At 55.6% G+C, this 83,796-nt stretch carries 73 protein-coding genes and 1 pseudogene (1 of these 74 cut by a window edge); 27 read left to right on the top strand and 47 right to left on the bottom strand.

The features are described 5' to 3' along the window. Positions 1–296 precede the first annotated feature (296 nt). The 7 genes from H522_RS18105 to H522_RS22500 form a co-directional block, all read right to left on the bottom strand. Positions 297–1,814 carry an ABC transporter substrate-binding protein gene (locus H522_RS18105; protein WP_155836256.1) on the bottom strand — a complete coding sequence of 506 codons (1,518 nt, stop codon included), beginning with the start codon at positions 1,812–1,814 and terminating at the stop codon, positions 297–299. Between the two features lie 131 nt (positions 1,815–1,945). Beyond that, the gene (locus H522_RS0107260) at positions 1,946–2,980 is read right to left on the bottom strand and encodes a LacI family DNA-binding transcriptional regulator (protein WP_155836253.1); all 1,035 of its coding nucleotides are present in this window, start codon (positions 2,978–2,980) and stop codon (positions 1,946–1,948) included. 260 nt (positions 2,981–3,240) lie between these two features. Continuing rightward, complete coding sequence (gene groL / locus H522_RS0107255; protein WP_026961823.1) at positions 3,241–4,863, bottom strand: chaperonin GroEL; 1,623 nt, start codon at positions 4,861–4,863, stop codon at positions 3,241–3,243. An 82-nt stretch (positions 4,864–4,945) separates the two neighbouring features. Continuing rightward, complete coding sequence (gene groES, locus H522_RS0107250) at positions 4,946–5,254, bottom strand: co-chaperone GroES (protein WP_026961822.1); 309 nt, start codon at positions 5,252–5,254, stop codon at positions 4,946–4,948. A gap of 407 nt (positions 5,255–5,661) precedes the next feature. Beyond that, positions 5,662–6,348 (bottom strand): ferric reductase-like transmembrane domain-containing protein, encoded by a 687-nt coding sequence (locus tag H522_RS0107245; protein WP_026961821.1) that lies wholly within the window; start codon positions 6,346–6,348, stop codon positions 5,662–5,664. Further along, the gene (locus H522_RS18100) at positions 6,336–7,244 is read right to left on the bottom strand and encodes an FAD:protein FMN transferase (RefSeq protein ID WP_051343998.1); all 909 of its coding nucleotides are present in this window, start codon (positions 7,242–7,244) and stop codon (positions 6,336–6,338) included. Before H522_RS18100 ends, H522_RS0107245 begins: the two co-directional genes overlap by 13 nt. A gap of 22 nt (positions 7,245–7,266) precedes the next feature. Further along, positions 7,267–7,668: a peptidoglycan-binding domain-containing protein gene (locus H522_RS22500; RefSeq protein WP_425387009.1), complete on the bottom strand. Its 402-nt coding sequence runs from the start codon at positions 7,666–7,668 to the stop codon at positions 7,267–7,269. A gap of 377 nt (positions 7,669–8,045) precedes the next feature. On the opposite strand from H522_RS22500, the gene H522_RS21460 reads away from it, so the two are divergent. The 3 genes from H522_RS21460 to H522_RS18095 all read left to right on the top strand — a co-directional run bounded on the left by H522_RS21460 (position 8,046) and on the right by H522_RS18095 (position 9,186). Next, on the top strand, positions 8,046–8,570 hold the full coding sequence (locus H522_RS21460) for a Kelch repeat-containing protein (RefSeq protein ID WP_155836251.1): 525 nt from the start codon (positions 8,046–8,048) through the stop codon (positions 8,568–8,570). Positions 8,571–8,648: 78 nt separating this feature from the next. Beyond that, positions 8,649–8,771, top strand: coding sequence for a hypothetical protein (locus H522_RS22315; protein ID WP_281173082.1), 123 nt, complete (start codon positions 8,649–8,651; stop codon positions 8,769–8,771). Further along, a complete protein-coding gene (locus H522_RS18095) occupies positions 8,749–9,186 on the top strand; it encodes an NHL repeat-containing protein (RefSeq protein WP_051343997.1) in 438 nt (145 codons plus the stop codon). Before H522_RS22315 ends, H522_RS18095 begins: the two co-directional genes overlap by 23 nt. A 150-nt stretch (positions 9,187–9,336) precedes the next feature. Here H522_RS18095 and H522_RS18090 read toward each other — a convergent pair whose 3' ends face one another. The 11 genes from H522_RS18090 to lanKC all read right to left on the bottom strand — a co-directional run bounded on the left by H522_RS18090 (position 9,337) and on the right by lanKC (position 22,091). Continuing rightward, the gene (locus tag H522_RS18090; RefSeq protein ID WP_245578048.1) at positions 9,337–10,353 is read right to left on the bottom strand and encodes an amidohydrolase family protein; all 1,017 of its coding nucleotides are present in this window, start codon (positions 10,351–10,353) and stop codon (positions 9,337–9,339) included. Further along, the gene (locus H522_RS0107225; protein ID WP_026961820.1) at positions 10,350–10,541 is read right to left on the bottom strand and encodes a 2-hydroxymuconate tautomerase; all 192 of its coding nucleotides are present in this window, start codon (positions 10,539–10,541) and stop codon (positions 10,350–10,352) included. The genes H522_RS18090 and H522_RS0107225 overlap by 4 nt, the downstream gene beginning before the upstream one ends. A gap of 17 nt (positions 10,542–10,558) precedes the next feature. Next, on the bottom strand, positions 10,559–11,332 hold the full coding sequence (locus H522_RS0107220; RefSeq protein ID WP_026961819.1) for a 2-keto-4-pentenoate hydratase: 774 nt from the start codon (positions 11,330–11,332) through the stop codon (positions 10,559–10,561). Positions 11,333–11,442: 110 nt separating this feature from the next. Then, positions 11,443–12,486, bottom strand: coding sequence for a 4-hydroxy-2-oxovalerate aldolase (dmpG, locus tag H522_RS0107215; protein WP_026961818.1), 1,044 nt, complete (start codon positions 12,484–12,486; stop codon positions 11,443–11,445). A 5-nt stretch (positions 12,487–12,491) separates the two neighbouring features. After that, positions 12,492–13,379, bottom strand: coding sequence for an acetaldehyde dehydrogenase (acetylating) (locus H522_RS0107210; RefSeq protein WP_026961817.1), 888 nt, complete (start codon positions 13,377–13,379; stop codon positions 12,492–12,494). Further along, positions 13,376–14,221 (bottom strand): 2-keto-4-pentenoate hydratase, encoded by an 846-nt coding sequence (locus tag H522_RS18085; protein WP_051343996.1) that lies wholly within the window; start codon positions 14,219–14,221, stop codon positions 13,376–13,378. Before H522_RS18085 ends, H522_RS0107210 begins: the two co-directional genes overlap by 4 nt. A gap of 29 nt (positions 14,222–14,250) precedes the next feature. Then, positions 14,251–15,687 carry an aldehyde dehydrogenase gene (locus tag H522_RS0107200; RefSeq protein WP_026961816.1) on the bottom strand — a complete coding sequence of 479 codons (1,437 nt, stop codon included), beginning with the start codon at positions 15,685–15,687 and terminating at the stop codon, positions 14,251–14,253. Between the two features lie 46 nt (positions 15,688–15,733). After that, positions 15,734–16,552, bottom strand: coding sequence for a DODA-type extradiol aromatic ring-opening family dioxygenase (locus tag H522_RS0107195; protein ID WP_026961815.1), 819 nt, complete (start codon positions 16,550–16,552; stop codon positions 15,734–15,736). Positions 16,553–16,883: 331 nt separating this feature from the next. Next, positions 16,884–18,161 carry an MFS transporter gene (locus tag H522_RS0107190; RefSeq protein ID WP_026961814.1) on the bottom strand — a complete coding sequence of 426 codons (1,278 nt, stop codon included), beginning with the start codon at positions 18,159–18,161 and terminating at the stop codon, positions 16,884–16,886. 69 nt (positions 18,162–18,230) lie between these two features. Next, on the bottom strand, positions 18,231–19,130 hold the full coding sequence (locus H522_RS0107185) for a glycosyltransferase family protein (RefSeq protein ID WP_162143488.1): 900 nt from the start codon (positions 19,128–19,130) through the stop codon (positions 18,231–18,233). Positions 19,131–19,355: 225 nt separating this feature from the next. Continuing rightward, on the bottom strand, positions 19,356–22,091 hold the full coding sequence (lanKC, locus tag H522_RS0107180) for a class III lanthionine synthetase LanKC (RefSeq protein ID WP_026961812.1): 2,736 nt from the start codon (positions 22,089–22,091) through the stop codon (positions 19,356–19,358). A gap of 1,279 nt (positions 22,092–23,370) precedes the next feature. Between lanKC and H522_RS0107170 the strand changes: the two genes are divergently transcribed. After that, positions 23,371–23,712, top strand: coding sequence for a transposase (locus H522_RS0107170; RefSeq protein WP_026961810.1), 342 nt, complete (start codon positions 23,371–23,373; stop codon positions 23,710–23,712). Positions 23,713–23,729: 17 nt separating this feature from the next. After that, positions 23,730–24,641, top strand: coding sequence for an IS3 family transposase (locus H522_RS0107165; protein ID WP_035452962.1), 912 nt, complete (start codon positions 23,730–23,732; stop codon positions 24,639–24,641). A gap of 400 nt (positions 24,642–25,041) precedes the next feature. Here the strand turns inward: H522_RS0107165 and H522_RS0107160 are convergent, their stop codons facing one another. Next, positions 25,042–25,230 (bottom strand): hypothetical protein, encoded by a 189-nt coding sequence (locus tag H522_RS0107160; protein ID WP_026961808.1) that lies wholly within the window; start codon positions 25,228–25,230, stop codon positions 25,042–25,044. A gap of 142 nt (positions 25,231–25,372) precedes the next feature. On the opposite strand from H522_RS0107160, the gene tnpA reads away from it, so the two are divergent. The 9 genes and pseudogenes from tnpA to H522_RS0107115 all read left to right on the top strand — a co-directional run bounded on the left by tnpA (position 25,373) and on the right by H522_RS0107115 (position 36,268). Further along, entirely contained in the window at positions 25,373–25,699 is a 327-nt protein-coding gene (gene tnpA, locus H522_RS0107155; RefSeq protein ID WP_026961807.1) for an IS66 family insertion sequence element accessory protein TnpA, read from the top strand. Next, the gene (gene tnpB / locus H522_RS22495) at positions 25,693–25,851 is read left to right on the top strand and encodes an IS66 family insertion sequence element accessory protein TnpB (RefSeq protein WP_081411954.1); all 159 of its coding nucleotides are present in this window, start codon (positions 25,693–25,695) and stop codon (positions 25,849–25,851) included. The genes tnpA and tnpB (H522_RS22495) overlap by 7 nt, the downstream gene beginning before the upstream one ends. Before the next feature lie 570 nt (positions 25,852–26,421). Further along, positions 26,422–28,287, top strand: a complete 1,866-nt coding sequence (gene ltrA, locus H522_RS18075) for a group II intron reverse transcriptase/maturase (RefSeq protein ID WP_051343995.1) — start codon at positions 26,422–26,424, stop codon at positions 28,285–28,287. Positions 28,288–28,386: 99 nt separating this feature from the next. Next, positions 28,387–28,593, top strand: a pseudogene (gene tnpB / locus H522_RS18070) (IS66 family insertion sequence element accessory protein TnpB); the annotation flags it as partial. Between the two features lie 67 nt (positions 28,594–28,660). Next, positions 28,661–30,247, top strand: coding sequence for an IS66 family transposase (gene tnpC, locus H522_RS0107135; protein WP_035452990.1), 1,587 nt, complete (start codon positions 28,661–28,663; stop codon positions 30,245–30,247). Positions 30,248–31,483: 1,236 nt separating this feature from the next. Then, positions 31,484–32,884, top strand: a complete 1,401-nt coding sequence (locus H522_RS0107130; protein ID WP_026961805.1) for a glycosyltransferase family 2 protein — start codon at positions 31,484–31,486, stop codon at positions 32,882–32,884. A gap of 28 nt (positions 32,885–32,912) precedes the next feature. After that, positions 32,913–34,022 (top strand): FkbM family methyltransferase, encoded by a 1,110-nt coding sequence (locus tag H522_RS20430; RefSeq protein ID WP_051343994.1) that lies wholly within the window; start codon positions 32,913–32,915, stop codon positions 34,020–34,022. A 157-nt stretch (positions 34,023–34,179) separates the two neighbouring features. Then, a complete protein-coding gene (locus H522_RS18060) occupies positions 34,180–35,004 on the top strand; it encodes an IclR family transcriptional regulator (protein WP_051343993.1) in 825 nt (274 codons plus the stop codon). 247 nt (positions 35,005–35,251) lie between these two features. Continuing rightward, positions 35,252–36,268: a LacI family DNA-binding transcriptional regulator gene (locus H522_RS0107115; RefSeq protein WP_026961804.1), complete on the top strand. Its 1,017-nt coding sequence runs from the start codon at positions 35,252–35,254 to the stop codon at positions 36,266–36,268. A gap of 110 nt (positions 36,269–36,378) precedes the next feature. Here H522_RS0107115 and H522_RS18055 read toward each other — a convergent pair whose 3' ends face one another. Both H522_RS18055 and H522_RS0107105 read right to left on the bottom strand, forming a co-directional pair. Continuing rightward, positions 36,379–37,899: a gluconokinase gene (locus H522_RS18055; RefSeq protein ID WP_051343992.1), complete on the bottom strand. Its 1,521-nt coding sequence runs from the start codon at positions 37,897–37,899 to the stop codon at positions 36,379–36,381. A 101-nt stretch (positions 37,900–38,000) separates the two neighbouring features. After that, positions 38,001–39,293 carry an MFS transporter gene (locus H522_RS0107105; protein WP_026961803.1) on the bottom strand — a complete coding sequence of 431 codons (1,293 nt, stop codon included), beginning with the start codon at positions 39,291–39,293 and terminating at the stop codon, positions 38,001–38,003. 243 nt (positions 39,294–39,536) lie between these two features. Here H522_RS0107105 and H522_RS0107100 point away from each other — a divergent pair, with 243 nt between their 5' ends. After that, positions 39,537–40,691, top strand: coding sequence for a M20 family metallopeptidase (locus H522_RS0107100; RefSeq protein WP_026961802.1), 1,155 nt, complete (start codon positions 39,537–39,539; stop codon positions 40,689–40,691). Positions 40,692–40,832: 141 nt separating this feature from the next. Here H522_RS0107100 and H522_RS0107095 read toward each other — a convergent pair whose 3' ends face one another. The 3 genes from H522_RS0107095 to H522_RS0107080 all read right to left on the bottom strand — a co-directional run bounded on the left by H522_RS0107095 (position 40,833) and on the right by H522_RS0107080 (position 43,620). After that, positions 40,833–41,879 carry a Gfo/Idh/MocA family protein gene (locus tag H522_RS0107095; protein WP_026961801.1) on the bottom strand — a complete coding sequence of 349 codons (1,047 nt, stop codon included), beginning with the start codon at positions 41,877–41,879 and terminating at the stop codon, positions 40,833–40,835. 16 nt (positions 41,880–41,895) lie between these two features. Then, positions 41,896–42,675, bottom strand: coding sequence for a sugar phosphate isomerase/epimerase family protein (locus tag H522_RS0107090; protein WP_026961800.1), 780 nt, complete (start codon positions 42,673–42,675; stop codon positions 41,896–41,898). 222 nt (positions 42,676–42,897) lie between these two features. Then, positions 42,898–43,620 (bottom strand): ThuA domain-containing protein, encoded by a 723-nt coding sequence (locus H522_RS0107080; RefSeq protein WP_035452959.1) that lies wholly within the window; start codon positions 43,618–43,620, stop codon positions 42,898–42,900. A 284-nt stretch (positions 43,621–43,904) separates the two neighbouring features. On the opposite strand from H522_RS0107080, the gene H522_RS0107075 reads away from it, so the two are divergent. Together H522_RS0107075 and H522_RS0107070 are read left to right on the top strand one after the other, a co-directional pair. Further along, complete coding sequence (locus tag H522_RS0107075; RefSeq protein WP_026961798.1) at positions 43,905–44,717, top strand: alpha/beta fold hydrolase; 813 nt, start codon at positions 43,905–43,907, stop codon at positions 44,715–44,717. 223 nt (positions 44,718–44,940) lie between these two features. After that, entirely contained in the window at positions 44,941–45,771 is an 831-nt protein-coding gene (locus H522_RS0107070; RefSeq protein ID WP_026961797.1) for an aldo/keto reductase, read from the top strand. A gap of 174 nt (positions 45,772–45,945) precedes the next feature. On the opposite strand, the gene H522_RS0107065 is transcribed toward H522_RS0107070, so the two are convergent. After that, entirely contained in the window at positions 45,946–46,491 is a 546-nt protein-coding gene (locus H522_RS0107065; RefSeq protein ID WP_026961796.1) for a helical membrane plugin domain-containing protein, read from the bottom strand. A gap of 16 nt (positions 46,492–46,507) precedes the next feature. After that, positions 46,508–49,651 carry a formate dehydrogenase subunit alpha gene (fdhF, locus tag H522_RS18050; RefSeq protein ID WP_081411947.1) on the bottom strand — a complete coding sequence of 1,048 codons (3,144 nt, stop codon included), beginning with the start codon at positions 49,649–49,651 and terminating at the stop codon, positions 46,508–46,510. A gap of 219 nt (positions 49,652–49,870) precedes the next feature. On the opposite strand from fdhF, the gene H522_RS0107055 reads away from it, so the two are divergent. Further along, a complete protein-coding gene (locus tag H522_RS0107055) occupies positions 49,871–51,952 on the top strand; it encodes a S9 family peptidase (RefSeq protein ID WP_026961795.1) in 2,082 nt (693 codons plus the stop codon). Here H522_RS0107055 and H522_RS0107050 read toward each other — a convergent pair. After that, positions 51,920–53,167: an allantoate amidohydrolase gene (locus H522_RS0107050; RefSeq protein WP_035452980.1), complete on the bottom strand. Its 1,248-nt coding sequence runs from the start codon at positions 53,165–53,167 to the stop codon at positions 51,920–51,922. The two genes, H522_RS0107055 and H522_RS0107050, sit on opposite strands and share 33 nt — an antisense overlap. Positions 53,168–53,361: 194 nt before the next feature. Between H522_RS0107050 and H522_RS0107045 the strand changes: the two genes are divergently transcribed. Further along, positions 53,362–54,024, top strand: coding sequence for a LytR/AlgR family response regulator transcription factor (locus tag H522_RS0107045; RefSeq protein ID WP_026961793.1), 663 nt, complete (start codon positions 53,362–53,364; stop codon positions 54,022–54,024). 281 nt (positions 54,025–54,305) lie between these two features. After that, on the top strand, positions 54,306–55,826 hold the full coding sequence (gene scpC, locus H522_RS0107040; protein ID WP_026961792.1) for a succinyl-CoA:acetate CoA-transferase ScpC: 1,521 nt from the start codon (positions 54,306–54,308) through the stop codon (positions 55,824–55,826). 100 nt (positions 55,827–55,926) lie between these two features. Here scpC and H522_RS0107035 read toward each other — a convergent pair whose 3' ends face one another. From H522_RS0107035 to H522_RS0107010, 6 genes are all read right to left on the bottom strand, one after another. Continuing rightward, positions 55,927–56,595 (bottom strand): GntR family transcriptional regulator, encoded by a 669-nt coding sequence (locus tag H522_RS0107035; protein ID WP_026961791.1) that lies wholly within the window; start codon positions 56,593–56,595, stop codon positions 55,927–55,929. A 119-nt stretch (positions 56,596–56,714) separates the two neighbouring features. Then, a complete protein-coding gene (locus tag H522_RS18045; RefSeq protein ID WP_081411946.1) occupies positions 56,715–58,085 on the bottom strand; it encodes an MFS transporter in 1,371 nt (456 codons plus the stop codon). Next, positions 58,086–58,304, bottom strand: coding sequence for an aldehyde dehydrogenase family protein (locus tag H522_RS21005; RefSeq protein WP_273367603.1), 219 nt, complete (start codon positions 58,302–58,304; stop codon positions 58,086–58,088). Between the two features lie 168 nt (positions 58,305–58,472). Beyond that, on the bottom strand, positions 58,473–59,969 hold the full coding sequence (locus tag H522_RS0107020) for a SpoVR family protein (RefSeq protein ID WP_026961790.1): 1,497 nt from the start codon (positions 59,967–59,969) through the stop codon (positions 58,473–58,475). Continuing rightward, complete coding sequence (locus H522_RS0107015) at positions 59,966–61,093, bottom strand: DUF444 family protein (protein ID WP_026961789.1); 1,128 nt, start codon at positions 61,091–61,093, stop codon at positions 59,966–59,968. Before H522_RS0107015 ends, H522_RS0107020 begins: the two co-directional genes overlap by 4 nt. A gap of 51 nt (positions 61,094–61,144) precedes the next feature. Beyond that, positions 61,145–63,031 (bottom strand): PrkA family serine protein kinase, encoded by a 1,887-nt coding sequence (locus tag H522_RS0107010; RefSeq protein ID WP_026961788.1) that lies wholly within the window; start codon positions 63,029–63,031, stop codon positions 61,145–61,147. Positions 63,032–63,399: 368 nt separating this feature from the next. Between H522_RS0107010 and H522_RS21455 the strand changes: the two genes are divergently transcribed. Continuing rightward, complete coding sequence (locus H522_RS21455; RefSeq protein ID WP_155836245.1) at positions 63,400–63,582, top strand: hypothetical protein; 183 nt, start codon at positions 63,400–63,402, stop codon at positions 63,580–63,582. 23 nt (positions 63,583–63,605) lie between these two features. Here H522_RS21455 and H522_RS0107005 read toward each other — a convergent pair whose 3' ends face one another. From H522_RS0107005 to H522_RS0106955, 11 genes are all read right to left on the bottom strand, one after another. Beyond that, on the bottom strand, positions 63,606–64,496 hold the full coding sequence (locus H522_RS0107005; RefSeq protein ID WP_026961787.1) for a sirohydrochlorin chelatase: 891 nt from the start codon (positions 64,494–64,496) through the stop codon (positions 63,606–63,608). Further along, a complete protein-coding gene (cobA, locus tag H522_RS18040; protein WP_051343991.1) occupies positions 64,483–65,739 on the bottom strand; it encodes a uroporphyrinogen-III C-methyltransferase in 1,257 nt (418 codons plus the stop codon). The genes H522_RS0107005 and cobA overlap by 14 nt, the downstream gene beginning before the upstream one ends. Positions 65,740–65,769: 30 nt before the next feature. Next, a complete protein-coding gene (locus H522_RS0106995; RefSeq protein ID WP_026961786.1) occupies positions 65,770–67,590 on the bottom strand; it encodes an NADPH-dependent assimilatory sulfite reductase hemoprotein subunit in 1,821 nt (606 codons plus the stop codon). Between the two features lie 33 nt (positions 67,591–67,623). Then, complete coding sequence (gene sat, locus H522_RS0106990) at positions 67,624–68,805, bottom strand: sulfate adenylyltransferase (RefSeq protein ID WP_026961785.1); 1,182 nt, start codon at positions 68,803–68,805, stop codon at positions 67,624–67,626. 24 nt (positions 68,806–68,829) lie between these two features. After that, positions 68,830–69,606: a sulfite exporter TauE/SafE family protein gene (locus H522_RS0106985; RefSeq protein WP_026961784.1), complete on the bottom strand. Its 777-nt coding sequence runs from the start codon at positions 69,604–69,606 to the stop codon at positions 68,830–68,832. A gap of 85 nt (positions 69,607–69,691) precedes the next feature. Continuing rightward, complete coding sequence (locus tag H522_RS0106980) at positions 69,692–70,390, bottom strand: phosphoadenylyl-sulfate reductase (protein WP_026961783.1); 699 nt, start codon at positions 70,388–70,390, stop codon at positions 69,692–69,694. A 185-nt stretch (positions 70,391–70,575) separates the two neighbouring features. Continuing rightward, a complete protein-coding gene (locus H522_RS0106975) occupies positions 70,576–71,157 on the bottom strand; it encodes an acetate uptake transporter (protein ID WP_026961782.1) in 582 nt (193 codons plus the stop codon). A gap of 11 nt (positions 71,158–71,168) precedes the next feature. Continuing rightward, positions 71,169–73,124: an acetate--CoA ligase gene (gene acs, locus H522_RS0106970; RefSeq protein WP_026961781.1), complete on the bottom strand. Its 1,956-nt coding sequence runs from the start codon at positions 73,122–73,124 to the stop codon at positions 71,169–71,171. A 258-nt stretch (positions 73,125–73,382) separates the two neighbouring features. Then, positions 73,383–75,296 carry a motility associated factor glycosyltransferase family protein gene (locus tag H522_RS0106965; protein WP_155836241.1) on the bottom strand — a complete coding sequence of 638 codons (1,914 nt, stop codon included), beginning with the start codon at positions 75,294–75,296 and terminating at the stop codon, positions 73,383–73,385. Beyond that, the gene (locus H522_RS21730; RefSeq protein WP_026961779.1) at positions 75,277–75,609 is read right to left on the bottom strand and encodes a hypothetical protein; all 333 of its coding nucleotides are present in this window, start codon (positions 75,607–75,609) and stop codon (positions 75,277–75,279) included. Before H522_RS21730 ends, H522_RS0106965 begins: the two co-directional genes overlap by 20 nt. Next, positions 75,596–76,105, bottom strand: coding sequence for a hypothetical protein (locus H522_RS0106955; RefSeq protein WP_026961778.1), 510 nt, complete (start codon positions 76,103–76,105; stop codon positions 75,596–75,598). The genes H522_RS21730 and H522_RS0106955 overlap by 14 nt, the downstream gene beginning before the upstream one ends. A gap of 420 nt (positions 76,106–76,525) precedes the next feature. Here H522_RS0106955 and H522_RS0106950 point away from each other — a divergent pair, with 420 nt between their 5' ends. Next, positions 76,526–76,912: a DUF6385 domain-containing protein gene (locus H522_RS0106950; RefSeq protein ID WP_026961777.1), complete on the top strand. Its 387-nt coding sequence runs from the start codon at positions 76,526–76,528 to the stop codon at positions 76,910–76,912. Positions 76,913–76,945: 33 nt separating this feature from the next. Here H522_RS0106950 and H522_RS0106945 read toward each other — a convergent pair whose 3' ends face one another. Then, positions 76,946–78,256 carry a glycosyltransferase family 2 protein gene (locus H522_RS0106945; RefSeq protein WP_026961776.1) on the bottom strand — a complete coding sequence of 437 codons (1,311 nt, stop codon included), beginning with the start codon at positions 78,254–78,256 and terminating at the stop codon, positions 76,946–76,948. Positions 78,257–78,482: 226 nt separating this feature from the next. On the opposite strand from H522_RS0106945, the gene H522_RS0106940 reads away from it, so the two are divergent. The 5 genes from H522_RS0106940 to H522_RS0106920 all read left to right on the top strand — a co-directional run bounded on the left by H522_RS0106940 (position 78,483) and on the right by H522_RS0106920 (position 82,724). Continuing rightward, on the top strand, positions 78,483–79,157 hold the full coding sequence (locus H522_RS0106940; RefSeq protein ID WP_026961775.1) for a DUF6385 domain-containing protein: 675 nt from the start codon (positions 78,483–78,485) through the stop codon (positions 79,155–79,157). A 94-nt stretch (positions 79,158–79,251) separates the two neighbouring features. After that, a complete protein-coding gene (locus tag H522_RS0106935; protein ID WP_026961774.1) occupies positions 79,252–80,295 on the top strand; it encodes a nucleotidyltransferase family protein in 1,044 nt (347 codons plus the stop codon). After that, positions 80,292–81,200: a Gfo/Idh/MocA family protein gene (locus H522_RS0106930; RefSeq protein ID WP_026961773.1), complete on the top strand. Its 909-nt coding sequence runs from the start codon at positions 80,292–80,294 to the stop codon at positions 81,198–81,200. Before H522_RS0106935 ends, H522_RS0106930 begins: the two co-directional genes overlap by 4 nt. After that, positions 81,197–81,928 carry an acylneuraminate cytidylyltransferase family protein gene (locus tag H522_RS0106925; protein WP_026961772.1) on the top strand — a complete coding sequence of 244 codons (732 nt, stop codon included), beginning with the start codon at positions 81,197–81,199 and terminating at the stop codon, positions 81,926–81,928. Before H522_RS0106930 ends, H522_RS0106925 begins: the two co-directional genes overlap by 4 nt. Beyond that, the gene (locus tag H522_RS0106920; protein ID WP_026961771.1) at positions 81,897–82,724 is read left to right on the top strand and encodes an SDR family oxidoreductase; all 828 of its coding nucleotides are present in this window, start codon (positions 81,897–81,899) and stop codon (positions 82,722–82,724) included. Before H522_RS0106925 ends, H522_RS0106920 begins: the two co-directional genes overlap by 32 nt. Positions 82,725–82,770: 46 nt before the next feature. Here the strand turns inward: H522_RS0106920 and H522_RS0106915 are convergent, their stop codons facing one another. Then, positions 82,771–83,397 (bottom strand): NeuD/PglB/VioB family sugar acetyltransferase, encoded by a 627-nt coding sequence (locus H522_RS0106915; protein ID WP_026961770.1) that lies wholly within the window; start codon positions 83,395–83,397, stop codon positions 82,771–82,773. Next, positions 83,394–83,796 carry the 3' portion of an N-acetylneuraminate synthase gene (neuB, locus tag H522_RS0106910; RefSeq protein ID WP_026961769.1) on the bottom strand. The gene runs 680 nt beyond the window's last position, so the window shows 403 of its 1,083 coding nt (coding positions 681–1,083); its start codon lies off the right edge, out of view; it ends in the stop codon at positions 83,394–83,396. The genes H522_RS0106915 and neuB overlap by 4 nt, the downstream gene beginning before the upstream one ends.

The following is an 83,796-nucleotide window of genomic DNA, read 5'->3' as shown; positions in this document are numbered from 1 at the left end:
TATCTGATCCATTCGGGCATAGACCCTGCACATGAGCTTGGCTGGCCTCCACCCTTTCGATAGGCCGTACGAAGGACTGCTTGGGGCACAGACCCTGTGAGACATGAGAGGGTAAACCACGAAAGTGTTTGGTGGAGATCCGAGGTGCGTACCAAAATCTAGAAGGCGGTGCTACACCGTCTGGTTTGGTACACCCTCAAACGGGTCCGCCCACTCACATCACACATTTTGCGGTCTGGGTACGCAAGGAGTCAAATGCGAAATCGTGCGATTGAGTGAGAAAAACGAAGAAAAACCTACTTTCCCTGAGAGAGATGTTCCAAGGAATAGATATCCGTTGTCTGGCGACCTTTGTTCGTGGTAGCCGCAAAATCTTGCAGGACTTTATCGGTACCCGAATCCTTCCATTGTTCGATGTTCCACCCCCCGTTGGAACCCAGCAAGTTTTTATAGAGATAGTAGGGGCTTGGCCCGGCCACGGTCCAGGACACCGCCAACTGAAATTTATGGTTGGTAAGGTTCGAGGTATAGGCCGCTGCCTGTTCGCCTTGGACCTGGACATTAATACCAATGTTCCGCAACTGGGAGGCAATCAGAGAACACGCCGTGTTCCAATCCGACCAACCGGGGACAATTTGCAATGTGAAAGAGAGCTCCTGGCCACTCGGTGACACAACAATCCCCTGGCTGTTCTTTTTAAATCCGGCCTTCTCCAGGATCTGTACGGCCTTTTTCGGGTCATAGGTGAATTTAGTGTTCTTTAGCTTCGGATCGACCCAGTCCTGATTGTTGGGAAGGACCAGACCCGTCGGACTGGCGACATCTACATATCCGTCCTCCGCCTTTTGCACCAACTCTTGGCGATTGATACCCAGACTGATGGCCTCTCGAACCGGCAACTGTTTTAACAGCGGATCGTTTAAATTGGCATACAGCATGACAACATCATTGGGCGGGAACCAGTGCCGATTATTGGGATCCTTTGATGTATAAACACTATCAATGTTTGGAATGAAAATTCCCGACCAATCCACGTCGCGCTTCACCAACGCCATCGTCTCCGCGTCGTTGCTCGCATAAGCCAACATTTCCACCGTTTTGACGCGCGGCCTACCCAAGTAGTACGCGTTATTTGCTTGATACTTGATGACTTGAGGACTAAAGCTGGAGAGTTCATAGGGTCCCGTGCCGACTGGCTTTTGCACCACGGCTTTGGTAGGATCCCCCAATCCGGACCAGATGTGCTCGGGCACAATGGGCGTGCCGAGTATGTACCAAGCAAATGGCACATTCGGCTGTTTGAAATGAAACGTGACTTCGTAATCTCCCTGCGCCGATATCGACGTGAGTTGGTTCCAAATTCCATTGGTGTCTGTGGCGGGGTATTTCTTCAAAAGGTCGAAGGTAAATGTTACATCCTTGGCTGTAAAGCGCTTTCCATCTGTCCATGTGACGTTGTGTCGCAACTGCACGGTCAGAGTCTTGTTCCCATTACTCCACTTGTAGGAGGACGCGAGCAACCCGTATTGTTGTGAACCCACAGGATTGAAATAGAACAGCGACTCGTAAATGAGCCCGTTGGTCCCTGGAGCCATACTGCTCTGAAAGGGATTGAACACATTCTGAAAATCCCCACTAACCCCCGGCCCAATTTTAAGAACATCAGAAGCCGATGCAGATCCGTTCTGCGATTGGGATGTTGCTGCCTGGTTCTGGGCATCTTTGGTCGCGGTGCTCGGTCCGGATCCGCAACCTGCGACGGTTAAAGCCGTTCCCAACGAGAGCATGATCATCCATTGCCACTTGAATAACACGGTCACAACCCCCACCTTTGGTTTCGTTCGGTGTCAAGCCGACCTAACGAATTCGAATACCTGGAATCCCGCGTACATCGATGCCTTTCCTCATGGTCTGGCGTCGAGTTCAACCACACCTCACTCCGGACCTATGTCCTCCTGGGCGGTGCGCAACTTTCTCGAACCACCAGTCTAGGCGTCAATCGTATGTATTCGGTTCCCCGGTCACCCGCGTCTTCCATCAACCTCAACAACATCTCGGCAGCCCGTTCTCCTTTTTGCACGACGTCCTGATGTACCGTCGTGAGCGCCGGGATGGCATAGGGGGATTGACGCAAATCGTCAAAGCCGATAACGGAAACATCGCTCGGCACCTGCAAACCACATTCGTAAAAACCGCGCAGGAGCCCTAGCGCCAAGGCATCTCCTGTGGTAACGACGGCAGTGTAATCCCTGCGGTCGGCCAATCGATGCGCCAGTTGCCGACCTGCCTCGAATGAAATGTCCGTTTCAATCAGTAGGTCTGGGTCCACCGTCAGACCGCTGGCCTCCATCGCTTCTTTGTAACCCTGAAACCGCTCGTTCTCGACCCCACCCGGAATCAGCTTCGATGAGGCAAACAAGACTTTCCGGTGTCCAAGAGCCAAGACGTGCTGGGTCGCCAAATACGTTCCATACCTGTCATCCAAATTTACAAGATTGACGTCCTTGTCCTCCAAGTAGCTGTCCACAAAGACGACCGGAATCCCTAATTGAAGAATCGGATCTACGAATTCCATGAAGCTAAACGCACCAATGATGAGAAGGCCGTCAATGTTTCGCTCGTCGGCCAGGTGGATGTCATCCAGGGATGAGATCCCCTTGAGGATGACGTCGAACCCTTTCTCATCCACCACATTCGAGACACCGCTGACAAATTCCCAATAATACGGGTTGCTGTTCGTGCCCATGACAAACCCTGGAACCAGAATCGCAAGCAAACGCGACGTCTTCTGCCTGAGGGTTCTCGCCGACGCATTCACCTTAAAATTCGTTTCTTCCACGATGGATAGAACGGTTTCGATGGTGCTTTTGGCGACACGCCCGGTCCCATTGAGCACATTCGATACAGTGGCCGTCGAAACCCCCGCCATCCGAGCAACGTCTCTAATTGTTAAGGGACGATCCGAACGACCTTCCGGCACCACGCACCCCTCCGCACTCACTTGCTTATTCGTTTTATCACCCAAGTTTCCTGATTCAGTAGTGAAACCTCCTTCCTAATCAGTCGATTTGATTAAACGTTTAATCACGAATACATTAACACTGATATTGTGCCAATGCAAACGCTAGGTGATCAATTTAGACTTGCCAGATGATAACGTGGGGAAGAAGGAAGATGACCCTTCCACGAAAAAAACCAGCCGACGGGTTTCCCATCGGCTGGCAATCAGCTGACATCTCATTACATGTCAAAATCGTCCATACCCGCGCCCGGGTTGGGGGCTGGTTTCTCCTTCTCCGGTTTGTCGGCGACGACCGCCTCGGTGGTGAGGAACATGGCCGCCACGCTGGCCGCGTTCTGCAGGGCCGAGCGCGTGACTTTGGCCGGATCGACAATGCCTGCCTGAATCATGTCGACCCACTCACCGGTTGCGGCGTTGTAACCGATACCGACCGGCTCTTTCTTCAAGCGCTCGACGATGACCGACCCCTCGACACCGGCGTTCTCGGCAATCTGGCGCACCGGGGCTTCCAGGGCCTTGCGGACCAAGTTGACACCGGTTAACTCGTCGCCCTCCGCGCTGATTGCATCCAGCGCCTGAATGGCATTGACGAGCGCCGTGCCACCGCCGGCCACGATGCCTTCCTCGACAGCTGCGCGGGTGGCGTTGAGGGCGTCCTCCATGCGCAGCTTCTTTTCCTTCAGCTCGGTCTCGGTCGCGGCACCGACCTTGATGACGGCAACGCCGCCGGACAGTTTGGCCAAGCGCTCCTGCAGCTTCTCACGGTCGAAGTCGGACGTGGTCTCCTCAATCTGGACCTTAATCTGCTGGATGCGCGCCCCGATGTCCTTCTTGTCACCCGCGCCGTCGACGATGATGGTGTTGTCCTTGTCCACCTTGACCTGGCGTGCACGGCCCAGCTGGCCTAGCTGCGTGTTCTTCAGCTCTAGGCCCAGTTCTTCGGAAATCACCTGACCGCCCGTCAGGATGGCAATGTCCTGCAGCATCGCCTTGCGTCGGTCACCAAAGCCAGGCGCCTTCACGGCCACAGCGTTGAACACACCACGCAGCTTGTTGACCACCAGCGTCGCCAGGGCCTCGCCTTCCACATCCTCGGCAATCAGGAGCAACGGTTTGCTGGTCTGGACCACCCGTTCCAACACCGGCAGGATTTCTTGGATGTTGCTGACCTTTTTATCGGTGATGAGGATGTACGGATCGTCCAGGACGGCTTCCATCTTATCCTTGTCGCTGACCATGTAGGGTGATATGTAGCCGCGATCAAACTGCATGCCTTCGACCACTTCGAGTTCCGTGGTAAAGCCCTTCGACTCCTCCACGGTGATGACGCCGTCCTTGCCCACCTTTTCCATCGCGTCGGCAATCATTTCGCCAATTTCGGAGTCTCCGGCCGAGATACCGGCCACCTGCGCGATGTTGGCTCTGCCTTCGACCGGTTTGGCAACCTTTTTAATCTCCGCGACGGCGGCGTTGACGGCCTTCTCAATACCCTTCTTGAGCACCATCGGGTTGGCGCCAGCCGCGACGTTTTTCAGGCCTTCGCGAATCATCGCCTGGGCCAGCACGGTGGCCGTGGTGGTTCCGTCGCCAGCCACGTCGTTGGTCTTCGTCGCCACCTCTTTGACCAACTGGGCGCCCATCTTCTCAAACGTGTTCTCCAGCTCAATCTCCTTCGCGATGGTCACACCATCGTTGGTAATCAGGGGCGATCCGAACTTTTTCTCGAGCACGACGTTGCGGCCCTTCGGGCCGAGCGTCACCTTGACCGCATCCGCGAGCGCGTCGACGCCGCGCAGCATCGACCGCCGTGCATCCTCTTGGAACTTGATGATTTTGGCCATCTCGGTCCCTCCTCGAAACACGTCTGCGGATTGCTCCCCTTGCCTGTGAAGCAGAAACAGGGGGAAAGGCTGTTACCTCGACTTATTTCTCGACGATTGCCAAAATATCGCTCTCACGTAGAATCAGCAGTTCTTCGTCGTTCACCTTAACCTCGGTCCCGGCATACTTCGAGTACAACACACGGTCGCCGACCTTTACATCCAGCTCCACCCGCTTGCCGTCCTCCAACCGTCCCGGGCCGACCGCAATCACTTCAGCCTCTTGCGGCTTCTCCTTGGCCGTGTCTGGAAGGACGATGCCACTGGCCGTTTTTTCTTCCCGTTCCACCGGCCGAACCACAACCCGATCCGCTAACGGACGCAGGGAATGCTTGGTGAATGTCGCGCTCATGCCCCAACCTCCAATTCCATCGGTTAGTCGGTTATTAGCACTCAATATACATGAGTGCTAAACTCAAGACCTATAATACGAACCGCTGCTAGAAGGATGCAAGCGCTGCAAACGTGAGCCACGTCGTCTCCGTTGGAATGTGAGCGAGCCATCTCAAGAAGGTTTTTTCTTTCCCGCTGAAATCGGAGAAAATCACGAATCACGACCTCATTTCGCGGTTGAGCCTAAAGATGAAGGGGATTATCTTAAAATTTATAACACTATCTGCAGCGCTGCTGGGGTGAAGACCACATGAACCACACCGCGTTTTACCGAATTGCCACAATGGGCATGTGACCGTACGTCCAGTACGGCCTCAGCGAGACGCCCATCTTGGCATCTGTAGAATCAGGCTTTTCTTTTCCGAACTATGACTGGGGCACCGCTGGCACCGGTTTGCGTCCGGCCTGCCGCTTTTGCCGCTCATGCGTAATCCGCCGCCAGAGTAAGAGCAAAAACACAAACAGGGCGAAGGCGTACACGGCTTTCGCCGCAGGATGCACGGTGTCTGTGCCCGTCAGGAAACCGTGCAGCGTAACGACGACGAACATCGGCAGGGAAACATAGTGAATCCCACGCCAGACCTTGACCCCGATTCTTTCTCGGTAATACGAGGTCACGATCAAAGCCAACCAAGTATACAGTGCCAATACACCAAACCCGGTTGCCAGTGGCCGGTAGGGACTCATAAATGGCACCAGCAAGGATAACAAGGTAAAGTGGACGGTCGTATCCAGTCGCAGCCCCCACAGATGGAACAACAAAAACGGGAACACCATGGCCGCCATGTACTGGTGCAACTGTGTAATCAGCTTTCGCAGTTTCCATTGATCCCATAGGGAACTGCTTGCGGAAAGGCCCAACAGAACGCCAAACGTGAGCAATCCATACGCGATAAACCCAGCCGACCTGGCCATATGCCAATAAAACAGGTTCTGCGCACTGATTCCTGGATTCAACCAGCGAACGCCCAGACACGAGCCAACCAAAATGGCCAGCGTCACGACAAGAAAGAATTTAAAGGGAAACCGTTGATGTTCGTTTATGACTTCCACGATTGGATCACCTCACCGGTTTGTCGAACGATTATCCAATCACTTCCTTTGACCCCTTGTAGCCACGCACAGGCTTCGTCCGCACCCAACATCAACGCCACCTTGGCTTGAACCTCGGCCTGCACGATATCGGGATGTATCACCGTGCAAGAGATAATGTCTGTTTCAACAGGACAGCCTAAAAACGGATCGATGATATGGTGAACCCATCGTCCGTCTTGCTTCCATTTTCTGCGATAGGTACCACTCGTACAGACCGCGAGGTTGGCAACCTGTAGCGTCAGCAAGGATTGCTCTGGATGAAACGGATCTGCGATGGAGACCGACCACGGTTTGTCACCGTTTTGCCCATGACAAATCATGTCTCCTCCGCCATTGAGGACAAACTGATAAAGTTGCTTTGCCATGACAACCTGTGCGGCTTGCTGGACAATCCAGGACTTCGCGATGCCCCCCAGGTCCAATTTGTACCCAGGCTGTAACCAGACCCGACTCTCGTGAATATCCAACTCATACGGACACTCGGCAGGCGGGATATACGGGAGTTCAACCACCGGACGAGCTCCGTCGCGCGATGCGTCGATCTCGTCAAATGAGACATCATAGCCGATGGACTCCAGGACGCCGGCCAAACAAGGATTGAAGAACCCCGCTGTTTCCTCGAACGTTCGCTTGGCCAGCTGTAAAACTTCCATCGTTTTACGGCTCACACTCACCCAGCGACCGGGGTTATGGTTGATCTGCCAAAGCTCGCTGTCCGACCGAAAACGAGACAACAAACCTTCCAGATCCAGAATGGTCGACTTAACGGTGTCTTGTACACCTTCTCGCCACTGGTCATCCGGTACAATGAGTTCGACCCAAGTCCCCATCGCTTGAAACCGTTCGTATCTCATCGCTAACCCTACTTGTGCGTCCTTAGGATGCCGAAGAAGTGGTTACGGGCGGGCTTGGTGGAGTTTCGACAGGTGAACTCATCCCTGTGCCTTGGTCACTTTGTCCCGTTCTTGAACCGGAAGAACCGACTGGTGACGAACTATCCGAGCCCTGATGACTGTGAGCCTGTAATTGAGTGACGGATTGCTTTCTCAAGGATAGTCGCATCGCATGCAAGGTCCGCTCATCGACTTTCCCCGTCTCAGGGAGTCCTCGCTGCGCCTGAAAGGCTTTTACGGCCTGAGCCGTGATTGGCCCATAGTAGTCTGTAATTGCATGGTGAAAGAAGCCGAGTCGTGAGAGGTGCCTTTGGATGGCGCTGACCTGCGGGCCGCGCGACCCTATCTGATACAGTACGTGCGAACTCGAGTCTGTCGAGCTCATCGAATGGCCATGGTTGGAAGCTGTGGTGCTCTGCGCCGGCACCGAGTGATGTTTCAGTGCCTGACCCATGCTGTGCCACATGGTGAAAAAACCACTAAAGGCGACGACTGGGGTTGTCCATGAAAGTGTAGTCAGCCATATTCGGATTTTACGCTCCCGCTGTCTACGGGCCGCCAGTTTTTCCTCATTGGTTGACATGATCTCACCTCGATATACGCACCTTACACACCGGAGTTCAAAAAAACCTCGAACCAATTGCATGTGCCTTCCGCTGTGGTATCTCGTACTTTCACCTCGACAGGATTCGTATCGATCCGCCCGCTTTCCTTTCCATCGGACCTCCTAACCCTTTCGAGACAGACTTTGAGGCGATTAAGGTGAGCCTGACCGGAGTGGACCAGGTGTGGCCCAAACATGGTCAACTCGCATCCTTACCTATACCCACCCATGACGCCGCGGCCGGGTTTATTGGCTCCGATTTGTACATCTTTGGCGGTGGACAATCGTCTTCGTACAACACGATATGGCGCAGTGCCTACGGGCACACGACACGGGTTGGAAGACTGTCACAGCCGCTGTCGGATGCCTCCTGTGTGCCGTATACATGGGACAACGTCAAGGGGCTATTGCTCATCGGCGGATACAACGGTGTGCAGCCCAACCGGGAGGTTCAATTTGTCCATATAAGTCACGGACACTTGCAGTGGACGCCCCTGTTTACCCTCCCCCAAGGAACTCGTTATCCAGCCGTCGCGGTTGCAGGTAGACGCGTTTACATTGTGGGAGGTGAATCGACACAAGGAGTTCCTGATGCGCATGTGTGGGTGTGGGATGGAACGGCCACCATACAGTATCCAACGTTTACGCCATCCAGGAAACGGATGGAACAACGAAGGAGTTAAATAGCCTCCCGCTTCCCATGGCGGATATGGGCTATACGCAGCAGAGGGGAGTTGGGTATTTGGCAGGAGGATGGATTCATGAAACGTACTGTCAAGCACCTCACGTTTGCCGTCTTGTTCGGAGGTACTCTCCTTTTAACCGGGTGCGCAACCAACACCACCACGACAGCAAACCATTATGCTCGTCACCGAGATTGGTGAAAGCTACGTCGATCGGCTTGATAAAAACGGAGAACTGCTCTATTCCGTCCATGTCCCCAATGTCTCGTATCCGTCGGACGCACAATTGTTGAAAAACGGCGACGTCCTGGTGGCCGACTACAGCACACCAGGTCGTATTGAGGAACTCACCCCGAAGGGCAAAGTAGTCTGGAAATATTATCAAGCGTCAGGGGCTGGTGAGCTATCCAAGCCGTCTTTGGCCATCCCCTTGCCGAACGGGGATGTCGCCGTGAACGACGACTATAACGATCGCGTCGTCATCATTGATCCCAAAAAGAATAAGATTGTGTGGCAATATGGGCACACCGGGCATTCAGGAACCGCCCCCGGTTATTTGAACGTTCCCGATGGGATGAACTTCATCCCTGCCACTTGGCACTTGCCTACGGCGTGAACCCAGAAATTCCCAAATCTAATCTCTACATGATTTCGCCTTCCGTCTATCATAGAACAGGGCTGGAAGAGTTCCAGCCCCGTTCTCTCTTTGGACAACCGGCTCTATGCGTTCTGATGACTGCGCGCTCCCTTTCTGTATCCGGACTTCTTACGGTCGATTCCACGTTGCGGAATTTTGTCCCAAGGTCTCGACGCCGAGAAAATCCGAGACGTCGGCCGCCGTCGCGGTCGGTGGCCACACCGACAGGTCGAACGGGAAGTCTGACCCCGGCAGCACCCGTTCGGCCCCGGCCACCTCAGTCAACAGCCGGATAGCCCGTTCATCCCACAGGACGTTATCGTAATAAAACCGCTTGAGGTATTCGGACGGACGCATGGACAATGTCGCCCGCACAGCGGGCCACACGCTCCATCCTTGGTCCATCCGCCCCAACTGATACGGCAGGAATCCACCTCCGTGCGCCAATAGCCAGCGAATGCGCGGGTAGTTGTCCAAGAGGCCGCTGAGCACCAAATCTGCAGCGCAGAGGGTAGTTTCCCAGGGGACACCAATTAAGTTCGGCATGCGCCGGCGTTGGATACGCGCATCCGTGTTGAGCAGGGGGTGAATGAACAAAATCGCTGCCGCTCTGTCGGCCGCTTCCAGGAGCGGCGTAAATGGCTCATCGCTGAACAACTGGCCCGCGCAGCCCGGCCCGAGGATAGCACCCTTGAGGCCGTTGGACAGTGCCCGCTCCAATTCCCGAGCGGCCCACTCCGGCCGGTTCAGTGGCAGGGTGGCGAGTGCGCTGAGCCGGTCCGGATGCTTGCCCACCCAGGCGGCCAAGCTGTCGTTATACACGCGGGCCGCCTCCAAGGTCAACTCCGGCTCCGCCTCATACAAGAACAACTGCGGCACGGGTGAGACAAGGGAGTGGATAACCCCAGCCTCCGCTTGCGCGGCCAGGTACCGGTCAGCTTCCACGAATTCCGGCTTTAGCTCAAATCCCCAGCGACCGTTGACCGTTAAAAACGGCGCCTTGTCCGCCTCTCGCTCGGCGAGGACCGTATCCACCCGCGCCTCCGCCTGCAACCATTCCATCACCGGCGACGGGATGAAGTGCGTATGTACATCGTACAGCTTCCGGCCGCCCGTCAACCCGGTCGCATCCCCTGTCCCACTCATGACTGTCGCTCCGACATCGGTTTGCCGCCCACCGCCCAGTGCTCCTTCGGCAACTCATAGAGCAGCACCCGAATCGATTCCGTCGGGCTGCCCAGGGCGCGATGCACCGCTTCCGTCACCTCGGTAATCAATTGGCGCTTGGCGGCTTCGGATCGACCTTCGAGAATGTGCAGCTGCACCAACGGCATGCCAATCCCTCCTCGCTCTACTCGTGGATGTGCAAACGGATTTCGCCCAGGCCGTCGAATTCCACCGTCACGTCGTCCCCGGCGTGTAAGTGAATCGCCTCCGTGATGCCCCCGGTCAAGACCACCATGCCTGGTTCAATCGCCTGGTCCACCTTCGCCAGCATGCGCGCGAGTTGCACCACCGCACGCACCGGGTGGCCAAGCACCGCAGCCCCCGCACCGGTCTGCTTCACCTCACCGTTTTGCCGCAGCACGACTCCAATCTCGTCCCAGGCACAGTGATACGGCGAATACGCCTGATCCGCCAGCAGAAAGCGCGCGAATGACGCATTGTCCGCCACTACGTCGACTAGTGTGAACGAGAAGTTGCGGTAGCGGCTGTCGATGACCTCCACCGCCGGCACGACACATTCGGTGGCGAGCCACACGTCGCGCGCGGTCACACGCGGACCCTCCAGGCGGTGCTTGAAGACAAACGCCAACTCGGGCTCCACGCGCGGGTGAATCAGCCCAGTGAGCGATAACTCCTCGTCAAACAACTCCTTCTGCCCAAACAGCCGACCATAAATCGGCTCGTCCACGCCGACCGACACCTGCTTCGCGCGGCTGGTCAGTCCCATCTTCCATCCAGCCAGGGTGTCACCAGCCTTGAGTGCCCGGTCCGTGTTCAGACGCTGGATTTCATACGCATCGTCCACCGTCAACCCCGGGTAGCGCACGGTCAACTTATCCAATTCTTGCGCCTGTTCCTGATGCTGCCATACTTCCTCGGCAATCGCCTGCAAGTCCATCCTTGTTCGCTCCCTTGCCGCTTTTGGGTCGTGGCCATGGTCGATCCGTTTGCGACGCGGCCACGGGGACACGCCGTCTCGGTCTAATCCTACGCCTTACTTCTACAAAATTACTTCTGCAAAGCCAGTTCCGATCCATTCTTTGCGGCGGCCAGTTGGACAGCCACGTCGACAATCATATCCTCCTGCCCGCCGACCACCTTGCGCTTGCCCAGCTCGACCAAGATATCGCGCGCATCGACGCCAAACCGCTTGGCCGCGCGCTCGGCGTGAAGGAGGAAACTCGAATAGACGCCCGCATAGCCCAAGGTCAGGCTGGCCCTGTCCGTCCGCACCGGACGCTCGATGCGCGGTCCGAGTACGTCCTCCGCCGCGTCCATGGCCTGGTACAGATTCACTCCGGTCTCAATGCCCGACTTTTCACAGGCCGCGATGAACACTTCGAGCGGGGTGTTGCCTGCTCCTGCACCCAATCCGGCGAGACTGGCGTCAATGCGGACCGCGCCGGCGCGTACCGCCGCCAACGAGTTCGCCACCGAGCAGCCCAGGTTATTGTGCGCGTGGAACCCGACCTGCACCTCATCCGGGAGGGCATTCCGGATGGCCGACACCTTCTCCGTCACCTCGTCCATCAGCATCGCGCCGGCCGAGTCGACGATGTAGACGCAGTGGGCGCCGTAACTGGCCATTTTCTTTGCTTCTTCGACTAAGACGGGAGTCTCCGTCATGTGCGAGAGCATTAAGAAACCGACGACGTCCAGACCGAGTTTGCGCGCCTCGCCGATATGCTGTTCCGAGATGTCCGCCTCGGTCGAGTGGGTCGCCACGCGCACCGCCTGAATGCCGCAATCCACAGCCCGTTTGAGATGCTCGATAGTGCCGATACCCGGCAACAGCAGGGCCGCGACCTTGGTATTGGGGGCCGCTTCACAGACCGCGCGCAGGTACGCCTCCTCGTCCTCCTTGGCAAATCCGTACTGAATCGAGCTACCACCGAGACCATCCCCATGCGTCGCCTCAATCAGCGCCACCCCGGTCTGGTCGAGAGCGGCGGCAATGGCTCGCGCGTCCTCCAGGCTAAACTGGTGGCGGACGGCGTGCATCCCGTCGCGTAGTGTCACGTCCGTGACGAAAATCCGCTTCTCGTCTGCCATCTCCCTCACCCTTTCACCACAGACAGCCGGTGTTTGGCGTACTCCTCGCCAAACTTCACGGCCGCTGCCGTCATGATGTCGAGATTGCCCGCGTACACCGGTAGGTAGTCGCCCAACCCCTCGACCTCAATCGAGACACTGACCACGTTGCCGTCGAGAATCGGATCGCGATTCAGACGGTAGCCCGAGACATAGGTCTGCACGTGACGCACCATATCGGCAATCGAATCACACACCTGGTGGAAAACATCCTGGGTCGGCTCGTCAATCATGCAATAAATCGTATCGCGCATCAGAATCGGTGGGTCTGCCGGGTTCAGGATGATGATGGCCTTGCCCTTGCGCGCCTGGCCAATCACCTGCAACGCCTTCCCGGTGGTTTCAGTGAACTCGTCGATGTTCTGACGCGTGCCCGGACCGGCCGAACGGCTCGAGATGGTGGCGACAATCTCCGCGTACTCCACCCCGACCACACGGCTCACCGCGTAGACAATCGGCACCGTCGCCTGCCCCCCGCAGGTGACCATGTTGACGTTGGGTGAATCCAGGTGCTCAGCCAGGTTTACTGCAGCAATGACGTACGGTCCGCGCGCCGCCGGCGTCAGGTCAATCGCCTGAATCCCCGCTTCCAAGAGCAGCTTGGCGTGGCGTACGTGCGCCTTCGCGCTGGTGGCGTCAAACACCACATCGGGGCGTACCCCAGCGTCCAGTACCGCCTTGAGTCCCTCCGCCGATGTCTCGAGCCCCGCCGCGCGGGCCCGGCGCAGCCCGTCCGATTCCGGGTCAATCCCTATCATCCAACGCGGCTCCAGCCACTCGCTGCGCTGGAGTTTGACCATCAGGTCGGTGCCGATGTTGCCAGAACCGACAATCGCCGCCTTCAACTTGCTCATGACCGCCCGTCTCCTTTCGCTTCCATCCAGACCAGTCCTGTCTGCTTCGGCTCGCCGATGGTCGCTTCGACCGTGCCCAAGCGACCGAACGACACCGACACCCGTTGCCCCGGCCGCACGGGCACCGCGGCACTGATGGCGCCCGAGAGCACCACATCGCCTGCGCGCATGGTCGTACCCAGGGCCGCTAAGGTGTTCGCCAGCCAGGCTACCGACTGCGCCGGGTGGCCGAGCACCGCCGCACCGGCTCCGGTTTGAACAACCTCCCCGTCCACGCGCAGGATGCCGCCAACGGTGGCCAAGTTGACCCCGGTTACCGGGGTTGCCGTATCGCCCAGGACAAAACACCCGGACGAGGCGTTGTCGGCAATGGTGTCCGCCAGTTGAATCTTCCAGTCGGCAATCCGGCTGTCGATGACTTCAATCGCCGGAACGACGTAGTCGGTGGCGCCCAATACGTCCTGTACGGTGAGGTTCTGCCCGTCCAAATCGGCCTTGAGGACAAACGCCAGCTCCGGCTCCACCTTCGGCTGATAGAGCGGGAAGTCCACGACGTCCCCGTTCTCGTAATACATGGAGTGGAGCAGGTGGCCAAAGTCGGGCTGGTGAACGCCCAGCATCTCCTGCATCGGCCGGCTGGTCAACCCCACCTTGTAGCCCACCACCGCATCCCCATAGGTGCGCTTTCGCTGGATGTTGCGGATTTGAATCCGGTAGGCCTGTTCCTGTGTCAAATCCGGGTATTCCGAGGTCAGCGGTGCAATGGGCCGGCCGTTTTGCTCCGCGTCCCAGAGCAAATCCGCCAGGGACTCAATGACAGCCTCCGTGTCTTTGTGAGCCATCCGCGCCACCTCCTTCAATGCAGAGCCCCTTACAACTTCACGCAGACGTTCTTCAGCTCCGAGTAAAACTCAAAGCTATGGACGCCGCCTTCGCGGCCGATGCCGCTCTCTTTCATGCCGCCAAACGGGGTGCGCAGGTCGCGCAAGAACCAGGTGTTGATCCAGATGATGCCCGCCTCCAACTCACCCGCCACCCGGTGTGCCCGCTTCAGGTTCGTCGTCCAAATCGTCGCGCTCAGCCCATAGTGCGTATCATTCGCGGCGGCGATGACCTCTTCCTCCGTATCAAACGGCTGAATCGTCACCACCGGACCGAACACTTCCTGGCGGACAATTTCGCACGATCCGTCCACATCCACGATAATGGTGGGCTCAAGGAAGTACCCGCGCTCCATGTGCGCCGGCCGCTTGCCGCCAAGGAGGATGCGGCCGCCCTCGGCCACCGCCCGTTCGATGAATCCTTCCACCCGTTCCAGGTGCTCTTTACTGATGAGCGCGCCGACATTCGTCGCGGAATCGAACGGATCGCCCACACGAAGCTGCGCCGCCCGGTCGGCAAACTTCGCGACAAACTCTTCATAGAGCGGCCGCTCCACATAGATGCGCGATCCGCAGAGACACACCTCGCCCTGGTTGCTGAAAGAAGAGCGCAGGGTCACGTCAATGGCGTCGTCCACGTCCGCGTCGGCGAAGATGATGTTCGGGTTCTTACCGCCCAGCTCGAACGACAGCCGCTTCAGGCTGCCCGCAGCCGCCTTCATCACCGCCTTGCCGGTGGTGGTCTCGCCGGTCAGCGAGATCAGGTTCACGTCCGGGTGCTCGGTCAAGAAGGACCCGGCTGCGTCTGGACCAAACCCGTGCACCACGTTCAGCACGCCATCGGGCAGTCCCGCTTCCTGGCAGATTTCCGCCAACTTGGTAGCGGTGGTCGGCGTCAACTCGGCCGGCTTGATGACGCACGTGTTCCCCGCCGCCAAACACGGTGCCACCTTCCAGGTCAACAACAAGAGCGGCAGATTCCACGGCGAGATCAGCCCCGCCACCCCGACCGGGCGGCGCAGGGCATAGTTGAGGGCCACACCGTCCATCTCGAAACACTCGGTGCCAAGCCCCTTGACGAAGTCGGCAAAGAAGCGGAAGTTGGCCGCCGCGCGAGGGATGTCCAGTGACTTGGAGAGGGAGAGAGGCTTACCCGTGTCCAAGGTCTCCAGCCGCGCCAACTCCTCCACGCGCTCATCAATGAGGTCGGCGATGCGGTTTAAGATTTTGGCCCGCTCGGCCGCCGGTGTCTTCCCCCAGGCGCGAAACGCGCGTCTAGCCGCCGCCACCGCCTGGTCAATCTCCTCGCGGCCGCCTTCGGCCACCTGGCCGATGACCTCACCCGTGGCCGGGTTCACGTTGTCAAAGAAACGTCCAGACTTGGACTCGACAAACTTTCCATCAATGAAGTGCAAAATCTTTTCCATAGTACGTTCTCCTCTCCGACTCCTTGGCTCCGATCTTGCGGTCGATTCATGCCACAGGGTGCAGCGTCAACACCGGATTCCCCGATCCGGATGAAGGCCCGTACCCGTGCAATTGCCCTTTAAACAGGTCGTTATAGTTGGTTTCCAGAACTCCGAGCAGCATGGCGACGTGGCGCCCACCCGATTCCAGCGTGGCCGCCCGGGCGTATGAGGGCAGCATCTCGGTGGCCGCCTTCAGGTCCCCTTCCACCAGGCGCTGACAAAACTCCTTGTCCAGGGCCTGCTCGGTCCGATTCGGCCAGTTCTGTGCCCCTCGACGCAGGTTGTGGGCCAGGGCCCCGCTGGCTACGAACACGGCGCGCAGCGGCGACTCGCGCAGCACCTGACCGATGACGCGGCCCCACTCCTGCGTCTCCTCCAGCGAAGCCGCCCAGCATACGGACAGGTCAACAACCGGAATTTTGCGCCGAGGCAAAAGGTAACGCAGCGGTACCACCGTACCGTAGTCCCAGATATAGGACGGATCGTCAATGCCGACGACGGACAAGCCGGCCTCCTTGCCGGCGGTGACCAGGGCACGGGCCAACTCTGGATGCCCCTCGTGGTCGTACGGCACATCGCTGATGAGGTCCGGGCACTCTACGGCCGTCAGAATACCTTTATGACGGGCGGTCGCATCGACGTAATGCTCAAAACTCGACATCCAGTGACAGGACACCAACACCATCACGTCCGCCTGCACCTGTTCAATGATGTCGGCCGTCTTGCGCATGGCCTCCACCATCGGGCGTTGGAATTCCGGAATGCGGTCTTCATGGCAGATGCGTGGGGTGTGGGGAGAAATCATGGCCAACTCGAGACTCATCGCTCATACCCCTCCTGATTTTTCTCAGTGTCCAGAAAGGAGGCCGTACAGGAAGCTCTCTACTTTTGGGACACCTTGGTTCCGGGTGGCAACTTGAATTTGCGGAGAGGCGTACCCACGGTGCTGATTCCAGAACCGAGCATCACGAGCCTCCCCAAGGCAACCCATGTATTCGCTTTCTGGGGTGATCTTAGCACCGCCTGGTGATGGGCGAATAGTCGCTTGTTCCTCTATACGAAACCGACGCAAGACATATCGATCTTCAAACGATACCATCTCCATCATGCAGATGGAACGCGTGAACCGACGAAATCACAAATCAGCTCTCGCGTCATATCTGAACCTCTGACTGGGACTCAAGCTGATTCTGACGGCCGCGTAACGTGCGAGAGAAAAAGCTGAGAATCCCGCACATGGCCAACAGTATTCCTGACGCGAGGAAGACAGGAGAAGGTGCTATCGCGCCCATTAACCAGGATCCGATAAGCAGCCCCAACGGTTGCCCGATCCCGGCAAAAAGACCAAAACTGGCCATAACACGACCACGAAGCTCTTCAGGTGAAAGTAACTGTAATGCAGTAAACAACGGGATATTTAACATGGTTATAACTATCGAAGCAAGTGTTAATGCAATGATGGATTCTATTAAACTCGCGGCGATTGGCATACTGGCGAGTGATAGGCCGGAACCAACAAGCGCAATGAACGACAGTTGCCATAACCGCAATCTCCTCGATGCCCAGGCCGACACGACTGAGCCAACCACGCCTCCCACTGCATATGCCGCCTCTAGATATCCATACCCCTGCAATCCTGCGTGGAGAACCGACCGACTGAATACGACTGTAAGAACCCCCGCTGGACCGCTGACAAAATTGATTAGGAGTACGAAGAGGCCAAACATCCGAATGGCCGGTCGGTTCCAAATGAATTGTAGCCCTGCAAAACTGTCTTTTACGAATCCCCACACTCCCTTGCGGCCCTTTGCACGAAGGGCCGGAATAGGCAGTACTAAAATAGATAAAGCAGATATTAAAAATGAACATCCATCTGCAACAACTGCACCTACTGGATATAGAATGGCCACGATTATGCCCCCAATGGCGTAGCCCAGGAGGCTGATAATCCCAGACGTTGCGGATAGTAAGCTATTTGCAATCGGCAATAGTTTTTCAGAGTTTGGGAGCACTCTCGGAAGGGCGGCATTCTGTGCTGGACCAAAAAGATATCCAGCCAGTGTGAGAAAAAATGTGGCCACATAGATACCGACCGTATCGACCCGGTGTACGGTCATCAATAAAGCTACAAGCAACACTACAGCGGCCCGAAAGACGTCACTCCCAACTAGCACAACTTTCTTATGCAACCGGTCAGCAATCGTGGCGAACGGTTGAAATACCACCAAGGCTGTCAACATTGGGATGACCACAACGACGGCGGTACTCATTGGCGAATTTGTTTTCTCGAGTACATACCACATGGTGGCCATAGAGAACAACATGTCCCCTAACAAAGAGATAACCCTGCCAATCAAAAAAACCAAGAAACTTGGCGTCTTAGCCAGTTGATAGTAGGAAGACTTTAAAGAAAACGTGCTCTCTTCACCCACGCTTTACGTCACTCCTCGGGATTAGACACGAACAGCACGGACTTGAAACGCTGGTGCGTAGAGCTCAAGTTAGTCCGAAAATCCAATGTCCGATAGGATATCATCAAAGACGGTTTCTATTTCCAAACGCGAATTACATCGTCTATATATTGAACCCGCTTCCATAACATTCGTCTGATTTTGCTGAGCCCACATGAAAGACGACCATATGAGTTGAGCTGTGGATGCCACATTGATTCTCGAAGCTCGTTCCCACTGTATAGTTCCTAGAGTCGCGAAATTTAGGACGTGAAATTCATCCACAGGGTTGCCATCTGCAAGAAGATGCAAAGAAGGTTTTCCCAAAGTGGCTAGCTCCGCAAGGGTTGTATATGATCCCCGTCCTACGGTTAGACGGGCTGAATGCACTAATGCTGCAATGTCACTTACAAAGTCTCGAACGACAACACTGTTCATTCCCTTTGCTCTAACATATGCTTCGAAATACTCGCGCATACCGGGAACTACAAGCATTGTATTTAATTCCTTTCCCTGTTCGGATAGAACAAAGAGTGCATCGAGAATCTTTTGGATCTCCCGTATAAACGCTCTGGTTTTACCTCCCATAGTTATAACAACATCAAATTCTGGTTCCCAATCTGGTTTTGCATCGATATAAGGGACAAAGCTATCACGAATGATCGGACCGATAAACTTCACCTTTGACCGTAGGGGAGCGGGCACCTTGTGAAACGGTTCCATATCTAAAAGCAAGACTTTTTCTGCCATGCACATGAGACTGTCAAGTGAGCGATAGAGAGGGGTATCAAGCCCTAGTTCCGAGAAGAACCAGTGCGTCAGTAGTATGCATGGAATGGAACGAAATTTTGCTGCCGGTGGGGCTAAAAACACCTCATCCGAGAGTATAATTTGTGGGGAAAGCAAGTCTATGACGCGGTGGATTTCTGGAATTACAATTTGCGCTTGCATCTCGCTGTCTTCTGTTATTTGTAAGCGAGAGAACTCGAAAACCGAATTACTAATAAGCGATGCCCCGTCGCCATAAGATGCAAATACAATGTCAAGCCTCGGGAACCGCTCTCTTAACCATAATGCTATTTGAATATCGACGACAGCGTGGCCGAAGCCACGCCCCCGACTTAGATATAAAAGCCTCATACTCATACCCCAACTTTTTGTAGTTTGTTTTTCATCTTAGTTTTCGAGAGTCAACCGTTTTCGATGTTCACTCGCACCATTCTTGAACCCGGTCAGAAGTTCATCAAGTAAAAAGTTGAAATTCGATGTCATATTTCTCAATCGCCAGAGGAATAAGCCAATTCCCGCGGCACCCGTTGAAAAGTCTGCGCTAAAGCGATAAAGGAGTTCCCCAGGAAAAAGAACATGATCATCTCGCTGAACCTTAAACAAACTTATTCCACGCGCAATCGCTTTTGCAACATCTAAAGCATCACTATCGCCCATCAGCATATGATAATCAAGCAACAGATTGCCTAGCCCTGCCAATCCAGAAAACAAACTGGGAAATACAGTATACTTCCGTTTGACGTCTGGAAGGATATCACTAAGCATAAGCACTAGCTCTGGATCTTTGGTAACAACAGCATACCTAATCAGAGTAGTACAGATACCAGCAGATCCGTAACGCCAGTAGGGAGAAACAATTTGACCGCCTGGTTCTTCCGGAAAGGAGATGTATCCCCCCTGTTGAGGCACACCAAACGCTATGTCGGCCTTTAACGCATTAACACCGATATCCAAGAACCGTTTCTCTCTCGTACCGAGATACAAATACAAGAGAAACAAAGCGATCCCCGCATTGCCTCTTGCATATCCTAGGAACCTGCGTCCGTCAGGGGAAAGCCAATATGGTCCATTCTCATCCCACTTGGCAACACTAGTGAGAAACGTCCCTACATCAAGGGCAGTCTTTAGAAATTCCGATTGCCCGGTCTTCATCCAAAAATACAAATTCGCTAACCCGAATCCAGATACACCGTGTTCTATGTCCGCGCACTCCAATAACAATGGATGGTTTCCCGCCAACTTTATAACTTCCATTGCTTCATCATAGAGACCGATTTCATACATCGCCCACCCTATTCCAGATAACCCATGATAAAGACTTGGAGTATACGTTTTAGTACTAAGCTCTTGGGATCTGATCCAGTCTTTATAAGCGTCTGGAACTTCTCCACTAATAAGATTCAAGGCGTAGACTACCCCCAAGGCTCCATGAGCCACACCAAGTGGGTTACTGAGCGCGGGATCACTTGGAAACAGTCGATCTGTCCGAGCGAGTGTTGCGGTACGTTTTACGCCTAGGATCAGCTGTTGCAAGAGTACATCTATGTCGGTGTCGGAAATACCTCGAAACCTAGGAAGCTTGGACATTCCATTTACACTATAGGTCGCGAGCTCGATTCGTGGTATTCTTTTTTGTTCTTCGTCACTTTCTCGTTGCTTGGTATTATTGAGCAACCGACCAATCGCGAGTCGAATACTCGAAGGTAAACCATAATCGAATTCTAGTTCTTCCAGAAAATGAAACGGGATAGACGACAATTCAAACATGCCATTTATAGGCAGGATCATCCAGAATAGTAGGCAACCCAATGAATAATAATCATCCTCGAATGTAGGGGCGAATCTGGTCCTTCGTTCCTTTCCAGAGAACCCGATGGTAAAGAAGCTAATACCACTAGGTTCCCCTAGTAAAGTAGCTGCATCCAAATCTATGAGTTTTGGATTTCCGTCCTCATCTATCACTATGTTATCCGCGGACAGGTCTCCAAGAACGACACCTTCATTATGAATGGTTTCAACAGCCTCTTGTATCCTGACCGCGAGGTCCATGTTACGTTGTAGCTTCTGTAACATAGATTGAAACTCACCAGAACCTTTCAAGCCACTCGGAGCAAATGGAACTAATGAAAGGGGTTGACCTGCTACGAACTCTCGTACAAGAAACACATGTTCCCATTCCTGAAAGAAGTCTATGACGCGCGGTACTACCCCAGTACCTTGTAGTTTAGTAAGTACCCGCCATTCATTTTCTCGAATCGAGCGTGCATCGTTACCTTTGGCATCACAGTCTGTATAAGGGCGAGCCTCCTTAATTATAACCTCAGTACCAATTTGGTTATCCAATGCGAGATATACGCCACCCGCGTTAGAGAAATGGATAGCTTGCAATATCAAATAGCGATCGTCCTTCAAGGTTAGTATTCCATTATCCTCCTGATTGCTCTCAGGCTCATTTCCAAACGGATCTCTTACCCATGGAGGTAACAAAAAAAACGGCTCACGTCTATCAACCCACTCTGTCCCATCTGGTGATACCAATATAGTCTCCTTCCGGCCATCGTACCGGAGACGGGTAACGGGATTTATACCACCATAACGATAATAAAGCACCTTTGAGTCTTTATATCGTTTATCAGATAAAATGTACGGCCCAGAGACATCTTTCAGCTCCGCATAGAGAAGTTCAAGCAGTTGCGCGCATTGCTCTGTACTTTGCGGGTATATTGTTATAAATTTTCCAGCCCCCCCTCGAACCCATTCGCGCGAATTAATCGTACGTAGCATTACTGAGTCGACCGCGAATTTCATCGCCGCTCGGTGCTTTATTACGACGGATAACACTCCTTGAAGAATCGTAAGGGCATCAACGAGTGTGCTTGACACGTGAATCTTCCAACCCTGTTGTGGCAGCTTTATCCCAGGCGGAAACAGGTTGTACCAAATGGAATTTCGAGCGATTTCCCAATCAACAGGAAGCTTTTCCTTTACAAGATTGAGAAAGTCATCTCGAGGGATATACGAATCGGGGGAATCATAGAAGTCGGTACTAGCTATCATGTGAACTCTTGCGTTGCGGAATTTCTCTAATTGACGCTCGTTACGGCGGATATCCGCAATAGACATCTAAACCACTGCCCCTTTTCGATAACATTCATTGATGAACAATCGCCATCATTCAGCTACTGATGTGACTATTTATTTTACAGAGTAGGCCATGCAGTGTTAGGGCACCGGATATGTTAGAAAGTGGGGGTTGTGCCGACAGATAGAAGGATAAAAGTGCTAAACTATCGTTTCAGCAACAAACACACCCCACACTAAACGCACTGCTAAAGGCGTTGGCGAGTCCCCAAAAGAAGTCGTCATCGGAGTAGATCGGAAGCGCTTGCAGAGACAGTACGCGTGTCATGTCGCTCACCTCCCCAAAACTACAAATAGAGAGTCATAACATCTTCCTTCTCCGCCTACATTCGCACATCCCCCACATACGCTATAATAATATAACAACAACAAATATTATCAACAATTTGTGATCACACGATTAAAACCTAACCGAAAGGGATTGAGATCACTCATCTCTAAATCTAGCCGAAGGGATCGTCGTGCGTATGTCCATGGAAAGCCGCCGAGAGTACCTTGCTGATGCCCGAGAGCGCTACTACAAGGCCAAATCCAGGCCCCAGAAATCCCAGATTATAGACGAGGTCGTAACCACCCTCGGGTATGCGAGAAAGTACGCCATCACCGTCCTCCGCCATCCCCATAAGCCCACGGTAAGTTATCATGAACATTGTTCGGCTCCACGTCAGAATTCCGTAGGTTAATTGGCCATACTGATATTTGTTAACACCAATGCCAATCAGAGCTACATTTTGAGGGAGCCGATAATATGAAGCATAGCACAAAGTATGTTAGTTTAGACGTTTCCAAGGATTTTATCGCAGTGGCCATTGCTGATGAAGGACGAGGTAATCCCAGGTATTTTGGTCAGATTCCAAACAACGAAGAATCGATTCGTAAGCTTATCAAAAAGTTGGATGAGGAAGAATGCGAGCTCAATTTCTGTTACGAGGCTGGTCCAACAGGTTATGGGTTGTATCCTTACCGCGTTAGGAATCGAATGTTGCGTCGTCGCTCCATCTTTAATCCCAACACGTGCGAGAGACCGAATGAAGACGGACCGGCGCGATGCAATTCGACGAGCTCAATTATAAAGGGCTGGCGAGCTTACGCCCATTTACATTCCAACAGAGGAAGATGAAGCCCTGCGTGATCTCGTGCGAGCCAGAGAAGTAACAAAAGAAGACCAACTAAGGGCACGGTATAGGTCACTTTTAAGCCCCGTAATCGAATTGGACAATCTCCCTCATCCATGAGACTATGGGATCAGGAGGTTGTTCAAGTGGAACGTCGGAAATTTACTGCAGAGTTCAAACGCCAAGTTGTCGAACAGGCCATTGCTGCCGGAAACAATTCCGTAGTGGCTCGGAAGTACGATATTCGCCCCAATGTTGTGAGTAAATGGGTCCGCCAGTATAAGGCTGGCCAAGCCTTGCAAGGCAGTCATCCGAAGGGGAACGCCACTCATGTTACCCAGCAGGAGCACGCTCAACTCGTAGCGGAAAACCGTGAATTGGACAAGCAAAATGCGCATCTGAAGCAGCTTTTGGGCGAAAAAGACCTTGAAATTGCGATTTTGCGTGACCTGCTAAAAAAACAGAGCCCTCACTTGCAGATAAAGTAGCCGTTGCGCACAAGTGGATCACAGCCGGGTATAACGTTACTCTCGTGCTGCGCATCGTGGGGGTCTCTCGATCCACTTATTATTACCAGTTGACGCACGAACCAAGGCCACATACCACCTCGGGTGGCCGCCCGATTCCCGGGTATTCACTGACTACGGAGGACCGCAAGGTCAGTGATGAGCAGATCAAGGAATGGATTCTGGAGGCCATTTCCGGCGATGGTTACGCTTACGGGTACCGCAAGCTCACCCACATGCTCAGGCAAGACCATGGGCTGGTGGTCAACGAGAAGAAGGTCTACCGCCTGTGTAAGGAACTGAATATCCTGCGGCCGCAACGGAAACTCCGTCAAAAACACCCGAGGAAGCTGGCACAGAACCGCACCATCACGGCGCCAAACCAGCTCTGGGAGGTGGACGTCAAGTGTGAATACATCGCAGGAGAGGACCGTCTCTTCTTCGTGCTGTCGTATATCGACGTGTATGACAGGCAGATTGTGGGATACCATATTGGTCTTACCTGCGAAGCCAGGCATGCCGCCGAAACGTTTCGAGCAGCCCTGTGGAAGCGTCAGATTCTTCAGCGTAATCTCCTGTTGCCCATCATCCGTTCGGATAATGGCCCGCAGTTCGTGAGCCATTTGTTTGAAGCGGAGTGTGGACGCCGGAATATCATCCACGAGCGTATACCGCCTAAGACGCCGAATATGAACGCCTACATCGAGTCGTATCACAGGCTCCTGGAGGATGAGTGCTTGTCAATGTACGAGTTTCAGACCTACGCAGAAGCGTACCAGGCGGTTGTGGAGTTCGTGACCCGATATAACAACCGTCGGCTGCATTCGAGCCTGCACTACCTGCCTCCGTCGGAGTTTTACCGCCGTCATGTCGAGACAGGGCTCGAGCCTAGACGCCCTGTGAGGGTGTGACGCACGCCGGTGCGTATCCAGGGCCTTTGCCCCTAACTCCCCAAAGCCAGAGGGAGGAGGGGCAGTCAAGGGGGACCGAAGGTTCAGCGACAGCGACCTTTGACGGACCGACGACCGATGGCAATTTATAGTCAAGGGCAAAGGTCGAAAGAAAAACTACGAAAGAGCTCAATATCGGGAGTATGTGTCCAATATACGGGTGTTAATCCGGTCACGGCTTTCGTAGAAACGGCAGCAGTTAGGAGCCTGTTGGACCACTCTCTCTCGAATTGCTGCAATCGTTTACGTATATTCATCTAAATAGGCCTGAAGATGTTAGCCCTTGGTGCCATGATACGTGCCTTGGAAGAATGCTTTCGCGTTCGAGATGGCCCGGTGTACCCATTCCATGTGGTCCAGGTTATTTTTCGAAATCAAACTTCATGGTCAACGTGCTTAGCGCCTGAGCCAACTTTTTGTACGCGCTGTATCCATCGTTCAGAATGGTGACATCTGACGCGAAGGATTGCTTGACGAACTGTGTGAGGGTTTGATTTTTCACATTTTCCGTGGCCCGCATCTTTAGGTATTTGGGTTTGCCTTGTGACATGAGTGCCTCGCTCCGAGAACGGGCGTTTTGTTCGTTCCTCGCCCCCGCTTAGGTTCTTCGTGAGCGTCAAATAGTCCACACCTAGCGCCAACCTGCCTTGTGCGAGATGATTCCCCCAGAATCGAATGTGGGAGGGTTCTTGGTGACCAAGGCGGAGTTGGAAAAACATCGGGAGCTTTGGCGTGCCCGTGTGGCGGACTTCCGGGCCAGCGGGTTAACTGGTGCCGCATGGTGTGCCGCTCATCAGGTCAAGGAACACCAGCTTTGGTATTGGATCAGCAAGTTCAAGTCGGAAACGGACTGCAACGACCATCCACCACGATTTGTGACTGCATGCATTGAAGACCCCGGTGACGTGGCGGACAAGCCGCTTTCCGTCCGTGTAGGCCCGGCCATTATCGAGGTTACGCAGGGTTACGACGCTGAACTCCTGCGCGATGTGGTGCACACCCTGGCGTCGCTATGCTGAACATCGGCACGGGACCGGAGTTGCGCGTGTACCTGGCTTGCGGCAGCACAGACATGCGCAAATCCATCGACGGCTTGGCAGCTCTCGTGCAGGAGTCCTTTCACCTGGACCCGTTTTCTCAAGCGGTCTTCGTGTTCTGTAGTGCGACTTGAAAGTCGTCGAGATTCATGTGGTGCGAATCCACCCGTCCAGAACTGCGGACGCGAACCTACCGTGACGTGGGGCAGTGGCAACGCGGTCTTGCGATAGCTCACGGAACAATGTAGCCGTGCCAGATAGAGTGAATTCGGGCCGGAGCTAGGTTGCGAAGTGCATGGTGAACATCCGTGAACCCTAAATAAACCGCGTGAACGAAAACAAGCGAAACACTCTGATACGCTTGAGCCAAAAGGGCATGTAGCCGGAATCGGCACTTGCAGATTGCCGATTCGCAGTTCCGAGCGCTACCGCGGGATTCAGGGCACCTAAACACTTCAGAGATGGGGTCTCGACGGAACAAGGTAAGCCCCATGGGGTCTGTCCGAAACGCGACAGTAAGCGGAACGTAAGTTACGCCGAACTCCTCAGGGGGTAGAGGAATGGGCAAAAAGCGAAGGCTGTCTTGTAATGAGACAGATAGGGGCGGCAGAAAGGCCGGGATACCCCAACGCGAAAGCATGCAGACTTGCCCAAGGTCATCCAACCGGAAATCCTGTAGCATGAGACGAAAGGAGTGGTCTGTTATGAACCGAAAAGCCGTCTCAAAAGACGAGTCAACAGGCCACATTCGTAAGAATCCCCGAGAAATCCACGAAGACTCAATCATGCGCGCATGGCTGGAAGCCCAAACGGCCGAGACCAGTCCACACGATATGGACCAGTGGATAGACTGGAAGGATATCGAACGCCACGTCCTCAGGTTGCAGCGACAACTGGCTCACGCAGTGGAAAATGGCAATCGTAAAGCTGTGCGCCACTACAAGTGGCTCATTCGGACCAGCCACCACGTCAAACTTCTGGCCATTCGGCACGTGACGCAAGAAAACCGGGGGCGGCGCACCCCAGGAGTCGACGGGAAGACATACACGACCCCAGAAAAACGCCGCGAACTCTGCGAACTCGTAAATCTGCGTCCACGTCCTTACCCGGTTCGGCGGGTGTACATCCGTAAGAAGAACGGTAAGCTCCGACCTTTAGGAATTCCCACCATGCACGACCGCGTGTGTCAGGCCATCCACAAGATGGCCATGGAACCGGAGTGGGACATTCAATTTGCGCCCAACACGTACGGATTCCGACCACAGCGATCGACATGGGACGCGATCGGACAAGTCTACCTCATCCTTAACCGTTCCAACTCACCCCAATGGGTCATCGAAGGGGACATTCGAGGGTATTTTGACAACGTCGACCACGCGAAACTGCTGGCTAAGCTGGCTCCAGAAGACCGTGTGTTTGTTCGGCGTATGTTGAAAGCCCCAGTTCTTGACCCGGAAAATGGGCTTGTTCCAAGCACCAGGGGCACACCTCAAGGGGGTCTGTTATCCCCCTTACTGGCGGTCATCGCGTTACAGGGTATGGAGAACGAGTTGCGGAAAAGGGCATTCCAAATGAAATTTGGAAGAGACCGTACGAACCCCGGCATCCACATCGTTAACTATGCGGATGACTTCATCGTCACGTGCAAAACCAAAGAGCAGGCAGAGCAGTTTATACCGGTCATCGCCCAGTGGCTTGCGGAGAATGTCGGAGTTGAACTCAGTCTCGAGAAGACCCGTATCACACACATCAATGACGGGTTTGACTTCCTGGGATTCCATGTCCGAAAGTACCACGGAACGCTATTGATTAAACCCGCCAAGGCCAATGTGCTGGCCTTTCTGCGGAAAATCAAGAGCATCCTGGACGCGAACAAGTCGGCCAAGCCATCTACGGTCATTCGATTGCTGAACCCCTTGATTCGGGGATGGGGCAACTATTACAGCACCCAGGTGAGTAAGAAAATCTTTAACTACTGCGACCATAGGATACACTGGATGCTCTGGAGATGGGCGAAACGACGACATCCGGGGAAAGGAGCCCGGTGGATTCACCGGAGGTACTTCCCTCGGCGTGGAAATCGCAAGGGGGTATTCGCGGACGGTCCACTCACGCTAGCCATCATGAGCGACATTCGCATCATACGGCACGTGAAGATACAGGGACGACGTTCGCCTTATCGCCCAAGCGACCAGGAGTATTTCGAAGCAAGACGCGAGCAACTGCTCCTGAAACGGTTGAACGGCTTCCAGAAGACAGTGGTGCGCAAAACCCACGGACGGTGTGCACTCTGTGGATGTCCCATTTCTACGGAACACTTCCGACGCTGGCAGGTCAATGGAGACAAGAATGTCCTGTTCGTTCGGATGATTCCCGAACGACTCGGAGGCCGCAATACGATTGCAAATGTCGTCGTTACGCACCGATGGTGCTACGAGAAGTACCGTTCCGTTTATGACCATGATACCCTTCCCATCCATCCAGAACGCTACCTTTCCAACCAGGAAAGTGTGGTCGATGGACATGTGGCGTGGAATGGTGAACAACGGTCAAAGGTCGAACGACGATAAAACTGCAGGATGGCTTGAGCCGTGTGACGGGAAACTGTCATGCACGGTTCTTAGGGGAGGAGGTGGCCGTAAGGCCACCGACTTACCCGACACCGGGAACGGGACAAATTGAAGATCCTGTACTGGGAGCACAACGGCTTCTGGCTATATTATCGGCGGCTGGAACGAGGCCGGTTTCAATGGCCAGACGCCAGCGATGGCAAAACCGTCGTCATCAGCCGCCGAGAGCTGAACTGGCTGTTGGACGGACTGCCACCCCACCAGCCAAAGGCACACCGGAGAGTAACCGCGAAAAAAGTGGTGTAAGGGAACCGGTAAACTCAGAAGGATCTGTCAAGGGATTTCGACGGCCGTGTCGAAATCCTTTTGCATGATGAACACGACGAAGGTGACCACCCACCAACCGGAATCCCTGCAGGAGCGCTACGAAGCGCTGGAGCGGGAAAACGCGGAACTGAAAAAGCAGGTGAAGCTGTTGTTGGAAGAGCTTCGCCTGGCTCGCCATCGGCAGTTCGGGAAATCCAGCGAACGCACGATGGAAAACCAGGTTCGATTGGATCTGGTGTTTAACGAGGCCGAGGCGGAGGCGCAGCCAGAGGCAGAGGAACCCACTGTCGAGACGGTTACGTATCAACGACGCAAGAAACAGCCTGGCCAGCGAGAGGCCATGCTTGCAGATCTGCCTGTCGAGCGGATTGAATACCGTTTGTCGGAGGAAGAGCGGATCTGTTCCTGCTGTCACGTAGTCATGGACGAGGTGGGCACTGAGGTTCGTCGTGAGCTCAAGCACATCCCGGCTCAAACGGTGTTGGTCGAACATGTACAGTATAAATACGCGTGTCGACCGTGCGACAAGCATGGGACCGAAACACCGATGGTGAAAGCGCAGATGCCCAAGCCTCCGATTCCGGGTAGTCTAGCGTCCGCCTCGATGCTGGCGCATGTGATTGACAAGAAATACGTGGACGGATTGCCACTATACCGGCAGGAGCAACACTTCTCTAGACACGGCTTGCAGCTGACACGGCAAACCCTGGCCAACTGGGTTGTGCTGGGCACGACACGGTGGCTTAGCTTGGTGTATGAGCGACTGCACGAGGAGCTGCTTTCCCGCACGTACCTGCACGCGGACGAGACGACGTTGCAGGTGCTGCACGAGCCGGGACGGGCGGCCGAGTCGGAGTCGTACATGTGGCTGTACCGCAGCGGCCGGGATGGTCCCCCTATCGTGCTATTCGACTATCAGGAGACCCGTTCGAGGGAGCACCCAAGGAGGTTCCTGGAGGGATTTAAGGGGTACCTGCATGTGGATGGGTACAGCGGATACCACGGTATCAAGGGCGTCACCTTGGTGGGGTGCTGGGCACACGCGAGGCGCAAGTTTGACGAGGCACTCAAGGTGTTGCCAACAGCGGAACGGAAAAAACCAACAGCCGCCCGGATTGGGCTTGAGTACTGCAACCGGCTGTTCAAAATCGAACGTGCATTGAAAGACACAACCCCGGAGGAACGTCGTACCGAACGGCAGAGGCTGAGTCGGCCGGTGCTTGACGAGTTTTTGGCATGGCTTCAGGAGCAGAGCGGACAGGTGGTGCCCAAGAGTGCCTTGGGCAAGGCGATTTCGTATTGCCTGAACCAGTGGCCGAAGCTGGTGGTGTACCTGCAGGACGGCCATCTGGAGTTGGACAACAACCGGAGCGAGCGATCCATCAAACGATTTGTGATAGGACGTAAGAACTTCCTGTTTGCGAATACGCCGCGCGGGGCAAGGGCGAGCTCCATCGCGTACAGCCTGGTGGAGACGGCCAAGGAGAACGGCCTGGACCCGTACTTGTACCTGGAGTACCTATTCGAGCGGCTGCCCAACATCCGAACAGATGACCCGGCAGCGATGGACGACTTGCTGCCGTGGTCGGAGCGTCTGCCGGAACGAATCCGGAGACGTGGAAAAAAAGGATAGCATGAGAAATCGCCCCGCTGGGTTCCCTGGCGGGGTTGATTGTTGCTGTAGACTACTCTCGCCTAAGTCCGGACAAGCACAAGGTGTGAGGAGTCTTACGCTTACACCCATTCGGGCTTTTCACAGGGCTTCACCCTTAGGCTCTCACCACCAGGTGCCTGCTAGCTACGAGGCGGTCTGGCCCCTACCTCGACCGGACTTCCACCGGCTAGTTGTGCCTAGCTTTGCTAGGCGCGCTGTGAGGAGTCTTACGCTTACGGTTCTTCACCGGGACCGCCAAAGTAGGCTTCGTCCATTCCCGCGATGCCGGCTAGGACGTACTCTTCCTCGCGCGTACGCATAGCGCGGCAGAGCTTGTGTAACAGGAGCCATCCGGTTTTATATCTGAAGTCCAATTCACGGGAAGAGCGCCAGGGCAGAAATGCCACGTATATCATGGGCAACAAGTAATAATGCCCAAAACGAGACGGTCAATGGGGTCCGCGTCTTATAAATTATCTTACCTGCCGTCCGTGATATCTAGTGCCCACAGGCCGTACACCGAACAGCAGTCGATTCGAAATCTTGTAATTCTTGTCGTGCCTACATGCCGAGCAACGGAACGTTCCGTTGAAAAAGTCTAAGGTTCATGTACTGCTGTTTCATCACTCTCACCGCTTTCAGGAATTCAAACCCATTCTACCAAAAGCATGTTCGTACCTCTACGGAAGCTGAGCTAACGGAGTAGCCACATTGCTGAATACTGCTTATAGCTACGCTGAAAATGTTGAGGGGATCTGGTAGTATAGAGATATGGAGCGAATGCTCGGGGATGATCGACACTTTGAAGTTGTGTGAAGACGTCGTTAATAGAGAAAGGCCTTTGGGAGAACATCTGTTGGAGCACGTTCGCCCAGTCATGAAAGTGCTCCTAACCTGCACCGACTCAGTAGACACTTATGTTAAGGTGTGGAGAAGTTGAGAGCCACCAAACTTTGTGTGTGTGTTCACACTTAACGTGCGAGACGGTGTATTATCCTCCAGAATATTTCAGATCTCACATTTCTGTTTCTAAAACATGAAGCATAACCCAGAAGAGATGATGGGAACGAATAACGCTAGACACGAACCCTTGCATGACAGTCGAACCTCAGAATTTTGCAACGGACACGGTTAAGTTCCATGGCACAAATGGGCTCACAGCCTGATGCAGCATCTCAGGTCCTTTAGTTCATATGATCAAGAGGTGTTAGATCTATGGACGTCTCAGTGGTTGTTCCAACTTACAACATGGGTCGGTATATCAAGTATACACTGACCTTCCTGGCAGCTCAGGTCATGAATTCGAATCTCACTTACGAGGTGGTAGTCGTTGATGATGGATCCGATGACAACACTCAAAGTATAGTATCGAGCTATGAGAACCTTATACCTAACTTTAAATATTACTACCTACCAAGGGACACTATGTCCAGCCGTGCACGTGCACGTAATTTTGGTGCTTTACGCACTACCGGTAAAATATTGGTATTTCTCGATAGTGGGGTTATTGTCCCTACCCATTTTATAAACACAGTCTCGAATCGTCTCCAGGCAAACGATTTGAGAACCCTTTTTCACTATGTACTAGGTCACTCGGCTCCGTATAACAGTGACTCCGTAAGTAAGTTACACGGGATAGAGCCAACAAATATTGAACGGTACGCAGCCGTGCTTAAAAGATTGCCAGACTGGAGAGATGAAAGAGAAGGAATATTTACGGCGGTTGAAGATAACCTTGACATTCTAGAAGCTCCATGGATATTTGGATGGACTCATTGCTTGACAACATCCTCTAAATTATTTAAGGAAATAGGCGGATTTGATGAGAGTTTTCTAACATGGGGAGGAGAAGATATCGACCTTTGTTATCGCTTGCAACAGGTAGGTACGAAGTTCTCCGTAGAACGAGAAGCTTGGGCGATTCACATCCCCCATCCTAGCCATGAAACAACACTAACAAAGCAAAAGTCCAGTAGAGAAAATATGCTACGGTTTCATAAGAAATACTCGACATTAGAAAGCGAGATTTTTAGTGTAATCAGGCGGGGGTATCTAGTTAATCAGTTTTTAGCAAAACTAAAGATACTCGCGCTCGACGAATGTGTGCCTGGTATTCCTCAGGAAACCGTTAACTATATAGCGTCCAAATATGTAAAAGAGTCTACGTCATCGTTGGCCGTTGGTGTCTGGAGCATAGATATTGCTCAAAATCTTGGCATAACACACGCAATGACTCCGAATTATGGCACATACAGAAAATTGATGTCTAGAGCAGATAAGGTAGTTGTTAGTTGTTTCATTGGATTAAACACTCCATTCGCGACAGATACCTTTGATGTGGTAATTGTTACGGACTATATTAGGCTATTCAATGAAGAAGTATTTAACCTCATTTTAGCTGAACTAACTCGGATAGGCAAACAAACCGTTCTTGTTTTTAGTATAGACGTATTTGCTCGTTCTAGGGACAGATCCCTGGATCAGTGGATTGCTTTCGCAAGTGTCAACAAGTTGATTAAAGCAAGAATGAAGCGCGATACAAACATCGATGTGAAAGTTAAAAATCTCGGAACGCATGTTGTGTTTAATATCCGTAAATCGAGATACACTCAGTGAGTCATCACATTTGCGCAGGTGGTTAATCGTGGCAAGGCATATTGAGTGGGCAGAATTTGAGTCGCTGGTTAGGCCGGAGCGCTTGGGTAGCATCTCAACTGTTATCCAATTTATAGAGAGGAACAGATCAAGGCCTGTCGTCGTATTTGGCAACAAAGATGAAATTGATTTTGTGAAATGGTATCTAGACATATTTGGTATAGAAGTTAAAAGCACGTATGAAACAGCATTGGAACTATGTGAGTCGGAACCAAGAGACATCTTAGTCATCTCGGCCCGTAACTATGAGCCGCATTATATTGCAGCTAATCGGTTGAAGCTCCTCAAGGATATGGGGCAGTTACGCGCGCATCTGTTCTCCTGTTGTTGTGCCATGCCATCCCCTATTTTATACGATAGGGGAAAAAGTCTACATAGACTCATAGAGAACGGCCTAGGCGATATTCGGGAAACGTATCTATTGCTTAACGATGACTTATCTAGGTCGATATATTTAAACGTTATTTTATTAAGGATTTCCGGTAATGGATCATTTATTCCCTATACCCCCTATTCTCAATATCTGCACCCTAGTATTAAGCTCTCGCCTAATCCTGTTATCATCGATGGTGGAGCATATGACGGTGATTCCGCAAAGATATTTTATCAAGCCACATTGGGGCAATGTCTGATCTATTCATTTGAGCCTAGCCCAGATACGTATATACGCCTTATTAAGAACCTGGAACATGCTGGATTGACTGATCGTGTAATTCCACTAAATTTTGCGTTGTGGTCTAAAACGGATACACTGAAGTTTATGCAAAGTATCGACCCCTCATCCAACAAGTTATCTCTGCGAGGAGAAATAACAGTTAGAGCTATCTCAATCGACGATTTCATGGCAAAGGAACGTGTAAAGAAATGCGACTACGTAAAGTTAGATGTTGAAGGAGCTGAGCCGGAAGTCCTTTTGGGATGTCAAGAAACTATTGACCGACACAGTCCTGCGTTATCCATATGCGTCTACCATGATGTAAAACACCTATTATCCATTCCGCAGATGCTTAAGAAAATGTATCCACAGTACAAACTATATTTGGGTCATCACCACCCGAAATACGTTTATGAGACGGTCTTGTATGCAACTCGATCTTGAATGTGGCACCTCAGGACACCGCAAACAGGCTCATCTTTACTTCTTTTCATTCCGGATGTGCCCACAAGGTCACGAGCCCAAATTCCAGTGAGCTACTTGGATAAATCATTGGCGTTGGAATGTCTGCAAGCGCCTTCGCCAAGAGTTGGTGGTACCTATGCTGGATGAGCGAGACGCACGGAAACAAGAGCACGCACCTGCCCGCGCGCGGGGACACTCCAAGACACTCAGTTCCCTCACGACGGCGCTGCGCGTGTTGCAGTGCTTTTCCATGGAAGAGCCGGAACTGGGTGTGACCGAGATTGCCCAGCGCCTTGGCGTGGGCAAAAGCACCGTGCACCGGATTTTGGTCACCCTTGAGGAAAGCGGTTTCGTCCGCAAGGACGAGACCACGCGCAGGTACCGACTCGGTCTATCTGTCCTTACCCTGGGCGGCATCCTCATGTCCAATTTGGAAATCTATCGCGAGGGCCAGCACCTCTTGGAGAGTTTCGTCAATCGGTTCGACGAAACCGTCCACCTGGCGGTGCTCGAAGGGTTTAACACGGTCTATGTGAGCAAGATTGAGTCCAAACACCCGGTCCCTATGCTCACTCACCTGGGACGTAAAAACCCGCTCCACTGCACCAGTTCCGGCAAGGCGATTCTCGCCTTTCAGGACAAGGAGATGATTGACGAGGTCATCCGCCGTGGTTTAACCCGCTACACCCGCACCACCATCACGGACCCCGTTCGGTTACACCAGCACCTAGAGGAGATTCGCCAAAAAGGATTCGCCACCAGCGAAGGGGAGCTGCGCGATGGCGTCTCCTCGGTGGCGGTCCCGGTCCGCGACTACACACGCCGCGTCATCGGCGCCGTGACGGTGGTGGGCCCGACCTACCGCTTTACCCCCAACAAGGTGGACGCGTTTGCGCGTCAACTGATTGACGTCGGGGCGGAAATCTCTAAACGATTGGGCTACTACGTCCGTCGGCGCTAGTCCACGGGAGGACGTGCTTGCTGAGACATTGAGGCACCCGGACCAACACACCCCGCGGCCAAAACTTGCGGCGGCTTGGATAGAAGCTGGAACAGTCGGAGTCCCCCCTTCCTCCAACCGCATCCCGCGCTCAACGGTGCCGACGCATTCTACATGCGCTATACTGGAGACAGTCGAATTGATGCTGCGAGGAGGACTTGCGGCCTGGATGCAGAACTAGGGGATGCAGAACTGTCGGGGTGTTGGAATGCGTCTGCAAACACGGGTTACTATCAAGGATGTGGCCAAAGCCGCCGGAGTTTCCATCACCACCGTCTCCCGGTACCTGAATCAGCAGTACGACGCGATGAGCGAAGCCACTCGGCAGCGGATTGGCCAGGTTATCCAAGAGCTCGGCTATCGTCCCAATAAGCTGGCGCAGGGGTTGCGCGGGGCGAGCCACAGCGTGGCCGCCATCGTCGTCAACCTAGGCTATCCGTTTTGTATCGGGGTTATCCGCGCCCTCTCCGATGCCTTGCAACGGGCGGGTTGCAGCCTCATGGTCTACGAGAGCGGCGGCGACGCCACCCGGGAACGGGCACTCCTGGAAACCGTTTGGACGCACCAGGTGGAGGGTTTGGTCATTCAAACAAACGGGGACAACAATGACCTATTGGCCGACCTGGCGAACCGGCTGCCGGTCGTGATTGTCGACCGTCAGTTTCCCGTGGCCAAGGCGCACAATGTCATCACCAACAACCACGAGGCTTCCGAACAACTGGTCGATGCGTTGTTCGAAGCCGGGTACGAACGGGTCTTGTACGTGACCGAGCCGCTGGAAGGCATTAGCACACGTACGGATCGATTAAATGGATACACCGCCAGCTGTCAGCGTCACCACCGAGAACCGTGGGTGGCCTGGGTGCGCCGTGGCGACCCGCGGAGTATGCAGGACGCCGCCACCATGCTGAAACCAGGAAAGACATCTTGCGGGCCGCAGGCTGTGTACACCGCCAACGGCCTCGTCATGCTGGAACTGTACCCACACCTCAAACAACTCGGTTTGGCGGTGCCGCAAGAGCTGGGCATCGCCACCTTTGACGATCCCGATTGGGCACACGTGGCCTCTCCACCGCTGACCTGTGTGCGCCAGCCCACCGCCGCTATCGGCGCCTGCGCGGCCGACATCGTTCTTTCGGCCCGCGCCGGCGAGAACCCATCCCCCGCCAGCCTACAGGTGTTTGCGTCCGATTTGGTCTGGCGGGCGTCCGCTGACTTGAGGTGAAATGCAGGGACCGTCCGGTGGCTTTTCAAGACGGGAAGTGCCCGCGGTGGCCGCGGATGAACTGGAGTTGCCCGGTGGCGCCGCGCGAAGACCTACGCAAACCTTTAACCTTACTTGCACGTGCCATCCGGACTCTGACGGCCGCTCTCCTGTGGCAGAAGTCTCAGAGCCCGCGCTGCCTCTTGAAAGCGCTGGAGCTGTCCGTTCCACCGCGCATGTTGTGCGTCGTCCGGGAGGTTGACAACGCTCGGTGCGGGAGCAGACACGTCCGCCCAGTCGCGCATCCCGTTGCTTATCTCCGCCAGGCGAACGGCGCCTAAAGTCGAGGCGTCGGCGGCGTCGGCGGTCTCTACCGGCAGCCCAAACACGTCGGCCGCGAGCTTTCGTGTCCAAGACAGGTCGAACAGCTTTCCACAGACAATCAAACGCTCTGGTCGTCCCACTTCCTCCATCAAACGAGCAGCCATCCAGTACGCATTGAGCAGGATGCCTTCCACGGCCGCGCGCAGGATGTGTTCCCCGCGGTGTTCGGTGGTCAACCCGAGCACCGCCCCCGTCGCGTTGGCGTTCCACAGCGGTGCGCGTTCGCCAGCGACGTACGGAAGGTAGAGTAGAGAACCGGTCTCCACCTGACCGGCTCGCGCGAGGGCGCCCGACAATGACATCGGGGGCTCTCCCGACATCGTGCAAAGACGGCGGTGTACATGTTCCAAAACCACACCGCCACTGTTGCTTGGGGCACCCACCACGTATCGATCCGCACTTAGAATGTAAGAAAACGGGCGTGTCACGGGGTCTGCCAAGGGGCGCGGGCTGCCAACCCGAACGGCGCAGCTGGTGCCCAAGGTCAACACCATCGCGCGATTGTCAATCACGCCGGCGCCTAGGTTGGCTAGCACTCCGTCTGAAGCCCCCACATTCACAGACACATCCGTTCCCAGACCCAGCTCGACCAACGGGCTGCCCGGCTGGGGCTGGCGGCAGTACGAGGTGGGCACCGGCCGACTCAGCCGCTCCGGGGATAACCCGGCCCACCCCAGGGCTTCCTCGTCCCAGTCCTGTTTCCGGATGTCGAACAGCCCGGTGGCGCTGGCCAAGGACTGGTCAATCACCCACTCGCCAAACCACTGGAACCAGATCCATTCCTTGATGGAAACAAACTTTTCCGCCTTTGCGAATACCTCGGGCCTTGCCTGGCGCAGCCAGACCAGTTTCGGCAAGGGCGCCATCGGGTGAATCGGAGTACCGGTGCGTTGATACAAGCCCAGCCCCGATTTGGATGTCCAAATCGTCGCAGCCGCACCATCCGCGCGCGTATCCAGCCAGGTCATGGCTCCTGTGAGCGGCCGCCCCGTAGAATCGACAGCCAGCAGACTGTGCATGGCCGCGCTAAAGCCGATACACCGGACCTCTCCCCCAAACCGTTGCACCGTATGGAGAACCTCTCCGAGCGCGTCCATCACGGCTTGGTAGATCAAAACCACGTCTTGTTCCTTAGCACCGTCCTCCTTTGCGGGCAGCATTTCCAAACGCCGACTGGCTCGCGCCCGTTCACTGCCGTCCACAAACGCAATCACCTTCACGGAGGTGGTTCCGATGTCAATCCCGATGCTGCAAATCTGCTCTCCCATGGTCTCCCCCTCCGTTAGAGGTAGTCCGAAAAAGAATAAACGCACGAAAGCAGCACGGCCAAAGGCCGTGCCGGCTTCTCCGCCACCTTTACGATTCTTCATTAACGACCGTTTTCAGTCTCTGCCTCGTACGGCGACGGAATCGGCTCAATCGAACCCAGCAGGAATAAGAACGACAAGATTCCAATCATGAGCACGGCTGCCGCCACCAAAAATCCGTTGGCGAACGATCCGCTCCCCCCCGCGATAAACCCGGTCACGATGGGGGCTGCGATACCCATCAGGTTGTTGACAAAGTTCATGATGCTGCCGACCATACCCACGGTTCCCTTAGGGGCAATCAGGGACGGAATGCTCCAGCCAATCGGCGCCGCAAAAGCGAGTCCGCCCAGGGCGATGGAGATGAAGATAATGGCCACGTTGGCGCTGTGCGTGAAAGCGGCGCCACCGACCGCCAACCCGAGAATCATCCCGATGACCAAGAGCGTTTTCCGCACGCGGGTCGGGTTGTGGCCACGGCGGATCAACACATCAACCAACAAACCGCCAATGAAAAAGTCGGCCAGCGTGGCAATCAGCCACGGAATTGCAGTGTAGAAACTGCTCTTTAGCACGGTCATGCCCATCTGTTTCTCCAGGTAGCCCGGCAACCAGGTCAGAAACAAGTAAAAGGAGTATCCGTAGGCGGCGAACCCTATCGTCAAGCCCCAGACTTTACGCTGACGGAGCAAAAAACCCAGGTTGCGCAGGGTGCCGCCGGGCGCGCTGCCCTCGTCTTGGGCGCCGCCTTCTTCAATGTAACGCCGCTCTTCATCAGACAGGTAACGGTGTTCCTTCGGATCGCGATACCAAATCCAGTACACCACAAAATAGACGAAGCTCAAAATAGCTGTTAAGAAAAATCCACCGCGCCATCCCCACTCCGTGACGGCCCAGGCAACCAGCGGCGCACCAATCACGTTTGAAAACTTCGCAGCGGCATCAAATGTAGACGTGGCAATGCCGCGCTCGGAGATGGGGAACCAATAGCCCGTCGCTTTGGAAGCGCTCGGGAACGCCGGGGCCTCCGCCGCGCCCAAAATGAGACGTGAGAGAATGATAAGCCCCATGCCACTGACCACGGCCGTCATCAAAGTGGCCAGCGACCAGATCAACGTGCCAATGCGCATCAGCCACTTGACGCCAACCTTGTCGAGCAGCGCGCCAATCGGAATCTGCAAAGCGGCGTACGACCAAGCAAAGGCCGACATCAGAATCCCCATCTGACCGGTGGTCAGGTGGAACTCGGCCATCATTGGTTTCGTCGCGACCGACATATTCGTCCGGTCAAAGTAGTTGATAAGAACCCCAAAGAACAATACCAGTGCAATCGTCCAGCGCACTCCTCGCCGCATCATGCGGTTCCTCCTTCCAAACAACTCGAGCTTCTCCTTACCTGAGTTTCTACAAAACTCGGCTTCAAACACGTAAAACGTTAACGTAAAACGATTTCGTAAAACGTTTTCTATCATAACAGGAGAAGATTCAATCGGCAAGCCCACAACTCGATTTATTTTTTCATACAATCAGGGTAACGATGCGACGGCCCCTGCATCGCCAAGGAGTTCAAAAGGCAGGTTGCGCAAGGAGGAAACCGAGTGAAGAACACTTACGCGTATCTGGAAAATCACCAGACAGACATCCAGAGAGACCTAGAAAGGCTCGTGTTAGCCGAGTCGCCATCGAACCGCAAGGACTTGGTCGACACCTGTGGCCAAACCTTGCAGGCGTTGTTTCGCGAACGCCTCGGTGTAGCGGCCGAGGTCGTCCCGGAAGCGGACTACGGGAATCACCTGCGGTTTGAGGTGGGGCAGGGTGACGAAGCGCTGTTGGTCCTGGGCCACTTTGACACCGTTTGGGAGCCGGGCCGACTCTCGCTGCGCCAGGAAGGGGAACGCCTGTACGGACCCGGAATTTTCGACATGAAAGCCGGACTCATCATTGCCCTCTGGGGGGTCAAAGCACTCCTTCACAGCGCGCCCCGGCTGCAGCATCGGCTTGTGTTCTTATGTACATCGGACGAAGAACTGGGGAGTCCCAGCTCACGTCCCCTGATTGAGGCACAGGCCCGCAAGAGTCAAGCGGTCCTGGTGATGGAACCTGCAAAGGCGGATACTGGAGCCCTGAAAACCGGCCGCAAGGGGATTCTCATCTATCGACTGCGGGTCCACGGGGTTGCGGCGCACGCCGGCAACCACCATGAGGAAGGTGTCAACGCGGTATGGGAGATGGCAAAGCACATTGATGCCCTGCAAAACCTGACCAACTACAAGCTAGGAACCACGGTCAATGTCGGGATCGTTCATGGAGGGACACGCGACAACGTGGTGCCTGCCTACGCCGAGGCAGAAATTGATATCCGCGTCGCGACCATGGCGGAAGCTCGTCGCATGGAGGACGTATTTCGCAACTTGCAACCGTATTTGCCAGGGGCTTCCTTGGAAGTCAGCGGGGGTTTGAATCGCCCGCCGATGGAACGCACGCCAGCCACGGTGGCTTTGTTTCAGAAGGCGCAGGCGGCGGCCGCCGAATTGGGTCTGTCCCTCTGCGAGGCGACGGTTGGCGGCGGCAGTGATGGCAACTTCACCGCGGGTCTGGGCGTTCCGACCTTGGACGGCCTCGGCGCCCGAGGTGATGGACCCCACGCCGAACACGAACACATTCTCATCCCCAGTTTGGTGGAACGGGCGGCGTTGTTTGCTGGCTTAGTGCAACAGCTAGAAGCCTCACAGGGAGGAATCAGCGAAGCTTGAACCCATGGCGCAAGCCTTCCCGTGTCGGTGGCAGGGGAAACACCGTGTACCGCGCTCATGCCGCATTCATGCCCCGTGAAACGAGCAGCCGACAAGAATACCCTGTGGCTGCTCGTTGTTTCGATCCGGTTGCAGGCGTGTTTAGCCAAGCCGTACCGCTTCGCCGGTCTCTGCCGATTCATAGATGGCGTTGATGATTTTCTGCAAAGTCACGCCCTGTTCCGGGGTCGCCAGCGGTTTTGGACCGCCCAGGCAGGCCGCCACAAAGGCGTCGATTTCGGCCTCATGGCCGCCCTTCTTCGGCAAGTAGACCGGTGTGACGTCAATCAAGGTCTCCTGCTTCTCCTGATAAATCTTGAGCGGAAATACATCCGCACCGCCTCCCACGCCCATCACCTGTACCTGCATCACGTCGGCCTTCTCGACGTTCGCCGCAAACGCAGCCTCCAGAGACAGGGTGGCTCCATTGCGGAAGCGGATAAACCCACGCGCCATGTCTTCCACGGTGAAGTTCTGCCAATCCCACTGTCCGAGCAGGCCAACCCCTTTGCGCGTGCCCAGCTTTTGATACGTACTACCTACAACCAGCTCAGGCTCTGGGTATCCCATCAGGTGCAGGGCGGTATCCAGCATGTGCACGCCGATGTCAATCAAGGCCCCGCCACCCTGCAGCTCCTTGTTGGTGAACACGCCCCAGCCTGGAATGCCGCGGCGCCGGACAGCATGTGAGCGCGCCGCATAGATCTCGCCCAGCTCACCCGCATCCACAAACCGCTTGAGCGCCAAGACCTCTGGCGTATACCGGTAATGCAGACCATAGGTGAGAATCTTGCCCGCCCGCTTGGCGGCTTCGGCCATGGCCTCCGCCTCGGCCACCGTCATCGCAGGCGGTTTCTCGCACAGCACATGGCACCCAGCCTGCAGGGCCGCAATCGCCGCCGGAGCGTGGAACTTGTTCGGGGTGCACACGCTGACCGCATCCAGCTCGGTTTTCTGCAACATTTCTTCATAGTCCGCAAAGTGATGGCGAATCCCAAACTTTTCTGCTGCTTCGGCGGCGCGGTCTTTGGCCACGTCCGCAATCGCGACCAACTCAACCGAATCCGCGTGCTTCTGATAATTGGGCAGGTGAATCGACTGCGCAATACCGCCCGCTCCGATGATGCCTACTCGTAGTTTTTCTGCCACCCGTGTGTCCCTCCTGTTAGTCTTCCACGATGCTGTTTTCCCGCAGCCAGCGCATACTATTGGCTACACTTTCGAGCGGATCGCCCTGGGAGTGGTCCTGCTCGACAATCAGCCACTCAACACCGGCCGCGTCGGCTGCCTCCACGATAGCCTGGAGGTTAATGTCTCCCTCGCCGAGGGAAACGGTTTCTACCTCGCCAGAAGGACTGCGGCGAATATCCTTTAGGTGAATCAGCGGCACCCGGCCCGCGTAGCGCGCCAAGTAGGCGGGAGCACTCTGACCGGCGCGCTCCGCCCAGCAGGTGTCCAGCTCAACACACACCAAGTCTGCATCCGTGCCACGAAAGAGGGCGTCAAACAACCACTCGCCGCCTACTTTTTCCTCAAACTCAAACCAGTGGTTGTGGTAGCCAAAGCGAATGCCCGCTTCCTGAAACGCACGGCCCGCTCGATTGAAAACGTCGAGTGTATGCTGCCACGCCTCCGGTTTCTCTGCCTGGTACCGATGCGGCTCAGACAAAAACGGACAGACGGCATAACGACTGCCGATGGCCGCCAGATACGCAACCTCTTCTTCCAGACGGGTTTCGAGGGCGTCGAAGCTGATGTGGCTTCCTACCGCGGTCAGCCCCAACTCGTCCAGCAAAGCGCGCAGCTGCTCGGCCGAGAGCCCCCCGTAACCGGCAAACTCGACACCTCGGTAACCGATTTCGGCAACCTGCCGCAGAGTGCCGACGAAATCCTTGGCCGCCGGCTCCCGGACAGAATACAATTGCAAGGCAACTTGTCTCGACATGACCCAGATTCATTCCTTTCTGATGCATCCTACGACAGCGGAAACCGCTTGCCGTTTGGGCGTGTACTTATGATTTAACCACACCCCGTACCCAGTGAGAATGACGTATCTGGTCATGTCCTTACGCATTTGGCTCTGAACCACTTCATCCTGAACAGCCAGCGTCAATCAATCGGCCGGCCGCCCCTCCTCTGTAGAAGCAGCGCCGTCCGGCACCGGCCATTACAGCGACTCTAGCGGCTTCCGATTGCCGTACACCGGGGCGACCCCACCGTTGTCTGCAGCCCACCGTACGGCATTGCGAATCACGGTCTGCACCTCTGGATTGTGATACGTTGGGTGCGTCTCGTGCCCGGGCCGGAAGTAAAACACCTTGCCACGTCCGCGCCGGTAGGTCAGGCCGCTTCGGAACACCTCACCGCCTTGGAACCAGCTGATGAACACCACCTCATCGGGCGTCGGCACGTCAAAGTGTTCGCCATACATTTCTTCATGTGGGAGTTCAATATATTCCCCGAGGCCGCGCACAATCGGATGGCTGGGATTGACCACCCAGAGACGTTCGCGCTCTCCGGCTTCACGCCATTTCAAATCGCAAGTGGTTCCCATCAAGCGCTTAAACACTTTGGAAAAGTGGCCAGAGTGCAGGACAATCAGGCCCATGCCCTGCCAAACGCGCTGAACCACACGCTCGACCACTTCATCGGAGACCTCATGGTGAGCTACATGCCCCCACCAAATCAAGACGTCGGTGTCCTGCAAAACCGCTTCCGTCAATCCATGTTCAGGTTCATCCAAAGTGGCCGTGCGCACCTGATGGCCGTCTTCCGCAAGGAAACGCGCGATGGTCTGATGGATACCCTCTGGGTACACTTCGCGCACGTTCGCATCGGTCTGCTCGTGGCGGAATTCATTCCAAACGGTAACACGGATGGATTGTCCCATGATAATGTCCTCACTTTCTCGCGGAATGACTGCTTGTATAACGCTTTCTATTCTAGCACGAAGTCCCCTTAGATTGCCCCAGCGTCCCATTAACTGGGCCGCGACTCGTCCGCTTCAAGAGATGGTCCGAAACACATATCGCCTGTTGAGGAATTCCATTTTCGGGAAATCTCTAGGTGGGCGCTTTCATGATTTGCCAGTCCATCGCGCGAGGTGTAAGGTGAGAAACTGAGGTTTTGTCCTCACATACGAAGCCGTACAGCCACAAAGAGGTGGATCTCAATATGTATTGTGAAGTTCAGGGTGAACGCATTTTCTATGACCGTACCGGCGATAAATCGGGGCCATACAAGCTCCTGTTTGTCCATGGCGCCAGCAGCTATGCGTCGTTTTGGCTGCCGGTGATGGCGCGTTTGGCGCAGATGGGCGACGTGGAAGGGATTTTGCTCGACCTGCCCGGACATTACCGATCATCGGGAGAAGCGCGAACCCGGGTGGGCGATTATGCATCGTTTATCCGTGATTTCGTTCAAGTCATCACCCGTTTGCACCCGGACCTCGGCCAGCGGTTCATTTACGTCGGCCATTCCATGGGCGGCGCCATCGGTCAGGAATTGGCGATTGACCGGCCGGATTGGCTGGACGGCCTCGTCCTGCTCAATACCGCCGCGAAACTATCCGTCCCGAACACGTTTCTCCAACGGCTGGCACACGGAGATTACGATGCCGAGTACTTCCTCGGCCGGGGGTTTGCTGCGGGCGCTCCTGAACGGCTACGGAAATCCTTGTTCAAGAACCAGGCGGTGTCCCTTGAGGCCAGCTATCATGATTTCCTTGCCGCCGCTCAGTTTGACCGGACGAAGGACGTGCACCACATTGACACCCGGACACTGATCCTTTGTGGGGCCGAAGACCATATTGTCGATCCGGCCGGCCCCATGTTTTTGCATCAGGAAATTGCCGATTCCGTATTGATGACGATTCCCGGTAGCGGTCACTTTCTTCCTTTGGAAGATCCGCGCATGGTGGCACGCGCCGTTCACGACTTTGCGGTTTCCGGCATCGTAGAATCGGAGCAGCTGCTGCGCATCCAATGACATACTCCCCATCTCTGTCCGCGCAGTGGCCCGGCCCCAAATTCAATGCCCCGCGACGCCGAGCCACTTGCCTTGTCCCGCCGACACCGGGCCGCGCGCCCGGCGTCGCCCCCTGTTACCTTGTCTTCCATACATGCTTGAATCTCCGCTCAATTATGGATTAAAGTAGAGTTTGTGCGGCGTGCATGTGCCGTAAGTCCCACAATGGGGAGGTTGATTCGCGATGGTGGCTCGTCACCTTTCAGACTCGACGGTGTTACACAACGGCGTCCAGATGCCCTGGCTGGGCTTGGGTGTGTGGCAGGTCCAAAATGGAGACGAAGTGAAGAATTCCGTCAAAGCAGCCCTTGCCCACGGCTATCGGCACATCGATACCGCGGCTGCCTACGGTAACGAAACGGGCGTCGGAGAGGCCATTCGTGAGTCCGGCGTACCGCGTGAAGAGGTCTTTGTTACAACAAAGGTTTGGAACGCGGACCAGGGTTATGACAGCACGCTGCGGGCGTTTGAAGAAAGCCGTAAGCGGCTCGGATTTGAGTACGTGGATTTGTACTTGATTCACTGGCCGGTGAAAGGAAAGTACAAGGATACATGGAAAGCGCTGGAGCGCCTCTATCAGGATGGTGTGGTGCGCGCGATTGGGGTCAGCAACTTCCAAATCCATCACTTGGAGGACGTCATGGCCGACAGCCAGGTCGTCCCGATGGTGAACCAGGTCGAGTACCACCCCTTGCTGACACAAAAGGAACTGCACACCTTCTGCAAGCAGCACAAGATTCAACTGGAGGCCTGGAGCCCGCTGATGCAGGGCCACTTGGACCAGCCGCTGCTCGCCGATCTCGCCCAAAAGTATGGCAAAACGCCGGCCCAAATCGTGCTGCGCTGGGACCTGCAAAACGAGGTCGTGACGATTCCAAAGTCGGTGCACGAAAATCGCATCATTGAAAATGCGAACGTGTTTGACTTCGAGTTGTCCGCCGAAGACATGGCCAGAATTGACGGTTTGAACCAAAATCATCGCTTCGGAGCGGATCCAGACAATTTCAACTTTTAGGAGCACGTCTAATAGGAGCACGTCTAACGCGCATTCAGCAGGCGAGCCGCGCATGCGCGCTCGCCTGTTGTCATCGCTCGAAAAACAACGTTTTTCAAGTTCTCGCTTGCATGCTTTGTAGTTGCGCCCACGCCGCCCCCGAATCCAGACACCGCAGCGCCTCTGCAATCCCTTCTACGAAAACCGCACACTACCTACGACCGTCTCCGCTTTGGTCCGCACACCCCGGCCAATCGCCTGCAGGAGCCCCAGCATCCACGATAGACCCGCTGAAACGTCCGGATCGCGCAGGGCGGCGAGAATCGAAAAAAATCCGTCAGCGCTGACCGGCGCCATGGCGGGAGTGGACACATCCTGGACTTCCTCGCCCGCAGTGCCGGCCGACATAGGACGGACAAACGGAGCCAGGAGCGGTTCGAGGCGCGTCAGGTCGAGGCGGCCCAATAGCTGGACGAGGCCAATCAGGTTCTTGAGCCCGCCGGCGTACTCGGGTTTCTCCGCCTGGCGGACGACAATCTCCAACACATCGCTACCCTGTTCGAGCAGCGCACTGGCCATCTCCAGCAGTCCGGTTTTCTTAAGCGCCGCCAGGAGTCGGATGGCCTCCAACACCGCATCCTGGTGTGCCGCTGCCGCAGCCTCGATGTTGGACCGCAGATTTTGCGGCGCGGCAGATGAATCGACGGCCGCCTTGGCGATAGAGCGAATGGGCTGTGCCATGTGCAAATCCCTCCTCCTATTTCCGGCTTGGGTCGGCGGTGGGCTGGTGGCGCGCGGTATCTGACGCCGGTGTCCCCGCGCCCATTCCGCTTCCGGATCGACCGTCTGCCGAATGGCCACCCGGACCAGGCTGTGGAGCGGTAGTCCCATGTAGGTGGCGCCGGACTGCCTGTACATCCACCGCCGCGCCTTTGACGAACGGCTGTGCCTCCCGCTCCACCAGGGGCCGGTAATCGCTGCGCCGCCATTTCCGTTCCACCTCGACCCCTGCCTTCGGGTTGGGATGGCCCAAGCGGAAGTTGCCGCGCACGACCGGAGACTTGCCTTCCGGTTCAATCACCTCAAGACGCACCGAAACCTCTTTGTAGGCCGGCGTATGAGTGACATCGTCATGGTAGCTACTGGTGAGGTAGTTTACCGCCTCGTCGTCGGCCGGCGTGTTCATCGGCAGGTACAACTCCTTGCCTTGCACTCGGTCAGTGACCGTGGCCCGCACCTTGACCGATCCGTACGGCGACACGAGCCGGACCAGCGCCCCGTCGGCAATTCCGCGTTCTTTAGCCAGTTCAGGTGAAACCTCCACGTACGTGGTCGGGACCTTGCTGCGGATGCCGCGCACGCGGTAAGTCAGGTTGCCTTCGTGGAAGTGTTCCAGCATACGGCCGTTGTTCAGGTGCAAATCGTACGTAGCGTCCGGCTCCAGCACCGGATTACGCCAGGTCGGCGGGTGTAGGCGCGCTTTACCGTCGGGAAACGGAAAGCCGTCGACATAGAGGAGCGGTGTATCGCGGCCGTCTGGAAGAACCGGCCATAACAGGCTGTTGTAACCCTCCAGCCGGTTCCAACGCACCCCGACCATCAAGTCGGTGAGGGCACACGCCTCATCGAGAATCTGCCCTGGGTGTTCATAGTTCCAATCCGCGCCCATGCGGCGGGCGAGTTGGGTGATAATCCACCAGTCCGGCTTGGCGTCCCCGAGTGGCGGCAAGACCTGGTACAGACGCTGGATGCGGCGTTCGGTATTCGTGAACGTCCCTTCCTTTTCAAGGCTCGGGCAGGCCGGCAGGATGACATCGGCAAACTGGGCCGTCTTGCTGAAGAACACGTCCTGAACGACGAAAAACTCCAGTTTCTCAAACGCGGCTTGAACGTGGTTGGAGTTTGAGTCCACCAAGGCCATCTCTTCGCCTTTGAGGTACATGGCCTTCAACTCGCCTTTGTGAATCGCCTCCACCATCTGGTGGTTATCCAATCCGGGCGTCTCAGGCAGTTTGACGCCCCAGGCGCGTTCGTACTTGGCACGAACCGCTTCGTCCTCTACTCGCTCGTATCCGGGCATGTAGTCGGGGGCACAACCAAAGTCGCCGGCTCCCTGGACGTTATTATGGCCACGCAGCGGATAGGCGCCGGTTCCCGGCCGGCCAAAGTTGCCGGTGATGAGCAGGAGGTTACAAATTGCCGTGCTGGTCTCACTGCCCATTACGTGCTGTGTCACACCCATCGCCCAGCAGATGCACACCTTGTCCGCCGCGTGAATCATCTCCGCCGCCTTGACCAGCTCGGCGCGGGGAATCCCAGTTTCCTTTTCGGCGAACTCCAAGGTGTACGGCTCAAGCCACTGTTGGAACTCGTCGAGACCGTTGACATGTCGCTCGAGGAAGTCTTTGTCCTCCCAGCCGTTGTCGAGGATGTGTTTGGTAACCGCCGCCAACCAGATGAGGTCGGTGCCCGGCCTTGGGTGCAGCCACAAATCGGCACGGTTTGCCATGTCATTCTTGCGCAGGTCCGCCACAATGAGCTTCTGGCCGTGCAGCTTGTGCGCCCGCCGAATCCGGGTGGAGAGTACTGGGTGCGATTCCGCGGGATTGGCACCGACAATGATGACCAAGTCCGCCAGGGTAAGGTCGTAAATCGTTCCACTGTCACCCCCGTACCCCACGGTCCTTCGGAGCCCCTCGGTGGCTGGGGTCTGACAATAGCGGGAACAGTTGTCGATGTTGTTGGTCCCAATCACGGCGCGAGCGAACTTTTGCATCAGATAGTTTTCTTCGTTCGTGCACTTGGACGAGGAGATGCAGCCAATGGCATCCGGTCCGTCCTTCTGACGGATCTCCTGCAGCCGCCGTGCGGTGTAGTCGAGGGCCTCGTCCCAAGACACAGGGACAAACTCGTCCCCGCGGCGAAGCAACGGTTGCGTCAGCCGTTCTTCGCTGTTTACAAACTCCCAGCCAAACTTGCCCTTGACGCAGGTGGAGATTTGATTCGCCGGAGCCTCAAGCTGCGGTTCCACCTTGAGGATTTTTCGGCCTTTGGTCCAAATGTCAAAACTGCAGCCGACACCACAGTACGTGCAGACCGTCTTCGTACGCTTGATGCGCGACTCACGCATCTTCGCCTCCACCTCGGATACGGTGAAGATCGGCCCGTAGCCGGGTTCCACCTCTTTGGTCAAGTGAACCATCGACTCCCACAGGGACGGTTTCATCCCGGTCAGAAAACCGGCCTCCCCAAGCATCGACTTTTCCATCAAAGCGTTGCACGGACAGACGGTCACACAGTGGCCACAGGAAACACAAGAAGATTCGTTAATCGGAACGTCGTCATCCCAAATGACACGCGGGCGTTCCCGCTCCCAGTCAATCGAAAGCACCTCGCTCACCTGCAGGTTTTGGCAGGCCTCCACGCAGCGCCCACAAAGAATGCACTGGTCCGGATCGTACCGATAAAACGGGTGCGAATTGTCCTGTTCATAGGGCTTCGGCGCAAACGGGTACTTCTGGCTGTTAATGCGCATGGCCATGGTGGTGTTATGCACGACGCAGTTCCCGTTGTTGTTATCACAAACGGTACAGTACAACTCGTGGTTATGCAGGATGCGATCCATTGCCTCGCGCCGCGCTGCCTCGGCGCGCGGGGTGTGCGTGTCCACGACCATGCCATCCGCCGGCGCCTGGGCGCAAGTGCGGACCAGCTGGCCGTTCACCTCCGCAATGCAGGTGTCACAAGTCTCAATGGCCCCTAGCGCCGGGTGAAAACATACGTGGGGAAACTCAACATCCGTCCGTAACACGGCGGCAAGCACCGGTTCATCCGCGGCTACCTCCACCGGCCGCCCGTCCACCGTGACATGCACAGTGTTTACGTTTGGGGAATCCTTCACGAACGTCCCTCCTCATTCACTCGGACGTACTGTTATCGCTGACTCCGTCTCGCATCCGCTTCCCAACGCGTCGTCCCGCGAAAATCGGCTCACGTGTGTAACTTCCCCCACGACAGGGCCAGAGATTCCATTTCCCCATCATACCTGGCTCGAAACTCCAGCCTTCACGCGGTATAGTTAAGGCGAGAAAGAGAGTACGAGATACATGGGAGGGGTTTGATGAAGGCGCCTGTGGCAAAACGCATCCCGCATCCGCACCACTTGCACGGCGATGAACGCCAGGACGACTATTATTGGCTCCGCAATCGGGATAATCCGGAGGTTATTGCCTACTTGGAGGCGGAAAACGCCTATTACGAGGAACAAATGCGTCCCCTAAAAGCGCTGGTCGAGTCGTTGTTCAACGAAATGGCCGCACGCATCCCGGACGTGGACCAACAGGTCCCCGTGCAAGATGGGCCATATTTTTACTACACTCGGATAGAGAAGCGTAAACAGTACCCCATCTTTGCCCGCAAGCAGGCGGCCACGCGAGCCGATCTGGATGCGGCAGCGGAACAAATCCTGCTCGACGTCAACGAATTGGCCGAGGAAGGCGGTTACTTGAGCGTCACTGAAGTACGCGTCAGCCCGGACGGGCAGCGCCTGGCGTACCTGGTCAATCGCGACGGCACCGATAAATATACGCTCTGCGTGCGCGACCTAACCACGGGTCACGACCTGCTAGAGACGATACCCAACGTCTTCTTATCCAACAGCGTGGAATGGGACCAAAGCGGCCGCTACCTGTTCTACATCACGGTCGATGAGACGCAGCGGCCGTACCGCCTGTGGCGGCACGAAGTGGAGTCTCAAGGTGAAGATGACCTGCTTTACGAAGAGACCGATACCACCTATACCCTTGAGTTGAACAAGTCGCGAAGCGGCCAATACCTGTTCTTGCTCGCCGGCTCCAAGACGACCAGTGAAGTGCGGTGGCTGCGGGCCGATATGCCACACGCCGAGTGGACCCTGTTTCAACCGCGGACACAAGGCGTGGAGTACTCTTTGGAGCACTGGCAGGATGAGTTTCTTATCCTGACCAACGAGGGAGCGCCGAATTTTCGGGTACTCACGTGCCCCGTCACGGCTTCCACCCACCGGCGCGAGCTGTTCCCGTATGACGAGCGGCGCTACCTGACCGGGCTCCATCCGTTTCGGGAGGCTCTGTTCATCAGCGGTCGCGAGGAAGGCCTGACTCAGCTGTGGGTCTACCGAGACGGCCAATTGCAGCGCCTGTCTTGGGACGATCCGCTCTACACTGTACGCATGGGCGGCAACCAGAGCTACGACGCGACGGAAGTGCTGGTCCAGTACGAATCGTTGCTGACGCCGCGCACCACCCTGGCCGTAAGCCCCATCACGCTCGAGCGCACGGTCCTGCAGCAGGCGGAGGTCCCAGGGGAATTTGACCGCGACGCGTACACCGAGGAGCGATTGTGGGCTAAAGCTGAGGATGGCACCGCCGTGCCGCTGGCCGTGGTCTACCGCCGCGACAGCCGCAGCCGCGGACCAGCCCCCCTGATTCTCAACGGGTACGGATCGTACGGAATCAACACGAACCCGCACTTTCAATCCACCCTGTTGCCCCTGCTCGACCGCGGAGTCATTCTCGCCTATGCCCAGGTGCGGGGCGGATCGGAAATGGGCCGGCAGTGGTACGAGGACGGGAAGCTGCTGAAAAAACGGAACACGTTCACCGATTTTATCGCCTGTGCTCAGCACCTGATTACCGAAGGCTATACAGCACCGGATCGGCTGGCCGCGTACGGCGGCAGTGCCGGCGGCCTGTTGATGGGCGCGGTGGCGAATCTGGGGGGCGAGCTGTTCGCGGCGTTGGCGGCGTTGGTACCGTTTGTCGATGTGGTGACCACGATGCTCGACGAGAGCATTCCGCTGACCACCCTGGAGTGGGATGAGTGGGGCAATCCAGCGGAGGAGCCGTATTACTCGTACATGAAATCGTACAGCCCGTACGACAACGTGACCGCCAAGCCGTATCCGCACCTGTACGTGACCGCGGGTCTGAACGATCCGCGCGTCGCCTACTGGGAACCCGCGAAGTGGGTGGCCCGCCTGCGCGCCACTAAAACGGACGATGGTGTGCTGGTGCTCAAAACCCACATGGGCGCGGGCCACTTCGGGTCCTCCGGCCGGCTCAACCGGCTGCGCGAGACGGCCGAAATGTTCGCGTTCTTATTGGATAAAATCGGTGCGGCGTCCTTAGAGTTATCCGACAACGCGCAGGAGCGTCCGGTATAACACCTCGACCCCGGCTGCGCAGTCTTCGGGCGAGCTCCACTCCTCCGGCTGGTGGCTGATGCCGTTTTTCGAACGTACAAACAACATGCCAATCGGGCACAGGCCCGCCAGCTGCATGCCATCGTGGCCCGCGCCGCTGGGCAGAGACTGGGTTTCGAGGCCCAGTTCCCCGGCGGCCGCCGCCATCTCCGTCCTAAGCCAAGGCGAGCAGGCGACCGGCGGAACCCGCTGCAGCTCCGTGATGTCCAACAGGACCCCGCGCCGCTTGCAGATAATCGCCGCCTGCGCCCGAATCTCTTGTTCGACCGCGTCACGGACCGCCTCGTCGGTGTCACGCAGGTCGAGCGTAAACTCGACGACGCCCGGGATAATGTTGACGCCTCCGGGCTGCACGTGCAGCTGGCCCACCGTCGCCACGGTCCGCTCCTGCCGCACCGCCAACGCCTCCACCGCCTGCAGAACCTCCGCCGCGGCCGCCAGCGCGTCCTTACGCATCGCCATGGGCGTGGTCCCAGCGTGCCCTGCCTCGCCGGTAATGCGCACTCGCAGCCACAGTGGCCCTGCGATACCGGTCACAATCCCCACAGCCAGGTTGGCCGCCTCCAACACCCGGCCCTGCTCAATGTGCAGTTCGAGGTACGCCTTGACCGATCCGCTCGTCCGTGCGGCCTGATGCACGTTCTCAGGGTTAAACCCGACAGCCCGCATCGCCTCGGCAATGGACACTCCGTTTGCATCACAAGCTTGCAAATGTTCTTGGGTCAACGTTCCGGCCAGGGCTCGGCTGCCAATCATCCCAAAGCGAAAGCGCGCCCCCTCTTCATCCGTGAAGGCAATGACCTCAATCGGGTGGGTGTGCGAGATGCCCTCCTCCGCCAGCGTCTGTACGGCCTCAACTGCGCCTAGGACGCCGAGTGGTCCGTCGAAGTTGCCGCCGTTTGGCACCGAGTCAAGGTGTGAACCGACCAGGACCACGGGCGCGTCGGGCTGGCTTCCTTCCCGCCGGCCAATGAGGTTGCCGATGGCATCCTCGCGCACCGTCAGCCCCGCCTCGCACATCCAGGCCGCGACCCGGTCTTTTGCGGCTCGCTCCTCCGGGGTAAACGACATCCGCGTGACCCCGCCGGATGGTTGTCGGCCAACCTCAGCCAACTCCATCAGCCGCTTCCATAAGCGCTCTTTGTTTGTCCGCTGTGTTCGGTTGGCGCTCCTCATGACTGAATCCGCATGGCGATGACCGTTCTCGCTCATCATATCTCCCCTCCCAGACAGTGTCTGCGTCTTCACGGCCATACCCCGCTGTCCTTTTCTTTTAGACAAGTCTATACTGAAATCGAACCAAGGGGAAATACTCGTGCTAGGGTTCGTACACACTCTGGTTTCAGGATCTGCACAAAGGAGAGGTTTCCATGGCGGATTTGCCCATCCTCTCAGACTTGCCGCAAGTATTGCAAGAATGGATACCGTCCGAGGCATCCATCGCCATTGCGGATGGAGAACGATACATTTTTTATCGAGCGGGTGGATACGATTTGCGCCTCCGCCCGGGCGACCCGATTCGCCCGGGAAGTGTGGCCAATCGTGTATTCCGAATTGGAAAACGCGTGGAAACGGACGTGGACGCGTCTGTGTACGGCATTCCGTATCACGGTCTCGGGTATCCGCTGCGCACGGAACCGGGTCAGAAAGTGGCGCTTACCGTGATTTTACCCCCGCGTACAGCCGCCCATTCACCCGAACCTTCCTATGTTGTCGGGCAGCAGGGTGACGTGTGGCGTCCCGTTCCCGTGGGCGAGATCGCCTGGTTTGAAAGTTATGACAAGCGCACCTGGCTGCATACCGCCGACGGCGCGTATACCACCCGGTTTACCTTGCGAGCATTGGAACAACGCCTATCCTCTGCGCAGTTTTTGCGCATCCATCGTTCGTACCTTATCAACGTGGCGTGGATTGAGAAGATTGAACGGGATTTTCACTCGAGCCTCTTGATTACCCTCCGTGCCCCACTGGCACAACGTCTGCCCGTATCCCAAAACTACGTCCACCACGTCCGCCAATCCCTCGGCTTTTGATCCGAAACAGCAACTTCCAGAGAGCTAGCTGTGGAAACGGGTAACCCCGTGACAGGCGGGGGCCCGTTCCTTTCGTATCCGCATCAGAACGTATCCCATCCATGTTCCATCCCTCGTAATCTCGTCTTATCCACGATAATCATGATTTGTCGAAAACCAAATGCACACCCTGCCCGTCCCGTTTATTATCATCCTTAAACGTTACGTATTCGCTTTCATTGAGATTCAGGGAATTCCCGCTAGAGTAAGTCCGGTCGAACAGATAAAGAGGTGCAGGAACCATGTTGGAACAACGAATTCGCAACGCACAGCTGCGGTCTCGGATTATCTCCGCCGACGAGGCGCAGGCGTGGATAACAGATGGCATGACCATTGCTGTGAGCGGATTCACGAAGTCCGGTGATGCGAAAGCAACTTTAAAAGCGCTGGCCAGGCGGATCGAGAAAACTGGAGAGTCCCTGCAAATCCGCCTGCTTTCCGGTGCGTCACTGGGCGAAACGGACGGGATATTGGCCAGTCGAGGCATTTTAGGCCTGCGGCTGCCGTTTCAATCGGATCCCGCGCTGCGGAAAAGCATCAACCTAGGGGAAACTGGATACATCGATCAACACCTGAGTGAAACGGCTGAGTGGGTACGCAGCGGATGGTTTGACGAAATCGATTTCGCCATCATCGAAGCCACCGCGATCACCGAAAACGGAGGCATCGTACCAACCACCTCAGTCGGCAACAGCCCCATTTTTGTCGAAAAAGCGAAGCAAGTCATTGTCGAGATCAATCTTTCCATTCCCCCAGAATTAGAAGGTCTGCATGATATCTATATCCCGGCTGCACGCCCGAACCGTCAGCCGATCCCGCTGGTCAACGTGCGCGATCGCATCGGCACGCCCTATATTCCTTGCCCGCTGGAGAAAATTGCCGCCGTGATTCTAACGACGGAACAAGATACCCCATCGAATGTTTCGGCCGCGGATGAAGACACGGCCGCGATGGCCGGTCACATTCTCGAATTCCTCGATCACGAGGTGCGCCGTGGGCGGCTACCGCAGAATATCGGTCCGCTACAAAGTGGCATCGGATCCGTCGCGAACGCGGTATTGAGTGGACTCGTGGATGGGCCTTTTGAGCATTTGGAAATCTATACCGAAGTGATGCAAGACGCAGCATTCGAGTTGTTGGATGCCGGCAAAGTCAGTTTTGCGTCCAGCTGTTCCTTCACCCTTTCGCAAACCATGCGCCAGCACGTGCTGCGTCACATTGAAGACTATCGTGACAAGGTTATCCTTCGTCCGCAGGAGATATCCAACCATCCAGAAGTGGTGCGCCGACTGGGCGTCATCGCGATGAACGCGGCCTTGGAGGTCGATGTATACGGAAACGTCAACTCCACACACGTATACGGCACGCACATGATGAATGGCGTAGGTGGATCCGGCGACTTTGCACGCAACGCAGCCCTGTCCATATTCGTCACCAAGTCGACCGCCAAGGGAGGCCGCATTTCCAGTGTCGTGCCGTTTGTCACGCACGTCGACCATCCCGAACATGATGTGGACGTCATTGTCACCGAACGCGGAATCGCCGACCTGCGTGGTTTGACCCCGCGCCAACGTGCCCATGTCATTATCGAAAACTTGGCCCACCCCGATTATCAGTATGCACTATGGGACTATGTACGGCGGGCCGAGAGCCGCGGCGGCAACACCCCGCATCTATTGGACGAAGCGTTTAGTTGGCACCTTCGGATGCAGAACCAAGGCGATATGCGCGATGTGCTGCCCCCCGTTCGGGCCATCCACTAAGGTTTGGGCAGGCACAGTTCGGGCCGGTACAGTGTGTGCCGGCCCGTCTCCGTTTGGGCAGGTATAAGGATCTCCCCATGCCTGCCCGTAGCACGATGTCCTATCCTTGACGAACTTTCCGCCAGCGCTGGAACGCCTCCAACGTGGCTAGCTTGTGCCGCCGCGCGAAAGACTCAATTTCATCCGCCGGCCCCCCATCGATCATCAATCGAACCAGTTCCTCATGCTCGGCAATCGAATCGGTCGTCCGGTGAGGGATGAGCATAAACACAGTGGAGCGCACGGTATCCATCCGCTCCTGTACGGATTTCAACTGATTCACCAGATACGAGTTGGGACACGCCTGCCAGATGCGCTCGTGAAACTGTTTGTTCAGGCTGCTGTAGGCCTCAAGCGCAAACGAGGCGCGTGCCGCCTCCATCTGCTTATTGATGACACGCAAGGCCTCAAAGTCCGCCTCCGTCAGATGCGGCGCGGCCAGGGCCGTAGCATAGCCGTCGAGCAAGGCGAGCACTGATAAGGTCTCCACGTAGACCTGTTCATCAATGCGGGTGACGCGTACACCGCTGAATCGCTCCACCTCGACAAGCCCTTCCGCCTCCAATCGGCGGATCGCCTCCCGAATAGGAATGGCGCTAATGCCCAGCTCACGGGCGAGACGGTCAATCACCAGCCGGTATCCGGCGCCAAACGTCCCATCCATGATGCGGGATTTAATCCACTCGTACGCTTGTTCCTGTTTGTTGGGACTAGAAGTCTGTGATTTCATACATTTTATCATATAGGGTCATTCCGGTTCGGTCAATCGGTGAAAGTCGGACTCTAGGGCATTGGACCGAGGCGAACTCTGACGATCGCGAAAGTATGGCGAAGCCCTACACCGAAACCCTACGGTGAAACCTCCTCCAGGGCGCGGTCCTTCGTCCGTATGCCAACCAGGGCGATGAGGGCTGCGATGAACAAGAATCCACTGATGAACAGAAACCCTTTCGTTACCCCCATCGGCGTGACCAAGGGGGCGATGGCCCAGATGCCGATGCCGGCTCCAACATGTCCGACGCTATCCACCAGACCAAAGCCGCTGGTCCGGGCACGCGCTGGGAAGTTTTCTGAGGTCCAGGCGTAGGCGATAGGGACCCAGAAGTTCTCGCCTAGGAACAGGATGATGGAGCCAATCATTGCCACGGGTAGGTTGTGGCCTGCCAAGCCGATGATGACCCCTCCAACCATCGTCGTCAGCGCGGATATTACCAGCCATGCCTTACGTTCCAGTTTTTCGCCGATCCAGAAGGCCAACAGGGCAGACAGCACCATGCCAATCACGCCGACCGCGGTAATCATCCCCGCTTCTCCTTCCCCGTAGTGAAGGCCCACCAGGAGCGAGGTCATACCGCCCGAAAATCCGTAGACGGTGATGTAGCTGAACAACCAGACGAAAAACAGGAGCAGTATGCGCCGCAGATACGTTCCGTTGGCAAACAGGTCCGCGTACGGATTAGCTTTTGCCTCCGTCCAGATAAATTGAACTGGGACGACATCCGGCAGAGTAGTATATCGGGAAGCCATCTCCTCCATGCCCTGGACGACCCTATCCGCCTCCTCCATGTGGTCGACGGCGAGTAGCCAGCGCGGCGATTCGGAGAGTTGAATCCGCATCAAAATGGCGATTAAGGCCAGCACGGCACCAATCCAATACATAATGCGCCAACCGTAGGCGAGACTCCCCCCGACCGCGAACGGCAACCCGGACGGAAACGGTGCTCCAGGTGTGGTCAAACACAGCCCCACCCAGACCGCAAGCAACGCCCCGAGCGCGGAGAACACAAAGATGAGGGCCGTATACTTCGCTCGAGTCTTGGTCGGTGCCACCTCGGCGATGTAGGTGTTGACCACTGCCAAATCCGCGCCGACGCCGATGCCAGTGAAGCCGCGGAAGAGAACAAACGCCCAGTAGCTGGTCGTTAATGCAGTGCACAGGGAGCCTAGACCGGTGATAAGCATGGTGATAAGCAGCACATTCCGACGCCCGATTTTGTCGGCCATCGGGCTAAGCACCAGCGTGCCTACGACGTATCCGAGTAGGTTCATAAGAATGGGCATCCCGACGTATTGACCGACCATGTCCGGTTTGAAGCCGGGGATGACGCTGGCACAGGTCTGAATGAACGAGACATTGCTGTCAAAGATGTCGTAAAAGGGCGCCACCTTGCGCAGCGATTCTTCCACCGCACGGATAAACCCATCCGGCTGTCTCCGCACCTACTGGGCTAATTCCTCCCCGTGTGCCTCAATCGTGTCGGCGATCCGGTCCAGAATCCGCGCTCGGTCTTTCGCCTTCATCCCCGACCAAGGGCTATCTGTAAACGCTTTCTTAGCGGCCGCCACTGCCCTGTCGATGTCCTCCGCCTGTCCGTCGGCGACCGTGGTCAATGCCTGATTGGTGGTCGGATTGACAGTCGTGAACGTCTTCCCAGACAGGCTGTCACAAAACTGACCTGCGATAAAGCATCGACAGCAGCCTGGGCACGCGCCTTGGGTTGTTGAATCCGATGCTTACCAACTTGCCAAGTCTCCTAAGGCGTACGGCACCAGCACGTCCCCGTTCACCGTCCCCGGAGCAGGTCTTTTGATGCAATCAGTTCCACCCTACACCACTTTTTTTTGCATGGTTGTTCCGTCATATACGAATTCGACGGGTTGCCCGTTGACGATGGTTTTAAGCGTAACGGGGCGTCCCCACAGTCGGTAGACTCTCGGCAACGTCCGTTCAACGTACTCGAGGTCCAACTCCTGTCCCTCGTATGCATGAGTGATGCCGAGTCCATCGAATGCTCCGTCAGCATCTTCTGACACGTGCAACACGGGGAAGCCAGCGTTGGTTCTTTGTTGCACCAATACGTCCCGGATAATCGTGTGGTCTCTCTCTGCAACCACCCAGTCCGCGCCCTTTTTTTCAAACAGGTAGAGCTCGCACTGATCGACAATGTCCTGATTCAGATAGTTGCGAATGAAACTGACGTCCGAGTCGCACTCACGGACCTCGAACATTTTCTCCGTTCCGTATCTTCGTTCAATGTCCCGCCACACTGCATAGCCCACGTTGTACGGATTCAACGTGAACCGATTGGGCTGTGCGACGTTTGCTGTCAGTAGGGCAAAGTCGACGGCATCCTGCCCCGTCAACTCTCGTTCCTGCATGAGCCGGGTATGCCAGTACGTCGCCCAGCCTTCGTTCATGATTTTGGTCTCCAGTTGTGGCCAGAAGTATAACATTTCGTCCCGGACGGTCGACACGATATCACGTTCCCACTCTTCCAGGTGTTTACTGTGCGTGATGATGAAGCGCAATAAATCTTTTCCATAGGCAGACCTAGAAGTCGTCGACTTGTTCGTGGTACCTTCGCCGGTACCCTTGTGTGCGTTATCGGGCTGTATTTCGTTGGAATTTTGGTTAATATTCCTGGACCCATTGCCTGTATCCTTGGCTCGGTCACCAGGGCCCGACGGTCGGATGTCATTGACCGCCGGGAGAGCTGCATCCATCGACCACAGATCGTCGTACGCACCGGGCGCAGGCCTGGGCTTGCCTGGTCCATATGGTGCACGTGAGCCATCATCATCCGGTCGACTAGCAACCTGTGCTCGAAAAGAGGCATCCACGTGCTCCTGAATCGACAAAGCTGCGTCCAGAATTTCCTCCACGCGGGTCATCCCATACGTCTCTTCGTACTTTCGGATGCGCTCTGCGGCGGCCGCCATAGAGTCGACCATGCGCCGGTTGGTGTAGCGAAAGCGAGCGTTGTGCTTGAAAAAGTCGCTGTGGCCGAGCACATGCGCGACAATCATTTCGTTTTGCAGCACCGTGTTGCTGTCGAGCAGGAAGGCATAGCAAGGGTCGCTGTTGACGACCAACTCGTAGATGCGCGAGATACCTAGATCGAAGTCGAGTTTCTGTCGATAATACTGCTTACCGAAACTCCAGTGGCTGTAGCGAGTCGGCATACCGAACCCTGCAATCGTGTAGACGACGTCCGCCGGGCAAATTTCGTACCGCATATCGAAAAAATCCAAACCGAACTCCCGAGCCTTGGATTCCATCCACTCGATGGTTTTCTCCAGTCGAGCCCAGTCTTCCCGATTCATGACCTTGCCACTTCCTCTCCGCTAAAGAATAGGCGCAGCGCCTTAAGAATGTCCTTCTGATGTGCGACAGAGGTCCAGCGCATTTCGGGCAAATCGAGAGTCGCCACGGCGTGGGACAGCGCGGTCATGCGATTGTATGGATTCACTTCAAGGTATCCAATCATCGTGGAGACATCGCACAGCTCGCGCATCAGTGCGGTCGTACGATCATTGTCGGAATATAGATTGTCTCCGTCTCCTACGTAAATGATGTAAATGTTCCAGAGAGCGGGGGGATAGGCGGCCGCAATCAGTTCTTGTGCAGCCTGAAACGCGGTCGAACAAACGGTTCCGCCACTTTCCTTCGTCCGGTAGAATGCGTCTCGGGTTGTTTCGTACGCTTCCGTGTGATGGACGATATAGCGCATTTCTACAGTTGAATATTGTTTCTGCAGAAACTTCTCCATCCAGAAGAAGAAAGTTCTCGAAATATATTTTTCAGTCATGCCCATACTTGCAGACACGTCCATCATGGCAATCACCACGGCGCCGCTGTCCGGGGCGACAACTTCTCGCCAAGTCTTGAATCTCAAGTCATCTTCCGTAATCTGAAACGGCTTGTGTGCGGTGCGTGATCGCCGCAGAGCCTCCATGAACGTGCGCTTCCTGTCGATGTTCGCGCGAATGCCCTTCGTGCGAATGTCCGTAAATTCTATGGCGTCCGTCACGACTGCTTTAGTATGAGGCTTGTCCTTTAAATTTGGCAGGCGCAGGTCCGCAAACAGGACGTCCTCAATGTCTGCCAGTTCAATCTCCGCCTCGAGGGCGCGCTCGCCAGGAGCGTAGGCCGCGCCCGAACCGGATTTACCTGGTGTTGGCTCCGCCTTGCCGATGGCGTCCCCTTTCTTTCCCGGACCTTGACCCACGTGTTGTTGCTTTCCGTAGTCGTAACGGAAATGCGGCTCGTCGAGCTGCTGCACCGGGATGCGGACGGTCCGCCTGCCATCGGACAGAATGATGTCCTGGTGGGAGATGATGTCCGCCAGATTGTCGCGGATGCATTGCCTGACCTTTTCCCGGTGTCGAGCCTGCGCTCTTTGGCCACGGCGGTCCAGTGACCAGTCATCGTGCACCAGAATGCCCATCCATGGTTCCCTCCTCAGTCCCTGGATGATGCAGTTTCGCTCGCATGTGCATCATCGGTTCAATAGGCTGCCGACGTACTTCAATACCTCGTTGGCGCATATGGAGCAGTAGCCATGCTTGTCCACTAGCGTCTCGTGGACTTGGTTGATCCGCTTTAATTGGTCGGGGTCGGGTGTCTTCGCGTTGGTCGTGATCTTCACGACATCCTTCAGATCTGTGAATAACTTGCGTTCAATCGCTTCTTTCAAGCGGTCGTGCGAGTCGTACGTGAATGTCTTGCCGCGCCGGGCGTAGGAGGAAATGCGAATCAGAATCTCCTCGCGGAACTGGGTTTTCGCGTTTTCACTCACGCCAATCTGCTCTTCAATGGAGCGCATCAAAGGTTCGTCCGGATCGACTTCCTCGTCCGTTATCGGATCCTTCAATTTTTGTTTGTTGCAATAGGCCTCAACGTTATCGAGATAGTTGTTGAACAGCGCTCGCGCCGACTCTTCGTAGGAGTAGACAAACGCTTTTTGAACCTCTTTTTTGACAATCTCGTCGTACTCCTGCCGCGCCGCGGCGATGAAGTTGAGCAGTCTTTCTTTGTCGTCCTTGGAGATGCTCGCATGTTGACCCAGCCCATCCTTGAGCGCGCGCAGAATATCGAGGGCATTGATGCACTTTGCATCGCTGCGGACTAGCGCTGATGAAATACGATTGATCACGTAGCGAGGATCGATCCCGTCCATCCCTTCCAGGGGATGCTCGCTGCGCAACTCTTTCACATCGACCTCATTGCCTTCCACGAACTGCCCATCGTAGAGCTTCAATTTCTTCATCAAATCGGCTTTCATGGATTCCTTCAGGCGGGACAGAACCGAAAATGTCGCCGCCGTGCGCAGGCTGTGCGGTGCCAGATGAACATTCTTCAGGTCACTTTGGCGAATCAACTTCTCATAGATCTTCACTTCGTCCGAGACGCTGAGCGTATACGGAATCGGCATCACAACCATCCGGGAATGCAATGCCTCGTTCTTCTGGTTGGAAATAAAGGCTTGGTACTCCGTTTCGTTCGTATGCGCGATGACCAACTCGTCGGCGCTGATAAGAGCGAAGCGGCCGGCTTTGAAGTTGCCTTCTTGTGTCAAACTGAGCAGGTGATACAAGAATTTACTGTCGATCTTGAGCATCTCCTGCATCTCAAGGATGCCCCGGTTGGCCTTGTTCAGTTCGCCGTCAAACCGGAACGCGCGGGGATCCGATTCGGACCCGTACTCCCCAATGGTGGAAAAATCAATGCTTCCGGTGAGATCCGCGATGTCCTGAGACTTCGGATCCGAGGGACTGAAGGTGCCGATGCCGACCCGCTTTCCTTCGCTGATAAGGATCCGTTCCACCGGCATTCGCAGGATCTCTCCGTGGAACTCTTCTTCCAACCGCAGTTGGCACACAGGACACAGATCGCCTTCAATATGCACACCGAGTTCCGCTTCCATCTCGGGGCGAAGCCTGTTCGGGATAAGGTGCAGGGGTTCCTCGTGCATGGGGCATCCCTGGATGCCGTACAATGCTCCCCGATCCGTACGGCTATACTCCTCCAAGCCGCGCTTTAACAGAGTTACGAGGGATGACTTGCCGCCACTGACCGGTCCCATCAACAGCAGGATGCGTTTGCGCACATCGAGGCGTCGAGCCGCCGAGTGGAAGTATTCTTCAACCAGCCGCTCCAGGGGCTCATCCAGACCGAACAATTCGTCCTCGAAGAAACGATATTTCTTGTGACCGTCGACTTCCTCGACGCCAGCCGCGACAATCATGTCGTACACGCGGGCGTGGGCCGTTTGAGCGACCGCCGGATTCTTCTCGACAATGGCCAAATATTGCTCAAAAGTGCCTTTCCACCGAAGTGACTCTTCACGTTCTTTAAACTCTTTCAATCGCAAGGCCAAACTCACTGTTGTTCTCCCCCTTGTCAATTGGTGTTCACCGAATCAGGAATCACCGCAACGTGTCCTTGTTATTCATTGTCACACCTTTGAGCGAGAATAAACGTGGGAGAAGGGGGAGATTTGTGAGAGGTTGTCCGAACCGGGTTCGCCTCCGCCGCCTCGGATCGTACTTCCATCGTCTGCAGGCGTACATGTCAAGACAGGAAGAACGGCCACAACGGCCGCTCACAGGAATCAGTCTATTTATTTCCAATATGTTTGATGATTAATGTGCGTGTCCAAAAGGGGTCGAGCCCGAGTTGCCATTGTTCTCGGAAGGTTCATTCCAATCAGCAACCGCACCTCGACCTAGTCATCGCCGGCGAGGGACCGGAGTGCGAGACTCCGGTATACATACAGGACGCCAGGCACAGGGCGTAGCCAGGTCCCTCATCCTGTTTGGCCACAGCGCCAGCGAGAGCACCGGTATGAAGCGGCTGGCGGATCGACTGGCGCAATCGTTTTCCACTGTCCCCGTTCGCTGTATCCCGGATGAGCCGCTCATTCAAGCTTTATAGCGGTTGATGCCGAATCTCCGTCTCTAGACACGCCCTTTTGGGCTGACGGCGGCCCCTTCCAAATGACTCAGGATACGCTCCCCGATGACCGCCACTAAACGGCTGTCCATACCCAGGTGCCGAGCCAGTCGGACGGCACACCCTGGGTGTTGCGCGCCCCACTGGGACACGCGATCGGGAAGGGATTTGAGTAGCACCCCAGTGAACCACAGATACGGCATGACCGTGATGTGGCGGGCACCGCTCGCCAGCGCCTCGTCCAGAGCCGGCTCCAGGCGACTGCCCAGCCCAGTTAAGGAAGCTGGAATCACCCGTGTGAGCTGGGTATGAGCCTGCACCCCCGCAGCGACTCGTTCCAGACTCCGCCACGCGTTCTCGTCACGATTGCCGCGAGACAGAAGGACAGCCGCTGCGTCGTCGCCGCCACACCCAGGCTGCCTCGTTTCCTGAATGCGTGACACAGCCGCCTGCATAAACTCGTCATCGACGCCGACAGCCGGCATCACCGTAAACTCCAACTCCAACGACAAATGCCCGAGTTCCTTCAACGAGTGCCCGGAGTCGGGCGCCGGGTCCGCGGGGACTGATGACTGGTTCTCCAGAGCGGCCCGGGCCGCAGACAACTGAGCCGGTATATCGCGGTGAATGTGCGCGGCCGCAAACAACAGCAGCGGACAGACGAGCACCTGCCGCACCCCAGCGGCTGCCAAAGCAGCCACCGCGCTACGGATGTCCGGTTGGGTCAGTTCCAGAAACGATTCCTGTACCGGTATATCACAGGATTTCTCACGTAGGTGTTCCCGAATGGCCGCCATGAATTGCAGTGCCTCCGCGACGCCGTCCGGATCTCGACTACCATGCGCAACCAGTAACACGCCCACGTGTCGGATCGACCGTTCGTCAGGAATCGACATGGTTGGCTCGCCCCCCGACGACACCTTTTGCCTGCAGGAACTCAGCGACCGCCAGGCCATTCTCACATACGGCAATGGGCCGGCCCGAAGTGTCCGACCAGACCTCATGTCTACGCATGGCGAGACGTGGGACCCCCTGCACCCGCTCACCCAACATGTGGAGTGCAGGACCACATGCGGCAGATTCCATCCAGATGGCGTCAAATGGATGTTCGGCCACCTCCCGGGCCACCGCCTCCCAAACCCCGTGCTGAACTTCGGCACCCTCTTTCCGCTGTCCGTCGCCCATGACGGTGGAAGGCTGTGCCGGCAAGTGCTGTAGGGAGACCTCATAGACCTCGGCGCCCAGATCTTCCAACTCGTCCGCACGCGCCGTGGCCTCTGCACGCGTCTCGGCCACTACCAATAGGCGCCGACCAAACAAGGGCAGCTTCTCGACCCACGAGAGCTGGGCACGCAAGTCGACCGTCGCACCGAGCACAATCACCGCTGGCGCGCCGATGCCTTTCCGCCGCACTTCATCGACCACATCGCTCAGCGTGGTCTCAATTACCTGTTGCCACGCGCGCGTCCCCCAGCTGACCACAGCCACGGGCGTGTCCTCCGGCCACCCCTGGCGGCGCCAGTGCGCTACACGCTCGGCCAAGTGGCCTACGCCCATAAGCACCACCTGCGTAAGCGTGGGGTCCGCAGACGCATCCGTTGCGCTCTCCGCGAGCGATACCGCGGCTTCGTCCCCCGGAACAGGCCTCGGCGCCCCACACTGGGACTCGCCACGCTGCGGCTCGCCGCGGTGTCCCGTCTCCACCACGAACCCACGGGCACGATGGCGGTGCGTAACTGGGATGCCGGCATACGCAGGGACTGAAACGGCGGAGGTAACGCCCGGCACCACCTCCCAGTCGATCCCGGCCGCCGAAAGGGCTAACGCCTCCTCACCCCCGCGGCCAAAGACGAACGGATCGCCCCCTTTGAGGCGCACCACCGTCAACCCCTGCATGGCCAGGTCAATGAGCAAACGCTGGATTTCCGGCTGCGGCAAGGTGTGCAAACTGGCCTGCTTGCCCACGTAGATGCAGCGGCAATCCGGGCGGGTCCAAGCCAACAGGCGCGGAGACAAGAGCCGGTCATAGACAACGGCATCAGCCCGCTCCAGGAGGCGCCGGGCGCGGACGGTGATAAGGCCGGCAGCGCCCGGCCCCGCACCGACCAGATAGACTTTGCCAACACCTGGTGCGTGCATTCCCTCGCCTCCCGATGGTTTCAAGCCGTGTCATACCCCTGCCGGGGTTCCGTCGGCGGTCTTCGCCTCCAAGGCGCGTTCCCGCACCTGGTGCAGATATTCAAAGCCGACTCGTTCACAATAGTCACCAAACCGTTCTCCGTTCTTCCGCTCCTTCGCATACGCCGCAATCAACGGGCGCACCGCGTCCACCAACCCGTCGAGCGGAATCATCTCCAAGAACCGCCGGTTGACACGCGTGCCGAGGGAGTCGGCGCCAAGGAAGACGTCATACTTACCGAGGGCGCGACCGACAAATCCGATGTCCGCGAGGTACGGACGGGCACAGCCATTGGGGCACCCGGTCATGCGGATGGAAATCGGCTCGTTTTCCAGGCCGTACTCGGCAAACAGCGCCTCGAACTTCGGCAGGACCCCAGGCAGGGCGCGTTCCGACTCCGCAATCGCTAGCCCACAAGTCGGCAGCGCGGGACAGGCCATGGCCAACAGCCGGGTTTTCGGCATATCCTGCACCAGCTGAACCCCGGCCGCGCGCAGGCGCGACTCAATATCTTTCCGGGCATCCAGGGGCAAATCGGACAAAATCAGGTTTTGCTGCGTGGTCAGGTGAATCATGGGCCGGTATTCGGACACAATTTCACGCAACACGGTGCGCAGCTTAAGACCCTCTTTATCGAGGAGGCGGCCGTTTTCGATGTACACGCCCAAGTACGCCTTATCGCCGTACTCCCGCCAGCCGAGATGATCCTCCGCCGAATGCCAAACCAAGGGCCGGGGCGGATTCAGGCTGCGCCCGATGCGCGATTCCACCTCATTCTGGAACCAGTCGAGCCCGCGTTCGTCAATCAAGTACTTCATCCGGGCAAAGCGGCGGTTTTCGCGGTTTCCATAATCCCGCTGCACCGTGAGAATCGCTTCGCAGACCTCCACCAGCTCGTCCCGGGTGACAAACGCAAACGGGGTGGCCGCCCTGGGGTACGTTTTAGCATCGCCGGCGGTGCGTCCCATTCCGCCGCCGATGAGCACCGTATAGCCGACCAGCGTATCACCCTCTGCATGCGCGACCAAACCGATGTCATTGGAGTAGACGTCGCAGCAGTTGTCTCCTTCATAGGTCAGGCCAATCTTAAACTTGCGCGGCATGTAGGTGCGGCCGAACAATGGTTCCTCCGAGTCGCTGCGGTCTGGATTCCCCGCTTCCGGTCGCAGCCCCGACACCACCGCCTGCTCCAGCTCTGAATTGGCATCTCCGCCGTAGTTGGGGGTAACCTCCTGGCCGTCGAGCCAGATCTCATGGTACGCCTTCGTCTTGGCTCCAAACCGCGCGACCAACTTCAACTGATCTTGCCGCAGCTGACGGGCGACCGCGTCGTTCCGGGGCTCTGGACAGCTGGTGATGTTGCGTACCTGGTCCCCGCATCCCCCAAGCGTGGTAATCAGGGCCTCGTTCAGGGTACGGATGGTCTCCTTCAGGTTGGCCTTCAACACCCCGTGCATTTGAAACGTCTGACGGGTGGTGATGCGCAGGGTTCCATTCCCGTATTCGTCCGCCAATTCATCAAAGCGCAGGTATTGATCTGCCGTCAGCTTGCCGCCCGGGATGCGTGCCCGCAGCATCAGCATGTAGTGGCGGTCTTTCCCCTCTTTTTTCAATTGCTTACGCAAATCCCGGTCGTCCTGTTGGTAGACCCCGTGAAACTTAAGAACCTGAACGTTCTCTTCCGAGAAGGAGGTCTTCCCGTCCTTTAACGCCTCTGCGATGGTTCCGCGCAGGTGGTTACTGTCGCGCTTGATGACCTCAATCTTGCTCTCTCGCGGCTCCGCCCGCAACTCTTTCTGCGTATCACTCATCTTGGCTCTCCACCCCCAATGGCCATTCTCGGCTTAACGAGACACCGAACTCCTCTCGAGTTCAGCCAGTCCTTCAATCAACACATCCGCCACTTCCGGGCGCGTAAATTTCGGCGAGGGCCGCTCGCCACTGCGCAGAATCTGTCGAACCTTCGTACCCGAGAGCATGATGCGGTCCTCCGGCCCGTGCGGGCAGGTCTTGGTCGAAGCCATCCCGTCGCACTTGACACAATAGAAACTGTGTTCAAAGAAAAGTGGCGTAATGCCCAATTCCTCGGGCGAGAAGTTGCTGAAAATCTTCTGCGAATCGTAGGTGCCGTAGTAGTTGCCAACCCCGGCGTGATCGCGCCCAACAATAAAGTGGGTGCAACCGAAGTTTTTCCGCACCATGGCGTGCAACACTGCTTCGCGCGGCCCTGCGTAGCGCATGGCCGCTGGGTATACCGCAAAAAACACCCGGTCTTTGGGATAGTACGTATCAAGCAGTACACGGTAGCTGCGCATCCGCACATCGGCCGGAATATCATCCGCCTTCGTCTCCCCGACGAGCGGGTTTAGGAATAGACCATCGACGATTTCCAAGGCACACTTTTGAATATACTCATGCGCGCGGTGAACTGGGTTGCGGGTTTGAAACCCGACTACGGTCCGCCAGCCCAAGCGCTCAAAAGCCGCGCGCGTCTCTTGCGGGTCTAAATAATATTCCGCAAACTCGGTCGGCCGTTTCCGGTTGAGAAGCTTGATAGGCCCCGCTACATAGAAGTCATCCCGCTCGTACAGTTTCCGCACTCCCGGGTGCGCCTCGTCCGTAGTCCGGTAGACCGCCTCGGCCTCCCACTGCTTATCCGGCTGGTAGACCTCGGTCACCTCAATCGTACCGTAGATGACCCCATCTTCCCCCACCAGTGCGGCCTCCTGGCCAATCTTTAAAGACAGCGCTACCGACTCGGGAACCGCGAGGGTAATGGGAATGGTCCAGACCGTTCCGTCCACGAGCCGCATCGTGTCCAGAATGCTCGCCCAATCCCGCTCACCGACAAATCCCGTGAGCGGAGAAAAGACACCAATGCCAATCATTTCAAGGTCAGACAGCGCCCAGCTATTGATCGGAATTTTGGGCAGCGTGGCCGCCTTGGCTAGTTGGGCCTCGCGTTCCTCCCCGGTCAACCGCCGATCCACCAGTTGTCCGCCGTGCGCTGCAATCAACTCCGACATGATGTACCTCCCAAACTCCATTTTCTATTTCATTAATAAGTTCCAGCTCGACCAACCGAGCATCATCAAAAGCGCAGCCTGAATCGCCTTTTCGGGTAGCCGGGCCGTCAGCCGGCTACCCAGCAGGATACCCGGGATAGAACCGATGAGAATGCTCGCCGCCAGGCCCAAATCCACGTTGCCAAAGGCAAAGTGAACCAGCGCAGCCACTGCGGTCACCAATACACCCTGCACCACATCGGTACCGACCATTCTTGCCGCAGCCATCGGATACAACAGCCCTAACATCGCAACCAAGATGGATCCGCTGCCAATCGACGTGGCGCCCACGATGGTTCCGGCCACCAGTCCCAACACCACTAAACGGGCGGCCGGTGGCCTGGCACCCACCTGCACCTTATGGGCATCAGCATGCCGCGACCGCCACCAGCGCCAAAGCATCGCGGCAATCGCAAGGATGTAGACCCCACCGAGAATGCGGCTCATCCATAAATCCAGTGCCGCCGCATTGAGATGGTGTTCCATCCATCCGATACCGAGGGACCCGAGGGCCGCCCCTGGCACACTGCCCAACGCCAAATACATCACGACGGTGAAGTCTACCGTGCGTTGGCGAATGTGCTGAATCGCTCCAACAAGTTTCGTGATGGATGCGTACAAAAGGTCAGTACCCACCGCGGTCGTTGGATGAATGTTAAACAGAAAAATCAGCATCGGCGTCATGATGGAACCGCCGCCCATCCCGGTCAGGCCAATCAGGGCGCCGACCACGAAGCCGCCGATGGACACTCGCAGGTCCATTCGGAATCACTCCGCTCTCTTCTCGTGCCGGTGGGTCCGGGCGGACCAAACTTTGCGCGGCGTCCACGCGCCAAGCCCATACCCGTTACTTGTGCAGGCCGCACTCCGTTTTGGCGAATCCAGCCCAACGGCCACTGCGCGGGTCTTCTCCTGGAGCCACTGGGCGCGTGCAGTGGAAACATCCGATGCTCGGATAGCCTTGGTCATGAAGTGGGTTGTAGGGGACATCGTGTGCCTTGATATAATCCCAAACCTCATCGTTCGTCCAGCGCACCAAAGGGTTCACCTTGACCAGACCAAACTTCTTGTCCCATTCAAACGTCTTTGCGTTCCGGCGTGTAGGGGCCTGTTCACGACGGATGCCGGTTATCCAGCCTTCGTGTCCTGCCAGCCACTCCGTCAGCGGCTGCACCTTGCGCAAAGCGCAGCACTGGTCGGGATCTCGCTTCCAGAGTTCGTCCCCGTACTGCTCTGCTTGCTCCGCCAGCGTCAGCTTAGCCCGCACCTGGTGCAGGTTGGGAATGCCGTAGCGCGCTTTAGCGCGTTCCACCAGTTCATAGGTTTCTGGAAACAAAACGTCCGTGTCCAGGTAAAACACCGAAGCGTTCGGATGGATATTCATCAACATGTCCAGCAGCACCATGTCCTCAGCGCCAAAGCTGCATGCAAACGTCAGACCATCAACCAACCGCACCGCTTCGCGTAGAATGTCTTCAGCCGGAGCGTTCTCGAATTCCTCTGCCAGGCGTTCAATCTCCTCGCGGGCCAGCTTCGTCCTCTCCACACCATACACCTCTAATTCCGATATAAATAGTATATCTTCTAGTTGCAATCAGTCTACGCCATCTCGTCGGGATCGTCAATAACCGATTTTTCAACTTGGAAAAGGCATAAAAAAACCACCCTGCATAGGCAGGGTGGCATATTCGAAACAGGTACTTTCGCTTACGGCCCTTCGGCCCCTCCGTACTAGGCAGAAACGCCGTGAGCCAAGGTCGGCGTCCGGTACGCCTTCCCCAGCGGTAGAATGGTTCGGCCGGCGGTGGTATTGAGGACGATGGCAGCTGAAGTATAGAGAGCCAACAAACCGCATAGTTCACCGACCCATCCACCAAGAGCTGACGAGCCGAGTACACCGAACTCGTGCAGGGCAAGTAAGAAAAACGTAATCCACAAAGTCAGAAAGACGAAGAACAGCGCTTTGTTGAGGTAGAACGTACCGAACCACAGGTACAGGGTAAGGATGCCGAAAAACAGGAGAAACACGCCCATTCCTGCTTTTGGAGCCGCTTTCACAATGAAGTAAAACGCCAGCCAAAACGCGCCATAGGACGAAAACGCCGTAGCACCGAACGTGTTGCCCTTGCGAAACTCCCACATTCCAGCCAACAACTGTGCACCGCCACCGTAGGCGATGGCTAATCCAAGCACGACACCCATCGCGTCTGCGCTGGTGACCCCTGCGTTGATCAAGCTGAGAATGCAGGTCGTGATGCCAAAACCGGCCAGTCCCAGCGGTCCTGGATCTGCAATCTTCACTTCATTGGCCATGGTGACGCCCCCTACTCTTTGTCTCGGTAGAGTTCCTTGAGCTGTTCAACCACGGACGGATCGGCCAGGGTCGTGGTATCCCCCAGGACCCGCCCCTCGGCAATGTCCCTCAACAGGCGCCGCATGATCTTGGCACTACGCGTTTTTGGCAACTCTGCCGTGAAGATGATTTCCTCCGGCCGGGCCATGGCGCCGATTTTCTCCACCACATGCTGCTTCAGCTGCTGAACCAATGCGTCACTGGTCTCGACGCCTTCCTTCACCGTGACAAACGCGGTAATGACTTGGCCTTTGACCTCATGGCTGCGTCCGATGACCGCCGCCTCGGCCACCGCCTGATGGTCGACGAGCGCGCTCTCGACCTCCATCGTGCCAATGCGGTGTCCGGATACGTTGATTACGTCGTCGATTCGGCCCAAGATCCAGAAGTACCCTTGCTCATCCACATGAGCGCCGTCCCCGGGCAGGTAGACCCCAGGGAACTTGCCGAAGTAGGTTTTTTGGAACCGCTCATCGTCGCGCCAGATGGTGCGCAGCATCGACGGCCACGGCTTATCGATAACCAGGTATCCGCCTTGCCCCGGCGCCACCGGTTTTCCTTCCTCGTCCACCACCTTGGCGGAGATACCGGGTACTGGCCGCGTGGCTGAGCCCGGTTTGGTCGTAACAATGCCGGGTAACGGGGCAATCATGGCGCAGCCGGTCTCCGTTTGCCACCAGGTGTCGGCAATCGGGCAGCGGCCTTGCCCCACGTGTTCGTGGAACCACATCCAGGCCTCCGGATTGATAGGCTCACCGACCGTGCCCAAGAGTCGCAGGGAACTGAGGTCATGGCCGGCCGGATACTGCGGTCCCCACTTCATAAACGTACGAATCAAGGTCGGCGCCGTGTAAAAAATGGTGACCCCATAACGCTCTATCATTTCCCAGAACCGTTCCCGATTCGGCCAATCCGGAGCCCCTTCGTACATGAGTACCGTCGCTCCCGCGGAGAGCGGACCGTAAACGATATAGGTGTGTCCGGTCACCCAGCCAATATCCGCAGTGCAGAAGTACACATCGTCATCCTTCAGGTCGAACACGCTACGCATCGACGTGTTGCACCCGACCAAGTACCCACCCGTGGTGTGCACGATGCCTTTCGGCTTCCCGGTCGTGCCGGAGGTGTACAAAAGGTATAAAATATCTTCCGCGTCCATGTGTTCCGCCGGGAAGGGCGTGGTCGGGGCGCTGGCCATCATTTCCTCCCAGCGCACGTCACGGCCGGGCTGATAAACCGCCCCGGAAGCCTCACCCACACGTTCGACCACCAACACCTTTTCAACCGGAGTTCCAGCCACCGCCTCATCCGCGTTAGCCTTGAGCGGCAGCAGGTTCCCTCGGCGCCAGCCGCCATCTGCCGTAATGAGCAGCTTGGCATCCGCGTCCAAGATCCGGTCTCGCAGCGACTGAGCAGAAAACCCAGCGAAAACCACCGAGTGAATGGCGCCAATCTTGGCACACGCGAGCATCGCGATGGGGAGTTCTGGAATCATCGGCAGGTAAATCGTAACCCGGTCTCCCTTTTGGACGCCTAACTGCTTGAGGACGTGGGCAGCGCGGTCTACTTCCCGGCCGAGCAGGTCATACGTATAGACTTTGACATCGCCCGGCTCCCCTTCCCATATCAGCGCCGCCTTATTCTTGCGCGCCCCCACCCGGTGGCGATCTACGCAGTTATACGCAGCGTTTAGGGTGCCTCCGAGAAACCATTTGGCGTGTGGGGGATTCCATTCGAGAACCGTGTGAAAAGTCTCAAACCAGTCGAGATGACACGCCTCGTCAGACCAGTATTGTTCCGGGTCAGCCGAAGCTTGCGCGTAGATGGCTGGATCTTGATAATTGGCGTTTGCTCGGAAAGATGGACTGGGTGGAAACGTTCGTGATTCTGCCAGTAGGGTGTCGAGATTTTTCGGTGTATTGGTCATGACCGACCTCCCCTTCCTTGGTCTTACAGACTGGACACACGAAATCACCCCGGGGCACACAAGTGTTTCAAAAGATGAGGAGATATAAATGTTATATTCATAATACTCGATATCAACTGAATTGAGAACCGCCCGCCGTGACTGGAATCCTCATCTTGAAATCTTGCATCTGGGATAACGTCCGTGCTCTGGGGAGGGCTATAAATTTCTCCGTGATATAGGCCTGTTTAAAGTCTATATTGTACTAAATTTTATGCTTTATAGATCGATAGCTGTTCGACGAGCATTGATCCTATCCTCAGCCAATTCAAAGTGCCGTGCTACCAGACGACAGATTTTTTGTATAGATTCGAACATTTGTCTTTGCAATCTTGATACCTTTTCCAGGCGCTCAACTGTATCTACCTCTCCGACGTCGTTGATCTGTTTATGCACTGCAAAAATGACCTGTTGGGTAAATGGAACAATGCACTCATCAACCGCGTACTTGCGAAACGCGTTCGTATTTCGCTGAAACAATGTTTCAATAAAAGGAGGCAATACGGTACCTGGGTATTTTTCTTGCAGATAACATGCTTTTTCGACCATGCGACAGGTCCGGATGTCTTCGTCTGCCGCTTGCGCTAATTCATTAAACTGATCTCGAATCTGACGAATTCTATGCAACAAGGCCTTGTGCTTCGTCTCATCGGCTGCTGTGTTCGGAATTGTCGTGGCGGTTACGTAATGGTAAAGACATGTTGGAAGAGGTTTATGGCAAAATGCGGAAATGGCATCTTGCAACGTCATGACCTCCGTCCCTTGAATGTAAGCCCCTCCTTCCGTAGCGTCAATAAATCTCGTCTCAGGGTGTAAGCGAATCTGTTGTTCAAACCACGTCTTGAACTCATACCAAGTTTTTGTTGTCGCGACAGGTTTTCCGTCAATCCCAGGGACAGAATAGGTGGGCTGAGCCTGAAGGAGTTGTACTTGCTCCGTCAGGTAAGCTTCCGAGTACGCCGATAACCGGCTATGGGTAACCTTGTTCGGACCAAAGGCAAGGTCCTGGCCAACGAAGATAATGGGATTTGCACCTAACCACAGAGCGAATTCAAACGCCAGATGAGCCGATGACCCCCCACCGTTGAGCCCTTCGAGATCGTCTGAAATAGACTCCTGGATCCACTTGCCGGTGGATTCCCCTTTACGAAACACCGGTACCCATGGACCCGAAAACCGACGGGGAATTCTTGGGTCAATCAAAGTCAATCCTACGAGTACCAGTTCGGGTGGAAGGTGCTCATGTTCGAAGTGGATATGATACACGTTCGGAGTGCGTTCCGTCACGCAGACGGCGTCTGGACAAATACTTTTCTTTAAGCAAGGACGAAGCGCAGATTCGGCCGTCAAAATGAGAGATTTTCCTATCGCCTGAGCAAGAGTATCAATATTCTTGTCGAGGGACGGGCCATTTGCAACAATAAAGGCGGGCCTTCCGGCAAACGCACCCCGAAGCGAGCTCAACGGGACGCTGGAGAAGATTTTCTCAACATTATCCAGTGTGTTGTACATTCCAACCAGTGTGTCGTGAACCGAGTTCCCAACCCCACTCAAGTGAAGCTCCAGATTATTCCATATCCACTCATGAACCTCAAGGTAAGTTGCTTTTTCATTCCGATGAGCCAGCCAGGTGAAGAATGACGCTGGCTTGGTGGCCCGGAGTAAAAAGTCGGCTGTAAGAACCTCTCCCAGCTGCTCGCGCATCTGCTGCATGTCACCCACCACAAAATGAACGGATGGGTCCGTCAATAACGACCGCATGTCGATACGACTTAACATGGCATAAAACAGATCAACATTCCGTTCAAAAATGACGGTTTCAGTATAGGGTTTCTTTCTCTTTGCATATTCCAATAACGGATAACCAAAGCCGCATCCGTAGATAAAACTGACCATCACATCTTTGTAGTCCAACGTTTCAGCCCATCGCTTCGCCTCATCCCACGGATCGACAAGACTGTTCGTATGAACGAAAGCGTCTCCGAGTTTCACTCGAGCAACTGGCCAACCTTGCCGCCCAAGTATAATTCGAACCGATTGAGGGAGGTCGCTGCTGGGTTCGATACTTGGTAAAATCCTCCGAATAGATTCCGGCAGGCAATTCAGGTTGTCTTCAAGAATGGGATTGTTCAATTTCAGTGTCCCCTCTCCCTACACCGTATTCGCACTTTAAAAGGGGTAATATCTCATATTCCACAATGTCCGTCGCCCGGATGACATCAGAGTTACACAAATATTCAATCATTTTATCCAGCAGCCCGCTTATCTGGTCCATGGTCTCAGACTTGATACCCGTTTCACCCAATGCCTCCCGCTCCAACGCATTGAGCCATAACAGACACGCTTTTTGGAACCAAGTGACTCCTTCAGAATCGTCACCCCTACGCCATGCCGTACAACCTTGTTCTATAGAGGAGACGAAATCGGGCACCTTAGTCGTATGCATCGTGATCTTCCTTTCTCCACCGATCCATGACAATGTCGGAACCCTTATCGAAAAACCAGTCGGTGTTGAGCATCGTGGTTCGACTCAACCACTCATTCGCCTTGTGAAAAACCACAACAGGTGCGTGAATCCGAACTACGTCATCGGAATTTAGCAAGGGACTGGGATTGGAAAGCAGCCATGCATACCATTTCTCAATCGCGGATTGCAATTGTTGGCGCGAATCAAGCCAGTGTGATGGGTCCATCGTCTCGTCTCCCCCGGCTTCATGACCGGATTTTTCCCGGTACAGTATTTGCGATCCCGTTTGTATGAACCAGTGTGTGTCTTCCAATAGTCGTGATAATAGACTCATTGCGCGATGTTCGAATTCCGTGTTTCTAAAATGGAAACTTTCGTTCTGGGTGCTGCTGAATTTGTCCCTGAGCCAGATATACCAGTCTTCGATTTTTTGTCTGCATTGATGTGTCGTGGCTGCTCGGACTTGACCGCTCATTGATCTGCTCCCCCATGCTGGGATCACCGTCAATATAAGCAGCAGCTCGCTGAAGTGATTGGATGATGGCCCAAGGTACCGTGGTTGCACGGGGAACGAACGATGGGTCTCTGCCGTGTCAGATGACAAGGACATAGATATAATGACGGATATCGCAGTGGAGGGGACGATGTAGCCGTGAGTCACAAAGGAAAGAGGCCTATTTATGTATGCCGCAAGCGCAAAACGAGGACGAAGACGGAACCACGCATCTTCAAGCCTGCCCTCTCAACCATCTGCGGCCACACCGCGACAGACCGTCGTTTGTGTCCATCAGAAACCTACTCGCACAGAAAAATCCGGACAGTATCGAGCACACGGAAACGAAACAAACTTCCCCGCACCCTGATATATGGACAGTATGATGGAAAGGCCCTGCCAGTGAAGGTCGATAAAAAAGGGAGGCTTGAGACGCGTTCAAAGATCGATGTTCGCACAAAAAATCTCGCCTTTGTCGAACACAGATACACAGTCATCGCTACAAACCAGTTCACTCCCCTTCCACTGGAAGATATAAGCCACTCCATCCAATATGTATATTTGGTGCATAATATGGGCGACGCCGATGCCGAAGTCTATGTTCAGATTGGAACTGACCATGAGAACTTGGCGAACGACCTTGACGGCATTCTGACCATCCCAGCAAAAGAGACAACCATTGTCACCCCACTTCGTTTTTCCAAACTCATAAGGCTGCTATATCGCTCTTCTGAGGAAGACCAACGGACAAAATTGCGGATTGTATTTCAGTCCCAAATTCTCAACTGAATAAATCCAGCACCCTGTCCGCTGCCTGTTTTTCTAATCAATCATCTTGTTCAGAAGCCGTGCGATTTGACACGAATACCTTTCCGCGGATTTCTGCATGAGTCCTGACGTCAGCAAGGCATAGGCCCATTCCAGTCGGCCAATCTGCTCTCCAACAGAGGCAATTGAGCAGATTGTGGACGGATCGGCAAGGTCAAAGATCCGGGATAACTCTCGTATTCCGTCCGGCCAATCGAAGCGGTCGGCAATCAACATCACCAGCTGCCTCATACGGGTGAAATCATTCGGCTTGGCCCGCAAGCAGTTGAGACAGGCGTGCACTGCGTCTCGATGCCTCTCTTGCCGTATACAGATTTCTAGAATCCCGCGCCAGGCGAGATACGTGCCCGTTCCCTGCAAGTGTAAATAGCAGGAAGGTGACTCACCTATCTCCAGGCAGTGTCTCCACTTGCTTTCGGCTTCCTCCAGATAGCCCTGTTGAAAGTCGATGCACGCAGAAAAATAGTAGAGATCTGTAAAATCCGGATATACTTCGATAGCAGTGGACAGCTCCCTCTGAGCCTCGTCCAGTTTGCCCAGTTCGTACAAACAGATGACCAGCTTATAGAGAACATCGGAATGCAAGGGATTTGCCGGGGACCATGCAGATTTGAGGGGACGAAGGGACGCCAGCGCCGCTTCGTATTGAAGCCCTTCGATATGACACACCCCTTCGCAGTAACGAAGAAAAGTGTGGTCCTTTTCTCCGTCCGCCATGGACCGGATAATTCGTAAATTCCGTTCATATTTTGCCTTCATGGAACACGGGTCCTCATACCCGTGGTGCCGAATGAGAATGTCGGACACTGGAATTTCCGACAGAGGAACCCTCTCAGCCAAGGATTCATCCACCGTCTCATGGATCCGCCCTCGGAACTTATAGTGTCTCCGGTTTCGAAACAACATCAACTTGTAATCGACAACGGTTGCTTGCTCACCGTGCGCCACAACAGGACTTTCATAGCGTAAATACGCCCCCTCTGCAGAAGTTGTGCGAATGAATGATTGAATTCGTTCCATGGATTCCGCAGGGATCTCATCGTCACAGTCCAGACACAGAACCCACGTCCGCGTAGCGTGTCGAAGCGCCGTATTACGCGCAGCACTGAAATCATCTGCCCACGGGGAATCAATCACTTTTGCCCCATAACGCCTCGCTATCGTCACCGATTGATCCGACGAACCCGTATCTACCACGACGATTTCGTCTGCGAATGAAGTCACCGTTGGAAGAAGGCGCGCAAGGTTCTCTGCTTCATCCCGGCAGATAATACAGACCGAAAGCGAAGGGTTGAAAACAAGCACCGCCTCATCCCCCCAAAAACGAAAATTAAACATTTGGTTAGCGGCGTATGTCGTTGTTCCACGAAAGCTCCCCGCATTATATGTCAAAGGCACGTAAATAGACAGTCCATCGGGTCAGTGCCGCCCCGAACAAGGACATGATTTACGGTGAGGCTGATATTGTTCGTGTCAAAGCCGTTGATCTTCAGCTTTTTGGTTGACTAACTACACAAGGAGATGAAAGGTATTGGCTACCAAAGTCTTTTCAGAAGTGGCTTCGTCGTTCTTGACGCAAGTGTTCCAGACGACCGCATCCAATTTGCGAACACAGGTATTCCAGTCGGCTCAATCTAACCTGAGGGCGCGTGTGTTCCAGTCCGCCCACTCGCTCCTGCAGGCTGGCGTGTTCCAGTCGGCTCAGTCCAACCTGAGGGCGCGCGTGTTCCAGTCCGCCCACTCGCTCTTGCAGGCTGGCGTGTTCCAGTCGGCTCAGTCCAACCTGAGGGCGCGCGTGTTCCAGTCGTTGGCCTCTCTGCTGCGGGTTACGTTCGTTCAGTCCATCGCATCCACGGCACCGTATGTGCAACTTGGGGGCCGTGCCACGGTGAGCACCGCTTCGACACGCGTAGTCTCCTCCACTGCAACCTATGGGTTTGGGTTCACCCAAAACGTACTTCAACTATCGGCCTTCACATTTACAGTGCAAAATGCGGGCGCAACGGGAAACATCAACGCGAAGATCCAGCTGAGTGCCGATGCAACAAATTGGTACGACGATCCTGGTTCGACGGTACAAACCCTGACCGCAGGAAAAATCTTCACCTTCACACCAGGGCGGTTTACCAAATACGCACGGATCGCGTCGAAAAAGGCAGATGCGGCCGGCAGCACCCTGCTGACGTTCGCGCAGGGCCATGTGTAATTCCTTCGTAGTTGTGCGTCTGGCCCTGGATTCCGTCTTCCAGGGCCGACGTACCTAGGAATTGATTTACCAGGAAAGGTGATTGTCCGTGAGAATGTGCAACCATATCTTGGTGGCCCCTACGGATTCGTTGGAAGAGACCATCCAGATTATCGACGCGGATGCGAGACAAATTGCCCTGGTGGTGGATACAAACGCACGATTGCTGGGAACCGTGACGGATGGCGACGTGCGGCGGGCCATCTTGCACGGGATCGGCTTGCATGAACCTGTTCACTTGGTCATGAACAAAAATCCCATCGTGATGACCCAGGGCACGTCGTCACAGACGGTATTTTCCATAATGATCCGTCAAGGAATTCGACGGATTCCCGTACTCGATGGGCTAGGTCGAGTTATCGGTTTGGAGGTATTTGAAGATTTTGTCCAATCCCCGAAACGGGAAAACTGGGTCGTGATCATGGCCGGAGGGTTGGGTACACGACTCGCCCCGCTCACCGACGAATGCCCGAAACCGTTGCTCAAAGTCGGCCCGAAACCTATCCTGGAAATCATTTTGGAGTCTCTCATCGCTCACTCGTTCTGTCGATTCTTCTTCTCGGTCAACTACAGAGCGGATATGATTGAGAGTTATTTTGGCGACGGCAGTAAATGGGGAGTGCAAATTGAGTACCTTCGTGAAGTGAAGCGCCTGGGCACTGCCGGTGCACTGTCCCTGCTTCCAGATGAACCACGCCTGCCGTTTATTGTGATGAACGGGGACCTGTTGACGAGCGTCGACTTCAGTCAGCTGCTGGAGTTTCATGCCCAAAATCGAAGCATGGCAACCATGTGCATCCGACAACATACCCACACCATTCCCTACGGAGTTGTGCAGGTGGATGGTCACCGCTTTGTCGGCGTGGAAGAAAAGCCGGTTCAGCGCATGTTTATCAATGCCGGTATCTATGTTCTAGAACCACAAACGATATCTCTGGTCCCGAAAGACAGGTACACAGATATGACCAATCTGTTTCACCTCCTCCTTTCACAAGGTCATCCGGTGAGTGTCTTTCCGATTCGAGAATACTGGCTAGACATCGGGAAGATGGACGATTATGTGAGGGCCAACCAAGAGTATGGTGAGGTGTTCTCATGAACGCTCTCATCGTCGGGTTTGGATCGATTGGACAACGGCACGGTCGGATTCTCGCCGAACTCGGGTGTCCGGTCGCCGTGGTGAGCCACCGTGATGGTTGTCCTTTTCCTGTGTTTCGGACGGTGAAAGATGCACTGGAGACGTTCCAACCGGGGTACGTCGTCATCGCCAATCGGACATCCGAACACTACGGCACGTTCGCTGAACTGTCTGCGCAAGCATATGATGGGGTTGTGCTCATTGAAAAGCCGTTGTTTGCAACCCCGTACAGACTGCCACTCCATCCACCAAAGAAGGTGTTTGTGGGTTACAACCTCAGGTTCCACCCTGTTCTGCAGCAACTCAGGTCGCACCTTGAGGGACAGTCTATCCTCTCTGCACAAGTGTACGCGGGACAATATCTGCCGACGTGGCGCCCGGACGACTACCGGAACCATTATTCTTCGAAGCGCAGTGAAGGAGGAGGAGTCCTGCGGGATCTCAGCCACGAACTGGATTATGTGCAGTGGCTGTTCGGTCCATGGACAAGAATCACCGCTATCGGTGGTCATTACAGCCACCTGGAAATTGACAGCGATGATGCCTTTGCACTCCTTATGAGTACGAACCAATGCCCCATCGTAAACATACAAATAAACTACCTTGACCGATTCCGTCGGCGAGAGGTCCTGGTCAACACAGACACGCATACGTACCGGGCAGATCTGGTGCGCCACACGATTCAAGTCGACCACTCTGTCGAAATGCTCCCCTGCGACTCCGACACCACGTATCGGGCCCAGCACACAGCCGTGCTCACGGGGGAACACGCCACGCTGTGCTCCATCCATGAAGCCCAAGAAACGATGGAGCTGATTGTCAAAGCGGAGCAGACCGCCAGTCAAGGAAGGTGGGTGACACGATGAAAAGGCTTTGTACAATCTGCGCTCGATCCGGATCAAAAGGGGTGCCCAATAAGAACATCCGAAGCCTACTGGGAAAACCGCTCATCGCCCATTCGATTTTGCAGGCCCAGGCGTCAGGTCTCTTTGACGAGATTGCGGTGAGCAGTGATGATCCTTCTATTTTAGAAGTCGCAAAGTCGTACGGAATCCAACAATTGGTGCTTCGACCACCATCCCTAGCAGCCGACGATACGCCAAAACTTCAAGCCATCGTGCACTGCGTCAAAGTCGTGGAACAACAGGTTGATAACCGGTTCGACACGATTGTTGACCTGGATGTGACCTCCCCCCTGCGCAACGTCGAGGACATTGTCGGGGCGGTCCTGCTCTTGGAAGAATCAGACGCCCCAAATGTGTTGTCGGCAGCTCCGTCTCGCCGCTCCCCGTATTTCAACCTGGTGGAGATGACGAAAGATGGGACCGTAACATTGGTTAAACCTCCAGCCGAGCCCATTGCCCGGCGACAGGACACCCCCGTTACCTACGACCTCAATGCGTCGGTTTATGTATGGAAACGCGATTGTCTCTTGGCCTGCAAAACGTTGTTCAACCCACGAACGCTGCTATACGTCATGCCGCCGGAAAGGTCCATAGATATCGATTCGCCCCTTGACTTCGAGTTGGTGGAATTCTTGATGCAGAAAAGGCGGGGATCCTGTGCGCATACCAACCTATCGCAGCCTCTTTGAACTGTCCGGGAAGACTGCCATCGTTACGGGTGGACTAGGGATTTTGGGGCGGCGCTTTTGCTCAGCATTAGCCGATTTCGGAGCCAATGTGGCCGTTGTCGACTTGGACGAAACCGAAGTGAACCGCTTCGCGCAAGCCCTTCAGGAGCAGTACGGAACCCACTGCACTGGCATTGCCTGCGACGTCGCCAACGCGGCATCGGTCCAAGGCATGGTGCAGAAAACCATCGAAGAACTCGGTCCCATCCATGTTCTGTTGAACAACGCGGCCAGCAAATCAGAGGATGTGAAAGCTTTCTTTTCGCCATTTGAAACCTATTCCCTGGAACAGTGGCGAAACGTGGTGTCCGTAAACCTCGACGGCATGTTTTTGGTTGCGCAGGCGGTCGGAAACCAGTTGATAAAACAGGGAACCGGCGGTTCAATCATACAGACGTCTTCCATCTACGGGATTATGGGACCGGACGATAGAATTTACGAAGGTGCCAACTATTTAGGAGTCGCCATTAACACCCCGGCAGTCTATGCAGCTACCAAGGCGGCGGTCGTCGGGTTGACCAAGTATTTGGCGACACATTGGGCCAAGTACGGAATTCGCGTGAACACCTTGGTACCTGGAGGCGTGGAGAGCGGGCAAAATGATACATTCATCAACAATTACGCTCACCGAGTTCCGATGCAGAGAATGGCACAGCCCCATGAACTCGTCGGCGCGGTTGTTTTCTTGGCATCCGAAGCTTCCAGCTATATGACCGGTCACAGCCTCATCGTCGACGGCGGTTTGCATGCGTGGTGATGGCCATTAGCCAAAGTGTCGCTGAACGGGATGGTCTGACTTCGTATCATTTGGCAGGCACACCCTTGACCACATGATGGTCGGGTACATGTCTGGTGACGACGGCTCCTGCTCCAATGGTGGCATGCCTGCCGATGACCATTTTTCTCGCGCGAGAGGCCCCTTGCAAGATGACCGACCCCGTTCCGATGTACGCGCACTCCTGAAGGTGGACGTTTCCAGAAACGTTTGCTCCTGGACCAATAGTGACAAAGTCTTCCACAACGCAGTCATGAGCAATCGTGCAGTTCTGATTATAAATGCCAAAATTCCCGCACTGAATGTCACTGGTCATACGAGCGCCGGCAAGCACGATGTTCCCAACCCTTCGGTGAAGTTCCAACGCTTGACGCCGACCAAACGTGGCCGCTGGGTGGACGATATTCACATACTGGAGGTCAGGATATCTCCGATAGACTTGTCGACGCAGCTCGGGACTACCAATCGCGATGACAAAGTGGTATCCCGCTTCGGCCAATGTCTCTACCGCGTCCTCGGAGCGGATTGGGAATCCGGAACGTTCCTTCACGGTCTTTTCCTTGTCAATCAAAACGACATTGTGATACCCGAGCTCCTGACAGATGTCCGCCACTTCCACCGCGAGCCCAGAAGCACCGAAAATCCCAATGTTCACTGTATTATCTCGTCCTTCTTAAAGTCCCTTCCCGCTCTTTTTCCTAATACATCCCAATAATATACGGGAGACAACCCAGTTCCAGGTCGTTTGACGGCCAGATTGTCTTCGTGAAAAACCTCACCCATCTGGATGGGACGCGCTGCCACAATGCTCCGACGAACCCACTGAGCGTTTTCGCTCTCCACGACTGTGGGCCGCTTGACGGGAGACCCCAAGGCCTGCTCAACCTGTCGAATAGCCTGGATCATGCTCTGCAACTCATCCGGTTCCAGAGATGCGCGGTGGTCGGGCCCTTCCATGCCGCGGTCCAACGTCAGATGCCTCTCAATCACCGCCGCTCCTCGCGCAACCGCCGCAATCGAGACCGCGATGCCGGATGTATGGTCGGAAAGTCCG

Origin of the sequence: Alicyclobacillus herbarius DSM 13609, from assembly GCF_000430585.1 — a bacterium.
In the GTDB taxonomy this organism is placed as follows: Bacteria; Bacillota; Bacilli; order Alicyclobacillales; family Alicyclobacillaceae; genus Alicyclobacillus_G; species Alicyclobacillus_G herbarius.
Note: the sequence above shows the minus strand (reverse complement) of the source record. Positions and strands in the feature narration are given on the sequence as shown.

What these genes read in the sequence shown, in the direction of transcription:
- H522_RS0107070 (WP_026961797.1), top strand. Translation starts at nt 44,941, where the DNA reads ATGGTGGCTCGTCACCTTTCAGACTCGACGGTGTTACACAACGGCGTC.
- sat (WP_026961785.1), bottom strand. Translation starts at nt 68,805, where the DNA reads ATGTCGGAGTTGATTGCAGCGCACGGCGGACAACTGGTGGATCGGCGG.
- lanKC (WP_026961812.1), bottom strand. Translation starts at nt 22,091, where the DNA reads ATGTCTATTGCGGATATCCGCCGTAACGAGCGTCAATTAGAGAAATTC.
- H522_RS0106995 (WP_026961786.1), bottom strand. Translation starts at nt 67,590, where the DNA reads ATGAGTGATACGCAGAAAGAGTTGCGGGCGGAGCCGCGAGAGAGCAAG.
- tnpC (WP_035452990.1), top strand. Translation starts at nt 28,661, where the DNA reads ATGAACACGACGAAGGTGACCACCCACCAACCGGAATCCCTGCAGGAG.
- H522_RS0107160 (WP_026961808.1), bottom strand. Translation starts at nt 25,230, where the DNA reads ATGTCACAAGGCAAACCCAAATACCTAAAGATGCGGGCCACGGAAAAT.
- H522_RS0106930 (WP_026961773.1), top strand. Translation starts at nt 80,292, where the DNA reads ATGAACGCTCTCATCGTCGGGTTTGGATCGATTGGACAACGGCACGGT.
- H522_RS0107045 (WP_026961793.1), top strand. Translation starts at nt 53,362, where the DNA reads ATGGCGGATTTGCCCATCCTCTCAGACTTGCCGCAAGTATTGCAAGAA.
- acs (WP_026961781.1), bottom strand. Translation starts at nt 73,124, where the DNA reads ATGACCAATACACCGAAAAATCTCGACACCCTACTGGCAGAATCACGA.
- H522_RS18060 (WP_051343993.1), top strand. Translation starts at nt 34,180, where the DNA reads ATGCTGGATGAGCGAGACGCACGGAAACAAGAGCACGCACCTGCCCGC.
- H522_RS0106955 (WP_026961778.1), bottom strand. Translation starts at nt 76,105, where the DNA reads ATGAGCGGTCAAGTCCGAGCAGCCACGACACATCAATGCAGACAAAAA.
- H522_RS0107075 (WP_026961798.1), top strand. Translation starts at nt 43,905, where the DNA reads ATGTATTGTGAAGTTCAGGGTGAACGCATTTTCTATGACCGTACCGGC.
- H522_RS22500 (WP_425387009.1), bottom strand. Translation starts at nt 7,668, where the DNA reads ATGAGCTCGACAGACTCGAGTTCGCACGTACTGTATCAGATAGGGTCG.
- H522_RS0107015 (WP_026961789.1), bottom strand. Translation starts at nt 61,093, where the DNA reads ATGGGCATTCTGGTGCACGATGACTGGTCACTGGACCGCCGTGGCCAA.
- H522_RS0106925 (WP_026961772.1), top strand. Translation starts at nt 81,197, where the DNA reads ATGAAAAGGCTTTGTACAATCTGCGCTCGATCCGGATCAAAAGGGGTG.
- H522_RS0107115 (WP_026961804.1), top strand. Translation starts at nt 35,252, where the DNA reads ATGCGTCTGCAAACACGGGTTACTATCAAGGATGTGGCCAAAGCCGCC.
- H522_RS22315 (WP_281173082.1), top strand. Translation starts at nt 8,649, where the DNA reads ATGAAACGTACTGTCAAGCACCTCACGTTTGCCGTCTTGTTCGGAGGT.
- H522_RS18090 (WP_245578048.1), bottom strand. Translation starts at nt 10,353, where the DNA reads ATGAGTGGGACAGGGGATGCGACCGGGTTGACGGGCGGCCGGAAGCTG.
- H522_RS18100 (WP_051343998.1), bottom strand. Translation starts at nt 7,244, where the DNA reads ATGAGATACGAACGGTTTCAAGCGATGGGGACTTGGGTCGAACTCATT.
- H522_RS0107090 (WP_026961800.1), bottom strand. Translation starts at nt 42,675, where the DNA reads ATGTCGAGACAAGTTGCCTTGCAATTGTATTCTGTCCGGGAGCCGGCG.
- groES (WP_026961822.1), bottom strand. Translation starts at nt 5,254, where the DNA reads ATGAGCGCGACATTCACCAAGCATTCCCTGCGTCCGTTAGCGGATCGG.
- H522_RS0107080 (WP_035452959.1), bottom strand. Translation starts at nt 43,620, where the DNA reads ATGGGACAATCCATCCGTGTTACCGTTTGGAATGAATTCCGCCACGAG.
- H522_RS0107195 (WP_026961815.1), bottom strand. Translation starts at nt 16,552, where the DNA reads ATGAGTCTCGAGTTGGCCATGATTTCTCCCCACACCCCACGCATCTGC.
- H522_RS0107210 (WP_026961817.1), bottom strand. Translation starts at nt 13,379, where the DNA reads ATGAGCAAGTTGAAGGCGGCGATTGTCGGTTCTGGCAACATCGGCACC.
- cobA (WP_051343991.1), bottom strand. Translation starts at nt 65,739, where the DNA reads ATGCACGCACCAGGTGTTGGCAAAGTCTATCTGGTCGGTGCGGGGCCG.
- scpC (WP_026961792.1), top strand. Translation starts at nt 54,306, where the DNA reads ATGTTGGAACAACGAATTCGCAACGCACAGCTGCGGTCTCGGATTATC.
- H522_RS0107005 (WP_026961787.1), bottom strand. Translation starts at nt 64,496, where the DNA reads ATGTCGATTCCTGACGAACGGTCGATCCGACACGTGGGCGTGTTACTG.
- H522_RS0107200 (WP_026961816.1), bottom strand. Translation starts at nt 15,687, where the DNA reads ATGGAAAAGATTTTGCACTTCATTGATGGAAAGTTTGTCGAGTCCAAG.
- dmpG (WP_026961818.1), bottom strand. Translation starts at nt 12,486, where the DNA reads ATGGCAGACGAGAAGCGGATTTTCGTCACGGACGTGACACTACGCGAC.
- H522_RS0107050 (WP_035452980.1), bottom strand. Translation starts at nt 53,167, where the DNA reads ATGAGGAGCGCCAACCGAACACAGCGGACAAACAAAGAGCGCTTATGG.
- H522_RS18055 (WP_051343992.1), bottom strand. Translation starts at nt 37,899, where the DNA reads ATGGGAGAGCAGATTTGCAGCATCGGGATTGACATCGGAACCACCTCC.
- H522_RS0106975 (WP_026961782.1), bottom strand. Translation starts at nt 71,157, where the DNA reads ATGGCCAATGAAGTGAAGATTGCAGATCCAGGACCGCTGGGACTGGCC.
- H522_RS0106985 (WP_026961784.1), bottom strand. Translation starts at nt 69,606, where the DNA reads ATGGACCTGCGAGTGTCCATCGGCGGCTTCGTGGTCGGCGCCCTGATT.
- H522_RS21730 (WP_026961779.1), bottom strand. Translation starts at nt 75,609, where the DNA reads ATGCATACGACTAAGGTGCCCGATTTCGTCTCCTCTATAGAACAAGGT.
- H522_RS0107035 (WP_026961791.1), bottom strand. Translation starts at nt 56,595, where the DNA reads ATGAAATCACAGACTTCTAGTCCCAACAAACAGGAACAAGCGTACGAG.
- H522_RS0107185 (WP_162143488.1), bottom strand. Translation starts at nt 19,130, where the DNA reads ATGCAAGCGCAAATTGTAATTCCAGAAATCCACCGCGTCATAGACTTG.
- H522_RS18095 (WP_051343997.1), top strand. Translation starts at nt 8,749, where the DNA reads ATGCTCGTCACCGAGATTGGTGAAAGCTACGTCGATCGGCTTGATAAA.
- H522_RS0107105 (WP_026961803.1), bottom strand. Translation starts at nt 39,293, where the DNA reads ATGCGGCGAGGAGTGCGCTGGACGATTGCACTGGTATTGTTCTTTGGG.
- H522_RS0107130 (WP_026961805.1), top strand. Translation starts at nt 31,484, where the DNA reads ATGGACGTCTCAGTGGTTGTTCCAACTTACAACATGGGTCGGTATATC.
- tnpB (WP_081411954.1), top strand. Translation starts at nt 25,693, where the DNA reads ATGCTGAACATCGGCACGGGACCGGAGTTGCGCGTGTACCTGGCTTGC.
- H522_RS0107225 (WP_026961820.1), bottom strand. Translation starts at nt 10,541, where the DNA reads ATGCCGTTGGTGCAGCTGCACATTCTCGAAGGTCGATCCGAAGCCGCC.
- H522_RS0106935 (WP_026961774.1), top strand. Translation starts at nt 79,252, where the DNA reads ATGTGCAACCATATCTTGGTGGCCCCTACGGATTCGTTGGAAGAGACC.
- H522_RS0107020 (WP_026961790.1), bottom strand. Translation starts at nt 59,969, where the DNA reads ATGAATCGGGAAGACTGGGCTCGACTGGAGAAAACCATCGAGTGGATG.
- H522_RS0107055 (WP_026961795.1), top strand. Translation starts at nt 49,871, where the DNA reads ATGAAGGCGCCTGTGGCAAAACGCATCCCGCATCCGCACCACTTGCAC.
- groL (WP_026961823.1), bottom strand. Translation starts at nt 4,863, where the DNA reads ATGGCCAAAATCATCAAGTTCCAAGAGGATGCACGGCGGTCGATGCTG.
- ltrA (WP_051343995.1), top strand. Translation starts at nt 26,422, where the DNA reads ATGAACCGAAAAGCCGTCTCAAAAGACGAGTCAACAGGCCACATTCGT.
- H522_RS0107220 (WP_026961819.1), bottom strand. Translation starts at nt 11,332, where the DNA reads ATGGACTTGCAGGCGATTGCCGAGGAAGTATGGCAGCATCAGGAACAG.
- H522_RS18085 (WP_051343996.1), bottom strand. Translation starts at nt 14,221, where the DNA reads ATGGCTCACAAAGACACGGAGGCTGTCATTGAGTCCCTGGCGGATTTG.
- H522_RS0107065 (WP_026961796.1), bottom strand. Translation starts at nt 46,491, where the DNA reads ATGGCACAGCCCATTCGCTCTATCGCCAAGGCGGCCGTCGATTCATCT.